The organism is Microcystis sp. MC19 (assembly GCF_003019735.1).
Lineage (GTDB): Bacteria > Cyanobacteriota > Cyanobacteriia > Cyanobacteriales > Microcystaceae > Microcystis.
Window position 1 is genome coordinate 4,538,085 of record NZ_CP020664.1, and the last position, 110,053, is coordinate 4,648,137.

Genomic DNA, 110,053 nt, shown 5'->3' on the forward strand with positions numbered 1-110,053 from the left:
AAAGTGACGGTAAGCGTAAGCGGTGGTGGCGAATCCTGTGGGTACATTAATCCCTTTCGGGGTTAATTGTTGGATCATTTCGCCTAAGGAGGAGTTTTTCCCACCGACTAATCCCACATCTTTGCTGTCTACTTCTTCAAACCACAGAATTAATGCTTGTTCTCTAGAGGTTCTCGCAACATCTTGTAGTAGCATCATAAGTATTTTTACCTCTGTACTTTATACTTTCAGTTTAGCGACATACCATCTTCAAAAACCCTTGAGTTTGATATTTATTTACAAAACTATATAATAGCAAACTCAGCTACGATCACCCTATCTCTAAAGGGTTTAATTGTCTAGCTACTTAACACAAAAATTAATAAACTAATCAGGAGTCTCAACAGTAACTTTCCTCAATGATAGCCTTAGTTATCTCAAAATAGTTACAGCAGTTATCTCAATGGTGAGATAGGAAGTTTTCGTTTTGGGGAGTCGGTCGTCAGCAGTCAGGAGTCAATACCAAATTAGGTTAGACTTTTTTTTATGAGAAGGGCTGTAATTTAGCTTTAGGCATTTTCAAGGTCTGATAATAGTTCTTCTTCTGTTAAGTCAATCATCCCTACGCCAAAATCGGTCAATCTCAATAAAAAATTAACCCTATCCACTCCTAATAAATTGGCAGCCATACCCGATGAAATAGGTTTCATCTCAAAGAGTTTTACTACCATAGCCCAGGTTGCTTCTCTCTCGAATTCCTCGCGGGTTTTTTGAAGAAAGTCGGGTAAATTTTCAGGATAATTGATTGTGAGTTGTAAAGTCATATCTCGTGCTATATTTATCTAATTTTTCTAGGTTGGATTTCACCTAGTTTAGCTCCATCCAACCTAGATTTATTTATAGTTGTGTAATGGTGACATCAACAGTTTTAACCGTAGTTCCCAAACTGGATAAAGGAGGTTGAATTTCCTGTTCATTACCCACTACTAGAGTCACAATTTGATTCGGTTGTAGATATTGTTGGGCCACTCGTTGAATATCGGCAATTGTCACCCCTTTTACCGCTTGTTGATAACGGAAGATAAAATCTTGGGGATAACCATAGTATTCATAGGTCATCAATCGCGATAAATTTTGAGCAGGTTTCTCGAACTTAAAAACAAAAGAATTGAGAATAGCATTTTTAGCATCTGCCAATTCTTTTGCGGTAACGGGTTGATTGCGAAGGCGCTCGATTTCGCCTAAAATTGCCTTAATAAAAGGTACGGTGGCATCGGTGCGAGTTTGACCTCCCGCAATAAATAAACCGGGATAATCATAACGACTATTCCAGATACCATAGACAGAATAAGCTAATCCTTGACGGGAACGTACTTCATTAAATAAACGACCACCAAAACCGCTTAAAATCTCATTTAATACCGTTAAAGCGGGATAGTCGGGACTATCCAAACGACCACCAAGATGACCTAATAAAACGCTACTCTGGGTTAATTGGGGTTGATTGACGACAAAGACACCTTGAAGATTTTTTTGGGTTGCCGAAGGGGTGACAATTTTAGTGGCAGTGGCGGGATTTTTCCAATCACCAAAAGTCTTATTGATTAATGCTTTCATCGACTGAGAATCAAAATCACCGACAATTCCTAAAATTATTTGGTCGGGACGGACATAGGTACGATAAAAATCGATTAAATCCTGACGGTCAATATTAGCTAAAGTGCTATATTCTACAGTACGAGCGTAGGGGCTACTATCACCATAGACTAGCTTTTTAAACTCCCGACTAGCAATATCACTGGGATCATCATTACGTCGAGCAATCGCTCCTTTTTCCTGAACTTTAGCTAATTCCACCCTCTGACTTTCAAAAGCTGGGGAACGCAAAACCTCAGCAAAGAGATTAAAAACTGCTTCTAAATCTTCACTAAGGGCGCTAAAACTAGCAGTTCCAGCGTTAAGATCGATCGAGGTTTCTACGAGGGCTGCTCTTTGTTCTAATAATTGATTTAAGACATTAGAAGGATGGTTTGCCGTGCCACCACTACGCAGCACGGTTCCAGTAATATCGGCTAATCCGACTTTTTCCCCCGGTTCTAATCTTCCTCCCGTCCGAATCATCGCCGTACCACTCACTAAAGGTAAGCTCCGATCCTCCACTAAATAAACCACCATACCATTATCTAGTTGATAGCGCTCGTATTGGGGAACTGTCACTTCAGGAAGAGGAGGAAAAGTTAAATCGGTAAAATGTCGCGGGGTTTGGGCAATTGCCGGGGAACGAAAAGCTAGGACACCTATCAGGGTGAGCAGGATTAAACCTAGCCATTGTAAGCGTTTTTTCATGATTATATTTATTTGAGGTTTTGGGTGTTAGGTTTTAGGTTTTAGGGTTTTAGGGTGTTGGGGTGTTGGGGTGTTAGGGTGTTGGGGTTTTAGGGTTTTAGGGTTTTAGCGTGTTGGGGTGTTAGGATGTTGGGGTGGTCACTGCGTGCGCGTTGCGGGGGGTGATGGGGTTTTAGTTGAAATTCCCCCACTTTCCCCACTTTCCCCACTTTCCCCACTTTCCCCACTTTCCCCACTTCCCCCATTTCCCCATCTCTCTATTTCGGTAAAATTCGGCCAATAGTGCGATTTTCCGGGGTAAAAGTCTCTTTAGCCACCCGTTGAATATCGGCTGCCGTGACAGCATTATAAGCATCTAATTGGGCGAATAAATTACGCCAATCGCCGGTTTTTACCTCGTATTCGATCAAAGATCGCGCCATGCCCATGTTAGAATCAAGACCTCTTAATAGGGCTGCCCGTAGTTGATTTTTAACCCGTTCTAATTCCTGTTCCGAAACCGGTTCATTTTTCAATCTTTCCAACTCCAAATTTAAACCCTGCGCTACTTCCTCCAGGCTGACATTAGGAGCGCTCAGAGCATAGAATAACAGCAAATTCGGGTATTTATCCCCCGGAAAGCCGTTAAATCCCTGGGCAGCGAGGGCAAGTTGTTTGTCCTCCACTAAAGCTTTATACAGTCGCGAAGTTCTTCCTTCACTCATTAAAGTGGCAATAACCTCGTAAACCGCATGATCGGGATGATTGAGGGCGGGACGATGGTATCCTTCTAAATACCAAGGCTGCGAGGCTAATTTTAGGGTAATTTCCTTTGTTTTGGTTTGGTTCGGTTCCACTACTTTCACCTGTGGGGGTTTCGGTTTAGCGGGAAAACGACCAAAATAAACTTTAGCTAACTGTTTGACCTGTTCTGGGTCCACATCCCCGGCGATAGCTATGGTTAAATTACTGGCAGGATAAAATTTATCGAAAAAGTTTTGGATATCTGAGGGTTCCAGATTGCGAATATCTCGATCGTAGCCGATAACGGGACGTTTGTAGGGATGGACAGTATAAGCTTGATCGAGAAAAGCTTCGATTAATAGACCCAAGGGGCTATTATCCGTCCGCATCCGTCTTTCTTCTAGAATTACGTCTTTTTCTTTGTAAAATTCCCGTTGGAACACCGGTTCTAAAAATCGTTCCGATTCCAAAGACATCCATAATTCCAATTTATTCGACGGGAAACTGTAAAAATAGCTAGTTGCATCGGTGGAAGTGGTGGCATTTAAACCGACTCCCCCCTGAGTTTCGACGATTTGCCCGTATTCGTTGCGTTGGACGAATTTCTCGGACTCTGCCTTAGTTTTTTGAAATTCTTCCGTTAATTTAGCCACTTCTGCGCTTTTACCCGCTTTTTTGGCTGCTTGCAGTTCTTTGTCTATAGCTTCAAGGCGATCGAGGACTTTTTTCTCGCTAAGATAATCGGTAGTACCGATGGTTTTTGTGCCTTTAAAGGCTAAATGTTCCAAAAAGTGGGCAACTCCTGTTTTACCGTCCGGTTCATCGGCACCCCCCACATCCGCGTAGGTGACAAAGGAAATAACTGGAGCATCGCGATTTTCTAGGATAATAAATTTTAGTCCGTTGTCGAGGCGAAATTCGGTAATTTTTTGTTGAAATTGCTTAAGGTAGGGGGTAATCGATTGTACATCGGCTGGTTCCTCTTTCGCTTGGGCAAGAAGGGGTGAGAAACTCCCAAAACTCCAAAACACAAGAAAAGCGACCCAAAAGCCGATTACAGCCCGATAATAGGGGTTATTTTTAATGATCATAGATAGTTTTATCAGGTATCGTGGGAGCGAGAGATCGATCGCTCTGTTCGATCTTAGCAGTCGATTGTTAGGAGAGGGGGAGTGGGAATTATGAATTATGAATTATGAATTATAAATTATGAATTGGGAAGTGGGGAAGTGGGGAAGTGGGGAAGTGGGGAGAATAAATAAAAGCAATCTCCTGACTCCTATCTCCTATCTCCTGACTCCTGACTTTTAGACAAAAAATCTCTCCCTAAAGAGGAGAGAAGTCAAAAAAGCACGAATAACAATGGGGGGGAGGCGGTTTTTATAGGTCGCCACCACGAAAAGCTAGTAGGAAAATGACAAAGGGGCCAGCTAACATGATTAGCGCCACGAAGGTGAGTTGAAAAATGGGTTCTAAATTGAGAGCCGCAAATAATTCCATGATGTCTCCTAACCTGTTTACAATGATTTAAAAGGCTAATCTGGTCAAAACCATTGTCTCTGGTCAAAACCATTGTCTATCATACAGGGGATGATTCGCTGGTTTTCCTGATTCGATACAAAAATACATAAAGTTTTGTTGCAATTCTGAATTTTCCCGCTTTCCTATTTCCTTCCCACCGAGGGACTATCTCAATGTTCAACTCTCTGGCCACATCTCCCGACTCGTTAACCCAAATTTACACTGGTTTTCAGGCACTCTCGGATCCCCTACGGCTGCAAATTTTGCAACTGTTGCGACATCAGGAATTATGCGTCTGTGAATTACGCGATCATCTCGATATCGCCCAATCTAAATTATCTTTTCACCTAAAAACGCTAAAAGAAGCTAATTTAGTCCGCAGTCGTCAAGAGGGTCGTTGGATCTACTACAGCCTGAATCTATCTCAATTTCTTCTCCTAGAAGAATATCTATCCGAATATCGTCGTTTTGCTGCCCTCGTCCCCGCTCGTTTCTGCGAGGAAAATCAGTAACCAATCAAGATTTTTAGAAATATTAAAGCTTTATAACTAGCTTTTCCTCTTGACATATCAACTTTTTTTGAAATAATAAAGGTGGATTACCCAATCTCCCATTATTCCCTTTCCACCTTTGTGCGATGACTAATCAAATCAATCCTAAAGCCGCCAAAGCTGGCGGTAGCCTTAGTATTTTTGAAAAATACCTTACCCTTTGGGTTATTTTCTGTATTTTGGCGGGAATTGCCCTCGGTCGGTCATTTCCGGACGTAGCGCGGACTTTAGATGCCATGAGTATCTATAACGTTTCTATTCCGATCGCCATCTGTCTTTTCTTCATGATGTATCCGATCATGGTTAAGATCGACTTTTCTCAGGCTCTCCGGGCTGCCCGTACTCCCAAACCAGTTATTTTAACTTTAGTGGTTAATTGGCTGATCAAACCCTTTACCATGGTGGCGCTGGCTCAATTTTTTCTCGGCTGGCTGTTTCTGCCTTGGTTGAGTCAAACGGAGATTATCCGAGGACAGACGGTAAGTTTAGCTAGTTCCTACACTGCTGGAGCTATTTTACTAGGAATTGCTCCCTGTACGGCCATGGTTTTGATGTGGGGCTATCTTTCCTACAGTAACCAGGGTCATACCCTAATTATGGTAGCAGTCAATTCCCTAGCGATGCTTTTTCTCTACGCTCCTCTAGGTAAATGGTTACTGGCAGCTAATAATTTTGTAGTCCCCTGGCAGACCATTGTTTTTTCTGTGTTAATCTACGTTGGTTTACCGCTTATTGCCGGTATCTATAGCCGTCACTGGATTTTTAAACATAAAGGACGGGCCTGGTTTGAATCGCGTTTTCTTCACTATCTCAGTCCTGTGGCAATCACTGCCTTATTGTTAACCTTAATCCTGCTCTTTGCTTTCAAAGGCGATTTAATCGTTAGTAATCCCCTGCATATTTTCCTGATTGCTATTCCCCTGTTTATTCAAACTAATCTGATTTTTTTACTTAGTTATGTGGCCGCTCTCAAACTCAATTTAGTTTACGAAGATGCCGCTCCCGCTGCTTTAATTGGTGCTAGTAATCATTTCGAGGTAGCGATCGCCACTGCTGTGATGTTATTCGGATTGAATTCGGGGGCTGCTTTAGCGACAGTAGTGGGGGTATTGATTGAAGTACCTGTGATGTTAATGTTGGTAGAATTCTGTAAAAAAACCGCCTTTTGGTTTCCCAGAGATCCAGAAAAAGCCACCCTTCTTGATCCTCGTTGCTTGAGTTCTTATAAATAATTATTCACCATGATCCAATCGACTCACAAACCGAGAATTCTTTTCCTGTATGGTTCTTTGCGACCCCGTTCCTACAGTCGTTTATTAGCAGAAGAAGCGGCCAGAATTATCACTGAATATGGGGCAGAAGTGCGCTTTTTTGATCCCCGTGAATTGCCGATTTATGGCAGTGTTCCCGATACTCATGCCAAGGTGCAAGAATTACGAGAATTAAGTCAATGGTCCGAGGGTCAAGTCTGGTCATCTCCCGAACTTCACGGTAATATTAGCGGCATTATCAAAAACCAAATTGATTGGATTCCCTTGAGTATTGGTGCGGTTAGACCTACCCAAGGCCGCACTTTAGCAGTCATGCAAGTAAGCGGAGGTTCCCAATCTTTTAATGCAGTTAATACCCTGCGAATTCTTGGTCGTTGGATGCGAATGTTTACTATTCCTAATCAGTCTTCGGTGGCTAAAGCTTATCAGGAGTTTAACGAGGATGGCACGATGAAAGATTCCCCCTATCGAGATCGAGTTATTGATGTAATGGAGGAACTTTATAAGTTTACCATTCTCCTGCGAGATCAGGTAGATTATCTGACTGATCGCTATAGTGAAAGGAAGGAAAAATCCGCCCAAGAAATAGCCACAATTGCCCATAAAGCTATTAATTAAATCAATTTCTAGGAGTTAAAATCATGAAAAAAGTTATGTTTGCCTGTAGAAAAAATTCCTGTCGTTCCCAAATCGCCGAAGGTTTCGCTAAAACTTTAGGCGCGGGGAAAATTGCTGTCACCAGTTCTGGATTAGAAGCGGCCAAAGTTCACCCCGGAGCAATCGCAGTTATGCAGGAAATTGGTATCGATATTACCGACCAAACTTCTAAACCAATTAGGGATTTTAATCCTGAAGATTATGATGCCGTTATCTCCCTATGTGGTTGCGGTGTCAATCTGCCGGAAGGATGGGTTTTACAGGAAATTTTCGAGGATTGGTTAATTGATGATCCCGATGGTCAACCTATCGAAACTTTTCGCCGAGTTCGCGATGAAATTAAGGCTAAAGTTGTGGGATTAATTGAACAGTTAAGTAGGTAGTTGTTAAAAGTTTTCAGATCCCCACCTTATCAAGGAGTTTGGGTAGGGTTGATTCATGAATCAACCCTACTATGAATCAACCCTACTATGAATCAACCCTACTATGAATCAACCCTACTATGAATCAACCCTACTATGAGTTAACCCCACCTTGATAAGGAGGGCAGGGGGATCAGTCGGTCAAAATTACCCTTCCAGTTTCCGGCCTTTGCACAATAAACCCACCCCCGCAACGGAGAGTAAACCGAGAACCGTCGCCGGTTCGGGAACAGGAACAGGAGAGTAGGTTAGGGTTGTACTATTGAGATCGACGACACCACTGAATGGTCCTACTCCTGGGAGATTGAATAGATTCCCGTAGCTGCCGGTATCGAAATTTAGAGTCAAAACGTTGCTCAACCCTCCGAAACCATCCGCAGCGAAAAATGAACTCGCGGTAATCTCCCCGCCACTGACCGTAAAACTATTACCGAGTACACCAGTAAAATTCGCCAGAACATCAAAGGGGAGTGTGTAGCCCAGAGCGGCGGGAGCGGAAGTCACGATGACCGAAGTGGCGGCCAAATTTGTTCCATCTCCGTCTGGTAGGGTGAGCGTCCCCTGTACGGTTCCGGAGACTGGGCTTTCCACGTTACTGAAGGAGAAGTTAAAGATTGCGGCGCTGGCAACCGGTGCGAGGGTGGCGGTGGCTACCGTGGCGAGGGCGACGGTTAGAGGTTTGTTGAAGGATTTTTTTAGGGACATATTCTGACTTGAATTTGTTTAAAATCTGCCCAAATCTTACCCCCCCCCCGATTTTGTCAAGGTTTTTGTTATTTATATTTATTATGCTTTATCTAGCTATTGATTACTCGATTGGGGATTGAGGGGGATCTGCCAAGAGAGCGGCGAAGGGATGGGCTTTTCTGGGGTGCGGGGGGTTATAGTTGCCATGATCAAAGAAATACTCTAGCCGCCGATCGCTCTTTTCATTGGCCGAAGACAAACAGAATAATTAGCAATAAAACGATAAGTAGGGCTTGCTGAATAAATCTAAAAACCTTGTTGGATAAAACTTTTAGACCTTTTTGAAATCCAAAAGTGCCTCGTCTGGGAGTGATCAGGGGGAAAATTCAGGTACTTTTTCCCTGAAAATTAGGTAATTGAGCAGATGAAAATCGGTAAAACCCCACACCCCAGACCCTACCCCCACCGAAAAACTTTTTGCCGCAAACCCTATTTATCAATTTTATTGGTGAGAGTTCCGACCACATCAATACCGAGGGTTTGATGGACACTGGCGAGGAATTGATTGACGATTTCGGGATAGACTTTGATCAGGGTAGCCAGGGATTTACCATCACCATTATCAACAATATTAACTCGCTCGAGGTGTAATCGTCTAGGAATTTTGATCGCCTCCTCTAGGATAGTTTCTAACTGTTGAATCAAGAAAATTGCCTCTGCTTCGCTGCCAGTGTTTTGCCAAACTTCTGCAAATAATTCGTTAACCAAGGCTTCAGCTTTAGCATTTTCTTCAAAAATTGCCGCTTCTCCTCTAGCGCGGAAAGTTTCGGCTTCCTGCTGCGCTTCTGCGGGTAAAACTTTATCTGCTTGGAGACGTAATCTTTCCAATTCTGCCCTAACCTGTTGCAATTTTTCCTCAACTATAGCACGTTTTTCCTTAGCGGCGGCGATAGTTATTTCTTCTTCCGATTTAGCCTGTTGTTCCAGTTTGGCCTTTAACTTTCTCAATTCGTTTTCTTGCTCTAAAATGATAATTTGATCGCGGGTTTTAGCCACGGTGGCCTGTTCCTCACATTCCGCAACTATTTGTTCAGCTTCATTGAGGGCATTTGATTCGGCAATTTCAGCATCACGCATGACTAAAGCGATTCTTTCCCGTCCGAGGGAGTTAAGATAATCCACTTCATCGGCAACATTTTGAATTTTGAGAGTATCAATTTCTAAACCGAGTTTAAACAGGTCTTGACTGACGTTACTGGTAATACTTTCGGCAAATTTTAGGCGATCTTCGTTCACTTGTTCGGGGGTCATTGTTGCGACTACACCCCGCAAGTTTCCTTCTAAAGTTTCTTTAGCTACGCGAATAATTTCTTCTCGATCTCGATCTAAAAAACGTTCGATCGCATTGCCGACTATTTCAGGTTTAGAACTAACTTTCACGTTAGCAATTGCCACTATATTCAGGGGAATGTTGCCCTTAGAATAGGCATTTTTAATCTCAATTCTGATCGGGGTTGTGGTGACATCCATGCGTTTAACGGTTTCTAAAATTGGAATACGAATCGCCCGCCCCCCCGATAGCACTCGATAACCCGCATCTTGTCTATCTCTTGATCGGCGTTTCATCCCACTCAGGATGACTACTTCATTGGGTTTACAAATACACAAAAAAGAATTGATAAACCAAATCGCACCGATCCCCAGAAATATCAATAAAGCAATGGGAACACTATTCAATAATAAATTGCCAGCAGTGTTATTATTGTTGTCGTATTGATTGGGATTGATTTGGATAAGATAGGAATTATTTTGACTATTCATAGTTAGTTACCCTTTGGTCTAGAAGAAATTAAAAATCGCCCCTGATATACTTTTCCGCAATGACTAAAACTTTATTGTCTCGGCAACTGAGAATAAATGCTTGATCACCGACATTAAATTGTTCTTGCCCTTCCGTTATCGCTACTACATCGATCAGACTATCCCCGACATTAACTCGCACTTTCCCCTTGCTATTTTTATCGAAGGGGATGTGAACAACTGCGATTAAACCGATGAGAGAGTGATAATCGACAATACTATTTACCTGTTGGTTGCGGCGTCTTAACTTGACTAAAATTAGGAGTAGAATGGCCAAACCAATACCTACCCCTAAAGAAATTAAAATGATTGTGAGCAGTTGATCATTCATAAGTTTAGTCATTTACCGTTATGGTTGCCCCCAATCTAATTACTGTTAACTAATTCGAGACTTCGGCCATTTCAATTACGCGATCAGCATTATCTTTGACCAAAAAATTTAAAGGTTTATTGCGACGAACTTTATACTTTAAGCGTCGTGATTCCACCCGCATGAGAATTTGTTCTAAACAATCGTGATCAAAACAAACGTGACGATGACGATCCTTATAACCCGCGGTTGCCCCAGCAACGATGTGCAGTTGAGTATTTTTCTTTAACTGATACCATAAACCCTGGGGTTGATCTCCCAAAGAAGGGTTGGCAGTAGTCACAGCCGGATTACTAGACATATAAAATGGGTCAATCATATTATTGCCCATCGTCTGCTCATAATTGTAATAGTAATGGAGGGGGACATCGGCCGTGGGTAAATTTAAAAGTCCTTCATAAAATTGTCGGGCTGTCTCCAAATCTGTCACCATGATTGTATGAACTTTTGGGGCGCTAGTTAGAAACATCCACATGGCTAAAGCATAAGCGGCCAGAAGCATAACCATAATCCCCTGGGTGGACAGGAGAGTATCAAGGGGTAGGAAAGCGCCGAAGAAAAGATGATTTATCAACACTGATGTGATCCTATTGCCTAAGAATTGTCTATCACTCCCTAATTATAATCACGACGCTGAAACTTAAGTTAACAGGGTGGGGAGTGACCAAGTTCCGTACATTTGTATTAAAATGCTCCCTACCCAGTTTAAATGATGAGGCAAGAACCTCCCCTTGCCCCCCCGACGTCGGGGGGGCAAGGGGGGGGAGATGCAGCTAATCTCAGGATAGGTGGTTAAAATAGGTCTTAGCCGAGAATTTAGCTCAAATTCTCCTCCTGGTATCAATAAATGATGGGATGATGACATTGCATCCAAAAATATGAGGAATTAGCGGAGATGAAAGCGTATATTGGGAATAGAGCCATCCCTAGAAAAGTGAGCTACTGTTATGAATTCTTTTGCACTTCCCGTCTTTCTGCAATCAGGTTTAACCCTACTGGCGTTTTTAGTGCTGATTATCCTGATGGCCTAAATCTTCATCTGTCTGTGACTTCGATCGAACAGGGGACGATCGATAGCGCAGGCTAGATTTTCATAGACGGTTAGCAGCTGGCCAGCGATCGCTGACCAACTGTATTGATTTAAGACTAAATCCCTGGCATTTTTCCCCCTTTGTTGGCGAATTTCCGGGTTAGTCAGGGCAACGGTTCAAAACGAATATCAAATTTAGATGCACAATAGCTTATCCCTCTGATTGATCAGTTATCAGTAAACAGTAAGCAGTTATCAGTGAGAAGATGGGGAGTGGGTAGCATTTTTATTGCTCAGTAAATAGTAATTGGTCAAAAGTAAAAAAACAGCAAGAAACCGTCATTTAATAAGTAGGTCAGCCCCCCCTTATTAAGGGGGCCAGGGGGGGATCACTTAATACTAAAATCTGATAAATGCTCACTGAAAAGGCTAAAGGTTAACCATTCATCGATAAATATTTAGCCACCGATTGCACATCTTTATCACCCCGTCCAGAGAAATTAATAACAATGTGAGGACTACCGGTTACTTGCGGACAAAGAGTTTCTAAATAAGCTAAAGCGTGGGCAGTTTCTAGGGCCGGAATAATCCCTTCTAAACGGGAAACTCGTTGAAAAGCTTCTAATGCTTCCTTGTCCGTGACACTGTAATATTCAGCGCGACCACTATCTTTTAAAAAGCTATGTTCTGGCCCGACTCCGGGATAATCTAACCCCGCACTAATGGAGTGAGCCTCGATAACTTGACCTTCGTTATCTTGTAATAAATAACTCATGGCCCCATGTAGAACCCCCGGTTGACCTTGGGTTAGGGTGGCGGCGTGTTTTCCAGAAGCGATACTTTCCCCGGCGGCCTCCACACCAATTAAACGCACGGCAGCTTCTTTAACAAACTCATGAAATAAACCCATAGCATTAGAACCACCGCCCACACAAGCGAGGAGAATATCCGGTAAACCGCCCCATTTTTCCAGACTTTGCTGACGGGTTTCTTGACCGATAACCGCATGAAAATCGCGCACCATCATCGGATAGGGATGGGGACCGGCCACAGAACCGAGGATGTAGTGAGTGGTTTCCACATTAGTTACCCAGTCGCGAATCGCTTCCGAGGTGGCATCTTTCAGGGTTCCCGTCCCGGCGGCCACGGGTTGCACCGTCGCGCCAAGCAGTCTCATGCGGAAAACATTGAGTTCTTGGCGTTCCATGTCGTGAATTCCCATATAAATCACGCATTCTAGACCAAAACGAGCGCAAACCGTAGCGGTGGCCACGCCGTGCTGTCCTGCTCCAGTTTCGGCGATAATTCGCTTTTTACCCATGCGTTTGGCTAATAAAACCTGACCAAGGGCGTTATTAATCTTGTGGGCCCCGGTATGGTTTAAATCTTCCCGTTTTAGGTAAATTTGCGCCCCAGTACCGTCAGCTTTGGCATAATGGGCGGTGAGACGTTCGGCAAAATATAAGGGACTAGGTCTGCCGACGTAATCCTTGAGCAGTTGATTTAATTCTTCTTGAAAATCGGGGTCGTCCTTATACTGATTATAGGCCGTTTCTAGTTCACTTAAGGCTGGCATCAGGGTTTCTGGGACGTATTTGCCCCCGTAGCGTCCAAAACGCCCAAAAGCATCGGGATACTGGGTTACTGTGCTGGCTGAGGCGGTATAAATCGGCGTGATAGTCATGTAAACCTTCGATGAGAGACTTATGATCCATTATAAATCTAAGGGTTTAGTCTCTGGGTTAACCTGAGTTTCGGGGCAATCATCGCCTAACCTACCCAATAATCAAAGGGTGAGCATTGCCCACCCTTTGACTGATTTTACAGCCAAATACTCACATCAACTTTTAACACCTGTCCTAATAGTAATAACCATTTTAATTGAGTCATCGGCCAGGGACAGGCAGCATCTATGGAATTGGACTGCAAAGAATTAGGAACTAGACGCTCGTGGAAATAATAATAGTATAATTCCTGAGAGCGATCAAGGGATAATCCTAGGTTTAATTGTTGGCTAACTTCAATTAAACGGGTGATTAAGCGAGTATCCTCCTCCGCAGTTAAAGGATCGCCATCGTGTAATAATTTCCCAAGAGATTGCCAGAGCAGACTTTCTAAGGTTTGACGCGCTTCGGGAATATTTAATTGACAGCGTAAATGATTGGCTTCCTTAGCAATAGCCAATAATTGATCGAGATTATTTTCCGTCGCTTGCCGCTGCTCAAAATCTTTTTCTAGGGCATTAATCACCTGTAAACAACGGTGAGAAATGGCAATATCGGCCGCTACCTGTAACTCTTGAGGTACGGGAATCTCATCCCGTTGGAAAGCCGCTAAAATGCCGTAATTATCCCGATAAACTTGGGTGTATAATTGATCGAGACGTTTTTTAGTTTCGGCTGTCACCTTCTGCATAATCCGGTGTCTTTCATCGGCAAAAAGATGGGGTAAAGCAAAAAAGTTTTCTCCCAATCCGCGCCCCATTTCTACGATCATGGTTGAGACACTGGCCTGTTGTAAAGATTCAAAGAGATGGTCCTTAAGATTGGTATAGATTAACCGACCGTTAAAAGGTTGAATGCAGCAGTAAAAATCCCAACCTCCTAAATGTAGAACAGCAAAGACAAAATGTTCACTTTCTTGGGTAATTTCCGAGGTTAATTCCACCTGTCCCACCGCTAAAGTTAAAGACCCGATCGCTTGTTTTTGATAATCTAATTGACGGGCATTGTAACAATAAATCCGATGATGACTGGGATAATCGGTAAATAGGGAACTAATAGCGTAATGGGCCGCCACCTGTTCCAAATCCACCCGCGCAGAAGTGACCAATTGTCGATAGACATCAGCCCCATCTTGATATAACTTAACGTTACTGGGGGCGAAAGCTAGACGACTGAGGAAATTCATTTCTAATTGAATTCCAGCTACTTCTCCAGCTAATTCCAGGGCCCGGCCAGCATATCTCAAAATTTGCGTGCCTTCAGGTCGAGAAATTTCCTCAAAAAACCAGCCACAACTGGTAAACATTAATAAAGCCTGTCTTTGCATTTCTAATAAACGCAAAGCATCGATTTTCTCGCTTTTACTCAGGTTGCGACTTTGATGCACAGCCAGGAAATGTTCGATCGCGTCTGGGGAGCGATCTAAAATAACGGCAATGTAGTCATCCCTTGTCTGCCAAGGATCCCGGAAAAATTCCTGTCCCTGAATCTCATAAACCTTAATCAACTCATCTCTGAGCCAATTTAGGGACTCCCGTAGGGGTTTACGCCATTTTTGCTGGTAATTTCCCCCTCCCCCGCAACCACAGTCATCCTGCCAACGATTTACGCCATGGACACAACTCCATGCGGTCACGGGTTTTAATTCCACTTCCCAAGTGGGGGGGCAAATACTGAGATAATGGGCAAAATTGGTGACTGTCCAGCCGTTTTTAGGGAAAGATTCCGTAAAAGCATAGCTAAGACACTTCTCTGTCCCCTGTTTGTGGTGGCCGAAGGTTTCCCCATCGGTAGCGACGCTGATTAACTGGGAGGGACGATGATCCCCTTTAATTGCCTGTCCCAGACGACCGACGAGAAAATCACTGCTGGCTAGGACATCATTAAAGCCCATATCGCGAGAAATTGGGCCATCGTAGAAGAAAATATCCAAATAACGACCATCGGGGATGTAACAGCGATAGGGACGGGTGGGATCGATTTGACCTCCGGCCACCGCGTGCCATTGGGGATGGGGATCATGGTCGCTAGGGAAAGGACGACAGCGCAGGGCCTGGGAAGGGGCTAAAATGGTGAATTTAATCCCTTCATCGATTAAAGCTGTCACTGTGGCTAAATCAATGGCTGTTTCCGCTAACCACATTCCTTCGGGATCACGGCCGAAACGATGCTGAAAATCGGCTTTTCCCCAGCGAATTTGGGTGTATTTGTCCTGTTTGTTGGCTAGAGGCAGAATGATATGATTATAGACCTGGGCGATGGCGTTACCATGACCGTTTAAGCGTTGACAACTTTTTTGGTCTGCTGTCAGGATGCGTTGATAAACTTCGGGATCATGGTATTGCATCCATGACATTAGGGTGGCCCCGATGTTAAAGCTGAGATATTCGTAGTTATTGACTATTTTGATTACTTCCCCCCGGTCATTGTAAATGCGTGCAAAAGCATTGGCACGATAACACTCGTGATGGATGCGTTCATTCCAATTATGGAAGGGATGGGCGCTCGGTTGCCGTTCAATTCTGTCTAGATAGGGATTTTCTCGCGGTGGTTGGTAAAAATGTCCGTGAACCGTGATATAAACTCCGTGGGCGGTTTTCAGGGGATCGACCCCCGTATCGGTATAGGAATAAAAGGTTGTAGAAGGATGTTCAACAAGATAAGTCATGGAAATGCCTAGAAAATCGTTTTTTTTTGAGCGAAAATAGCTGTAGAATGTGGCGACCTGATGTTTAAAAAAACTGAAAACTGGGCCATTTTTCACGGCCTTGGGGTCACAATATCACATTTTATTTTCCTAGCAAAGCTAAGGTTAACAATTCGCAACTTCTCTATACACAGCACCAAGTAGGGTCTGCTGAAAAAGCTTTTCGTGGGTGTGGGGTGTCGGTTTTTAAGGGTGTTAGGGATATGCTGAAAATAAATCCGGTTATTAAAGACTGATTATTTATTCCCCCTTTGGCTCTTCTAGGTTCTGTGTGATAAGTTTAATTGACATAGGATCGATCGATCTTTGTGTCCTTTGTGCCTTTGTGGTTCGTTCCACCCCCTCGCTCTTGAGAAATGTATCTTAGAATACATTTTACCCACCAAAGCTGGGAGAGCCCCCCTTTTGCCTCTTGCCTCTTGCCTTTTGCCTATCCTAATATGTTACCTATACTCAACGGATTTAGTATCAGTTGATGTTCTTGCTTGACATATTACGCAAAACGGAATAGCATTTGAATATGATTCAATCTTTCCGATGCAAGCATACGCGATTACTTTTTGAAGGAGGAGATCCGCCTCGTTTTCGTGGTTTCAAAGATACTGCTATTCGGAAGTTGACTCAATTAGATGCGGCTCAAACCTTAGAGTTTCTGCGCTCTCCACCAGGCAATCAACTTGAAGCTTTAAAAGACGATAGAAAAGAACAATATAGTATTCGGATTAATTCTCAGTTTCGATTATGTTTTATCTGGACAAATAATGGACCTACTGATGTTGAAATTGTTGATTATCACTCATAAATAATTAATTATGAATAACCGTCCTATTAATCAAATGCGACCCGTTCACCCAGGAGAAATTCTGCGGGAAGATTTTTTGATTCCTCTAAATATGAGCGTGAATGCTTTAGCTTTAGCCTTGAAGGTTCCTGCATCTCGTATTCATGAAATTGTTAAAGAACGTCGTTCTATTTCGGCTGATACGGCAGCAAGATTAGCCTGCTATTTTGGCGGAGATGCTGCTTCCTGGCTCAGTCTTCAAGTAATTTATGATCTGAAGACTTTATCTAACCGTGAGGAGATTATTCAGCAAATTCAGCCCCGTATTTCCGAACAAATTGCCTGATTTTTAATTAGATTAAGTCCCAGAGATTAAAACACTTTCAAAAGGGTAAAAGGTACATGGGACGAACTCTACAAAATCGGCACTCGCTCCTGCTGCTGCCCAAAAAGCGATCGTCCTTGGCGTTCCCATCCCAAGCAATGACAATTTCAAAGTTTAATCAAGAAGATGACAGCGATCGCATTGAGCCTAGTCATAATGAAATTTACAACTGATAATAATAATTTCTGTTTCTGTAATTTTATAAACTAAGCGATGTTCATCATTAATGCGTCTTGACCAATAACCCTTGAGTTGATGTTTTAAGGGTTCGGGTTTACCGATTCCAGAGAAGGGATGGCGCAATATGTCGTCAATTAAATCAACGATTTTTTTATAGAGTTTTTTGTCTTCTATCGCCCATTCATTGAATTGTTTAAAAGCTTTCGGATCAAATACTATATTTTTCACGCCATTCTTTTACGGTAATTGTCACTAAGTTTTCTTTATTTTCTATTCTGTCAATAGCTTCGGATAATTCACGCTGATTGGCTTCTGTTGAAAGAAGATATTCGGTTGTATCGGGTTCAGGATCAGATACTAAAATAATAATATCCACATCTGTTCCTTCTTCTAGTTCCGTAGAATAAAGCTCTATTTTTCCTTCTCTGCCAACAATTCCTTTCTGTTTAATCGCTCTAATCATGATTTTTTCTCTTAAGATGTCAAACAATTATGGCTATTATATCAAAATCAGCATGAGTTAGAACTGTTGACAAGAAAAGCGATCGCACTAATGACACTCAAAGAGATCCCAGTTTTAAAGTTTAATCAAGAAGATAACAGCGATCGCACTGCCATCAATGTGCATGGTGCGTTCCCCAAAAGCGATCGCTTTGTAGCAGGACTTGCATTAGGGAACGCACCCTACGGCGATAGCGGTCCTTGTATTGGAACTGCTATACCAGGAATATAAAGATTTATTAAAATGTATCGTAGAATACAATGCGGGGGGGGTTAATGTGTATAGTCTATCTGCGACTTTTAGTTGGTTGTCCCTTAGCTAACCGGCAAAAGCAGCGCAGCTCAATTCTTAAATCCTAGATAAACCTAGATGATAAAAACTCTTGTTTCTTGTCTATTGGTGGTAGGAACAACCTCCTTAGCGGGAGTAATCGCCCCGGCTCAAGCCTTTACCCCTCTCTCCTTAACCAAAACCTTCAACAACCCCACCGCTGAAGATGACGACTATTTTGGCAGTTCCGTGTCCCTCAGTGGTACATCTGCCTTGATTGGGGCTTATGGGGATAAAACCGGCGCAACGGGTGCGGGGTCAGCCTATTTGTTTGATACAACCACAGGCACCCTCCTGAAAACCTTCAACAACCCCACCGCTGAAGATGACGACTATTTTGGCTATTCCGTGTCCCTCAGTGGCACAACTGCCTTGATTGGGGCTCCTAACGATAGCACCGGCGCAACGAGTGCGGGGTCAGCCTATTTGTTTGATACAACCACAGGCAACCTCCTGAGAACCTTCAACAACCCCACCCCGGCAGATTTCGACATTTTTGGCCATTCCGTGTCCCTCAGTGGCACAACTGCCTTGATTGGGGCTCCTAGCGATAACACCGGCGCAACGGGTGCGGGGTCAGCCTATTTGTTTGATACAACCACAGGCAACCTCCTGAAAACCTTCAACAACCCCACCGCTGAAGATTACGACTATTTTGGCTATTCCGTGTCCCTCAGTGGCACATCTGCCTTGATTGGGGCTATTAACGATAACACCGGCGCAACGAATGCGGGGTCAGCCTATTTGTTTGATACAATCACCGGCAACCTCCTGAAAACCTTCAACAACCCCACCCCGGCAGATTTCGACAATTTTGGCGCTTCCGTGTCCCTCAGTGGTACATCTGCCTTGATTGGGGCTTATGGGGATAGCACCGGCGCATCGGGTGCGGGGTCAGCCTATTTGTTTGAGACAACCACAGGCACCCTCCAGCAAACCTTCAACAACCCCACCGCTGAAGATTACGACAATTTTGGCAATTCCGTGTCCTTCAGTGGCACATCTGCCTTGATTGGGGCTTATGGGGATAGCACCGGCGCATCGGGTGCGGGGTCAGCCTATTTGTTTGAGACAACCACAGGCACCCTCCAGCAAACCTTCAACAACCCCACCGCTGAAGATTACGACAATTTTGGCAATTCCGTGTCCTTCAGTGGCACATCTGCCTTGATTGGGGCTTATGGGGATAGCACCGGCGCAACGAGTGCGGGGTCAGCCTATTTGTATCAAGAAACTCAAACAGTGCAAGTGCCTGAACCATCCTTAACTATCCTGGGTACAGGAGTGGTTTTAGGTGTTCTACCTTTTCTTAAAAAAGGGAAAAAGGACAAGGAGAAAGATGTCTAGAAAATAGCGAGGGAGACAAAATTATTTGTAGGACGGGTTAGCGGTAGCGTAACATGATCAGTCCTTGGGTTTCATGCTTCTACCTTCTTCGGCATCGCACTTAGACTGACAGCTGCCATCAATGTGCATGGTGCGTTCCCCAAAAGCGATCTCTGGATTAGCAGGACTTGCATTAGGGAACGCACCCTACGACTGCCTGACAGCTGCCATCAATGTGCATGGTGCGTTCCCCAAAAGCGATCTCTGGATTAGCAGGACTTGCATTAGGGAACGCACCCTACGACTGCCTGACAGCTGCCATCAATGTGCATGGTGCGTTCCCCAAAAGCGATCTCTGGATTAGCAGGACTTGCATTAGGGAACGCACCCTACAGCACTAATTTTATTTTCTTAGCCAATTGATTAAAAGATTTTTAATCCGTATTAGTCTTTCTGGTGAGATAGTTCCTAAACGTGCATTGATTACAGATGATTCGACACTTGTTAATCGTCCTAGTCGAATTAAAGAAGCCACTTTAAGTCCAGTAGTAATATAGTCAGAATCTGAGGTATTAATAATTTCGTCAAATCCTAGAGTAGCTTGATGGAGACGAGAAGAAATTAAAGCAAGTAATAAATCACGATGGCGACTTGGTGAAATAGCAATAATTAAAGCTGGACGCAGTTTTCCTGATTTCAAGTCTGCTTGAGGAAAACGAATTAGAACAATATCACCTGGTTTCATGGTTGATAAATTTCTTGAGCATCTGCTAGGGAATATTCAATTTCATCTCCTTCTTTGAAAAATTGCTCTAATGAAAATTTTTGCCAGTCTTCATCTTGCCAATTAGTATGTTCTGAAATGTTGTTTGGCTCAGGGGAAATTAATCGGGTAAAGTTGGCAATTTTTTCAACAATGTCATCAGGTAATCGGTCAATCTGTTGGTGAAGTTCTTCACGAATTGTAGCAGACATAAGTTAAATTATTTGATTAAGGTGTAGAATGGATATTATTGATTATAACTCAGATATTGGGTGGTAATTTGGGAAAAAGTAATGTTGGGTTTCTACCAGATCAGAGATCGCACTACGTTCTTCGGCATCGCACTCCTCATCCCCAAAAAGCGATCGCCCTTGGCGTTCCTATCCCAAGCAGTGACAATTTTAAAGTTTAATCAACAAGATGACAGCGATCGCACTACAAGATCGGCATCTGTGATTGATGTACGGCGAAACTCATTTAATTCTTGTTGAGATAGGGGGAGACAGTCCGAATCTGCTTCGGCTGCTTTGTCAATTTCTTCCTCAGTCATTGCTGCAACTTTTTCCCAATCTGTCTTACCATGACTAACATTTTCGGGATCAAGTCTGACTCTGGTAATATTGTCGTCGTTCATTTTTATTGGCTCTCCTTGCTGAAATAATGCGGTATCTGCCGTTTCTTTTGGTATAGACGACCAATAAAACTACTTGATTAACTATACCGATTACTTGAATTCTAGTTTCATTATAATCACGTTTATCTTCTCTTTCCAGACAGTTGGGATCTAGAAAAATGTTTTTTGCATCTTCAAAATCAATTTTATGCTTGAGCAAGTTGGCAGCAGCTTTATTATTGTCCCATTCTATCTCCATTTTATCGAGATTTTGTATCTAGTTCATAATATTTTGGATTATACATGATCGCCCTTTCCCATCATCAAAAAGCGATCGCCAACTCCGAAACCTTGCTAACATAATAAAAAATCATATTCAATAAACCTCATCGTGAGTTCCAATATCAATTAGGTTGATCTCTTCTTCTTGGGTTTCAGGGTTTGATTCAAAATTGAAAATAATTCGACAATCATATTCAACAGAAAAAGCCCAAGCATCTGATAATTTCCCTTTTAGTTTATGGGTGCGTAATATTGGATTATAGGGATCGTCAGCGAGTAGTCTCAATTTGGCTTCTATTTTTGATTTTAAGTCGGGTTGTCGTTTAATCCTTGTTTTGAAAGCGCATTTAAATGATTGGCTAAAAACCAAGTTAATCATTGTTTAGTTCGGCAATAATGGAATCAACATCTCCTCGAAAAACATTACCATTTTGATAGTCTTGTCGAGCTTGAGAAATATTTTGAGCAATTTGTTCTCGTCTTTTTTCGATTTGCCGATGTTTAACAATATTGATCAAGTCATCTTGTTCATCAAAAGAGAGATAGTCAATCATTTCTAAGATTTGACTAAATTGCATTGTTGGCGGCATTGTTACTTTCCCCTTTTTCAATACAGACTTTTATTTTACTCTGCTTGGGCAATAATGACATCCGCGATCGCGGATCGATGACAACTTTCCAACTCACAAAGAGAGATCGCCTCTCCTTATCCCCAAAAAGCGATCGCCCTTGGCGTTCCTATCCCAAGCAATGACAATTTCAGAGTTTAATCAAGAAGATAACAGCGATCGCACTACAAGATCGGCAATCATAGTTCAATTCCATTGATCCAAATTTCATACTCGCTTATATCAACTTCATCATTCCAAACGATTCCGCTACCTGATGGATCAAGTTGAAAGTTTTTAAAGAAAGCATAGTTTTTAAGGGAAGAAAACATCGTTTTTTCTAGTAGATTTTCACAGTTATATTTTCTAGCTTGATGATTAGAAAAATGCACCAATAGAGTATAATTTTCAATGATTTCGGCTGATGTTATTTTGGGATAAAGCATTGTTTTATTTCAAAGGTGGTAATTTATTAAATTCTTGAGTGTTCCACATTTTCAATAATTCTGATTGATAGATTGTTGCCCATTCTACAACCATTTTTGTGGCTCTATTAGGTAAGTCTCCTTCAATGATTTCTAAGGTTTCCAGATTAAATAGGGCGTTATATTCTCCATAAATCGCATGAAAATGGGGAGGTGGATGATCGGCAAAAAAGATTTTAATGATAATTCCATAAAATCGAGTAATTTCTGGCATAAATCTATTTTTATAAGTCTTGCTTTATGACAAAAATATTATAACAAAGCTTGTTGGGTTTTGTTACCTCGACCTAAATGACAAGATCGGCGATCGCTCTTGGCGTTCCTATCCCAAGCAATGGCAGTTTTAAAGTTTAATCAACAAGATGACAGCGATCGCACTACGTTCTTCGGCATCCCACTGACAGCTGCCATCAATGTGCATGGTGCGTTCCCCAAAAGCGATCGCTGGAGTAGCAGGACTTGCATTAGGGAACGCACCCTACCAGAGCGGCGATCGCACTTCCCATTGTCCTAATCTAAAACAATAGTAGTTCCTGTCCTAAAGGCACGATAACGACCTCTGTTAGGAACTTCAATGATTTCACCGTAGCCTTCTCTTAGACAAAAATTGAAGGGATCATTTGGAGCTTTTTTGCATTTACCGCATTCATGCCAGCCATCTCCAGTATTGTTATCGTATCTACACTTTTTGTTAGAAACTGGAATAAAACAATTCATAAAATTTTGACTATTTGGAGTATTGCCAAAACTACCCTGAAGTGGAGGAGAAATACGATATCGCCATTGACCATCCATTGTTTTATAACTTTCGCATTTATAAGTTTTTGGCTTGGCTTGAACAGGAGTTGATGATGCGACTGCTACAAGAACTGTAGCCAGCATGGAAACACTCAAAAGTTTGCAAATCATAAAAACTACCTTGTATTTGTCTTAATTCTTTGACTCAAACTCTGTCTAGCTACATATTATACAGAAACTTTCTGTCTAACAGTCCTCAGAGTAACGACAGGTGGAAACTTGCGGCATATTCCCCCATTTTAGCGCAATCGCTGGAACTTTTTCCCATATCATACCCAAGAGCATATTAGCCAGATTAAACAACCTCTTTTAAGTGGATTCCTAACAACAAGCTCAAATAAAATCGACTTTTCGGGAAGTGTAGCACTAAGTCTTCAATCCACCCCACAATTACCTAATTTTCGGGGAAAAAGGGCTCTTCGGGCTCTCCCAGGTTTGGTGGGTAAAATGTATTCTAGGATACAGTCCTGCTGGCGAGTGAGTGGAACGAACCACAAAGACACAAAGGACACAAAGATTGATCGATCATATTGTAAGTTAAACTGATCACACAGAACCTAGAAGAGCCCTCTTCGGGACTTGGTATGGTTCGATAGGGGGGCATAAATCGACTCAATCCTTATCTGGCAAGAGATTTAATTGATTAGTTCGCTCTAGATAAAAAACAATTGACAAAAATTGCGGCAATGTCTGTCTCTATAAAGGTTTCATTCCTTATAACCCCGTCCATTGTATAAGACAAACCGAAGAACCCTAATCCCTTACAAAAAAATACTCCGAAATCCTCGTGAACTTTACAGGGTAAGCTCATCTAATTTGGTATAAATTGTACTTGACAAAGATTTCTGAATAGGGTAATCAAATCGCCATAGCACCGTCCCGCACTGCCAGTACCCAGATCTGTAGGTTGGGTTGAGGTAACGAAACCCAACATTGCCCTTATTTCTTTCCTGAATTTTTTGGGTTTCACTTCTACATTTTATTCCATACCAATATCACTATCAAAGATCAGCTTTTCTGAAGCTCCCCACATCTGATCATAAATTCCTTCTTCAACATAACGGTGAAAACTGGAATATTGCCAATCTTTCGGAGCGTTTACTAATCCATGATGCACGGTATTCGAGATGATTAACAAAATCTCAATAAAAAACCCTTGACAAATCCCCGCACTTGACAGATAATTATATATATAATGGGAATCCGTGCCTTCCTACAAACCCTCTTTTTTTAGGTCAAATCATGCGATTAAATTTATTCCTGCTCCCTGGGGTTGAGTTCTAGCTTCAGCAGTTTTAGGAGATGGGAAATATGGCAGCTTGGATTATCGCTATTGTGAGCATAAAATCTTCCTATTTGTAGTGCCACTTGTTCTCTATATCTTTCTGGGGGTGATGTATTGTCCTCTGGGGGTTCAACTTCTAACCAATATTGCTTCGCTTTTTTGATAGTCAACAGAGCCAGCACTAATTCCGATTGGCTATTGTCGTGGCTAACTTGATATTGTTTTTGCCAAGATAGCTGTAATTTCTCCACTTCCGATAGTTCTAGGTTTTGACAATGAGAGATTCTCCCTTTAACTCTGGAAAAATTATTTTTTAAATCGGCATCATCCTTAATTTTATCTGCCATATCAAGATAAATATTTTCTAGCCTAGCAGCGGAATTTTGATAAACAGCCGAATGTTCGCTAAGAATTGATTGAATATGAGTATCGGGAAAAATAAAATAGCACTCTTTATGAATCAATCCCGTCACCCAAATTCTATGCTGTCCAACCCGATTGACTTTAATCAGTGATTTTTTATATAAGTCCTCAAAAATTTGCTCTAAATCCTTAAATGGATAGGAATCATCTAAACGTTTATTTTGTAAGTCTAAATCGACGATAGCGAACAGTTGCTGGGGATTTAAATAAGAAGCTTCTGGGTTATCTTCATGCAAACGCAAAAGATTAAAGTAAGTATTTAAAACATCATTTCTATCACCACAGTTAAAAAAAGTCGGTATCTGTTGTCTCCAATCCCTAGGAACACAGGCTTTATAAAAATTAGCATCGGGAAAATCTTCCATAGCTCGATAGGATTGAGGAGATAACCTGCCGGCAGTTTTTTTGATTTCCCCTTCACAGAGGATAACAAATTTATTAAGAATTTGACGGTTTGCCAGAATAAATTGACAATGTTCTAAAAGTTCCGTTTCCCTAAGACTCATGGGTTAGTTTCTCCATCTTTATTTCAATAGTTTTGGTTCTATCTCTTTAACATGAGCGGGAGTTAAAGCTTGACAGAGTTCATAGGAATGAGTGGCTAAGATATATTGATTGCTAGGTTCCCATTCCTGCAAGTCCTCAATAATTCTATATTGCCAGTCGGGATGGAGAGCAATCTCAATTTCATCCATCAAGACAATCGCATCTTTTATCCTACGATACTTTAGCCACAGATAGATACTTAATCGCTTCAGTTCCCCATGACTCAAATCCTCTGGATATAATTCTTCTCCGTTTGTGTCTCCTTTGAATTTAAAGGTAATCCCCGATATATCTTTATCTAAATTAATTTCTTTGTCGGATAAAATTGAATTTAAGTTTTGCCGTATTAGTTGATAATTATTTCCATATTCACCAGTTTCTATAGCTTGAGCAAAATCTTGATCACGAGCCATGATAAAGTAATTAATTAATAGCTCAACTGGCAGAAAATCGTAGGTAAATAAGTTGCTAAGTTTCTTTTTAACATCTGCCATGGCTAAATAATAGTTACTAGAGTCTGGATTCCCTTGATTTATCTGAAAAAGACTCTTGTTAGTAGCTTGGGGTAAAAAGATAAAAACTTGCGTTGAAGGTGCAGCTAAAAATATTTTTGAGGATAATTCTTTCATGAATAATTGAAATTCTTCTTGGGTTGATTGACTAAATTTACACAACAAAAATATCTCTTGATTCTTCTCGTTTTTGGCTTGACAAAGATATATTAAGCTATTTATTCCTAAAATATTTTTAATTATTTTTGTTTGCTGAAGTAATGTTTGAGATTGAGGAGCATCAATGTATATTTGAGCATTCGTCATTCCCAGTTTATCTTGAATAGAATTTATTATTACCTCTAAAAAATTTGCTGGATATTCATCTAAGTATCTATCTATTGTTGATATTATGTCTAAATCAAATAAAAAATTGAGTTCTTCTGGGGTAAATAAATGTCGAATTAATTTGTTTCTTTCTGTTTCATCTTCTAGCTTCAAGGTTGTAAGTTTTTCTTGAATATTTTTGAGTCTTTCACGTTGGCCATTTAGCTTTTTGATTTTTTGTTTAATGTCCTGTAATTTTTTTAAATCATCAACGTTAACAGTATCTAAATCTTCTTCTTGACCAGCAAGGTTAGATACCAAGTCTTTTATATAAGCATCTCTGCAAATAAAAAAATCTAGTTTTACTTCTTCCCGATTGTCGGTTAGAATTTCAAAAATAGCTAGGGTTTTCTGGTCTAACTCATCTTCTAGTTGACATCGATGGAGTACATTTACCACATATTCTATCTTTTCTGGATCACCAGAACAATGAAGCAAGATAAAAATTAATTGTAGAAGGGTACTTTTGCCACCGCCATTTTGACTGCCGATAGGGAATATCTGGGGAAAAAAGTCTTTCTCGAAACTAAGATCAATATTCTTTAACACTCGAAAGTCAGGAACTTGAACCCGTAGTAACCGCATTGTCAAAACTCCTGTAATCCTATCCTCTTGCTCATCTGCTTATTGTAGCTCACAGGCAAAGGTGAAACAATCTCTTATCCTACCGGCCAAATTCTGGCAGATTTTTTCAAAAAAATCCTTGACAAATCCCCGCACTTGACAGATACTTATATATAGAATGGGAATCCGTGCCTTCCTACAGACCCTCTTTTTTTAGGTTAGATAAGCTTCAAAAAAATAAAAACCTAATACCTGACCAGTGCTAAAGAGGATAGGTTATGACAACTAAAGACTTATACGAACAAGACTATCCTGCTTGGTTAGAAGAAACGGCCAAACAACTGCGACAAAGACAGACAGATGTATTAGATTGGGAACATCTCGAAGAAGAAATCGAAGCATTGGGGAACCAACAGAGACATAAAGTAGATAGTTATCTCCTACAATTGCTCATTCATCTGCTTCTCTACCAATACTGGCCGGAGGAACGAGAAAGATGTGCGCGGGGATGGCAGGACGAAATCGGTAACTTTCGGGTGGAATTAGAACTTTTATTGGAGTCAAAAACCCTTTATAACTATTTTTTAACCAGAATCGCCGTTATTTACCCCAAAGCAGTGAAGCGAGTCCGACAAAAAAGCCAATTACCGGCCGCTATCTTTGCCGAAAGCTGCCCCTATAGTCCCGAACAAATCCTCGATTCCGATTTTCTCCCCTGAAATTCTGGCAGATTTTTTCAAAAAAATCCTTGACAAATCCCCGCACTTGACAGATACTTATATATAGAATGGAAACCCGTGCCTTCCTACAGACCCTCTTTTTTTAGGTTAGATAAGCTTCAAAAAAATAAAAACCTGATAACCGATCCCTAACTACCTATAAGTTTTTCACCCAATCACTAATCAACTGGTTAACCTCTGTGGGAATTTCATCGTGGGGACAATGACCGGCAGTTAGATAATATTCTGTCAGAGAAGGATAGTATTGACGGAATTTGGCCCCGCGTTCCCGAGTATTCATCCAAGAGTCCCCCTCACCCCATAACATCAACAGGGGACAACTTGACTTTTGCAGGAGAATATCCACATTTTCCCCCCGGGGAGATTTAAACACAGAAGCAAAAACTTTGGCTGCTCCCGCATCCAGGGAAGGACGACGGATATCTTCTATTAACTGCTCAGTAATGGCACTGCGATCGAGATATACTTTCTCTAGGGTTTTGCGGATAGTTTTGGGTTGACGGGTATAGAGAAATAAGAGATAACTGGCCCAAGGTTGCAGCAAGACCGATCGCAGTAGTTTTTGTGCTAAATTAGGCTGACGATTGCTTTCTGTATCGCTAAAGGGACCGGCACTATTGAGGAGAATTAATCCCCGAACATTCTCGGAATGATTAGCAGCCACACAGAGAGAAGCGTAACCCCCCAGAGAATTACCCGCTAAAACCGTCGGTTGGCCCACAACTTCCTTGATAAAATCGTTTAATTGTTGCTGCCAAAGATTGCCACTATAGACAATATCCGGTTTAGCTGATCTACCGAATCCTAGCAGATCGATCGCCCATACTTCCCATTCTGAGGCTAAACCTGACACATTTTTTCGCCAATGGTCGGTGGAAGCGCCAAAACCGTGGACTAATAGTAAAGGGGGTTTTCCTGCGACTCTAGTACCCGCTTGCACATAGTGTATCGAATGTCCTTGCCATTGCCAATTTTGCCTTGTCGTCAGGGCAGCTGTATTCATCGGCTGTTTTGTTAAGTAATGTGAATAATTCTTAGTCTAACCGATTGGGAAACTGGAGACCAAGCTAGAGATTTTTAGCCAAACCCCTTGACTGAAAAGGGAACTTGACATATACTTATATGTAGAGTGGGAATCCGTGCCTGCCTGCAAACCCTTCATTTTTGGGCAAATAACCCTAAAAAACACTCTCAAAAAAAATCTTGAGCGGGATTAATCTGCTGGTATGGGTGGCTAACCCCAGAGAATTACTCCTGAATCACTGGGACAGTTTTTTCCTAATTCTGATAACAGCTATGAAGATTTTGACGATTTTACAGGGATTAATCGACAAAAATCCCTTAACTGAGGCGGATCTAGAAGAATTACTAGCGATCGAATCCTTAAATTTTAGGCAGACTAACCCTCTGATCCTACAGGAAAGGGCGGAACTATTAACGATTCTCTGGCCGCGAGTCTGGCAAAAATGTCAGGAGTTAGGGATAAATCAGCAAAATCAGATTTTGATCAGCTGTTGGCGCTTGTGGATTCCCTGGGCGCTAGAGCTACGCAGCCACGCAAAACCGTTGATTCAAGGCATTTTGGCTCCCCAAGGCACGGGGAAGACCACCTTAACATCCATAATGTCGATTATTTTAGCCTATTTTGATTTAAAAGTAAATAATCTCTCTTTAGATGATATTTATAAGACCTATAATGAGCGAATAAAATTGCGTCAAAAAGATGAAAGATTGCGCTGGCGTGGTCCACCGGGTACTCATGATATAGAATTAGGAATTAAAGTTTTAGAACAGGTTTGTCAGCAAGAAAGTCCGATTTTAATACCGCGTTTTGACAAGTCCCTGCATCAAGGACAAGGGGATAGAATTGCAGCGGAACAAGTGGAGGGAGTCGATATTCTTTTTTTCGAGGGTTGGTTTGTGGGCATGAATCCAGTAGAAGAAACAGTCTTTGATCATGCCCCCGATCCGATTAATAGCCAAGAAGACCGACAATTCGCCAGGGATAATAATCAAAGATTGCGAGAATATCTACCCCTCTGGTCAAAAATCGATCGCTTACTGATTCTTTATCCCCTTGACTACCGTTACAGTTTACAATGGCGACAGGCGGCCGAAACAAAAGGAGGTATGACACCATCAGAAATCGAGGAATTTGTCAAGTATTTTTGGAAAAGTTTACATCCGCAATTATTTCTGCCACCCCTGCTCAAACAAGCAGATCTAGTGGTAGAAATTAATCGCGATCATAGTCTGGGAAAAATCAGTTATCAGTGAGCAGTAATCAGTAATCAGTGAAAAGAAAGCCCCAAACTTGTAACTTAACACTATTGACTGATAACTCCCATCTGATAACTGATAACTGATAACTGATAACTGATAACTGATAACTCCCATCTGATAACTGATAACTGATAACTGATAACTGATAAAGCTTATGATTGAAGTCGAACATCTGAGTAAAATTTATGGTTCTGCCACGGCAATCAGTGACGTAGATTTTACCGTAGAAAAAGGAGAAATTCTCGGTTTTTTAGGACCAAATGGAGCTGGAAAAACCACCACTATGAGGATTTTATCCGGTTATATTCCTGCCACCACAGGAACAGCAAGGATAGCAGGATATGATGTGCATCAACAATCCTTAGAAGTGCGTCGTCGCATTGGTTATCTTCCCGAAAATCCCCCCTTGTATCCGGAGATGACCGTGGAAAGTTTTCTCGATTTTGTCGCACGGATTAAAGGCATCTCATCGGGGGATAGAAGAGCGCGGGTAGATTTAGTTTTAAGCAAATGTCAGTTACTAGAAAAAAGAAAAGTTATTATCCGCAAGTTATCCAAGGGTTATAAACAGCGTGTAGGAATTGCCCAAGCGATCATACATGATCCACCGGTAATTATTTTAGATGAACCGACAGTAGGATTGGATCCGAAACAGATTATCGAAGTGAGAAATCTGATTAAAAGTTTAGCGGGAGAACATACAATTATTCTCTCCACTCATATTTTGCCAGAAGTGAGTATTACCTGCGATCGAGCGACAATTATTAATCGGGGTCGCATCGTGGCCAATAATATTACTACCGCTACCCCTGCCGGTTCCAGTTATGAAATTGAGATCGAGGGTGATAGGGATTCCCTGCTAGAAATCCTTCAACAAATGCCGCAAGTCGAACAAGCAGCAAAAGTCGGCGATAACCTGCTTAAAATTGTTGGTCAAGCGGGGACAAACCTAGGGGCAGAACTTGCTAGAATAGTTGTCAACAATGGTTATAACCTATTAGAAATGCGTCGCACCCGTAAAACCCTAGAAGACATCTTTCTGGAAGTAATCGGCAGCGGGGAAAGTAATCACCAAGAGGAGAGGCATGATCAATAATATCTGGGCGATTTTTCGCAAGGAATTTCAAAGCTATTTTACCGCCGCCAATGCCTATATAATTATGGGGATATTTTGGTTAGTAGCGGGATTTTTCTTTAACTCCCTTCTCTACGGCATTATTCTCGATGTTAGTATCCAGGAACAATCGGGATTTCTGGTAGCCAGAGATACGGTATCTGAATTTATGACTACTTTCATCGGCATTATTTTATCCTCTTTATTGTTGGTAATTTTGCCAGCCCTGTCTATGGGATTATACGCAGAGGAAAAAAAACAGGGAACCCTAGAACTTTTAGCCACTTCCCCCCTGACTAATTGGAGTATAGCCATCGGTAAATTATTGGGAGTGCTGGCCTTTTTTACCGTGATGATTACCCCCCTCTGGGTTTACGAAATAGTAGTTTTTAGTAGCGCAGTTCCCCCGGTGAATATAGCCAGTGTTTTAATGGCTCATCTAGGATTAATTTTACTGGCAGCGGCCATCCTAGCCATCGGAATGTTTATTTCTTCCCTCACCAATAGTTCTATCCTGGCTTACATCATCACCTTTATCACCATCTTATTTATCTGGATACTGGATGTAATTGCTAACAATGCCGAAACCTTCTTTCGAGATCGTATCGGAGGAGAAGTGGGAGAACAGATCGGATTTTTCCTGAAAGAATTACTATCCCATCTATCTTGGTATCAACCCTTTAACAATTTCGTGCGGGGAATTTTTGACAGTAGTAGTTTAGTCATCCTCCTCAGTTATATTCTGCTGGGAATCTTCCTAACTACTCAATCGATCGAAGCGGACCGTTATCAAAGAAACTAACTATGATATCCTGGCAAAAATACAGTAAATTTCTCTATATACCCGCCCTCTTTCTGGGTAGTGCCGGCCTAACCGTGGGGTTAATCTCCGGTCAATGGTCATCCCTCTCTCTGGGGTTATTAATTGCCGGGGCTATTCTGTTTCTAGGGTGGCTGTTGTTATTAGTAATCACTTCCAAAGAATTTTGGCAAAAAAGAAGTACCCGCACCGGTACTCAAACCCTCATTACTACTATTATTGTCCTCAGCGTTATCGGTTTAATTAACTTTCTTGCCCTCCGTTATCCCTATCGAGTTGATTTAACCGAAAACCAAATCTTTAGTTTATCCCCCCAAACCGAAAGACTATTAACCAATCTGTCAAAACCAGTCAAAGTCTGGATTTTTTCAACCCGGGGAATCAGTGGCAACGAAGAGGAACTTTTAGCCAATTATCAACGCAAAAACCCCCAATTTCAGTACGAAATAGTTAACCCAGAGAAAAAACCCAATATCGCTCAGGAATTCAAAAAACTAGCCGATGATAATCTGTCCAGAGTCTATCTACAGTATGGTGAAAAAAAACAACCCCTGAAAACTATTAGTGAAGAGGAAAGTCTCACCGAAGCGAAACTGAGTAACGCCATCGAAACCGCTAAAACCGATCGCACTTTAACCGCTTACTTTCTGCAAGGTCATGGAGAAAATGCCATCAAAGAACCTCAAGGGGGTTTAGGACAAGCAGTCAATAGTTTAGAAGCAAAAGGTTATCAAGTAGAACCACTTAATCTAGTGGAACGTTCCACCATTCCCAGTAATGCCGATGTCATTATTATTGCCAGTCCCAAAAGAAAAATATTTCCCCAGGAAGTCACCGCTTTAAAAAACTATCTTGAGCAAGGGGGCAAAATTTTATTAATGATTGACCCCCAAACCGAAACCGGATTAGAACCCTTATTAACCGCTTGGGGTGTGAAACTAGATAATCGGATTATTATTGATGCTTCCGGTGCCGGGGAAATCATCGGACTAGGACCAGCTAGTCCCATTATTACCAATTACGGCAATCATCCCATTACTCGCGATTTTGCTAACGGTATTTCTATCTTTCCCTTTGCTCGTCCCATCGCTACCGTCCCCGTGGAAGGAATTGAAGCCATATCTTTAATGATTACTAATGATAAAATGTGGGCTGAGAGTGATTTAAATGATCAGAATCTCCAGTTTAACCCTGAAAAAGATTTAGCTGGCCCTTTTGATCTAGGGGTTGCTCTGACGGGAAAAAAAGGTAAATTAATCGTGATTGGTAATGCCAGCTTTGCCAGCGATGGACTATTTGAACAACAGTTAAACGGAGATATATTTTTAAATTCTGTGCAGTGGTTAGCCAGTGGTGAAACAGCCACCTTATCTATCCGGGCCAAGGAACCAGAAAATAGAAGAATCAATTTAAATCCCCTGCAAGCTAACGCTATTTTTTGGATAGCGATGGTGGTGATGCCTTTAGTAGGATTTACCCTAGCTGGATTGACTTGGTGGCAACGTCGTTAATCGAGTTAGAATCTAGAAAAATCATCTCTCTTAATTCCCCTAACTGCCATGACCACAACCCAAACTATCCCCCAATTGTTGACTTTTGATGACTATATCAATCAATATCCCGATGATGGACAACAATACGAATTAATCGCAGGAAAATTATCGGCCATGATGCGACCGATCGGAAAACACGAAGAAATTGGCGGATTTGTTTCTGGAACCCTATTCTTAGAGATAAATCGGCAGCAATTGCCCTATTTTATCCCCAATACTGCCGCAGTAAAACCCCTTCGCCCCCATACAGGTTATCTACCCGATATTATTATCTTAGACAGAGAAAATCTAGTTAATGATCCCTATTGGGAAACCGCTTCCTCAATTTCTCTGGCAACATCAGCTAAATTAATTATTGAAATTGTCAGTTCCAATTGGCGAGATGATTATCTGAAAAAATTCGACGACTACGAACAATTAGGAATTGCCGAATATTGGATTATCGATTATTTAGCCAAAGGTTCGGCCCGATATATCGGCAGCCCCAAAGAACCCACCATTTCTATCTATCAATTAATAGATGGAGAATATCAAGGTAATTTATTTAAACAGGATCAACGTCTTATTTCAGGGATTTTTCCAGAGTTAAACCTCACTGCTAATCAAATTTTTTGTGCTAGAGCTTAAAGAAAAACCCGTATTTTTAGATTAATTACTATTTTCCACCGTGGGAAGAGGAGAAGGTGATAAAACAGGAGGAGCGATCGGTTCAATTTTATCCTCATTAACCGGGGGATTAATCACCTCTGGAACAGGGGAAGGGGAGGGAGAAGGAGAAGGGGAAGGAGAAGGGGAAGGAGAAGGAGAAGGAAGGGGAGAAACTTGAGGACTTGGCTCCGTTTCGGGAAGAGGAACAGGAATAGGAATTACTTCTTCTGGGGTGGGACTAGGAGTTAATTCTGGAGTCGCTTCTGGAGTAGGAATCACCTCTGGGGTAGGAGTAGGGGATGGAGTGGGAGTCGGGGAATAAATGGGAGTCCGTTGACGAGAAGGTCGTCGGATAGGGGGAAAATCTTGGGAGGGAGGAGGAATGATTTCAGGACTAGGAGAAGGTTCAGGGGTTGGTAATGGTTCAATTTCCTCATTTTTGGGTAAAAGAGCCATAAATCCCCGATATCCTAGGGCAAAAGCCCCAATTGTCACCGCAAAAATCAGCAAAATCCACAGCCAAGGATTCTTTTTTTCCCCAGAATTGGGTTGAATAACCACAGTGGGGGAGACGGTTGGTTTTGGGGGTGTAGAGGACTTTAATCGGGGACTATGGGGAGAAACCGCGATAGTCGGTTGGGTGGACAAATCGGGGGCTATTTCTCCTAAAGCTGCTAACATTTCCCTGGCAGTAGCAAATCGATCCCGGGGATGAAAACGGATCGCTCGATCGATTACCATAGCTAAATTAGGATTAACATTTTCTGCCTCCTGTCGCCAGAGAATTTCCCCCGTGCGCGAGTCAGTTTCTAGATATTGGGGAGTTTTTCCCGTTAATAAAAAAATCGCCGTTAAGCCTAGGCTGTAAAGGTCACTAGAAAAGACCGGTCTCCCGGCAGCCTGTTCCGAAGCCATATAACCGGGGGTGCCAAGGGCGATCGAATAGGCACTTTTTCCCGTAGGATCGAGTAAGGTGGCGACAGCCTCTTTCATTACCCCAAAATCGATTAAAACGGGCAAATTATCACTATTTCTTAAGATAATATTATCGGGTTTCACATCCCGGTGAATAATGCGGCGACTGTGAATAAAATCAAGAACAGGCAGTAAATTCTCTAAAATCGTCCGCACTGCTGAGGAGGATAAATTTCCCTGTCGTTGCTGTTTTTGGGTTAGTGTCTCCCCTTCAATCCACTCCTGCACCAGATAGAAATGATTATCTTGGGCAAAATAACCGTATAAACGGGGTATTTGGCGATTTTGTTCCCCCAATTCCTCTAAAACGCTTGCTTCTTTCTGAAAACGTTCTTTTAACCATTCTGGCATCCCCTCACTTTGAATAGCCGGCTGCAATTTTTTAATCACACAGCGCCGTTGAGAAGGCATATTCGTATCGATAGCGATATAAGTTTCCCCAAATCCCCCCCTAGCAAGGGTGCTAACAATTTGGTAGCGATTGTTTAAAAGCACTAGATTCATTACCCTGAGAGTGCAAGCGTGGTCCTAAATTGTTCCTAGACTAACATTCTTTCGTTAAGGAAAAAGTCAAGGGAAAAACTAGAGTCAAGTCTAAGGAATCCAGCGACGGATTTTCGTCCACAAAGGTGCATTATCTTGGCTACTCATCTCCAGAAAACTTTGATAACAATCGTAAGCGCGATTAAGATGGGCAGTGATTTCTGTAGCATTGGGATGGGAATTGCGATCGGGATGCCAATAACACAAGAGAGTTTTATAATTATTCTCAATCCGGCTAGTCGTGGTAAAAGGAGTAATCCCCAAAACTCGCCACCAAACGGGATTAGCGGACTCTATAATCATCACGGCCAAGGAACGGGGCGAAGGATAGAGAATTTGGGCGATTAATGACCAATCTGACCCATAACACACCCGATAAACCGCTTTAACCTGCTCTTTTCCCAACTGTTGACAAGCTTGTAAATGCCATTGACGAAAATCCCCCCGCATCTGCTGATGAGTTCGCAAATCTCGCCTGGCAAATCTGCCCTCAGCTAGTTTATTAGTCCCGATAGTGTTAAAGTTACCATTAGCGATCGCTTTTAGATCCCAGTAAAGATGATAAAAAGGATCTTGACCCAAGGCCAGACTTTCCAGAATTTCCTTAGCGTAACCTCTAGCCGGATTTAACCGCAATAATTCCCGTAATTCCCGACAAAACTGCTCATTTTCGGGCATACCGCGCCATTGCCAATAGTTAACATCCGGTTTTGCCAGAGACTGCCTATATACACTGCGCCACACCTGCGGAACAGTACAGGCGATCGGGGTAGCCAAGGGAGTAGCCAGGGGACAAAATTGACCCTTTAAAGAGCTTTCAGGAGCATCTTCTAGTAAACAGGCAAGATGATAGGCGGGATGACTACGGGGCGTTTTTTGGGGGCTAATAAACCAAAAAGCCGTTAAAATGATAATTAAGTACAAGAGTAGAGAAAGAATTTGCTCCGCCATCGCCACTTTTAGTTAGTCTGCTCAGTTACCTGAAGAATTATAATTCGTGCTATGGTCGCTGAAAAGTTCTTTGTATCTCAGCTGATTGTCAGGAATCTACAAAACGGGGTGATATGTCGAAAGTTTCCATATATTCCTACTTTGGTTATTCGGAAAGTTTCTGTATAATTAATAGTTAGATGGCTTAGGTTATAGGTTGGGGCATACTTGAAAAGTCTCTGTTCGAGTTCAAAAATTAAAGTGATCAGCACACCTGGAGCAATATGCGTCAATCAGAATCAAAAATTGCACTGCTGATTGATGCAGACAACGCCCCTGCATCAAAAATTGAGGCGATCGTCTCTGAAATTGCAAAGTATGGAGTTGCCAATATTCGTAAGGCTTACGGAAACTGGAAAAGTCCTGCGCTGAAAGCTTGGGAGGAGTGTTTGCACGAATACGCTATTCGCCCCGTCCAACAGTTCGACTATACGAAGGGCAAAAATGCTACTGATGCTGCAATGATTATTGATGCAATGGATTTGCTGTATACACAACAGTTGGATGCTTTTGCAATCGTGTCGAGCGATTGTGACTTTACTCCTTTAGTGATGCGAATTTTGACAAATGGCTTAAAAGTCTATGGATTTGGCGAGAAGAAAACACCATTGCCTTTTGTTTATGCGTGTTCAACATTTTTATACCTAGAAACTATTGATCAAGCAGTAAATTCTGAGGAGACTTCCAAAGTTTCTGCAAGTGTGAAGAAAACTGGTAAAGAGTTGAAGCAAGACACCAAATTAATCAGTTTATTGAGGGGCGCTGTTTCTAGCACTCTAGACGATGATGGTTGGTCGAATTTGGCAGAGATTGGCGGACACATAGCAAATCAGACATCTTTTGACCCACGCAACTACGGATATGCAAAGTTGAGTGGCCTGTTCGAGGCTATTGACTTATTCGAGATTCAGCGAAAAAATAAGACAGTCTTCGTGAGGAGCAAGCAAAAGAATGGCACTACTCCAAAAACGTAGTGCAGATCTAGTAGGATGCGTTCCCTAATGTAAGTCCTACCGCTGCAGCGATCGATTTTGGGGAACACACCATGGTCATTGATTTTTTGATTTACCTTGGCACTACTGCGACATTGGTAGATTAGGTGAGGGGAGCGAAGTCGTTTTTGAAATATACAGGGCCTCTGTGATCTGAAACCGTCAGAATCAAATTGTTGATGTGGCGGCTTCTGATGCAGATCCGTTGGTGCGATCGCTAACATTTGATTATTCTCGACCCTAAACAGCCTTTGACCTAGAGGGAAATGTTCACAGATTGACAGTCAGCCCGGCATTCAGCTATGTTTGAGATATTTAGAGCAAAACCTTTGAATGCCGACGCTGTTAACCGTTGGTTCATACCGATTCTTTTGCTATGCAGGCGATCGCAATGAGCCACCGCACATCCATGTTGAACGAGATCGAGAGATTGCTAAATTCTGGCTTCAGCCGGTGCGCCTTCAAAGTAACCGAGGATTTAACCGCACTGAAATTAACCGCATTCAAAAACTTGTGCAAGAAAACCAAGAGCAATTGTTAGCAGGCTGGCATGATTTCTTTAACGACTGAGCTATTTGAAACCCTCGCTATTCAGCAATTAGCCATCACAGATGATGCGCTTACTGTAGATTTATCTGACGGACGCACCCTATCTGTTCCCCTGGCATGGTATCCCCGTCTTCAGCATGGCTCAACTGAGGAGCGTAATGACTATCGTTTTATCGCCGGTGGCAATGGAATCCACTGGAATCAACTAGATGAAGACATTAGTGTTAAAAACTTAATTCTTGGCCAACCATCAGGGGAAAGTCAAAAATCATTTCAGCGTTGGTTAAATAATCGAGAAGCGATCATCTAACAAATCACTGCACTCGACCTTATGCTAGAGTTTCATAATTACCCAAAGCTAATGAGGCAAAAAATAATGGACAAAAATAAGCCAGAAGAAGTTCAAGAAGCAATGATTTCAGTGGGAGTGGGTACAGCGATTGGAGCTAGTGCATCGGCAGTAGTTGGCGGTATGGGACTGGCTGTAGGAGGAACTGCTCTAGGAGTCGGTATGGCTCCAGTAGCAGCGGCAGGAGCAGTGGTCGGCACAGCAGTTTACGGAACCAAGAAAGCAATAGAAGAACAAGACGCAACGGCAATTGGAGCAGCGGCAATTGGTGCGGGTGCTGGAGCCGGTATATCAGCATTGGTTGGAGGTATGGGATTAGCAGTGGGAGGGACGGCAGTTGCAGTTACAATGGCTCCCGTAGCGGCAGTAGGAGCAGTAATTGGTTTAGCTGGGTATGGTATCTCTAAATTATTCACTGAGTAAGTAATGGTTAAACGGAAAAGACAGTCCCCCAATGCTGCTCAAAAATTAGTAAGAGGAGCAATTCGGGATTTTATTAATCAGCTTAATGGCATAGTTATTGAGCCGGAGATAAATACTCCTGTAAAGGGTACAGAGGCTTGGTATCGGGACGAACTGGCTAGAGAATTAGGAGGAAAAACCGAGGTTTACATTGATAAGGTAGGTAGAATAGATGTCTTAACTAATACGGAAATAATTGAAGTTAAAAATACAAAAGGCTGGAAATCAGCGATCGGGCAAATAAAGAGTTATGGACAGTATTATCCCAAGCATAAAATGAGAGTTCACCTATTTGGGAAATTGACTGAGAGTAAACTAGAAACTATTCAGAGAGTATGTAACCTAGAAGGCATAACTCTAACTTGGGAATAGTATGATCGCTGCTCTGGTAGGGTGCGTTCCCTGATGCGGGTCCTACCGCTGCAGTGATCGATTTTAAGGAAACCCAACATCCTTACCTGTTACTATGAAAGGATATAATAAGTTTACTTAAGGTCATCAAAGAGGTAACAAAACCTTAATGGAAAGTCGTATCCATATCCATCCAGATATTTGTAATGGAAGACCTGTTATAGCTGGAACCCGAATTCCGGTGCAAACAGTTATGGAATTTTTAGGAGCAGGGGATTCTATTGAAGAAGTCCTTGAAGAATATCCTTCTCTGAATCGAGAAGATATTTATGCCTGTATGCAATTTGCAGCAAGATTGATGGCGAATCACTATGAAGTCAGAAAAATTGCATGAATGGTTTTTTCTTCGATGAAAATTTACCAGCTAAAATCCTCTTCACTCCATCTTTACCGATCATTTTTAGGGAGAAGTCCAAGTGATACGGAAATTTGGCAATATGCAAAGGATAAAAAACTGGTTATTGTTACGAAAGATACAGACTTTTCCGATCAACTAATGCTTAATTTTTTTTGCACCTAAAGTAGTACATCTCCGTTTTGGCAATATACGAAAACGAGAATTTCATCAGTTTTTAGCTCGTATTTGGCCAGAAGTTGAAGCTTTGGTTATTGAACATAAATTAGTTAATGTCTATTTAGATAGAATTGAAGCATTTAGATAATTTTTCCTAACATTCATTGCGATATCGCTAAGGTGGGTAATGCCTGCCTTACTCTAGGGAAAGTCCAGTAATAATATCTTCTGGGGGAATCCCAGCTTGAATTAAAGTGGTTGTTAATCCTTCTTCAAGATTATCATCTTCAATGACAATTTTATTTTTCAATAAACGAGCGTGAAATAAAATTGTATTAATCCACGCTTCTTTTTCCCAACCAGTCATAATTATTAAAAAGTTGCCTGATTCTGGATCACAAACTGGGGTAATTTTAAGGGTTTGTAATCGAGGTTGCATCGCCGACTCTTTTCTGATAACTTGAGTCAGAATATCGGCATAATTTACTGTGTTATCCATTCGCAAATTATCTCCTTTTGAGGATTATAAATAATTAAATTGATTCTATTACGTTTAATAACCAGTTGGAAAATAGCTTTTTTGAAGTGTTTTAAATAAACTGCTTGACTAATGCCCAAAAAAAGTTTTCTTTCAGGTTCTTGTGAATCTAAAGCCCATTGGTATAATTGAAGTTGTCCTATTGTTTTTTCTAATTCACTGATAACTGAAGGCGTATCAAAGTCTTTGATTTCTACGGCAATTTTACGTTCTTCTTTTTCCGCAGCAAAAAACTTTTCTGCTCCTAAATCAGCTTTAAGCAAGGTTTTTTCTAAGGTTAGAATTAAAGGATCATCAGTGATTTTCCAACCCTCTTTTTCTAAAGTATGACGTAATGATAAATGTAGATCGTCTCGTCTGGACATCCTTATAAACCCTGCTTAAGAGGTTCGTTTACTATTTTACTACAGTTCGCCCTAATTCGGATTTATTATGACCGAAAAAGCGGTAAGGTGGGCAATGCTCACCCTACTATTCCTATTTTCGCTTGGTCAGGCTAGAGACTAACCCTAATCCTCCTAATCCTAACAAGGCAACAACGGAACTCAGTGCAGATCTGGTAGGGTGTGTTCCCTCATGCAAGTCCTACCGCTGCAGTGATAGATTTGAATGATTATAAGCTAAAAACGTCTAGGCACAGCGACGGACGGGAGTGCGAGTGCCGTCGAATAATTGTAAATTTTTGTTACGAAGTGCAGTCAGATTGAAGAATTAGTGATATGGTCGCTGAAAAGTTCTTTGTATCTCAGCTGATTGTCAGGAATCTACAAAATGGGGTGATATGTCGAAAGTTTCCCCATATCCTTACTCTGGTTATTCGGAAAGTTTCTGTATAATCAATGGTTAGCTGGCCTCGTAATATCACGATGTATCTGATTAGGAGCGATATTATGCGACTTAGTGAAAACTTTTTACAGCCAGCATTGTCAGATGATTTTTACTGGCTCAACGAGCCGACGCATTATCGTTTGGGTAATGGCTTGGAAATTTCTACAGATGAAAAAACTGATTTTTGGCAAAACACACACTATGGTTTTCAAAGAGACGATGGGCATTGCTTATTGATGCGACAAGTTGGCGATTTTTCCCTAATGACCCAAGTAGAATTTCAGCCTCGGGAAAAATATGATCAATGTGGCCTAATGGTGCGGATTGACAGTCAGAATTGGATAAAAGTTTCCACGGAATATGAAAGCGAACAAGCTAGTCGGCTTGGTTCTGTGGTGACCAATTTGGGATATTCTGATTGGGCAACGCAAGACATTTCTTCAGGATACCGCGAAATGTGGTATCGCATCAGTAAACGGGGGAGCGATTTTCTGCTAGAGAATTCTTATGATGGGCAGGCTTGGCTGCAAATGCGGATCACACACTTACACAAGATAGCCGACGATTGCCAAATCGGAGTGTATGCCTGCAGCCCGATAGGCAAAGCGTTTCGCTGTTGTTTCAAAAACTTGCAAATCTCAGACAATCAGTGGCTGGTAATACCAGAAGCCAGCTAATAACTGTATGCACCCGACTGGCACTTATGCGCCTTAACGCCTGGCTTGTTGTGGTTCACGGCTTGTCTGTCTTATGCTAGAGTTTCATAATTACCCAAAGCTAATGAGGCCAAAAATAATGGACAAAAATAAGCCAGAAGAAGTTCAAGAGGCAATGATTTCAGTGGGAGTGGGTACAGCGATTGGAGCTAGTGCATCGGCAGTAGTTGGCGGTATGGGACTGGCTGTAGGAGGAACTGCTCTAGGAGTCGGTATGGCTCCAGTAGCAGCAGCAGGAGCAGTGGTCGGCACAGCAGTTTACGGAACCAAGAAAGCAATAGAAGAACAAGACGCAACGGCAATTGGAGCAGCGGCAATTGGTGCGGGTGCTGGAGCCGGTATATCAGCATTGGTTGGAGGTATGGGATTAGCAGTGGGAGGGACGGCAGTTGCAGTTACAATGGCTCCCGTAGCGGCAGTAGGAGCAGTAATTGGTTTAGCTGGATATGGGATTTCTAAATTATTCACTGAGTAAGTAATGGCTAAACGGAAAAGACAGTCCCCCAATGCTGCTCAAAAATTAGTAAGAGGAGCAATTCGGGACTTTATTAATCAGCTTAATGGCATAGTTATTGAGCCGGAGATAAATACTCCTGTAAAGGGGACAGAGGCTTGGTATCGGGACGAACTGGCTAGAGAATTAGGAGGAAAAACCGAGGTTTACATTGATAAGGTAGGTAGAATAGATGTCTTAACTAATACGGAAATAATTGAAGTTAAAAATACAAAAGGCTGGAAATCAGCGATCGGGCAAATAAAGAGTTATGGACAGTATTATCCCAAGCATAAAATGAGAGTTCACCTATTTGGGAAATTGACTGAGAGTAAACTGGAAACTATTCAGAGAGTATGTAAACTAGAAGGTATAACTCTAACTTGGGAATAGTATGATCGCTGCTCTGGTAGGGTGCGTTCCCTGATGCGGGTCCTACCGCTGCAGCGATCGATTTTGTGGAACACACCATGCACATTGATTCAAGCAAATGATAATAATCTAAAAACGTCTAGGCACAGCGACGGACGGGAGTGCGATCGCTTATGATCGAGTTGTAAATTTTTGTTACGAAGTATTGTGCAAGACTACCTATGAGGTGCTTTGGGAACGGAGAGAGAGGGATTCGAACCCTCGTTAAAGTTACCCCTAAACAGCATTTCCAGTGCTGCGCCTTCAACCGCTCGGCCATCTCTCCAATTAAGGTCACGATCATCAATCCTACAGCAAATGCTGCCGATCTGTCAAATTATTTTTCTTTTTCCGAAGATGACCGATCAGGTTATACTTCATCTGGACGGGAAACCCTGTCAGTTAAGGGACCTGCGCTTTGATAATGTACCTTTTGGGCGAACGCAGTTCGCCCCTACATTGTGGACAAAATCCGTTACTGTAGGGGCGCAAAGCTTGCGCCCTCCGATCGATTGGGATATTATTCCCACGCAAGTCCCTAAGCATACCCTAGATATTGATTTAAGATGGCGGCTGTAGCTAGACCGGTTTTTTGCCAACTAAACTCATCGGCCTGTTTTTTGCCTAGATTACTTAATTTGGAGTGTAATTGTCGATCTTGAGCGATAATTTTTAGGGCATCGGCTAGGGACTCGACTCGATAGGGATCGATTAAAATTGCCGCTGTTGCCGTGATTTCTGGCAAAGATGACAAATTTGAGGTAATGACCGGTGTACCGCAGGCCATAGCCTCTAAAACGGGCAATCCGAAGCCTTCCCAGAGACTGGGGAAGACTAAAGCAGTGGCTTGACTGATCACTTTGGGCAGCTCATCGTAGGGGATATAATCGAGGAATTTAATGCGATCGCTGACTGCCAATTCTCGCGCTTGTTGTTGTAAATTGGGGGTATAACGGCGATCAAAGCTGCCGGCAATCCAAAGATGATAATCGCTTAAATCTGGGGGCAGTTGGGCAAAAGCGGCGATTAAACGCGGTAAATTTTTATAGGGATTGGGACGACCGAGATAGAGAAAATAGGGATGTTCTGGCTTATTATCTTCCATAGGGCGAAAGTGATGATGATCGTAGGCTAGGGGAATAGAAGTAATTTTATCCGCGGGAATTTGATAATATTCAGTGATATCTTTGGCCGTTGCCTGAGAGTTACAGATGATATGTTTTGCCTGTTGTAATACCTGCGGCACATAATAACGGAAATAGTGGGTTAGGGGGGAAGTAAGACTGGGAAACCGCAGGGGAATTAAATCGTGGACCATGACGACAAAGCGACAGGGAGAATTTATTGGCGCTTCTGGGAGGGGAGAAAAGAGTAAATTGGCGTTTAATTGTCGGTAAATTGACGGTAACTGCCACTGAGTCCAGAGTAAGCGTTTTAAATGACCTTTCGCTCCTTGATCGGGGGCGAGACCCTTGGGGATAGAATAACAGTTAAAGTCGGGATAACTATTAGCTGTTAGTAGGGTTGGTTCTAAATTTTTTAGGTAGGGTAAGAGGTTAAGAATGTAGGTACTGATTCCCGTGGGTTGGGGAAAAAGTACCGAGAGATTAATTAATAACTTAGGCTGTGTATTCACTAATTACCCTGTTGATATTTGCTGAGAATTTCTGAGATATATTGGTAGCCTTCCAGTCCAATAGATTTAATCAGGGAAGAACGTTCCAGACTGAAAGTCCGCTCAAAAGCGGCGATATTTTTGCCGCGAATAACCGTTAATAGACTAGCAGCTTGTCGCCATTCTGCTGCACCGATTTCGTGCAGCCAATACATTCCTAGAGAACCGCTATAAATTGCCTGTTCAAAATTCTTGTCTTGATAGTAAGCTTCGCCTAAATAAGTTAGTAATAACCCTTGCAGATATAGATCTCCGTAGTATTTGGCCGATTCCAATCCTTGCAGGAGAATATTAATCGCCTCTTCGGTTCTTTCAAGGACAAGATATGCTAAACCTAAACTGCTACAACAAAGGGATTTACTCTGCCAATCTTGGAGACTTTCGGCTAACTTTAATCCCTGCTGTAAATACTCGATCGAACTTTGATAAATTTCGGGATCATATCTCTCTAACTGTTGCGCTTCCTGTACCTGACTATAACCCAAATTAGCTAAAGCATTAGCCTGTCCTAAACTATTACCCTGTTGACGACTTAAAATTAAAGCTCTCTGACTTAAATTAATCGCTTCTGTATAGTTTTTTTGGATAGCATTGAGACGAGATAAATGGTTTAAATTAGCTATTTCACAAGCAGAATCCTGCTGTTGACGAGCAATTTCTAAAGCTTGTTGATGACATTCTCTGGCCTGTGGATAGTCGCCACGAATGCGATTAGAATAGGCAATTAAAGTTAAAATTCTCGCCTTTTCTCCCGTACCTTCCACATAACGCAGAGGAATTGATAAATAATCTAAGGCCTCCTTGAGATAACTACCAGAAAAGGAGGCAAAAATTCCCCCGTATAAAGGAAAATAATCCCGTTGAGCAAAGGTTCTCAGAATTTGTAAAGCCATCTGAAAACAGCCCCGACTATAGAGGGAATTTTTACTAACTTGCTCGAAACTATTCGTTAACAGTGACCAAATTAAAGCAAAGGTGAGAAAGGTAGAAATGGATAATTTGGCTCCTAATCTTTCGCTATATATACGCTGATCAAAAAATTTAATTAGTCCTCTTTGGATATATTGAAAAACAATAGCAGTTTCTACCCAATCGGTTAAAGTTAAATCCTGAGGGAGAGAATCAAAAGCTTGTTGATTAGCTAAACTTTCTAAGACTCGTTTTAACCAGGAGGGATTAACTTTACTTGCCCAAATTTGCCAAGGATTCACTCGCTCATTATCATTAGTAAAACCAAGATTGCGATTTTGTTCATAGAGCCAACTGGTGAGATCATTCGATAAATTTGACCAAGTATTTAACCCCAGATTAATCCCCGTGGCAATTTGCCATAGATCCGCTTCTCCCCGCTGCTGAGCAACTGTCTGTAAATGCTTGGCTAACTGTTGTAATTGTTCTAGGGTTAAAGCATTATTTTGATTGGGATCAATTAAATTCACTAACGTCAGTAAACGATCCTCTCGATCAATGTTCACCAGATTATTGATCGCCGCTGCAGTGAGAGAATTTTGCTGATTGGTTTTTTGATATTTTTCCCATTCACTTTCGATCGTTTCCATGGCCCGCAAAACCCTAGTGGCTTTAATTTTTGTTTCTAACTGTGAGCGAGTAACGATGATTTTTTCGGTTAAACAACGCTCAAAAATTTCTCCTGTGCCATTTTTTACTCCCTCGGCTAAAAGGTTATAAACCTGTGATTTAGCCCTAATTTTTCCTTCTAAAGTTAGATTGACAATGCGCTCAATTAGTGCATTATAAGCTTCGTTGAAGTTATCTCTATTTTCTGTCATAGGGGGTTTTTCAGTTATCAGTAAACAGTAATTAGGGAGAGGTAAACAGTAAACAGTGAACCGAAAACTCAGATCTGATCACCGAGTCACTGATCACCGATAAGGCTGATATTTGGGGAAATTGTCTAGAAATCATGACAAAATTTTTGTAATGGTTGAGCAGGCAAGGGATAAGATAGCATAAGTATAGAATTTAACAAAAAATCTGGTTAACGGACATTGATCAAGTCGATAGCGCAGTGTCAAACGAGTTCTTTTCCCGCTCAGGTATGGCAATTAGATCACGGCTTAACCGTAATTCATCAGTATTTACCCGTGACTCCTGTGGTGGTGGTGGATGTGTGGGTGAAAGCAGGTGCGATCGCTGAACCTGATCCATGGTTAGGTATGGCCCATTTTCTCGAACACATGATCTTTAAGGGGACAAAAAAACTCCCCCCCGGACTCTTTGACTATTTAATCGAAAATTGTGGCGGAATGACCAACGCTGCCACCAGTCACGATTACGCACACTTCTATCTCACCACCAGTGTGGATCAAATTGAACATACCCTACCCCATCTGGCCGAAATTCTCCTCCATGCTGAGATTGACGATGAGGAATTCTATCGGGAAAAAGATGTAGTTCTAGAAGAATTACGGGCCTGTTATGATGATCCCGATTGGATTGCCTACCAAACCCTCTGCGGAAGTATCTATCAAAACCATCCCTACGGACGCTCTATTCTAGGGGATCAACCCTGTTTAGAGCAATTAACCCCCAATCAAATGCGCTGTTTCCATCGCACCTATTATCAACCAGAAAATATGTGTGTGGCGATTATCGGGGGAATTGAACCCCAACCAGCTTTAGAAATTATCCGGCAATCTTTTCGGGAATTTCCCGTCCCCTCGGAATCCCCTCCCCATCTGGTGGCTGCCGAACCCCCCCTGATCGAAATTCGTCGTTCCCAAGTACATTTACCCCACCTAGAACATTCTCGTCTCTTGATGGGATGGACTGGACCAGGATGCGATCGCCTAGAAGATGCCTTTGGATTAGACTTGCTATCGGTAATTCTTGCCGGAGGACGCTGTTCGCGGTTAGTGCGACAGCTGCGGGAAGAAGCGCAAATCGTCCTCGATATTAACAGTAATTTTTCCCTGCAACGGGATTCCAGTCTCTTTACCATCGGCGCTTGGCTATCTAGCCCACAAACTGAGACAATTGAAGGTATTATCTGTGAACATCTCCAACATCTGCACGATCATCCCGTCACCCCCGCAGAATTACACCGCACTCAACAGTTATTAGCTAACGATTATATTTTCTCCACAGAAACCCCGGGCCAATTAGCGGGACTCTATGGATATTATCAAACCCTGAGAGCTGCCGATCTAGCCACGATCTATCCCCAAGTTATCCAAAGTTTGCAACCGTCAGATCTCCAGCGTCTGGCTCGTCAGTATCTCTCCCCGGAGCGATATGCTATTACAATAATGCAACCCTGTGAATAAAAGATGTCCGCTTCCCCCATTCACCGCTTAACCTTAGAAAATGGCATCACCCTTTTAGTGGTGGAAAATACGGCCGTGGAGTTAGTTGCAGGGAGGATTTTTCTCAAAAATGCGGGTACTCGGTGGGAAAAAACCGAAAAAGCGGGTTTATTTCGTCTTTTAGCCGTGCTGCTCACCAAAGGTACAGAAAAGTTATCTTCCCTAGAAATTGCTGATCGCATTGAGTCCACGGGGGCCGGTTTAAGTGCGGACACGGGGACCGATTATTTTGTGGTTAGTTTAAAGACCGTTACCAAGGATTTTTTAGATATATTGCGTCTAGCGGCGGAAATTATTCGTTTTCCCAGTTTTCCGCCTCCAGAAATCGAATTAGAGAAAAATCTCACCCGTCAAAGCATTCGCTCTCAATTGGAACAGCCTTTTAATGTGGCTTTTAATCAATTGCGCGCCGCTATGTACCCCGATCATCCCTATGGTATGTCTTTATTGGGTACGGAGGCAACGGTTTCGCAATTGCAACGGGAGGAGCTGCTGGCCTATCATAGTCGCTTTTTCCGTCCCGATAACCTAGTGATTAGTCTTTCTGGCCGTATTACCCTAGAGCAAGCAGTAAAAGCAGTGACGGAAATTTTTGGCAGTTGGTCAATTCCCGATCTTCCTTTATCTAGTTTACCCCCAGCCGCTTTTGATTTTCAGCCCACCTGTTTAACTACCATCCAAGCTAGTCAACAGGCGATCGTTATGTTAGGATACCCCGGCTCTTCTGTACAAGAGGATGATTATGCGGTTTTAAAATTATTGAGTACCTATCTGGGGAATGGGTTATCTAGTCGTCTATTCGTGGAATTGCGAGAAAAACGGGGATTAGCCTACGATGTTTCCGCTTTTTATCCCACCCGTCTCGATTCTTCCCAATTTGTCATTTATATGGGAACTGCACCCCAAAACACAGCCATGGCCCTGTCGGGATTGCGTCAGGAAGCAGAAAGGTTATATAAAGTAACTTTGAGTGAGGAGGAGTTACAGTCAGCTAAAAATAAGTTATTGGGTCAATATGCTCTCGGTAAACAAACTAACGCCGAAATCGCTCAATTATACGGTTGGTATGAAAGCTTAGGTTTGGGGATTGAATTCGATCGCACTTTCCTGGATTCTATTAATCAGATTACTCCCGAACAAGCGCGATCGGTAGCCAGCAAATATTTTCAAAATCCTTACATTTCTTTAGTCGGTCCAGAAAATGCGATCGCAGAAATTCTCTAGTCAGAGCAAAAAGCAGCAATAAAAAACTATTGCCGCTTCTATTTTTGATTAACTCCCCGGGTGGGATTCGAACCTACGACCAATCGGTTAACAGCCGACCGCTCTACCACTGAGCTACCGAGGAAGGCTACTCACAATTAATAATTATAATCATAAGTCCCTCAATAATGCAAGTGTTTTCTGGATTTTTTCTCAAAAAAATTTCCGGCGCTGGTAGCGATGGGCGGAGAATCCACTATTGTGGAGATAAGGACACCATTAAGTCTAGTCTATGCTTGCCCATCACCGCCGTCCCGTTTCCTTCTGTCTGCTCTCGACAGATCTACCCATCCTCTCCACTTTAGACACTGCCGCTACCCTCTACCAAAAGGATCGCCACCGGTTTCATCTTCTCCTCAATCAACCCCCGGTGGCTCTCGCCGAAATAGAGACACTTAAACCCGAAAATAATCAAAATAAATTAATTTGGCTAGAAATTTCGGCTAATCGGGTAATTATGACCATGCAGGGCCAGGGAAGATTCGCCTATCGTCATTTTTGGGAGCAAGGGGTTTTTGGTGTCAGTCGCTTCTGGTTAAATGCCGAAAGTTCTCAACCGGGTTACGCTTTTCGCGTCCGCAACTATACCCGTAGTCTCAAATTAGAGGGGAATAATTTCCCCGAATATTTGCGTCTAGAGTACGAATTATGGTCAGATAACCTGATTTTAGGTCATTATGTCCTTCATTTGCAAGTACACCAATAAATAGGGATGGCTGAATAGAGCTAAAAACCTTGTGGGATAAGACTTTTAGGCTTTTTTGTCCTCAAAAAGTGCCAGCTGGTGGCAAAATTTAGGCACTTTTTCCGGCTCTTCGTTACTCTTTATGCTAAATCAACAGACAAGATGCCAAGACAACATACTTCTAACCCAAAAATTCCGAAAGTTTCTCAAGCCATAGCCTCTCCGTTTTATTAGTTTAAGTTTATTGTTGATTCCCTCGACCACCCCATTCGTTGTCCTTCGCTCAAAATAACTAATTATTTCTCCAAACCAGTTTCGGATTGTTTGACAACTCTTGGTAAAAACACTGGAGGATTTTGCCAACCATTCCGAGATGGATAGCATTCCCTCTGTCGGATTCTCTGAGGTTTCATAAATATTTCTAAATTCTTCCTTTAATTCCTGCATCTTTTTCAAATTTGGAAAAGTTTCTTTGATAGCTTCTAGTTTGATTTTTTGGGGTTCCGTTAAATCTTTTTCATTTTTTAACAAGCTATATTTACTTCGCTTTAAAACTTCTAGCTTCGCTTCTTTTTCCGCTTTCTGTTTTTTATTTTTCTGCGCTTCTACCGCTCTTTTTTCTGCTCTTCTCTGTTCGTCTAACTCTTGATTAATTTGTTTCATTACATGGAATCTATCGGCGACTACCTCGGCCGATGGCATCAATTCTTTCACCAAATTTTTATAGGGCAACCAAAGGTCTATGCTCACTTCTTCAATTTGCTCTAACACCTCTTTTCCCCACCCAGTAAGCGTTTCCCTCAACTCTTCTTGTGTTCGCTTCTCTAGAATAGCTATTAGTTTTCCCGTATCTAAATTTACTAAAACTGCACAGTAATTTTTTTGCCCTTTGACTAGAGCGATTTCATCAATTCCTAGTCTTTTTAATTCCGATAGGTCTGGCTCTGTAATTTCTTCGGCGATGTCCTCTATCATTCTTTGGATCTCTTCTTCCGTTACGTCATTTCTTCGGCTAACATTTAAAATATCTTCTTCTTTTAATTGTTCGAGTATATTCTCGGCTAGTCTTTTCGTATAGGTTCGTTTCTTGGCGACAAAATCTAACTCTTCACTAAAGGGTTTTCGACAATTATCGCACTTAAATTGACGACGATTAACCTGTAGGTACACTGGTTGTCCTGAGATTGGTAAATCTTTGACTAAATGTCGATGATTTTGGTGGAGTTTATCGCTCTCTAACCCACAATGAGGACAGGTTGCTTTTTGATTTTTCGATTCGATTCGGCAAACTATACCGATATTTTCTAGGTGTAGATAGCCTTGAATAGACGTTCCTTTTAGGTTCAAAAATTTGTCAAGTATCATAAGTAAAATACTCTGGTTTTTGGCTATTATATCAAATCTTAACTCAATTGTCTATCTTTTGGCATTAACCTGTTTGTGCCTTAAGTCCTTCCCCGTATGGATTTCAGCTACTTTTAAGCTTAAGTACTCTCATCGAATTTTATTTTAAGTTAATTATTTGCATAACAATTACCGAAGAGCCAATCTTTCTACCATTGATTTTGCCGCTCAAACTCGTTTTCCACCCCTAACCAATCCTGTAACTCGGCTTCAATAGGAGCATCATCAAATAACTCAGCCCAGCCTTCCCTCACCTTCTTTTTAGCACTCAGAATAATTCTTTTTCCATCAACTATCGCCTCAACTTCGTCCAGAAGTTCACACTGTTCCATGATTGCTTGAGGAATTGTAATTGCTTGAGAATTACCGATTTGTACGATTTTTAGCAACATTTTGACGACCAGATAAACATACGATAATTATATCAACTTATACTTATTAGGGAGCGATCGCCCCTCCTCCTCAAAATCGCCCCTCCTCCTCCCCAAAAATGATCGCCCCTCCTCATCCAAATCGCCATTCCCCAAAAATTGCTCCTCCCAAAAACCATCGCCCCTCCCCATCATCAAAAAATGATCGCACTACAAGATCAGCTACAAGCTCGGCGATCGCATTAATAAAAATCCAAAAAATCAGATAATTACGGTGAATAACAATTAATTTAGTGCGTTACTACAAGAGCGATCGCACTTATTGACCTCGCCCTGGCTTACAGTCGGCAAAACTTAATGCCTCTGTGTCTAGAAAACTGGCGATCGCCATCTCAAGGATTGCTTCAACGGGATAATCAATTTCAGTAGCGCGAGCAATCAGGGCATCCTGAATCCAGTCTGGTAAGCACTTTAAAATATTTTCCGCATCCGCAGACGAGATTTGCTCCGAAAGTTTCACTTGCATGGGTTAGGACTCCAGTATGAATTTGAACATTATACGGTGGCTCAGTTGCCCTTCAAATGATCGCCTCTAGTTCTAATAGTAGCGCAGGGTTTTTTGAGTAAGGTATTGTCTGCACCGCAATTCGTACCAGCTATTCTCATTTTGAAACGATTTTGCGTTGTTTCAGCGATCTAGAGATTCGTTAAGAATTATTAACCCCTCTAGGTGCAAGGGTTTTAATGTCATGAAACCTTAAAATGAGAATTGCTATATTTTGAGAAGAGGCCGTTCTCTCAGCAAAAAAATAGATTAAAATGAGTGTGTCAGCCTGATTAACAAGATGAGTTATGCCAACACCGACTATCATCGAAACAGATTTGCGCGAAGTTCTAGCAGAAATGAATCAGAAGCTAGATACAATTTCTAAAGATGTGAATCAAGTACAGATTCGATTGGCTACTGTAGAAACCAAAGTTGATAATGTAGAGAAACGATTGGATTCAATGGATAAGCGATTCGATAAAATGGAATTACAGATAGAAAAGGTAGAAAGCAATCAGGGCAATCAGGTTTGGGCTTTGATTGGGATTTTGTTTACGGCGGTAGTGGCAACGTCTATCCGTTTTGTTTTAACAGCTTTACCCTAGATTTCAAAAGAAAACCTGATCGCGTTTTTAAGATTTAATCAACAAGAAAACAGCGATCACCGTTATCTCAAGTCATCTTCGGTCAGATCAGCATCTTTCAAAATACTCTTAAGAGTACCAATTGGTAAATCTTTATTGCCATGAACAGGAACGGATAAAATAACTTTCATTCCCTGTTTTGTATAAATATAATGACTACTACTAATGCGTTTTAACTGCCAACCATAACGTTCAATAATTTTACAAAGGGCTTGGCCAGAAATAGATTTCATAATGATAATTCGACTAGCTCTTTTTCTGCTTCAATTTCTGTTTCTTGACTTGCAACTTCAAGCCATCCTTGAACTGCATCTTGCAACATTTCTAATAATTGTTCGTAGCTTTCTCCCCAGGTATGACAGCCTGGCAATGCCGGTACGGAACCGCACCAAATACCATCTTCTTGCCAGATTAGAGCTTTAATTTTCATGTTATTTTCAAAATATTTGCCTGATTTTACTATGATAATAGAAAAATACGATATGTGATCGCCCCTCCTCCTCATCAAAAAGCGATCGCCCTTTGCGTTCCTATCCCAAGCGGCAGCTTTAAAGTTTAACCAACAAGATGACAGCGAATAACAATCAATTTGGTGTGTTACATTTATAATATGGGTATTTCAAGTAAAAATCATTTCACCAACAGATCATGCTTAATTCTATTGACGCATTATTTGACGGAAAAGTCTTTCATCCAGAGCAACCCGTTAGATTGAAGGCTAATACTCGTGTCCGCATTATTGTTGATAACTTATCGGATGAAAATAATGAACTCACTTCTTTTTTAGAGACAGCAGAATCATTACAACTAGACGGCCCCTCAGATTGGTCAGAAAATCTAGATAAATATTTATATGGCGAAGAAAAAGAGCATGAACCCTGAGAAATTTCTCGATACAAGTTATGCGATCGCTTTATCTTCATCTACGGACGATTATCATCATAAAGCACTTGCCATTGCCCAACAATTAAAAACTTCAAAAACACCTTTAGTTACAACCAGAGCCATTATTTTAGAGATTGGCAATGCTTTATCTAAACAAAAATATCGCTCTAAGTCAATTAAATTATTGTCCTCATTAGAAAAGGACAGAACAGTGACAGTTATTCCCTTATCGGAAATTCTTTATCAAAAAGCTTTTCAACTATATTGTCAAAGAAACGATAAAAATTGGGGAATTGTTGACTGTATTTCTTTTATTGTAATGGAAGAGCGTAGAATAACGGAAGCATTAACAACGGATATTCATTTTCAGCAAGCTGGTTTTCGAGCTTTGTTGAGAGATTAATCTCAGGGCAGGCGATCGCCCCTTCTCCTCCCCAAAAAGCAATCGCCCCTCCCCATCATCAAAAAACGATCGCACTACAAGATCGGTGATTGCGCTCCTCCCAAAAATGATCGCCGCTCCTTCTCAAAAAACGATCGCCTCTTCTCATCCCCAAAAAGCGATCACCTCTCCTCATTCTCAAAAAGCGATCGCCTCTCCTCCTCATCAAAAATTGATCGCCCTTTGCGTTCCTATCCCAAGCAATGGCAATTTTAAAATTTAATCAACAAGATAATAGCGATCGCACTTTCAAAAGCCAAAGGAATTGCGGTCTTAAAGTTTGGTAGGTTGGGTTGAGGCACGAAACCCAACGCCAGTTGCGTAAACACCAATCCAATAAATGTTATTCTAACTTGATGCAATACCGTAGAGCAAAAACACCTGGAGCTACTTATTTTTTTACAGTTGTGACATACAATCGTCACAAAATTTTGTGTGAACCTGAAAATGTGGATTTACTACGAAATGCTTTTAAATATGTTATGCGACAACATCATTTTAAGATTGATGCTATTGTCATTTTACCAGATCACATTCATGCTCTTTGGACATTGCCTGAAACAGATGCAGATTTTTCAACTCGTTGGCGATTAATTTAAAGTTATTTTAGCCGTCAATGTCATTCTCAATATCAGGGTAAAATTTCAACATCTCGACAACATAAAGGAGAAAAGGCTATTTGGCAACGTCGCTTTTGGGAGCATCAAGTTCGAGATGGTCGCCAAGGGCGCGCCTACGGCGATCGAGATTTTGTTAATCATCTCGAATACATCCATTACAATCCCGTGCATCATGGATTAGTAAATGCTCCGAAAGATTGGCAACACTCCAGTTTTCATCGTTATGTTGAAGAAGGAATTTATGATCAGATGTGGGGGGCTTCAGAAAGGCTGATCTTTGATAGTGATATTAGTATGGAATAAAATGTAGCGACTGTCTTGATTGTCAAGGGGTAACTCAAAAAACAATCAAGGAGTTGCTGTCGAACCTAAAATCTCAAGCCAGAAAAAAGCGCAGCAAAAACTAAGTCGCTCAGGTTAAACCAAAGCAAGCGCAACCCTTGATCAGAGATAACAAAAAGTGTGAATCTCTAGGAACAAGGTGGTAAATTGTCAGCAAGCTGCCAAGGCTGATTTTGGCGAACCATTGCATTAAGAATAACTAAGATTTTCCGCACACAAGCAGTCAGAGCCAGTTTTTTTGATTTACCGCGTCCGACTAGGCGTTCGTAAAAGGTTTTAATCACCGGATTATGACGCATAGCTACCACCGCTCCCATGTAAAGAGTCGCCCGAATCTGAGCGCGACCTCCCTGAATCATTCGCTTACCTTTATGTTGACCACTATCATGATTAATCGGTGCGACACCGACTAAGCGAGAGATTTGTTTGGCGGTTAATTGACCGAGTTCTGGTAAGTCGGAGACGAGAGTAGTAGAAATTACTTGACCAATCCCCGGCACGGTTTTGAGTAAATTGACTTTCTCGAGCCATTGTTGGTTAGCTTGGGTCAATTCCTCAATTTCTTGATTGAGTTTTTCGAGGCAGTTATCGAGATACTCAAGATGGGCTTCGATATCGACCAAAGCTTTACCGCGAGCGCGTTCCCGTCGGTTTTTTTCGGCAGTCCGCATCTCGACAAGTTGCCGGCGACGACTAATTAAGTCGCCCAATTGACGAGATTCTTCCGACTCAACCGCTAATATTTGCGGTTGCATTGCTTCGCCAAAATGAGCTAAAATTTGAGCGTCAATGGCATCGGTTTTGGCTAATTTACCAGTGGCTTTAGCAAAGTCTCTTCCTTGACGGGGATTGATTAAGGCTACAGGTAAATCCGCTTCTTGTAATTGAATCACCAGTTCAGTTTCTCAACCTCCTGTTGCTTCCAGAACGATGAGGTTGACAGTGTAGGATTTTAGGGTTTCGACCAGTTTAGATATGTCCTCCTTTGTGTTAGCAACTTTCATCGCTTTACTGAGGGGACGAAGGTAAACATCTAGGGTCGCTTTACTAATGTCAATGCCTACCCATTGAGAGATATTTTCCATGATTAAACCTGAGAAATTGGCGGGATTAATGGTTCTTTTGGAGAGCATCCCCTTGATTTTACTCATCCTTGCCCGATACGGTCTCTTAGCTTAACAATTGATTGTTTTCGCCACGACCCCGGCGACTGTTCGAGTTTTGTCAGGGAGATTATGGTGGTGACCCTTGCTACGAAGCGGTCTTTTCCGACCAAGGTTGGGACGGTCTACCACCTCTCTCAATATACAAGGTTGGGTTTCGTCGTATCAACCGACAAGATCAACTAAAATTTTTCAAAAATTCGGTGGGTTGGGTTAAGGAACGCAACCCAACAAATTAAAAGATAATGGTGTTAATTCGTTTTGGAAAGGGGATATTTTCTGTGTAGAAATGTTGGGTTTCCTTTCGTCAACCCAACCTACAAGATCGGCGATCGGACTTTCAGCAGTCAAAATGATCGCAGTTTTAAAGTCAACAAGAAGAAGACGATCTCACTCAGGCTTAATACAGTTTCTCTCCCTGATTTACGAGGATTGTACAATCAGATACAGGATATGCAACGCACAATAAAACAAAGCCCTCTTGAATTTGGTCATCATCTAAAAAAGATTGGTCTGATTGATCTACTTTGCCTGACACTAAAATACCCGCACAAGTTCCACAAGCACCTGCTCCGCAACTATATGGTAGATCTAGCTCTAATTTTTCAGCGACATCCAAAATATACTCATCAAGAGGAACTTCAAGAGGAACTTCTATGGTTTCATTAATTCCTTCATCTTCAAAAATCAATGTTACACTATATATCTGGACTTCCCCGTTGACAAAAAGCCATAAGCTGTGCTGTAGAAGGGATTAAGAGAATTTACGCCGCCCCGTTACTGGGTACAAATCAGGGAAACTCCTAATAAATCTAACGCTTTTTGTTGCAGTTGGGTCGGTCGAGTTATCTTAGAAAAACGATAACTTCCCTCTCTAATCGTACATTCCACTGTATTCAAGCAAATTGTCCCCAAGTCTTCCAACAAAGTCCGAAAACTATGCACAGGAAAGTTCTCTTGATTCCGTTTTTTTCTCTCTTTAGACTGAGCGGATTCACTCCGATTGGCTTTAATCACATTCAGAGAACCATCATCAATTTCTTCATCCTCAAATAATAAAGGAGCCAAGCACTGTTTTAAATGCCATTCCACATAATAAGCCAACATACATAAAAAGATATGAGCTTTGACTCTATCACCCTTATAATGATAGATAGGACGTACCTTTAAATCAATTGACTTATAACAGCGAAATGCCTCCTCCACTTGAGATAAACTTTTATAAGCTTTAACCGTCGTCGCTGCATCCATCAAGGTTGACTCCAGAGAAGTTCTTAACACATACACACCATCCAAGGCCGTTTCTTGAGCGATTAATTCCCGCTTACGCTGATAAGAAAAGCCTTCTTCTGTTATCTCTAGGTTATAGTATTTATTGACCTTAAACTGATTAAGAATCTTGCCCACTCTCAAAGCTATCTTATCTTGGCCCTTTAAAGCTCTTTTCTCCCTTTGAGTCGCCTGAACAATCAAATCTAGTTCCTTCTCTACCGCTTCTAATAATGCCTCTCTTTGTAGTTGATTTTTCTGGGCTATTAAGGGATTCCGACAAGCAATTAATCTTTCTTCGGGATAATCTTCACTCTCAAATTCCACCAAGTTTACCTGATCAAATAATCCTAATTGAATCACTTCCACCTCAGCCAGTTTCCGAATTTGAGGCTTAGTTAAACCAGTAATATAGTCTAATCCTTCTATCGGTTTTACTAATTCCTTGATTTTCGAGTTAGTTAAAATTCCTCTATCACTTACCCAGACCACATTCTCAATCCCCCAACCCTTTCTGACTTTCTCAATTTGTCCGCTTAAAGTAGCACCATCTGAAGTGTTTCCTTCAAATACTTCTACCGCTATCGGACAACCCTTAGCTGAACAGAGCAAACCAAACACTATCTGAGTTTTCCCCTTCTTTTTATCTCGATTATACCCATATTTTCCCAGTTCACAACCATTTCCTTCTAGGTAGGTAGAAGTGACATCATACAAGACTAATGTTCCTGATTCTAAGTGTTTAATTGCTAGGTGCTTCTCAATTTTCTCTTGCTTTTCTAATAACCAATCTAAGGCGTTATATAATTCGTCTTCATCGCCTTTCTCTAAGTCTAACAATTGTCCTAAACTCTGACTACAAGTCTCACTATTAAACCCTCTCGCTGTGGCTAGTTTCGATTTAGGATTGATGATTCTTGCCACAATCATCGCCACCACTAAGTTTCTGATTCGTGAGGATTTTTCACTGATTATTTTATCTAAACCCAATTTTTTAATCGTCTCTAAAATAGCCATTACATGACCATGAGGAAGACTTCTAATCACTTCAAAATGATTGGGAATGCCTTCATTCATGGACAGTGTTGCTCCTTTAAGAGCCAGTTTCAGATTTTCGATAATATCATCGGGTAATTTTGAGAGATTGGCAAGGGTTCTTTTTTTGACTTGATCTCCTTCTCGGTAGGATTCTCGAAGAAGAACAGCGGGGGGAGAATTACGGTTAGGAACTTTTTCTATATACATGGCTATCATTTTAGCAAATGGAGAGAATTCTTGTCCATTAAGAAATGTTACAAATTACATGGGTACATTAAGAAAAGTTAAGGGGGTGCATCCATTGATGGATAAGGGTTTTCGGCTATTGTAGTATATATGTATGGGGGAAGTTCAGATATATGTTTCCAGAACTATTTCTCGGTAGTGTTTTTGCATCAGCTCTTGCAGCTTCTCTAGCTTCTCTAGTTTTTGCAGCTTTTGCAGCTCTTTCAGCTTCTCTCTCATCTTTCTCCTTCAAGATAAGAGAATATATTTTGAGATTATCCTTCTCCATGCTTGATGGGCAACTGCCACTTTGCTGTTTTTTCTCTGTCCTTAACCACTCCTTCGTAGAGAGCGAAACAACATACAATTCGCTTAAAGTTCGAGGTGAAGGCGGGAAACTCGAAACGTACATACGTTCTACCCTAATCTTCTTACTTTCAATCTGCAATGAAAGTTGAACAATATCATCCAAAATCATAAGGGAATGTGCAAGATTTCCCTGCTGTAAAGCCTCCAAATGTTGAGCGTGTAATTTATTAAAACGTTGATAGAAGTCTTGAACATGAGCATTTCGCCAATGACCTTGATGCCAATGATTTTCCTTTAATCCATCGTTGATTTGTTCTGCTCTGTACTCAAATATTTTGATTAATTCTTCTATTCTTCCTGATAATTGATCATTATTATTAATTGTAGTTTGTTGACCTATGACTGTACCCGTATTGCTATTTACGTTAAGATTTACACCTGATTGGGTGTTTTGGGTGACATTAGATATGTTCTCTACTGACTGAATTTGCTGAAACTGAGTGACCAATCTCTCTAAATCTTCCTTAAATTGTCTATCCAGTCGAGACTCATCAATGATTGCAGCTTCCAAAAATCTGTATTCCTGTTTTGCTTTATCAAGGCTTACTCTGCCTCGAAACCGAGTTTTCAGGAAATCTAGAATATCCGTACCAGCTTTTTCTAAAGCCCCACCAGTGGCTTTATCGAGAGCATAAAGAACAATTGTTACTGCTTGAGCGGCAAGTGCAGATATATCCATAAATTTAGTGTTCCTTGTATTTAAAGCTTTTCAAACTTTGCTTACCACCAATTTCTCTTGATCACAACCGAAAAGTCTTTAGGCGGAGCAATCTAATCTATTCATTATACTGACATTTTCTGGCTAGTCAACTCCTAGAGGACAAATAAAGAGAAAGTTTCCGTATATTCACCCTGTAGAAAAGGATATTCAGAAACTTTCCACGATTATGCAAAACCTCCTGAGCTTTGATAAGTAGTCGTGCAAAATTAATTTCCTAGTGAAGATAGGCAAGAGGCAAAAGGCAATAGGCAAGAGCGGGGTTAGATATGTGTAATTAATTTTGCTTAGGTACTTAACGAGTTAGGACTATTTTAACAACTCGATTTCCCCTGGTCGCCAAGTCTTGTCAAACCAAGGCTCAAGCGGGCCATAAAGCCGAAGAATCGTATTCCAACCCTTGCCCGGATTTGTCTGCACCCAATTATTTTCCTTACCCGCAAGCGGTTTCGGCCCGAAATAGATATCCACAGAACCATCGGCATTAACCAAAAGTCCCTTTGTCTGACTACCGACACTAGGAAACTGTTGATCCGTCTGAATCATCGATCGCGTCTGGTGACTGTAAAGAATCACTGACCAGAATAGTAGCACGCTAGGATGTTTTAGCGTAACGCAGAATAATTACAAATTCGTCATGATTAAAAGCAAAAAAGCGCGTTAAGTAACTATTTTTTAAGTCAAGACAGCAATTGGCGATCACAATTCCCCCAAAAATGCTCTATACAGTGCTTAATGCTTTGATTTTCGCTATCTCTGTTTCTAAGTTGGGAAGTTTTTGATTATATTTTTGGGCTGTTTCTAACCATAAATCTTTTACCATCAGTAATTCTTGTAGGGTTTCTTCTAAGGTTTCACCCTGAGCCAAACAGCCAGATAGTGCTGGAATTTCAGCGACAAAACCGCCTTCTTCACAGGGATAAATAATAATTGGATAATTCATCTTTAGTTGTCTCCGATAATTTCAAGGACTCGACGAATATAAACAGATTTTACTTTTTTATTATGAACAGGTATGATCAAAATAATATCATTTCTTTTAAAAATGTGATGGCTACCTGTAATTCGATCAAGGGAAAACCCTTCTAATTCTAGCAGTTTACAAATATCGTTGAATCTTGCGTTATTAGGACTATTCTTGAAAGGAGAAACCCTTTAACAATACACTTGTTCTAACATAGCGGTAGTGAGAGATTTTTGGCCGTGATAATAGAGACGACGATTGAGACAACCGATCGATTTAACATAGGTAGATAGGGTTCCCAGATCATGGGAAATAATTAAAATAGTCATCCACTCATTCAATTCTTGCAACAGGGAAAAAATACTAGCACGCATTTGGGGATCGACACTGGCAGTGGGTTCATCTAAAATCAAGAGACGGGGTTCTACCGCTAAAGCGCGAGCGATATAAACCCGTTGGCGCTGTCCTCCCGAAAGTTCAGTAATCGACCTTTTTTTCAACGCTAACATTCCCACACTATCTAAAGCTTTATCTACCCTTAACTCATCTTTTTTACTATAGCCTTGCCAGAGTTTTTTGCTGCTCAATCTCCCCATTTTCACCACCTCACCCACAGTAATGGGAAATGAGCGATCGCATTCGACAAACTGCGGCACATAACCGACTAATTCCCGACCTTTTTCGACATTTTGCCCCAAAATACTGACTTCTCCCCGCCAAGGTTTAATTAATCCCAGTAAAACCTTAAGGAGGGTAGTTTTTCCTCCTCCATTCGGGCCGATAATTCCCAGGAAATCCAATTCTTCAATGGTTAAATTAATATCTTCGAGGATGGGTTCCTGTTCGTAGCCGGCCCAGAGATTATTAATGGTAATGATCGTTGACATATACAAGCAATTACTGATTTAAAACTGTGGCCATTTTTTGGGAAACTTGTCGCAGGTTTTCACTCCAATTTTCAGCAAAGGCACTGATAGGGATTACCTGTCCCCCAATTTCCCTAGCAATAGTTTCGGCGCTTTTCTGACTAAATTCTGGTTGAGTAAAAATAACTTTAATATTCTCTTTTTTGGCCTGTTTGATTAGTTGACCTAACTGGGCAGCACTGGGTTCATTACCGTCGATTTCGATCGCAATCATCTCTAAACCGTAATCTTGGGCAAAATAGCCCCATTCGGGATGAAATACCATAAATTTTTTGTTTTTAATCCCTGCCAAGTTTTGCCGAATTTCTTGATCTAATGCGTCTAATTCCTGACTGAATTTTTCCAAGTTAGCCCGATAGATAGCTTCCTGACTGGGATCGAGTTTTGCTAGGGTTTGATAAATAGTCTTTGCTTGTGCTTTGACTCGTTTTGGTGATAACCAAATATGGGGATCTAGGGTGTTTTTTCCAGCTTGATGTTTTTCTTCCTTGCTGTGATCATGATCGTGATCATGATCGTGATTATGTTCTGCTGTCAAAGGGATTTTATCTACTCCTTGACTGGTATCGACGATTAACATCTGTTGGTTAACACTGTTTAAGCGATCTTTCCAGGCATCCTCTAAGGATACACCGATTTTAAAGTAGGCTTGCGATTGGGCTGTGGTTTTTAATTGTTCGGGTTTTGGTTCATAGGTGTGGGGATCTGTCCCGGGTTGAATCATGGCATTAACACTGACTCTATCACCGCCGATGCGTTTGACGAAATATTCCTGCGGTACGATACTCACTGTCACCTGTAAGGGTGTCTTTGCTTCCTCTTCCTTGACCGAGGAATCGCTACAAGCTGTTAAGCTGGCTATAGTCAGGGTTAAAGCGATCGCTGTTAACTGGAATTTTTTACCCATCGGATTAACTGAGTCTGATTATGATTCTGATCTTATCACAGTCGGTGAGAATCGTTATCATTCTGAAAATATTTCGGTATAGATGTACTGGTTTTTCGTCCTTCGATCTTTCGCTCCCAATTAAAAAATTTTCTCTTGCTAACTAGGGCTTGACATGATATTATATAGATAATGGAAAATCCGTGCGCCTGCGACCCCCCTCTGGTCAAGTCAAATAAAGCCCAAAAAAATTAACCCCAAAAAGTAGTGGGTGAACTGATAACTGATACTTGCTAAGACTGCACCGGAGCAGGGAGAGGAAGCCTGAGCATTTGTACTAAAAATCCCAAGAGGCAGTATAAAAAATTCAGTAGAGCTTAACTAGAGCTTGCTGAATAAATCTAAAAACCGTGTTGGGTAAGACTTTTAGACTTTTTGGGAAATCAAAAAGTACCGGACATGAGAGTGATCGGGGGGAAAATTAAGTAATTGACCCCCTCAAAATCGGTAAAACCCCACACCCCACACCCTGTCCCCACGAAAAACTTTTTGCCGCAAACCCTAACTAAAAACCGAGTGCCGAACACGAAAAAATGACTTTTGCCTCCGTTATTCGCAACATTGAAAAATCGCCATTAACTGCCGAACTTATCCAAAAACTGGAGAAAAATGGCAATTTAACCCTAACCGGCCTTGCCCGCTTACCGAAAGGATTAATAGGCACAGCTTTCGCCCGTTGTCAAGGAAAAAATCTTTTAATTATCTGTGCCAATCTGGAAGAAGCGGCACGTTGGGCGGCACAATTAGAAGCGATGACGTGGAAAGGTGTTTTCTTTTATCCCACCTCGGAAGCTTGCCCCTACGAGAGATTTAATCGGGAATCCGAGATGATTTGGGGACAGATGCAGGTATTATCGACAATCAGTCATCAAGAGGCTGGAATGGCGATCGTTACCACCGAAAAGGCCCTGCAGCCCCATTTACCCCCTAGAGAGGTTTTCGAGAAATATAGCGATAATTTTGAGGTAGGAAGGGTTATAGAAGCCAAAAACCTCGATCTAACCCTAGCTAGATTAGGATATGAACGGGTTTCACTGGTAGAAACCGAAGGACAATGGAGTCGTCGCGGCGATATCGTTGATATTTTCCCAGTTTCGGCAGAATTACCGGTCAGGTTAGAATTTTTCGGCGATGAATTGGAAAAATTGCGAGAATTTGACCCTGCCACCCAAAGATCGCTCGATTCTATCCCCAATCTGCTTCTTACTCCCACTAGCTTCGCGGCGATGATTGCCCCTTCTCTCCCCCCGACAGTGGCCGATTATCTGGAGGCCGAAGAGCGAGAAAAATTGGCTAATGGCATTTATCCAGAGGGAATTGAGCGATTTTTAGGCTTGGCCTTCCGTCAACCTGCCTCTTTATTGGATTATCTCCCTGAAAATACCCTTATTGCCTTTGATGAACTGGAAAGCTGTCAAGCTAGAAGCGATCGCTGGATAGAATATATTGGGGAACGCTGGCAAGAGATAGAACCAGCTTTACCGCAAATTCACCGTTCTTTTGGCGAATCTTTGGAAATATCGGCCAAATTTCCCCATCTCTACCTCTCAGAAATAGACGATCACCTCTCCGAAAATAGCCTTAATCTCTCCAGTCGTCCGATTCCCACCAATCCGGGGCAATTCGCCAAACTAGCGGAAATTTTACGGGGAAAAAGAGAGATTTATAGCGGTATTAAAGTAAATAAGTACGCTACATGGTTAATATCTGCCCAACCCTCCCGCACAGTCTCGTTATTACAGGAACACGACTGTCCGGCCCAATTTATCCCCAATCCCCTTGATTTTGGGGCGATCGAGCGATTAATCATTCAAAACACCGCTACAGCCCTAAAATACTCAGGATTAGCTGAATTAGAAGGTTTTATCCTACCCACCTATCGCATAGTCGTCGTTACTGATCGAGAGTTCTTCGGACAACATCTTCTAAATACTGCTGGTTACGTCCGCAAACGTCGGCAAGCAGCCTCGGTACAGGTGGACGTGAACAAACTCCGTCCCCTCGATTTTGTAGTACATAAACACCATGGCATTGGGCAGTTTATCAAACTAGAAAAGCAGGAAAGCACAATTAGCGGAATAGTGCAAGGTCGAGATTATCTAGTTATTAAGTATGCCGATGGATTATTGCGGGTTCCTGCCGATTCTGTTGATAATCTCTCCCGTTATCGTCATACAGGTAATCAAGAGCCAGAATTACATAAAATCTCTGGCAAAGCGTGGGAAGCGACGAAAGCTCGCGTCAGGAAGTCGATTAAGAAGTTAGCGGTTGATTTAATCAATATTTACGCCCAACGGGCCAAAAAATCGGGTTTTGCCTATCCTATGGATAATCCCTGGCAGCGGGAGTTAGAGGATTCTTTTCCCTACCAACCCACTGCCGATCAATTAAAAGCGATACAGGATGTGAAACGGGATTTAGAAAGCGATCGCCCGATGGATCGCTTAGTCTGTGGGGATGTGGGTTTTGGTAAGACAGAAGTGGCGATTCGGGCTATTTTTAAAGCTGTCACCACGGGTCATAAACAGGTGGCTTTATTAGCACCAACAACGATTTTAACCCAACAACATTATCACACCCTAAAAGAACGTTTTGCTCCCTATCCCATTAATGTGGGTTTATTAAATCGTTTTCGCACCAATTCCGAGAAAAAAGATATCGTCCAGCGCTTGAAAACGGGGGAATTGGATATAGTAGTGGGTACTCAGTTGTTATTGAGTAAAGCGGTGGAGTTTAAAGATTTAGGATTATTGGTAATTGATGAAGAACAGCGTTTTGGGGTCAATCAAAAGGAAAAAATTAAGGCTTTTAAAAGTAATATTGATGTGTTAACCTTGAGTGCGACACCGATTCCCCGGACTCTTTATATGTCCCTTTCTGGGGTGCGAGAAATGAGTTTAATTACCACACCTCCCCCCTCTCGTCGTCCCATTCAAACCCACCTTTCTAGTTATAATTCTGATGTGATTAGAACGGCAATTCGCAACGAATTGGATCGGGGGGGACAGGTTTTTTATGTATTACCCAGAATCGAGGGGATTGAAGAAAAAGCGGCAGCAATTCAAGGGATGATTCCTGGTGCTAGAATTGCCATCGGCCACGGTCGTATGGATGAGTCCGAATTAGAGACCACCATGTTAGCATTTAATAATGGGGAAGCGGATATCTTAGTCTGTACGACTATTGTGGAGTCGGGGTTAGATATTCCCAGAGTTAACACGATTATCATTGAAGATGCCCAAAAATTCGGTTTAGCGCAACTCTATCAACTGCGGGGACGGGTGGGGCGATCGGGAGTACAAGCGCACGCGTGGTTACTTTATCCAGCCAAGGCAGAACTAACAGAAACCGCTCGGGAAAGATTAAAGGCAATTCAAGAATTTACCCAGTTAGGATCGGGGTATCAATTAGCGACTAGAGATCTGGAAATTCGCGGCGCTGGTAACTTATTGGGTGCGGAACAATCAGGACAAATGGAAGCGATCGGTTTTGATCTATATATGGAAATGTTACAGGAAGCTTTGCAGGAAATTCAAGGTCAAGAAATTCCCCAAGTGGAGGATACCCAAATCGATCTGAAATTAACTGCATTTATTCCTAACGATTATATATCCGATCCGGAGCAGAAAATGGATGTCTATCGGGCGATCGCTACTGCCAATTCTCAGAAAAATTTAGGACAAATTGCCGCCGATTTAGTCGATAGATACGGGGCAATTCCTTCACCGGTGGCACAATTATTTAAGGTAATCGAGTTAAAACATCTGGCTAAATCCCTCGGTTTTTCCCGCATTAAACCCGATGGAAAACAGCATATTATCCTCGAAACTCCCATGGAAGAGCCAGCGTGGAAATTATTACAAGAACACCTACCCCAACATATACAATCACGCTTTGTTTATAGTCCCAAACAGGTGACAGTTAGGGGTTTAGGATTGGTAAAACCACCACAGCAGTTAGATAGTTTATTGGACTGGTTAGCTAAATGTAAAGATGGTTTACCGACGGGCAATTAGATGGGGGCCACTCTAGATCTTTGCCGGGGTGTGTCTGGAAGAGGTTCTTTCCAGTAAGTAGGGTTGGCTGAAAAAGTTTGTTGGTGGGCTTAGGAGTCAGGCTTCGGCCGTAAGCTCAGCGTTCGACAAAAGCTCACGCGGCTCGACTGATCTCGCCGAACGTCCGAAGTCTCGCCGAACGTCCGAGGTCCGAACGGAGTAGGGAGTTTCAGGCTTTGTTGCCCTCCTTCTTCGTACTGATTTATGTACTATAAAAAGGATAATGCCAGGTTTTTGAATGTCCCAATCCTATTTTCGCAGCATGAACATCGGATTTTAACAGGTCAAAAGCCTTATTTTAAAAGGGTTTTACCATTATTCAGCAAGCCCGACTTAGAGATATCCATCTTCTAAATATCTCCGTAAATCTTTGGTGCGCTCCTCGGTGACATCTGCCAAACAATTACTGTAAATCATGGGAGCTATAGAGCCTCCCTCAAACTCACTTCTTTCAAATTCGCAACTGCTGTCTCTAAACTTAATCCAAGCTTGTTGGGCGGTAATTAATTTTTGTTTGCGAGCAGCTGACAGTTTTGGCAGTAGTTGTCGATAAACTTGATTTAACTTGCGATCGGCGTTTTGATAGGCTATGCCAGCACAAATGTTCATTTCGCTTTGAGTCTGGGGATTGTTACAGTTAGGGCGTTGAGCTAGTTGCAACTCCGTCGCTCCAGATGTGGGACTTGCAATGCCAGGGGTAGTCATCCCGACGGCCAATAAACTGGCTATGCTTAATACGGTTAGCGAAAACTCGCCCATGGCCATTTACTCTAATGATGGTAAGAATAGGATAACAGAAATGCGATCAAAGCGATCGGACGGAAAATCAGTTTGTTTTGGCTGAGTTTATTTCTTAGGTGAGGATATTGTCTGACCGTTATTGAGAATATCGGGAATCGGTAACTAAAAAACCCAGACGGGAACTCTTTTGTAAGCGGGGGTTCCACAGCGAGGCTTGATTTTAGCCTTGAATAAAATATTGGCTTCGGGGTAAAACATAAAGCCAACCCCCTCGCGAATCCGACCGAAAATAAGTTCGATATTTTCTAATTTGCCGGCATCTCCTTGGACGATGACTCTTTGATGTTCTTGAAGGCCCGCTTTTTTGGCATCCTCGGCGTTCATTAATAAACAATGACGGTGGGGCATTCCCCAATATTTATCGCCCACTTGATAAACGACGGTCTTATGTTGTCCATAACTGCGTCCCGTTCCGAGAATCAGGGCAATTCCGGGGGCATTCTAAATTTTGTTCGATCAAAAATTTTTGTAATCCGACGAATAGGGCGGTGTCGCTACCCGGAATCGGCTGTAGGTAGAGAGTAGAAATATCGGAACCGCCCCGCAATAGGGATTTAATCGGAAAAGCGGGCGAGGAGAATTTGACCAATCCGATTTCAATTTGCGGGTTAATAATAATAATTTTACCGCCGCGATCACGAATTTGAATTAATTCATTGATCAGGCGGGGATGATTAGCGGGGGCGTTAGAACCGATCAATACCACACAATCGGCTTGTTTTAAGCTTTCCAGACTGACCATCGAAGTTCCGGAGCCGAAAACCTGTTTTAATCCTACGGTGGAGGCGGCATGACAGAGATCGGAACAATCGGCTAAATTATTACTTCCTAATGCCAGGAAAAATAATTGTAAGAGATAGGCGGCTTCATTAGAAGAACGTCCCGAACTATAGGAGGCAATGGTCTCGGACGGTTGACGAAAAGCTTGTTCGGCTAATCGATAAACTTCTTCCCAGCTAATACGTTGATAGTGACTTTCTCCGGTTTTTAAGAGGACGGGATAACTGAAACGACCCAAAAAGCCCAGTCTAAACCTTACGATGAGGCCGTTGAATTGTTGGTCAAATTAAGAGACTTAGCCGAATATCAAAACCGCTTGCCCGTTTTCCAAGAGCGTCTGAACCAGATTTACGAACAGTACAGTAACCGTTCGGGATTGAAGAGGAGGTTACAAGAAGTAGGACTTACTGACAGTAAGTGAATCGCTCTTGAATTTTCTATGTCTCGGATAATTTCAACATGAATTAAACAACCATGTTGAGTTTGTTGTCAACCTTCGGAGATAATCAGGTATTGATTTATGTCCATTTTTTTAAATTCCAAAAGTGTTAAGAATTATGTGCGATTGCCCCACCTCTTGACTAAGTAGGTAGAGCAAGTTTCTTTGTTCTATGTTAAGATATTGAGGGCTTCGTTTTTGGGTCTGATTTGTTGTTGTATTGATCGGACAGTAAATGATGAGCCTTTTTCTGTCAACTCTTGAGGTTGATGCGTTTCATTGTTGAAGGCGAACCGATGAAATATTTATTAACAAAATCACTAATTGCCACGGCGGGAATTAGCTTCTTCACTCTCCTTTCTCCTTTCAAAGCCCTAGCGGCCACCTTCGATAGTTTTCAGGTATTCGGCGATAGCTTATCGGATCCGGGAAATTTATATCGACTAACGGGCAATTCTTACCCGCCTAGTCCCCCCTACGCGAACGGGCGCTTTTCTAACGGTTCGCTCTGGATCGAGTATTTACAGCAGGATTTCGGACTGCCGAATAGCGCGGCGCTGAATCTTGCCTACGGCGGAGCCACCAGCGGCCAGGAGAACGTGGCCGAACTCTTGTTCGAGGGGGATTTTCCAGGATTACTCGACGAGATCGGCGCGTTCGCCGCGAACCCGTCTCTATCAACTTTCGACGCTCGCGATCTCTTCGTCGTCTGGGCCGGAGCTAACGACTATCTTTTCGGTTTTAGTACCGACCCCGATGTCGTAGTCGGTAACATTATCGCCGCGGTTCAAACTCTGATCTCCCCCGCGGTCGGGGCGAAAACGGTGATCGTTCCGAATCTACCAGACCTCGGGAAATTACCCAGTCAGGCGGGAATATCAGAGATGACTGATCTAGCCCTAGAGCATAATCAGAAATTAGCCGCGGCGCTTCAAGTCCTCCAAAACGCTCCCTCGACCGCGGCCACTCTGATCCCGCTAGATATCTACTCTCTCTTCGAGAACACCTACAACGATCCGTCTCGCTACGGTTTAACCAACGTCACGGACGCTTGTTTGAATACCACTACCGGGCAGATCTGCGCCAATCCCTCCGCGTATCTTTTCTGGGACAGTTTCCATCCCACGACCGTTACCCATCAAGCGATCGCAGGTCTCGCCTCGACAACCCTCACCAGCATTCCCGAACCGGACGCGACAGGTGCGATCATTATCGTCGCTTTTGTCGGTTTGGGTGTTAAAGTGGCGCAGGTAAGGATGAAACAGCCCTGCTCTCATACTAAATCCGTTGAGTATAGGCTACATATCAGTAGAGGCACTCTTGCAATAGGTAAAAGCGGAAATAAATAATCAGTTTTTAATAACCAGATTTAGTATTATGGGGTAAGCCTTCAAGCGATCGCTAACTAACAGAAACCCGAAATTTGAGTTTTTATTAGAAAAAAAGTTAGCGATCGCTTGTCAAGCAAGGGTTTGAGAATCTGGATTCGGTCAGGGATTTGCGAAAGTTCCAGAAGAGCGTTAGGGACTTGCGTATTAATGAATTACCGTCTAGACTGGAAAAGCAACTTGTTGCCCCCACTTTCGACTATGGTAACTGAACTGACTGAAAAAATCAAATCAAGCTTGAAAGATGCGGCAAAAAAGCTGACAGGTTTTAAGAAAAGGGCTTTTATGGCGCAAGTAACCATAGACTATTTTAACTCTTCGCCGCGCCGGGCTGAAACAGAATTGGGATGGTCTAGACAGGCAATAGCAACGGGATTAAAAGAGCTAGAAACTGGGATTATTTGTGTTGATAACTATCGTGCTAGGGGGAGAAAAAAAACGGAGGAACTGCTGCCAAACTTAGAGGAAGATATTAAGAGTTTAGTGGATATTTACTGGCAAGAAGACCCTAAAATTCAATCAACTTTTGCTTTAAAAAAAATTAGTGCCAGAGCGGTAAGAGAGGCATTAAAAGAAGAAAAAGGCTATTCAGATGAACAATTGCCTTCCCGTCAAACTATTGGAGATATTTTGAATCGAATGGGCTATAGTTTAAAAAAAAAGAAAAATAAAACCGCTCAAAAAAATCACAAAAACTGAGGAAATTTTTGACAACATTAAGATAGGCAATTTATCTGTCCATGGCAAAGCCCGCCATTTATAACCTTTAAAAGCCGATGACCATGATAGTTAATGGACTGCTGTTTTAGTCCCTTTAGGAATTCTAGATGTCAGTGGAGAACGCCTGTGAATTTACTTTGTTAAATCGGCTGAAACCTCAGATTTTGTAGTAGATTGTTTAGAGTTGTGGGGGCAAGAAAATCAAGCAATCTATCCAGGGTTAGAAGAATTATTAATTGATTTAGACGGAGGAGTAGCCACTCGCAGCAACCGCAGCCAATTTATCAAAATAATGGAAGACTTTGCCCAAAAAAAGCAGTTGCAAATACGGCTGATCTACTACTGGCTTTACCATAGTAAATATAATCCAATTGAAAGGTGTTGGGCAGTCTTCGAGAACTATTGGAATGGGGCAATTTTAGGTTCAATTGATGCGGATCTTAATTGGGCTTCTAATATGACTGGGAAGGGCATAAAGCCTCTAGTGCATTTGGTAGAAGGAACTTATGAAAAAGGGGTTAAGGTTTTGGCTAAAGAACTAGAACAATTGCCACCTTTCAACCCACATTCCGCACCCTCAACTGTCACAGATCAAAAAAGCCATTAAAGTAGTACATAATAACTAAAATTAATTCAAAGGTTAAAAGGGTTAATGAGAATATATAGCATTAAAAGGGGTATGGAGCGAGAAAGAGAAAATTCAAGAGAAAAAAATAATTGTTCAGAAAACAAGAAATAATTGATTACAATAAGTAGTCGTGCAAAATTAATTTCCTAGTGAAGATAGGCAAGAGGCAAGAGCGGGGTTAGATATGTGTAATTAATTTTGCTTAGGTACTTAGAAGTAGTGGAGGAATCTGTTGTGAAATTAAAACCCCAAGAAATAGAAATTCAGAACATAGACCATCTAGGGATAGTGGCAGGAATAATAGACTCAATCGGAATAGTAGAAATAATAAACGAATTGATAGGAGTCGAAAAAGACGAAAAAGTAAATGCAGGTCAAGTAGTAAAAGCCATGATAATCAACGGGTTAGGATTTGTTTCCAAACCCTTATATATGTTTCCCGAATATTTTGAAACAATCGCCTGTGAACATCTAATAGGAACAGGAGTAAAACCAGAATATCTCAACGACGATAAATTGGGGAGAGTCATGGATAAACTATTTATAAAAGGATTAGATACAATATTTGGTGGTGATTCTGTAGTAGTGATGGCGGCTTAATCCTTTGCCAGTTGTGCATTGTAGTCATGGATAAAATACCAAACAGCCCCAACGTGATTCTCCATTTTTTTAGAGAAAGATAGACTCTCTCTCACCAACCGAGAAATCCTTTGTCGAAAGGTATTATTTAATCTTTCAATATGATTAGTTTGACCAGTTTCTTTCCCGACTGGTCGATGACGTTTACTGGGAATTACTGTCTTATATGACTCCCAAAAGTCTGTGTAAGCAACTGCACATTGTCGGTAAACACCTGGTAAACTAGCCCAAAGTTTTTTGGCTGATTGACGACTCCTATCTCCTAAATAGCAACCAATAATTTCTCTTGTATTTCTATCAATTGCCAGCCAAATATAGACCTTTATCGTCTTAGAAAAAACAAAAGACCACATTTCATCACATTCTATAACCAATTTACCTTTTGGTTTGTCCGAAACCTTTATTTGACGGGGGACAGCCGCCAGTTTATTGTTGACATAATTTTGTAACCATGACCAACTTACCCCTGTTACTCTAGCAATTCCTCGTAAGGAAATTCGTTCGAGCAAGAGTTTATCAATTAATTGTTTGGTTTCGTCAGAGACGGTTTTATTAGTGGGATTGATCACAAACTGACGACCACATTCTTTACATTGACGTTTGGGTTTTCCATTATGAATAGAACCATTCTTGATCGTATGGTGAGAACCACAATTAGGACAGGGGAACGGAGGTGAACTAGGGGGGGGACTTTGTTCGGTGCTAGACTGATATTTCAGTAAGCCAGACAGGAGCCAGAAAAAGATATTTATCAGAAAAGTCATGATCAAGCTAGAGGTTTAAAGACTGATTCGAGCCAATTATTTTTATTAATAAATATTTTACACAATTCATACCAGGTAAGCAAGAGAGCTACGCCACTACTACCGAATCATTACCCAATATTTTTCATCATCGCAGTAAAAGCCGCCCAAAAATTTGGAGTATCACTATCAACATCACATCTAGACTCATCATCAATCCACGTACATGGGCAGTATAACACTAGCTTACCAGAAGTAATATTTGAGAATCAAAAAATAGGAAATAACCAAGAATTAGAAGAAATAGCAGTAAAATCACCAAAAGAAATAACCATCACTTATGGTTATTCTCGTGACCATCGGCCGGACTTAAAACAGTTCATCATAGAAATGATATGTTCAGGAGATGGAGACATCCCAATATTTTTGAAACTAGCATCAGGAAACCAAGCAGACTCATCATGTTTTGGTCAAATAGCAGTAGAATATCACAAACAATTAGAAGTTAATAGTCTCATGGTTGCTGACTCTGCCTTATATACAGAATCAAACCTGAAAATGATGTCAGATTTACAGTGGTTATGTCGAGTACCATTAAGCATAAAAGCAGCAAAATCATTAATATCAACAATACCAGAATCAGAATTTATTGATAGTACAATACCAGGATATAAATTAGTATCAAAAACCGAAAATTATGCAGGAATAGAACAAAGATGGTTAGTAGTACAAAGTCAAGAAAGAAGAGAATCAGACCTGCGTAAACTAACCCAAAAAATTACCAAAGCCGAATCAAAAGCGGTTCTTGATTTGAAAAAGTTATCACAAGAGAGATTTGCTTGTGAAGCAGATGCTATCAAGGCATTATCAAAATTATCAACCCAGTTCAAATATCACCAAATTAACGAAAGTAAGGTTACTCCAGCCAAATCTAATAAAAAAGATTCTCTAAATGAAATATCCTACCAAATATCAGCTACAGTCTGCCAGGATGAAAGTAAAATTAATACAGAATTGCTGAGTGCAGGATGTTTTATTATTGCTACGAATGTTTTAGATTCACAGGAACTTAGTGATGATTCTATGCTCAGGGAATATAAAGCTCAACAATCATGTGAACGGGGGTTTGGTTTTCTCAAAGACCCATTATTTTTTGCCGATAGTATTTTCCTTAAAAGTCCTGAGAGAATAGAGTCTATGGGAATGATTATGGGTTTATGTCTCTTGGTTTATACATTGGCTCAACGTCAAATTAGAAATGCTCTGAAAGAGTCTAAATCAACAATTAAAAATCAATTAGGTAAAGCAACTAATTCCCCTACTTTACGCTGGATTTTTCAATGCTTTCATTGTATTCATTTGATTACACTTAATCAGGAGGAACATATTTCTAATTGGAATAAGGACAGAGATTTTATCTTGCGTCTTTTACCAGATGATTGTTTACGTTACTATCAATTAGCCACCTAATTATTATCTCTATCAATTTAATTTCTATGAGTGAACATGAGCTAATATCTTTGATTTATAGCTCCACTTTACTATGTCTATAATTTAGTTTTTTACTTTAATTGATTAGTCTAAATTATGATTTATCTCTTGGATTTCTTCTTTTATTTATCTGTTGACTCCTCTAGGTGGTGTTAATTCTTATTGCTCCTTATTGAGAATAGGTTTTGATGCCATTTTTGGTGCTTTACTGTTTCTCAAATGCCTTTTTTCGCTCCTTATGTTTATTTTTATGCTCACTTTGATTTTTTCTCTCCGTAATTTCTCTCTGTGACAGCTTAGGGTGCGGAATGTGGGTTTCAACGCAGCGTTCTCAAACTTTGCCCAAATGGGATGTGACGGTTCTCCCCTCCTAGCTGGCATCTTATTTTTACGCAATTTCCTAACCATCCCTCGATCTTTGGCCCTATTAACCGAACCGACAAAAACTGGCAGTGCCAGCGGTTCCAGCAAACCACCTTTAAAAGAATTGGGTAAACATCCCGACGAGGGGGAATCGGTGGGATTGTAGGACGGTCCCTAGGGAGTTTATATACTTTGCACGGCAAGACCAACGCTAAGATTCCAGAGGGAGAGACGGCCGAAACCCTCACCCTAGAACGAGCTTTAGTGGCACTAGCGACCAAGACAACCGCCGCCCAGAAAACCACCCCCCAGAAAACTACTTGCCCAGGCCGTCGGTTTCCGATTCCTGTTCTACAAGAGAGGCAATCACCCCCCTGACTTTTTCCTGCCAATTATCGATCTCTTTCAGCTTGGCATATTGAGAGGGCGGCAGCCTTAACGTCAGTTTGGCGCTGCAAGGCTCTTCTCTCTCTGTGGAGAACTGGTGTTTTACTAGGTCGGGGTTGCCCCCTGGTCTTCCTCTCATCTCATCTTTCCTCCTATTCTTAGCCTCAGTCTAGCATGACGACAGGATATAAAAGACCTCTTGCAAAAATCAAAAATCTTCCGTTAGGTGAGGAGTCAGGAGCCAGTAGTCAGGAGTCAGGAGAATTAAGATGGTCTATTTAGGGTTTGCGGCAAAAAGTAGGGGCGAAGCATTCGGGCAATAACCTATCGCTGAAACCGTAGATTTTCTATCCGAATGCTTCGCCCCTACAGGACGCAAGCGCCGATCAAGATGCAAGGTTTTTGAGCCACTAGCTGGAAAATCTTGCAGCTGCTTCACCAAAAAAGCACCAAACCCCTTAGCTCGTCTATATTTCACATTTATTCAGCCAACCCTAATTATGTAAGAGGGTTAAAGTTCTGTAAACTTTAGGCCAATATCCTGCTTATAGCAAGACGGCAAGCTATAATAAAATTAATGGAGTTAAAGAACTCGCATCAAACGGGGGGGGACAACGGCGAAATTGCATCCCCCGACGCTCACTAAGTAATGAGGTAATAAAAACCTTCAACTATTACACCGCCACTGCCACGATGATCAAAAGACATCCGATGGCAGCCTAGAATCATCTGTAATTGACTTTGATTAACTGGTCAAGTACGATGATGATACATAGACAACCAATGAATGTCAAGCTGTATCCCTAACAGGGGAACAGTCAAACTAAGAGCCATATAAGGTGCAAGTCTCAAGTACGGTTCTGAATGGGAGGGGAGGTGGGTGACGACCTTCTCGACCCCTGATTGACAGTTTAGACAATCTGACTCACTTGAGAAATAGGGTTTCGGGGGATTAATTCCCTGACTAGAGTTAGAAATATCCGATCATTTGCGTAATCTGTAGTTAAGATCGAAGAAAAGCCAGTAGTTTTCAAGAAAAACGGAGGGGTTGAAAAGTGAAATCAAGAGGAAAGGGGATACAGTTAAAACTGCCGTCGTCCGAGTCGGGTTTCTCGATGTTAGAAGTGGTCATTGCCATTTTAACTATTACCGCTTTCTTAACAGGAACCTTACAGTTAATGGCAGTGAATGCCTTATATAAAGTTCGGGCTGAAAGACAAGCTAGAGCTAACTTTTGGATACAAGAAGACTTCGAGAATGTCAACGCTTTAGCTTCGAGTTTAGATGTTAGTGACAATGATGATAGCGTCAATGCAGATAATCATGATCCCGAGCTTTTCAGTCAAATATTTCCTAATGTTTGCTCAGATATAAATCAAGGTTATGCCATTGAATTAAGGAGGCGATTACCGAATGCTGAACCTCCTGACAGTCCGGAATTTGATCCAGATGATCCCAGTAAGGATTATGCTATTCCCGCTGATGATTTACCTGCAGAAACAGCAGAAACATTATTAGTAGCAACACGAGAAATTGTCGGTAAAGACTATTCTCTCTATCGAACTTTTCCTGATGGTACCGACGCCCAGGCTGCTCATCCCCATCGTCTTCGTATAGAGTATGAAGTGAGATTAGCTGATGATCAAACTGCTGACGATTACCCCAACCAAGAAAATGTTATTGCCGAAAGTTCTGTCGAGGTGATTCCCGATGCGTCGTTTAAATGTCCATATTAGTAGCAACACGAGAAATTGTCGGTAAAGACTATTCTCTCTATCGAACTTTTCCTGATGGTACCGACGCCCAGGCTGCTCATCCCCATCGTCTTCGTATAGAGTATGAAGTGAGATTAGCTGATGATCAAACTGCTGACGATTACCCCAACCAAGAAAATGTTATTGCCGAAAGTTCTGTCGAGGTGATTCCCGATGCGTCGTTTAAATGTCCATAAAAATCAGGGTTTTACCCTGTTAGAAATTTTGATAGCTTTGGCAATTACGGGAATTCTTGCCGCCTTAACCCTACCTAATTTATTAGCTTGGTTAAATAGCAATAAAGTCCAAGAAGCCACCGATTCTATACAATCAGCCCTACGGGATGCCCAAAAACAAGCTATCCGTCGAGGGAGAAGTTGCACGATTAATTTTACTAACGGGATTGGCACTAATCCCACGGTTTACCGGCAAATAAGCGCCAGTGAACCGGGTTGTTTAGTGGCGACTAATACTAATGGGGGTTCCCTAAGTCTGCCGCAGGAAATATTTATGGTGGTGGATAATTTTCCAGATTTTCCCCCTGATAGCGGCAGTCCGGGGGTGCAGTTTTCCTTTCGGGGCCATGTGCCGGGGTTAAAATTTACTACGCCGGACGGTCCAGCGATAATCGTATTATATCCCGCCGCCAATGCCTCCGCCGCGCCCTATCCCAACCAAGAAAGAAAGTGTATAGTTATCGCTTCTCTGCTAGGAATAGTTAAACAAGGCACTTATGACGGCGATCCTCTAGAGCCGCTTGATGCCAATAATTGTCAAATCGGTCTGGATGGAACCCAACCACCCTAATCAGCTTCTCAAGGCAACACACTCCACTCCGGTGCAGTCAATCACCCCGTGCAGGATCGCAGAATCCAACCCAGTAAGACTCCGATACCACCAAAGCGGACAATTTGCCAAAAAACCTCCCCCAGCAGTCCGCGACGGATTCCTTCCCAGAATAGACGCTTTAATTCCCCTTCTTTAAGTAAATTGCTTTCTAAAATTACCTCTAATTCTTGAATCTGTTCGCGAATTTGCACCAATTCCTTTTCTAGTTCAGGTAGGGGATTTTCCCGCCATTGGGGTTCTATTTGGCTAAATTGTGCCTCTAGGTCTTTTTTTTGCTGTTCTGCTTCGTTGATCTGTCGATAACGGTCTTTTAGTGATGCGATCGCCGCTTCGACTTCTTCAATCGCTTGGGTAAATTCCGCCGATTCATCGCTAGGGTATGGGTTTTCTTCTAAGGACATGGACTCGATCCGATTGCCTGCGTCTAAACTATAGTTATAGACGATTTTACGGTTTTACGAAACCTTTTGATTATGATTCCATCCCCTGTCTCTTCCTCATCTCAGACTATTGATGATCTATCTACTTTGGAATTGGCGCGGATTTTGGCGGCCCGTTTGGCGATCGCACCGATTGACTGGCATCGTCTGAAGGCCCACCGTAATGCTCGGGCTGCTGAACAATTAGGGACGGCTTTGGTGTTTTTATTAGATAATCAGCCAGAAGAAGCACTTCCTCGACTACAACAGGCTACAGGCTGGCTCGATCGCTCGATTTCTGCGCCTCCCTGTCCTTCTCACGGTCATGGTCATTAATTCAACCAGCGTTCCTGTTTAATTTGCTTACAAAGTTTCAGTTGGGTTCCTTCTTGATTCCAGTGAACTTGGTCGAAGATTTGATATAACATACACAGTCCTCGGCCATTTTCCGCTTCTTCGGGGGGAAAATCGGGACAATCGCAACTACAGCCATGATGGTGACAACCTGGGGTAAATCCACAGCCTTGGTCGGTAATTACCCAAGAATACTCGTCTTTACTGCTAGAAAATTGGACGACCACGGTTTTGGTGGGATCGAGATGATTGCCGTGTTTAGCGGCATTAACTAAAGCTTCTTGTAATCCTAATCTAATTTCTGGTTCTAATTCTTCCGGAATACTAGCGGTCAGTAAATCTAAAATCGGACAAAGATACAAGGTGGAAGCGAAACTCATGGTGTTCCAGCTTCGTTTGCTTGTGGGCAGTGAAATAGCAATCACGCACTTTACCTCTAGCTTATATTCAATGACTGTTCTCTTACAGAAAGATTAAGGTCTCTTAACCGTCGATCTAGATGATTGCCATACCTAATGAGTCATGTTTTATCCCTTTTGTGTCTCTGAGATGGATTAGATATTTTTATGATTGATCTACAAACCAATCGAGAATCAAGGCAACTTTGAGCGAGTAATTAATCAAAAAAGTAGTTGACTGGAAAGGCTGCTAATATGCTATTATCCTTAACCGTTGACTTTTCAGCTATAAACGACCAAAGTGTCAGGTTTTGCCTCCTATTTCACCCTACCATATTCGCTGTTTTTTGTCCAAGAAAAGCGGCGCATTCAACGTGGGGAGTTTGGGGAAAGAAATCGGCTGTTTGCACTTCTAGCAGTTGATAATCGCCTGTTTTACAAAGATATTGCAAGTCTCTGGCTAAAGTTGCACTTTGACAACTGATATAAACTATGCGTTGACTTTGCAGTTGTAACAAACTATCAAGGACAGATCGATCGCAACCTTTGCGGGGCGGATCGAGTAGAATAATGTCGGGTTTAACTGTCAGTTGCGGTAAAGTTTTTTCTACTGCCCCCAAAATAAAAGTTGTGTTGGTAATATTATTTAATTGGGCGTTAATCTTGGCTCGATCGAGGGAAAAGCTATAGGATTCTAGTCCAATCACCTCTTTAACCCGTTTAGCGAGGGGTAAAGTAAAAGTACCGATACCACAGTAGGCATCAATGAGAATTTCTTCACCTTTAAGCTCTAATTTCTCACAAATAACCGCAAATAAGGCTTCAGCAGCCTCTGTATTAACCTGAAAAAAGGTATCGGCAGCCAATTGATAGGTTAATCCGGCGAACTTTTCGGTAATATAATCCCTTCCGGCGATAGTTGTGGTCTGAGTGCCAAAAATAGCATTACCTCGATCGGGGTTATAATTGACGGTTACACCGACTAAATTGCCGTATTTTGCCAGCCATTGCCGCGCCTGGGTCTCAATTCCCTGTAAATTATTATCGGTACTAATCAGGGTTAATAAAACTTCTCCAGTGTGGCGGCCAATTCTTAGAGATAAATGGCGTAATTGTCCTTGATGGGTCTTTTCATCGTAAATTGACCAGCCTTGCTCCTGAATATCCCGTTTTATCTCTGCTAGAAACGGATTTAAAGCCTGATCTTGAATTGGACATTGATTGAGATTAATCAGATGATGGCTGCCGCGACGATAATAACCTGCTTGCACATTGCCGGTGGGGGAAAATCCGAGGGGATAGGTAGCTTTATTGCGATAAGCGAGGGGAGAATTACCGGTGAGGGGAGGATAAACCAAAGGATCGGTAAAACCACCAATTCTGGTTAATACCTCTTGTACTTGCTCTTTTTTGACCTGAAGCTGAAATTGATCCTCGATGTGTTGCCATTGACAGCCACCACATTTATCGGCAACGATGCAGCGGGGCCGGATACGATGGGGAGAAGCTTGTAGAATAGTTTGTAGTTTGCCGATCGCATGACTTTTTTTGATATAGGTGATGCGAGTTTGAATGCGATCGCCAATAACCGTATCTGGCACAAAAATCACCTGTCCTCGGTATTTTCCCACACCTTCGCCCGTATGGTTGAGGTCGGTAATCTCGATCTCGATTAAATCACCTTGTTGCATAGTTAGGGAAACCAGTTTTCATCTAGGGTTTCTTCTCAGTAAAAATAACCCAACTCTATTCTACAATCAAAAGTTAATTTTTCTAAAATCCTAGATCGGCTTTGGCAATTTTGGCCGCCGCTAATACTTCCTCATCGGGTAATTCTCGCCAGTCGGTCGCACCTATTTCAGCATAGAATTTTTGATCGTAGGCGCGAGTACGAATTACTACCGGCATAGGGACCGCATGACCTAAAACTAAAGCTTGTTGTTTTGAGTCTAATTTCGCTAAAACTGATCGCAAACTTCCCCCTCCAGAAACCCCAGTAAATATGGCTTCGATGTCCTTTTCATCGTTTAATAAACAGGTGATTCTTGTCCCTACCTGAGACATAACTTCGTTATCAATTCCTGAAGGTCTTTGATCGACAATTAGGAGAGTAACAAAGTATTTTCGCATCTCCCTGGCAATAGTTCCAAAAATAGTTTGATGCACCACGGCAGAATCTAAAAATCGATGAGCTTCTTCAATGGTAATCACTAACTGTTGCGGTCGATCAACGGGGTTTTTAGTTTGTAAAAAATATTCAGCTTTTTTAACATAATTAGCATGAATCCGACGGGTGATCATATTGGTGGCTAACATATAGGAAAGCATATTACTTTGGGAGCCAAATTCAATAACAACGTGCTTACCCGCATCTAAAGCTTGTAAAACCTGATCGATATAATTGTGGGGACAAGAACTTTTTAAATATTTCAAACTATCTAGACGCATTAATTTTCTCTGGAGGGACATAATTGATCCCGCATGGCCTTGTTTTTCCGTACAGAAGATTTTAATATCCTCGTTACTCATATTTAATAACTGAACTATCCAAGATTCTCCATACTCGTTATAGAGAATATTGGCATTATCTAAACTAGCTTCCGAGATGCCTAATTCCCGACCGATTAAACGAATATCTTCGATTTCAATCTGATTATAACTTAAGAATAATTCCTGCGCTCCTCGTACTCCCCGGCGTTTGGTAGAATCGGGATCGAGGGTATAAATTTCTACCTGTCCGGGGAATAATTGACATAATCCTTTCACCGTAGAAACCTCCTTGCCTTCTTTCATCGCTTCCCAACCGTATTCCGAGTGCATATCAAACATGAGGTTAACCCCTGCTTGTTTGCGAATAATACCCGAAATTAACAGCCTGGTTAAAAAGGATTTTCCCGTCCCGGATTTGCCAAAAACACCGTTACTACGTTCCACAAAGCGATCGAGATTAATACATATTGGCACGTCCATGTCAAGGGGTTGACCAATAGCAAAATTCTTTCTGGTGGGATCATCTTCCCAACCGAAAACCATGCGAAAATCCTGCTCACAAGCTTCATAAACTTGGCTAAAATGCGCGGGAATAGTTTTAACTGGCAGTAATTCTAAATCAGCGCTGGTTTGGGGTTGAAAAGAGCCTAAAGAAGTGTCGGAAACTGCGGGGGAATTACCTCCAGTCGGTGTGAACATGAGCATAGGCGATAGTTCAATAGTACCATAAGTACCGCTACCCGCTAAAACATCGCGCATAAAACTATCATCGGGATGGGGAGGATTCGCGATAATCCGGGGACTGGAGTTACCCAGGGAGACATCGGTGAGGAGACAGAAAAAACGCGAGCGAGTGCCTTGCACCACTAAAAATTTACCGACGCGCATATCTTCTACCGAAATATCCGGATAAAGACGGATTTCTAAACCTTCACTCAGGGAACCTTGAATAACCGATCCGAGGGGCTGTTCACTCATGCTAACCTTTATTTGTGGCGATGAATTATGAATTATGAATTATGAATTATGAATGAGGAAGTGTTTTCAGTGATCAGTAAACAGTGATCACTGAACTTAAAACTCAAAACTGATAACTGATTCAAGTCAGTTGATTTTTTTTGGTCTATCCCACCTAAAAATGAGGGGTTCGCAGGCAGGCACGGATTCCTATTATGAATATAAGTATATGTCAAGTGGCGGGGTTTTGTCAAGGACTTTAAGAAAAAAAATCGGGTTGATCAACGGGAAGCAAGGCAATAACCAAGGGAGAAGAGAATGCCACTAAAAAAGTGAAGATTAACCGCTATAAACTTGCAGTTACTGACTAGCTGAGGTTGGTCGTGATTTTGGTTAACGTGGTTGACTAATTGCCAAGCGAAAGGCAGACTAAGAAAGATTAAAAGGGTGAGAGGGGGATAAACCTGCAGCAGCACAAAAACTACCGTTAAAACGTAAACGAGAACCGTGACTAAGGTTAAAACTTTAGAACCTTTTAAAGTACCCAAACGGGCAATAGGTGATTTTTTACCCGCTTTGAGATCATCGTCGACTTGATGGAAATGGGAGCAAAAAAGGATGATAGAAGTGGTAATCCCGACAATAATTGAAGCCGCTAGACTAGAGAGAGAAAAAGCACCGACTTGGGAATAGTAGGCGGCGGCAATCGCCAAGGGTCCAAAAGTAAAGAAACAGATAATTTCACCTAATCCTTGATAACCGAGACGGAAGGGAGGCCCCTGATAGGTATAGCCCAAAAAACAGCAGAGGGCGATTAATTCTAGGATAGTCCAATCGCCTCGCCCATAACTAATAGCAAAAATACCAGCGATGCCCACTAATAGAAAAAGATTACTTAGCCAGAAAATTAAAGATTTATTGCCGGTTAAATTAACGATCGAATGGGCTTTATTGACATCTATCCCAGTATCGGCATCAAAAACATCATTGCTGAGATTTAACCAAGCGAGAATCAAAATAGCTGAGAGGATAAAAGTGGCAAAAATCGGCAGAGAAAATCGACCTGTTTCCTGATAAGCGATCGCTGTTCCCAAAATAATCGGTATAATCGCCACACTATACATTGGCGGTTTCAGGGCTGCTAACCAGAGTTTTTTGGGCGAGGGAGTGGTGACAGTATCGGTGGTCATAGTTAGGGTTTGCTGAAAAAGTTTTTCTTGGGGATAGATGGTCGGCACTTTTTGATTTCAAAAAGGCCTAAAGATATTATCCAACAAGGTTTTTAGATTTATTCAGCAGGCCCTAGATAGTTCCTCAAAATTGAGATGCGCCCGACCCGAAACGGGCCGTTTTGGTGTTAAACCGAAATTTTAGATGATTTAGACTTTGGTTTTGGCTTTTTCTGGCAGTTTACCAGGGGTAGCGGCACCGGCTAAACCCAGACCTGATCAAGCGATAGCAGTCATAGTTCCGGGTTCAGAGGGTTCAAAAACGGTAAAAATAAGGATTAAATTGCCTAAAATCTGTAAATAGACCATTTAATTGATTATTATTGATTCTTAATTCTCCTGACTACTGACTACTGACTCCTATTTTGATTTTTACTAGAGGTCTGATCGTACCTCGGTTTTAAGGATATTTTAGTCAAAAATAGAGATAAATAGACTAAAACCGGGTAAGATATCCTCGCCGCTTAAATTAGCGGGTAGTTCCATAATTTCTACGGGTTGCTCAGGACGATAAATTTCCACTTGTTGTTGTTGAGGATTAACTAGCCAACCTAATCGCAAACCACTGTGGAGATATTCCTGCATTTTCGCTTGAATTTCTGGGAGGGAATCGCTACGGGAGCGCAGTTCAATGACGAAATCGGGACAAATAGGCGGAAATTTCTCCTGTTCTTCTCGACTCAGAGCTTGCCAACGAGTTAAACTCACCCAAGCGGCATCGGGAGCGCGATCTCCGCCATTCGGTAAACGAAAAATCGTCGCTGAACTAAAGACTTTACCCAATGCGGTTTGACGATTCCACAACCAAAGTAAACTAATAAAATCGGCCTCTCGGTTGCCGCTAATTCCCCCAACAGGTGGCATGACAATTAATTCTCCTTGGGCGTTTCTTTCCAGTTGCCAATCTGGGTTAACTTGACAGAGACGGTAAAACTGCTCATCGCTGAGATTGACTGTATCTAAGTTTAAAATCACTGCTGCCATAGCTATATTTCGCCCTAGAAAACACTCTAGTCTTAATTATAGTCAATTAGATTCCCCGCCACAGTGCGATCGCACCGTCCCGATCTCCAGTGACTAACCAACGACCATCTCGACTGGCAACCATCCTTAAGATGACGTTTCCCTTGAGAGTATTCAAGTGCCGACGGGTATTAACATCCCAAAATTTGACGGTTCCATCCCCGGAAGTGCTGGCCAAAACTTTGCCCCCATCGAGCAGGGCCATATCGGTAACAGCGTCGTTATGGGCGAGAATAGTAGTGGTGCCGATGCCACTTTTCACTTGCCAACTGCGGATCGAACCGTCTTGACTAGCAGTACCGGCGGTATTACCATCCTTGGAAAAAAGCACCCGATAAACGGGGAATAAATTACCCGCATAGGCACGAATAAAGCGACCGGTACTCACTTTCCACAGTTTAACGAAGCCATCGTAATCGGCGCTAACAATTCCTTTACCATCGGGACTAAATGCGATCGCCTGAATCGGATGATTATGGCCGCGCAGGGTTTTTAACAGTGTACCCGTCTGAAAATCCCAGAGTTTAACAGTACGATCCCAGCTACCCGTAGCCAAAATTTTGCCATCGGGAGAAATAGCGGCATCGGTAACGAGAAAAGCATGGCCAGGATAGGTCATTTCTAATTTTCCCGTGCGCGTATTCCAGCGTTGCACTTTTCCCCCGGCATCGGCAGTTACAAAAGTCTCACCATCGGGACTAAATTGGATAGCATTGACAGTATCACCTAGTTGCCAAGTCCTGAGAGGTTTTTGGGTTTTTAGGTCCCATTCCCTAACAGTGCCGTCAAAACTACCACTCAGCAGCAGGGAGTTATCGGGACTAATGGCTAAAGCATAGATGGGATCCTGATCGGCTTTTAAAATAGTAACCCGTTCGACGGTCTGCCAAGGAACGATTTCTGCTAGGGGAGACGCTTGCGGAGTGGTGGTTTTCCCTTTTTCCTGATTGACTGCACAACCACCGGATAGCAACAGCAGCAATAATAACGATAATGTCGGTTGATAAAGGGTTATTTTCATGGAATTTTGCCGTTGTCTGTCAAATTAGATGATAATCCAGGATTTGGGTTCGTTGGAATTGAATTCTACTTTAAGCCCGATTTACCAGAGACTATTTTACTGGATAAATCGTTAAATTTAATTATCTCGCCATGAAAAAATAATTGTTTCTTCTGCTTGTCTAAATTCAATGTTAAATTTATCAAAAACTACTTCTCTTCCTAATAATAATTGTTCTGTATCTATGGGCATTTGTAGCCAAGCAACAGGAGCAATTAGTTGATGATTATCAATCGTTATTTCTAGATTACGCAATACATATTCTACATTACCGCCAATGGTTTCAGCGACTAAAGTTGACTCTGCATCTGCTAGTTGATAACCTAAATCTTGACCGATTTTATAGGAAATCAGGCTAACTTCTGCACCAGAATCGACTAACATTATTGTCTTTATTTCAATTTGGTTATGTTTTAACTTTACTAAATAGCTTGGTTGCCAATTATGACGAACAACGGAGCGAAATTGAACTGGTAAGATTTGAATAGAATAACGACAACGAGGAACAAGATAAATGACAAATTCTTGATTGGTTGTGTTGGCTTCTTCTAGAACATTCTGTAAATTTTCACCGTGAGCAATCACCCCTTTTTCATTATAAGCAATGTATTGATTTTTATACAAATCAAGCACGGTGTCACGATTTTTGTTTAACCAACGTAACATTTCTTGGGCTTGTTCTTGAGAGATTGAGTTGGTCATAATCTTTCTAAGGAGAGACGTTTTTGATGAGAAGGAAAGCAGTGCTAATCAGTTTATTTTTGTCAATTATAGCTTCTAGTTGCTCCGATTGATACCGACCTGATTCGACTTCTAAAGAAGCGGCATCCAAAGCATTAAGATAAGCATCGTTTAAAGTATCTGTTAATTCCTCATCACTTAAATAATATCCTGCTGCTTTTCGGCGTTTATTTTGGCGTTGAATTTCTCTAACACTATTGCGAATGGAGACATCCCAAGAACGAGTGGTTCTGTTTTCTGCCTGTTGTTTAATTAAATGCAGTAGTAAGATAACAGCATAACTACGAATGGTGCTAATAATCCCATTTTTGCTCATATCTTCAAGGTCTTCTACAATCGCCAGTGAACCTTTAATATCACCTTTTAAGAGTAAAGCCTTTAATTCTAAAAGTTCTTCCATAATCCAATTTCTTCCCCAAATACCCCTTAATTATATCTTGCCACAAGTCTCTCTATCCCAAAGCTCATTTAAGGCCATCTTGAGCAAAAAGTTAATCATTTTTTCATTTATTTTAAGGTTTTCTGTGCTATGCTGTGGCCGTTCTTGTAAAAATGGAGTTTTTAGTCATAACTCGAAGATTAGCAAAACTAATTGATTTGCGGGTATTGTAGCGGCGAATTGCATTCTATCTCTGATGTATAAATGCGCTCTCCTTCTTTTAACTTTAAGCTAAAATAGATGGCTCTTCTAGGTTCTGTGTGATAAGTTTAACTTATATAGGATCGATCAATCTTTGTGTCCTTTGTGTCTTTGTGGTTCCTTCCACTCGCTCGCTAGGAAGAATGTATCTTAGAATACATTTTGCCCACCAAACCTAAGAGAGCCAAATAGATTGAGTTCGTTGTGATCGATCGATGGGAAAAAAAGAAAAACTGCTAGAAAAGGCCAAAAAATCGCCTCAAGGATTACGTTTTAGCGAATTTGAGAGTTTGCTTAATCTTTGCGGTTGGACTTTTGACCATCAAACAGGAAGTCATCACATTTGGTATTCATCCAAGAGAGTCCGTCTATCTATTCAACCGACAAAAAACGGTGAAGCGAAAGCTTATCAAGTTAAACAATTTTTAAAAATACAGGAGGAAGAAAATGAATCCAACCACCGAGGATTTTAACGGTTTTAGCATTAATATCTTCCAAGATGAGGAGGGAGATTGGATAGCATACTTAGTAGAAATGCCTAGCGTTTCCGCTTTTGCTGATAGCCCTCAAACAGCACTCAATCAATTAATTTTAGCTTGGGAAGGCGTTAAAGAAAGTTATCGTCAACATGGTGAAGAAATTCCTCATTTAGCTATGACAAAAAATTAGGCACACTAGCAGGGTCTTGAAACAATTTAGTACAAATGCTCGGACTTTTTTTTCCCAACCCCTAACCCCAAATTCTGCTACTCAGATTCAGGTTTCTTAGGGTCTTTTTCTGGGGTATTAGCGGTGGGATTTGGGGCTATTGTCGCAATTTGGGCGGCCATTCTTGTCATTGCTTGACCTTGGGCGAATTCCTGCTGTAATTGTTCGCTAGAAGAAACCAAACGACTTAAACCCTGAATTAAACGGATAATTTCCTGTCGCAGTTGCGGATTACCGGTAATTTCATCCACATCCGAGGTGATTTTCTGAAGATTGGCAAAAGCGGCGCGAGAGGAGTCGAGGAGTTGCTGTAGGGTGACAACAGTGGCAGGATCGGAGAGATAAGCAGTAAAGTTACCCAAATTTTCGCTTAATTTAACAGCATTTGCCGAAATAGTGTTTAAATTATCGATGATTTGGCTTTTCTGCACTTCCGTCAGGATGGGATCCAAAGCAGCGAGAGTAGTTTGTAGGCGATCGCTGGTAGTTTTGATACTATCGAGAGTAGCAATTAAACGATTTTGATTAGCTGCCAAAAAAACCCGCAGTTCTTCGGTGGTTTCTCCCACCAAAAGCAGCGTTTTTCGGGCCTCCACTAGGGTAGCGTCTAAATTTCTCAGGCCGCCACTTCCCTGTAAACTTCTCAGTAAAGTAGTCGCTTCCTGACTCAATCCCCCGACACCGGAAAGATCACTAGAAAGGCGATCGAGGGAACCGGATACTTGCGGTAAGGATTCCAGGGATCTCATCCCCGAATTAACTTTACCTAGAGTACCGCTGCGACGAACCTCGCTTAAAGCGGTGGTTGCCTCACCACTAAAGCGATCGAGTCCCCCCAAGGCATTAGCAGCGCGTTGGGTAAAAGAACGAAATCCGGCCACCATATCGGGATCGCTAACTAGATTAGAAATTCTCAGTAAAGATCTGATCAAGGTATTGACATTTAGCGCCGATTGCCCTTGTAAACGGGAACCGTTACAGATAATCACTTCCCCATTACAGTTAGGACTCAAAGGGGGTTCTTTGACACCACCGACGGGTAAAGCTTGCAGGGGAGTAATATCGATCGTGGTTTCACCCACTAAACCGGATTGAATGGCTTCGATGAGGGAATTACTGGGAATTAGGCGATCTGCTGGCGAAATCTCCACTTCTACGGCGACTCCCTCCGGTTCTGGGGTAATTGCCGTCACTTGCCCGATTCTCACTCCCCGATAACCGACGCGGGTTCCCACCATCATGCCACCCACATTAGGAAAAAGGAAGCTGGCTCGATAACTGCGCCCCCCGAAGCTAAAATTACTTAACCAGGCGATAAACCAGATTAATATTCCCCCCGATGTCAGTAACATTAAACCGATACCACTTTGCCGCAGAGTTGGGGAAATCCCCCGTTGTGAACCGCCAGCTTCCATAAATAATTACTCCTCATCTCTACACAGTATCTTACAGGAGAAATCGGGGTATTTCAGCGATCAGTGATCAGTGATCAGTGATCAGTTATCAGTTATCAGTGATCAGATGCGAGTTAAGCTAAGACGCATCTTAACCGCCTATCCTTAGATTAGCTGAATTTCCCCCGACCCTCCCGATGTCGGGGGGGGGCAGGGGGTTTGGGGGTTGGGGGGGGTCTTGCAAGAGTGCCTCTTGCCTCGTCTCAACAAGCAATTTAAATGCGCGGGCAGCTTATCAGTTCACTGATTACTGTTTACTGTTTACTGTTTACTGATCACTGAATTGGTCCGTCGATACTGCCAGTAAAAAATTGCTTGAGTACGGGTATTTCGGAGTGATAAGCCTCTTGAGTCGGTCCAACCCATTGAAATTGACCTTTATAGAGAAAAACGATGCGATCGGTGGTATTTTCGATGGTGCTGTGGACGTGGGTGACAATCAGATGGGCCCCACAGGCTTTTTTTACCTTGAGAAGTTCCATAATTACCGTCTGGATGCGGGTAGAAGCGACGGGATCGAGTCCGGCAGTGGGTTCATCGTAAAGGAGAATGTTCGCTCGATCGGCGGCGATCGAGGGATCGCTGATAATTGCCCGGGCTAAACTGACGCGTTTTCGCATCCCTCCGGATATTTCCGAGGGATAGAGGTCGTAGGAACCGGACATTCCCACTAAATCCAGTTTTTCTTCCACTAAATCGCGGATTTCGGCTCGTTTTAGCTTTGAGTGGCGATAGAGAGCAAAACCGACATTTTCCCCGACAGTGAGGGAGTCAAAAAGGGCCGATTGTTGGAAAACTAGACCAACACCGAGGGGATCTTCCCCCTGTTCTACGGTTCTCTGGCGTTTTGTGCCATAGACGTACACTTCTCCTCGATCGGGGGCCAGTAATCCAGCGACTAGGCGTAAAATCGTCGATTTTCCCGTCCCGGACGGACCGATCACGCCGATCGCTTCTCCTTCGTACACTTTCAGATCGACGTTATTTAAGATTACTTTCTTCCCGAAAGCTTTGGTCACTCCCCTTAATTCGACGATCGGTTCGCGCATCACCATCTAGAATATCTTTACAAAAATGCCCTTTTATTGTAGATCAACGACCCGATCTTTCTTTTTTTTCTTTTCTGGTTTTATGGTTCGCGATTCTATCTGCATTTCGGGAATCTCTCGCAATTCTTCCGCATCTAAGCGATATTGTTCGCAGACAAGACTGAGACGAATACCGGAACAGCTAACGGGATTAACTGAATGGGTGAGATCTCCTTGAAAGAGGATCAGGGTGTTAGCACAAGGACGAATCTGGGCTACGGAACGATTACGGTTTGCTAGTACCAGTTCCCCCCCTTGAATATCCCTAGGAACCTGTACATAAAGGACGCTAACTAGGAGCGGGGGATCGATCGTTTTACAATAGGAGCGCAGGGAGCGATCGATATGGGGATCAACTCGTGAACCGGTTTGTAGGAGTAAGGGGTTAAGATAAAAAGCGTTGCAGTCAGCTTGTAAACTGCGATCAAGATAGGGTTTAAAATAGGGAAAAATTCGTTCGACTTCGCTGATTTGTGTGCGTCGAAAAGCGATGGAAAAGCCTTTAGTTTTAACGAAATCTCGATTTAAATTGTTAACTGTGAAGTGGGGACAAGCGAGAATCTGTCCTTGTAGTTCGCTCAGATAACTGGGAGTGAAAGCGTCGGGATATTGGGAATAGTAAGGCACGGATAGAATCAGAACGGTACGGCAATCTTTAGGATACATTTTTAGTCAAACACAAAATCAGAGTTTTTGCCGCTCCCGAATATAGGTTTATTCAGAATCAGCTTTTGTGACTTATAGTCCGTAGATTAATAGTCATCATAGAAGGAAAATGGACTGTAGAGAATTTCAATATCTTCTTTGGTAGTTTATATATGGCAGGAAAGCTAGTCACTGCTGTTGCTGTGACTGTAAGAAAATTGCGGAAGAAACGTAATCTGAGTCAAGAAGCTTTAGGGTATAGGGCTAATCTTGACAGAACCTACATATCTGGAGTTGAAAGGGGAGTAAGAAACATTACTTTGGACTCCTTAGAACAAATTATTTCAGCTCTGGACATGGATATTGTTACTTTTGTCAATACTGTTGCGGAAGAAATTAATGAGTTATATCATAAATAAACATTCTGATACCAGCTTTTTCTCAAAACAAGGTCAGAAAATAACTATGGATAAAGTAATATTTGAGCATTCATTAGTTGAATGTCATTCTGTTGTTAAAAAAATCGTCCAAGATATACCAGTAGATATATTTAGAATTCTAGGTATGAGAAATCTTTCTGCATTTATTGGTGAGCTATTTGCCATAGAATTTGCCAATAAATCCCAGGGATTATTTATCAACAATCCGCATCAAGACGGCTATCCAGATTTGCTGTTAATGGATAAAAATGGCAAAGTTTTTTTTGAACAACTTTCCCAAGAAAGACGAATGCGAGATAAGTCTCCATTTAGTCCATTTGCTAATGGGGGAGTAGAGGTTAAAGCCACTTGTGGCAGTGTTCCTACACCAAGAGAATTAAAGAAGACTGGAAAAGAAAAACCTGATATGGGAGACACAAGAATCGAGGTAATGAAAAGCTATGATTGGAAGGCTCACCATAGAGAAACTAACAATCTTATTGGTATTCTCTGGGATTTTGAGAATACCATACCTCAAATAGTTGCTGTCTTTTTTGGCAACAACTTAACTGACAATGATTGGGGTAAAATTGTTCAGCCAAAAGAAGGCGGTGGAAGAACAACTAGCGTCTCAATTATGTCACGACAAGGCGTTAAGAAAATGTATAAAAACTGGATTATGATCAAGAATGACGATAGATATATTAATTTTGTCAACAAATATAACAAAGACAATTTAATTTCAAAATAGACAGAGCTGCTCATATTTTTCCTTGATTTGCTCCCCAAGAGAACAATCATCATTGAGGATGGATACTAAATGATCAAATATTTTTTGTAATCCAGCAGGTGGAATACTTTCGCCAATTAACTCTCTAATTAGTTTATCACTAACTCTTTTGCCATCTGCCCGTTTCCATGAAAATGAGTATTCGGTAATTGTATGAAGAATCATTGCTTCATACAGAGATAATACTCTATTTTGAATAGGATGTAGTTTATTGTCACTACAAGCATAGGAGAGATTTCGTGTAATTGTACTGGCTGGTGCGTCCCAACTCATTCTTTTATAGGCACTGGTATAACCTTTCATCAACCTGTATTTTCCATCTTCTTTCACCCATGGACGAGGAAGAATGTGTCCACATTTAAGGCAGTAAAGGGGGGTTTCTGTACTAGCTCGATTAATTCCTTCATTATTTTTGCGTGCGCTGTGTGTTGGATTACCATTATATCTACAAACAGGGTTAATACATTGATTATCAAATGAACTTTTTTCTTCTGGTGTATTACTGATCCAAAAATATTTTTCTTCATCTAATAGGGGTACATAGTGATATGGTATATCATCTGATTTAGCAGTTTCTTTTCGTTGAGAGTCAAGTGGTGGTAAATGATATATTGCGTCTCGAACAGTTTTCCATCTAGGAAGTTCTAATCCTTCTTTACTATGAGTTGGTTTAGGAAAAAGAGAATTGTTCTTTTTTAAATAATTCTTCAGTTTCTCATTTTTAGTAAATATTGAAATAAGTCGTTGACGATTCTGCGGGACTCCATAATCAGCAAAATCTATAATGCTAATCGAACTTAAAAACTTATCACCAATACGCTGTTTTATATAATGTAAAATATTTACTAAATAACCGTCTTTCTCGGGAAAGGGTATATAAGTATTTTGCATTTCTGGCACATTTTCCATGACCAGTGTTTCTGCTCCACTAGCCATAAAAACTTCTAGGGTGGGAATGATTAATAAATTTCTCTGGTCGATTTCATTTTTTGAGCCTTTACGAATAGAATTAAGCAGCTTACCTCTGCCATTTCTAGACATACCTTGGCAGGGAGGAGTGGCAAAAACAATGTCTAAATTTTGTCCAGAGAGTCGCTGCTTTGTTTCTGCAACTATCTCATTTTTTTTATCCCATATATCCCCAATAATCATTAGTGATTCTGGGTGGTTAAATTTAAATACTTCTGCACGATCTTTCAATAATTCATTCGCCACTACAACTTCAAATCCCCCAGAGCGAAGAGCCATATCTCCAATTCCACCACAGGCAAATAGACTGATTGCTTTCCTCATCGATTTTCTTGCTCCATGTAACTTATAGTCTATAATAATAATTGGCTGAAGGCAACTTTTAAAAATGAGTATCCCCAGCCAACCTGAAAGCGATCTTTCCTGTCAACCCGGTCGCGGTGACAACCCACCGTTTACAATAGTTAAGAACCAACGGCAAGCAAGAATTAACGATGCGGATTTCGATCAACTGGTTACGAGAATTAGTCAAAATTGTCCAATCTCCCCAAGAATTAGCCGAATTATTGACAATTGCGGGAATAGAAGTGGAAGAGATCGAGGATCGCCGAGAATGGGCAAAGGGTGTGGTTATTGGTAAAATTATCGATCGCCAACCCCATCCCAACGCAGATAAATTAAGTGTCTGTCAGGTGGATATCGGTCAGGAAAACCCTAGTACAATTGTCTGTGGTGCGCCCAATGCTAGGGCTGATATTCTAGTTCCCGTGGCTACTTTGGGAACTCATTTACCAAAAATCAATTTAACGATTAAACCGGCTAAATTGCGCGGGGTAAAATCGGAAGGGATGATCTGTTCCCTCGCAGAATTAGGATTAACTAAGGATTCTGAAGGAATCCACATTTTTAGCCAGGAAAATCTCCCTTTAGGTACAGATGTTCGTCCCCTTTTAGGACTCGATGAGGTGATTTTAGATATTTCTCCCACCGCTAACCGTGCCGATGCTTTGAGTATGATCGGAGTCGCGCGAGAAGTAGCGGCTTTGACAGGAGGAGAATTAAGCCTACCAAAGGTGAAATTAGGTGAATTTTCCCCTAAAAAAGATTTAACGCTAGAAATATCAGAAAATAAAGCCTGTCCTGCTTATATTGGTACGGTGATCGAGGGGGTAAAAATTGGCCCATCTCCGCTATGGTTGCAACAGCGTTTACAGGCTGCTGGATTGCGATCGATCAATAATGTGGTCGATATTACTAATTATGTCCTCTTGGAGTGGGGACAACCCTTACACGCTTTCGATCGCGATCGTTTACAAAGTTTTGCCGGAGGTAAATCCGTTACTATTGGGGTCCGTTTTGCCGAGGAAGGGGAAAAAATCATTACCCTTGATGGTCAGGAAAGAAGCTTAAAAGAGGTTAATTTGTTAATTACTGCCAATAATAAGCCGGTAGCTTTAGCGGGGGTGATGGGAGGTCAAGATACGGAAGTTAACGAGGAAACCGTTAATCTTGTGCTAGAGTCGGCTTTATTCGATCCGATCGCTATCCGTCGTTCCTCAAAAGCGCAGGGTTTACGCAGCGAATCTTCCGGACGCTATGAACGCGGTGTTAATCCCGCCGCTTTGGAATATGCTTGTCAAAGGGCGATCGATTTAATTCTAGAGTTAGCTGGGGGAACTGTCAGCAGTCAGGTTAAAGCTGATTATCGTGCCGATCAGTCCAGTCGTTCGATCGAATTGCGTTTAGAACGTTTGCAGCAGCTACTGGGTCAAGTTACCCTAGATGATGGTGCGATCGGTGAAATTCTCGCCGAAGATGTGGAACGGATTTTAGGCAATTTAGGCTGTGAATTGCAGTTAACCTCGAAAAATCCTGTTCTGTGGACTGTGACAGTGCCAGACTACCGTTATCGGGATTTAGAACGAGAAATTGACTTAATTGAAGAAGTGGCGCGACTGTACGGATATGATCGCTTTGTCGATACTTTGCCGGCAAAAACCGCAGCCGGAGGATTATCCTTTGAGGAAACTATACAGCGTCGAGTGCGGGAAGCTTTTCGAGCAGTGGGTTTGACGGAATTAGTCCAGTATTCCCTAGTTAAACCGGAATTAGCGGAAGTTGTCCTCGCTAATCCCCTTTTTGTCGAGTATTCTGCTTTGCGGACTAATCTCCTAGACGGTTTAATCGAAGCGTTTGAGTATAATCAGTCTCAGGGTAACGGTTCCTTAAATGGCTTCGAGATCGGGCGAGTTTTCCGCTTAGAATCGGATAATATCAACGAATACGATGCGATTGCCGGTATTTTCGGCGGTGATTTCTTCCCTGCCGGACGTTGGCTGCGATCGGGTAAAGAGGTGGCCATGACTTGGTACGAAGCAAAAGGCATTTTAGAAGCAGTATTCGATCGCCTTTCGCTGACAGTAAGCTACGAAAAAGATGCCGAAGATGCGCGTTTTCATCCCGGACGAACAGCCTCTTTATGGATTGGCAAACAACGCCTAGGTATATTCGGTCAACTACACCCGCAATTGCGTCAGCAAAAGGGATTAATTGAGGCAGTTTATGCCTTTGAAATCCAGTTCCCGATCCTGTTAGCAACTCTTAGCGATAGTGCCAAAATTACCCCGCGTTTACAGGTCTATTCTACCTATCCGGGGGCAGCACGAGATATCGCCTTCTTTGTTTCCACAGATATACCCGTAGATAGATTGACAAAAACTATCAAAAATGCTGGAGGCAATCTCTTAGAAAAAGTCGAATTATTCGATCGCTATCAGGGGCAGAATGTGCCAGAAAATCATTGTAGTTTGGCCTTTAGTTTAGTCTATCGTGCCAGCGATCGAACTTTAACCGATGAAGATGTGGAACCCTTAATGACAAAAGTGCGAGAAGCTTTGGTTAAACAGTTCCAAGTTTCTTTAAGAAGTTAAATTCAGCGATCAATTATCAGTTATCAGACATCGACTTTATATTATCTCAAGAATAATCTCACACATCGCTATCAATATCGCTGATTGCCTCTAATTGTTACTAATCAGTTTAAGAGGTTGGAAGGGTTCTTTTTCGGACTCGATCTCCTCTAAGAAATATTGCAATCAATCGCTTTTGATATACGCTTTAAAAATAGATGATAATTGAAATCGGTTTTGCTCCCTTTGAATTAAATAACGTTGTTGCAAGGATTGTAAACCATTGATTAAATCACTAGCAGATAAATCTAGGTTATTTTTTAACTCCTCTCTAGATAAAGGTTGATCAACTTTACTTAATTCTAAGGCGATTTGTTGGGCAAGGGGAGAACAGCGACCAAAAATTTGTTTTAAATGAGACTGCATTTTTTTTGTAATAACTAAGCTATTTTCTGCCAAGAAATCGTTAACCTTGCCATCAAAAACATCTTTAATCAAAACGGCAATATCAGTTAAATAAAAAGGATTACCTTCGTATAATTGAATTAATTCTAACCATCTTTCCCCATCTTGTAAACCTTTATTCTTAAGAAAATCAATCGCTTCAAATCCTGATAATTCTAAGCATTGAATAGGAGAATTTTCTTGATTAAGATAGTTCATTTCCGCAGATTTTTCTTGACTAATGAGAATAAAATGGCTCTGGTGTTGGATTTCTGCAATCAGTTTTAAAAAATGTTGATAACTGCTATATTCAGGTTGATAATTACCCGCCATTTGACCAACAGCAAAAAGATTTTGAAAATCATCTAAGACGATTAAACATTTATGATTGCTTAGAACTTCTAACAATTGCTGTATTTTGTTATCGGTGCTTTCCTTCGGTTCTTTTTGGCAAGTATTCAATAAATCATTTAGCCATAAATCTAAAGACTTAGGAAATTTTAAACTTTTCCAAATCACCACTTCAAATTGTTCTAAATTGAGATCAATAAATCGTTTAACTAGGGTGGTTTTTCCTATTCCCCCTAATCCCAAAACGGCAATTAAGCGAGTATTTTGCTTAAACACCCAGTTCGAGACTGTTGCGAGTTCGTTTTCTCGATCATAAAAGTCAATAATTTGGGGAGCAAGGGTTAGATCATGATATTTTGATTCAGATTGAGAGTTTATATATCTATTTTTATCATTGCCATTGGGTAAAGTGAAGGTTTGTGTATGGCAAAAATGGTTATTGTTACTATTTACAACATTCAAAGAATTTGGAGATGATTTAATCTTCATTCTTTCTATAGTAGAACGAAAATTAGATTTTCTTATTTCTTCCCCAAAAGCATCCGATAAAAGCTTCCATAATTTAGCGCCTTCCTCTCTAATATGAGTCTCACTGCGGTGATATTCGTTACCTATTTCTTGATAACTCTGTCCTTGCCAACTCCCTTCAAAAATAGCCTTCTGGATAGTATTTAGCGGCTTTTTATCTCGCTCGATAAGGCGTTCGTCAATCAGTTGTAAAACTTCCGTGATATTCATACAATCGACACAGCAAAAGACTTTTGGGTATTATAGCCCAACTAAATCCCACTTTTTCCAATTTTCAGAAAAATTTACCCGACAAAACTCCCGATAAAATCCGATGTTTAGGGGGTGTCACTTTTTGGAAGCGTTTGGCATAATGAAATGTACTTAAGCAAAACAGACCTAAAACTAACCATATCTAACTCAGCGACGCTAGTTCTAAGTATTATTGCTTATGTCTCAGTTTAACGTAGGTATTCTATGGCAAAGTTTCGTTTTAGTTGCAAGTAACAAGGATGAACGATGGATAAGTTTCAATCTGCTTTTGAAATTCTTTACATACTATCCTGTGCTGATGGTGAAGTCTCTCAATCTGAAGTGCAGATCATTGTTAGCTTTTTGAATAGTAATTATGATGGTATTTCTTTCACACCATCAGAACTGATTGATTCCATTGATAACCTTACATCAGATGGGATAGTTGAAGAATTAGGAACGGCTGTAACCAGCTTTAAAAACTCCAGTTCGGCAATGGAACGCACTACATTGATGAAATTTGCAATCCAACTTGTTGCCTCTGATGGTCACATGAGCGAAGGCGAAAAGTGGATGCTTCATGCCATCGCTAATACTTTGAATTTTGATCTAAATACATTCATCGCTAAGAACTACTAAACAATTAACAGAGGATTGACATGACTAAGTTCGTTTTAGACAAATATGCGCTCGATTCTAAAAAATCAGAAGCTAAGGCAAAAATCGTCGGTTCATTGGGTTCAAATGCCTCAATTTCAGGGGATCAGATAGAAGTACCCAGTTATGACGCGAGTAAAGTGGTTCAGATTTTAAGTCAAGTTGGTATCAAGTATTCGGGGGGTTAATTTAGGCGACTGTTACCCTAACGCCTTATGTTTTTGGCTCTTCGGTTTGTGTTATGTAATAGACGGGAGTCATAAGGGATGAAACTCTTACAGAGAAAGACATTTTGCGATTTTTGTTAATCGTTTTTGATCTAGAACGAACTAATCAATTAAGTCTTTTGCCAGATAAAGATTTAGCCGATTTATGCCACCCGATCAAACCATACCAAGTAACGAAGAACCTGTTTTTTGTACTAAATTTTTATCAATACTATGTCATTCCAGCAATCAAACATATCTTCCGCCCAAGAAAAAGAAATCAGGGAACGCATTGATGCCGAGCGGAATAAACCTCTGGTTGTAGTCGTAATGGGACAAACTGGAGTCGGTAAGTCTTCCCTTATCAACGCCTTGTTTGGAACAAAGCTCAAGACCAATGACGTACAGCCAGAAACAAAGTCCCCAGAGAAGCATATTGAAAAAGGTTCTGATCACTCTGAGTTATGGTTCTGGGATATGCCTGGAATTGGGGAATCTTCTTCTGCTGATAGTGGATACTTGAATGACTATCGCCAAAAAATTCTGGAGGCAGATGTTGCTTTATGGCTTTGTCATGCAGACAGTCGCTCAGTAACGTTTGATGTTGAAGCGATACATAAAATTCTTGAGGGTTTAACAGATGGCGAGAAATCTCTGATTCTTAGTAAACTCACTTTTGTTCTTAGTAAGGCTGATTTGATCACACCAGAGCCTTGGATTTTATATCGATCAGGCAATGAAGTTGTATTTGATACAACTGAAAAAACTGAAAAATTACTGAATGCAAAAGCTGCATATTTCAAAGAAGCATTGCTAACACCGCATAGTAAAAATTTCGTTTCCAAAACATTTCATGATGGAACATTTCAGCTACGATTGTCACATTTAACTTATGACAAGAATTTTACCTATTATTCGGGAATAATGACTGTATCACATCTTAGAAAGTTACAAGAAGAGTATCCAAATTATTCTGATGTATTTAAGAGACTCTATCACAACTCAGAAGTAATCTACTGCTCTTCTCGCTTCAAATATAATCTTGCAAAACTAATGCAAGTGATCGTTGATAAGATTGGAGGCGGGGTTAGTATTCGGTTTCGGAAATTTATATCCGAAAATTCGATGAATCGGGTTTCTTGGGACAAGGCACGAACCTTTTCAAACTTAGTCGTCTTTGATTCAATTAAAGATGAAATAACTTTTGACTTATCAAAAGTCAAATAGTTACAAAAGTCACACTTACAAGACAATAGGAGTAAATTCAGTGGATAAGGAAGAAATTAAGCGTCGAATTAATCGTCGAATTGACAATGATGATCAGTATGCAGCTAATATATCAGCAGCATTGGATGCTGGAGATGAAGCGTGGTTATTGATATTAATTAGAGAAGTAATTGGCGTAATTATTGAGATAGGAAGTTCTATTTTTAATTGGATTAAGCGTCAGTTTAGTTAATTGCGATCGCTTTTCTGATCGGGTGCATTATACTTTGTTAATGCACCTTATTTGTTGTCTATAATTTAAAAGATTGAGATAAGGGCAGTTTGTTGGGTTGATTTTGCGTTAAAATTAAGTTAGATATGTCTTAATTGATGAAACTTAGCAAGACAATGAATACTTCGATTACTTTTCAAAAAATTGCCGCCGAAATACAATTATTTGATAATATTGAACAAAAAGAACAATTTATTTTTGTGGTGGGTGCTTTAGTTTCTCGCATCATCAGTCTTCATAAAGCCGCAGAAATCATGGAAATGGATACAGAAATGTTATTGAAAATTTTAGAATTAATGAGAATCGATTTTTCTTATCTTACTACAGAAGACATAGATAGAGAAAAAAAATGGTAATCTCTATGAAAATTGTTTTCAATTCTTCCCCTTTAATCTTTTTGTCTCAGTTAGGATTTTTAGAAAAATCCCTAGATTCTAATGATAATTTTTATTTGCCTGCAACCGTACAACAAGAAATTAATGCCAAACAAGATCAATCTTCAGAGACTCTTAATAAGCTGATCAATCAACAGAAATTAATTATCCTAAATATTAAATTAATCTCTCTAGCAAATAGTTTAAATGAACGTTTAGGGAAAGGTGAATCTGATGCCATTACTTTAGGAATAGAATTACAAGATGACTTTGCAGCAAGAAAAGAAGCACTACACTTAGGCTTAAATGTTAAAGGAACTTTAGCGATTATTCGTAAACTTCTCAAAGAAGGAAAGATAGAAATTGAAAATTTGGAGAGTTTTTACCAAAGACTTAGAGAAATTAACTTTAGAGTCAAGCGTGAGATATTTGAGAGCATTTTTGGAGACTGAGTGTGATACTGAAGGCACTGCGTAGCAGCACGCTTATTTTGTCGGGTGCATTAACAGAGTATAATGCGCCTTATTTCTTGTTATTGATGGATTCCCACCATAACTTTAAATCACTTTCATTAATCTTTTTTTGAAGATATTCAATCTGATCTGAATAGCTGAGATTTTTCATGTCTTCAGCAATTTTTTCTTGACTGGTTTGTTTAAAAGCTAAACAGTCAAAACTTTTTTTAATTGTCGTTGGCTTCATCAATTGTTACCTCTAAAGGAGAAATAATAGTCAAAATCCCGTAGCCATTGAGTAAATTAATTTGATTATAGCCTTTCATTTTATCTAGGCGCACAATATGTTTAAAATTCCATGATATGATTGCAGCCGCTCTAGCTATTGTAGCAGCCGCTACATCAGTAGCATCATTAATAGACTTTGATGTAACAACTCCTTCATTGATATAAGCATCCCTTAACTGTAAAACTTCAGGTGTTATCTTAACTATTTCAATAACTCTCTGCGGAATCGATAATAAAATATCTTTAACCGCTTGGGAGGCATTAATTAATTCGCTAACAATGATATCACTCATTAACAAAATAAACTTTTCTTGCTTAATGGCTTCCATCAATTGATTGGACTCTAAGGAAAATTCATCATCTAAACAGAATCCAATGACTGATGTATCGATATAAACTCTAAGTTTTTTCATAACGATTTTAGCTCGTCAATTTAATATTTTCTCAATTAAAGATGGTTTGTTGCCTTGTAGTTGTTTAGCAAAAGTTTCTCCTGCTTCAAGTTGTCGTCTAATTTCTTCTCGATTGTCATGGTAATAGACCAAGGCTGCATAAACATCTGCTAGGGTGATAGTAGGATGATGATAAATAATTTCATCTGGTGACATTCCCATTCTTTCATGCCAAATTACAATATCTTGAACTTTAATTCGATGTCCAGCAATACGAGGTTTTCCGCCACAGATACCAGGAGTGATTTCAATATGTTGTGAGATAACTAAAGATGACATAATTACTTGGCAATAATATTAATAAATTGTTATTATCATACCATTTTTTCCCCAGTAAGGCCACATCAGTGCGATCGCCACTCTTTTAGAGTGGATTAAGGTAGTGTAATGCAGCTTATTGATAATAGAATTTTTGAAACCTAAAAGTCGAGGGCTTTGGTTTTAAGATTTATCAAGCTTAAAGTACAATTAACATTAAGCTATAATAATCATTAGTCAACAACAATTATTACTATGTCTTTTGCAGCTAAATATCGAGATCGGATTGTGATTAACCCAGACATTCGCAGTGGCAAACCTTGCATTGTCAATACTCGTATTGCAGTAGCAGATATTTTTGATTATCTAGGAGGAGGGATGACTATTGAAGAAATATTAGATGATTTCCCCGATCTTACCTTAGAAGATATACAAGCCTGTTTTGCATTTGCCGCCGAGCGGGATCGTCGTTTAATGGTTATTCCCTATGAAACTGCTATTTGACGAAAACTTATCACCTAAACTACCTCTGTTACTGGTATCACATTTTCCCGATAGCGCTCATGTTAGAGATTGTAGCCTAAAAGGGTTTCCCGATCAAAGGATTTGGGAATATGCGCGTATCAATGGATTTATAATTGTCTCGAAAGATGCTGATTTTTATCAACGGAGTTTGTTGTATGGGCAACCTCCAAAGTTCATCTGGTTGAGGATTGCAAATTGTACCACTTATCATCTAATCAGTCTTATTTTAAAACATAAACAAGCTATTAAGAGATTTAGCGATAATTCTACCGAGTCTGTTTTAGTAATTACATAATCATATATTATCCTAAGCGATCGCTTTTCTGATCGGGTGCATTAACAAAGTATAATGCGCCTTATTTATTGTCTATTGATAAAATGATCCAAAGACGTTAATTTAAAAGATTGAGGTCAGGGGAGTTTGTTGGGTTGGTTTTGTGTTAAAATTAAGCTGGAGTAAATTCTAATCCCCGATTAAAATTTCAACGGAACAATCACCATGAACTTTTATACCGTTATTCTGAGAAAAAGTGCAGATTATTGGGTTTCATTATGTCTTGAAAATGGATTAGTTGGACAAGGAGAAACTCAGGAAAAAGCTATTGAGAAACTAAAAGAAGCGATTGAATCTTTTTGGGAGATTTATCATGATCAAGCCAATATATATACCAGTCCTATTCCTATAGACGAACTTCATGAATTTTTAACTGTGGGAGATTCTGAAACTCCCGAAACTTACGAACTCAGAAAAGTTTATGCCTAAAAATATTCCTTCTCTTAAACCCAAAGCACTAATCAAAATTCTTGAAAAAGGAGGCTGTCAATTTTATCGAGAAGGAAAAGGTGATCATCGTTTATAGTGTAGAGTATTGTATAATCAACGTCGAATCGTTCCTATCGATATAGGTGCAAAAGAAATGTCCCCTGCTTATGTTTTACGAATTTTTAGACAATTTGGTTTTACAGATGAAGAAATAGAACATTTATTAAAATAGATGATTGAATGCGTTTTTTCAAACGAAGAAATTATCTATTCTAGTACGCTTTATCTTAATTTTATTTCCAAAAGCTAAAATAAAGCCAAAGCTACTTTTTTAAGGTACATTAACACAAGAGTAAAACCCTCGATTGCTTGTTATAAATTGATTTAATGATTAATTTTCACCCAGTCATCGTCGATAAATTAGCCTCCCTTAAAAACAGGTAAAGTGACTATCACCATTTTGCGTAATTTTTCGCTCTGTTAATGAACTTTTGATTATGAAATGATCCAAAGACGTTAATTTAAAAGATTGAGGTCAGGGGAGTTTGTTGGGTTGGTTTTGTGTTAAAATTGGGTTAGGGCTAGTCTGAATCATTTATCCTGTATCATTTAACGGTGGAGAAAACTATGCTAAAAACCTTTAAAGCAATTTTGAAAAATAATACCCTTCAATGGCTTGATGAAACCCCTGAAATTAACTCCGAATATCCTGTCAATGTTTATATTACCTTACTAGAAGAAAATATCATTGGTGAAAATCGATCTAACAGTCAAAAAATGGCCAATGCTTTGAAAAAAATTGCTAATAATAATACTTTTACTGATGTTGATACCCAACAGTGGCAACAACAAAATCGGAGCGATCGCTCTCTTCCTGATCGGGATTAAATCATGTTATTAGATAGTAATATTATTATCTATGCCGCTCAATTGGAAAATGAGTTTCTCCGGGAGTTTATTGCAGAAAATTCTCCTTATGTATCTGCTTTATCCTATCTGGAAGTTTTAGGCTACCATCGGTTAAATCATCAGCGTTATAGGAAATCGGAGCGAAACCGGCGTATTTATCCATGTCATCCTTGAAAAGCTCAGATGCTGTTCGGAGTTCTAACCATGTTCCGTCTTTTTCATCGATGAGATTATAAAATTTCTCTAGGGCCTCGGTTAACTTGTCCAGATGCTTGCGATAGTTTTGTAAAAGAGCGATCAATCCCTGATACTCTCGATCGATACTCTGGCAATAACCGACAACCAAATCGATAAAACGCTTCGATTCGCTCCGATAGAGCCAGACAATCGAGAGAATATTCTGTAACTGTTCTGGGCTAAAATCGTTGATCGTCAGGTTTACTTTCCGGTAAATATTGCGGGCATCGATCATTAATATCTTATCTTGAAGCTCGGCGGGGTTCCCTCGATCGAGAAACCACAACTCGCAGGGTACGGAGCGGGTATAGAAAAAGTTAGAGCGGATCGCGATCATTATGTCCACCGTTCCCGTCTCGATTAACTTCTGTCTTACCTTGCCTTCGTCTCTCCCGGCGCTGGAAGCTTGGGAAGACATGACAAAACCGGCTTTTCCTCGATCATTGAGATAGCTGTAGAAGTAACTGATCCATAGATAGTTACCGTTGGAAACTTTGTTACTTTTATTGACCCCCGGCAATCCGAAGGGTAAGCGCTCATCACCATCTACCTTACTATCCACCTCGTCCACGTTGAAGGGAGGATTGGCCATCACATAATCCACTTTCCCGGCCAATGCCAGCGGATCCTCGTAGTAGGTGATCGCTTTTTGGATATCCCCTTCTAAACCGTGAACCGCGAGATTCATCTTGGCTAAACGAATCGTGGTCGGATTCTTCTCTAAACCTTTAAAAGTTAACATCTGGGGATTGATGCGCTGTCTCTCAACGAAATGTGCGCTCTGGACAAACACTCCCCCCGAACCACAGGCAGGATCGAAAACCAATCCGTGATCGGGTTCTAAAACATTGGCGATCAAAGATACTAGAGAAACGGGAGTAAAAAACTCTCCGTTATCGTGAGCTTTGAGATTAGCGAATTGAGTTAGGAAATACTCGTAAATTCGCCCGAAAATATCCCCATCGGCTTTTTTTAACTCTTATGGGTTTAAAATCCGTAGTAAATTCCCTAATACCACGTTATCTAGTTCTTGGTATTCCGTTTTCGGTAAAATACCCCCTCAAGGTGGATAATCCCCGTCGATCGATAGCATTGCTTCCATTAAGGAGGTTGATCGATTGACGCTATCGGGGAGCGCCACCAGAAAATCGAACTGAGCTTTTTCTTGGAGATAGATCGCTCCTTTGCACAAGAAATCTTCTTTGGTTAAGGAGCGTGTTTTACCCCCTCGCTTCGGTAAATCCGCCTCTACCTCCCTCTTAACCTTGAGAAAACGACTGTAGGCATGACGGAGGAAAATCAAGCCCATAACGGGCAGAAAATACTCGTTACTGGCATAGTTAGAATTAGCGCGCAGGGTGTCGGCCGCTTTCCAGAGCTTTTTTTCGATCGCTTCGATGTTGTCCAGTTGGGCCATGAAATTTTACTCAAGAATTAGGTAGATGGTCGAGCCTGAAGGGAAAATTAAGGGGTTTGGTATAGTATCTATTTTCTCAAGTAATGGCAGCGATGGTTAATGGCCCTCACCCCTAACCCCTCTCCCAGAACAAACGGCAGGGTTCTTTCGATAGACTAGAGTTATGGCCCCAGAGTAAGGAGCTAGTGGCGAGAAAAGCTTAATAATTGAGATAAACCGATCGAGCGAGAATATCGTCTAGAATTAATTAGCTCAAAAAATCCTGACTGAATCTACCTTTAAGCGAACTTTTCTAAAAATGATGGCTGAATTACTGAGTCTAGTTCCTGCCAAGTCCCTCGAAACCGATGTAGTGGTAGGGGAACCGTCGGCAGTGTGTCCCCTTCCTCCAGTCACGGTTAGTAATGATACCCTACTTATTTCCCTGATCGATCGCCTGCGACGTACTTTGGAAAATCATCGCGGCGAAAATCAAATTGTGGTGATGCAGGATTTCCCGGATCCCGATGCTCTTTCTAGTGCCTGGGCCTATCAAATTATCGCCGAACAGTACAATATTCACTGCGATATAGTCTATGCGGGGACTCTCTCCCATCAGGAAAATGTCGCTTTGGTAAAACTAACGGGTTTACCGGCTAAACGTTGGGGAGTCCATACCCTCAAGGATAGAGATCTTTCGGTTTATCAGGGTTGTGTTTTTGTCGATGGTCAGGGAACCAATAGTCAGTTAACCACTCTGGTTAAACAGGCAAAAATTCCCATTATTGTCGTGATTGATCATCATACTCGCCAAGGGGATCTAGAGGCGGAATTTGTCGATATTCGTCCCCAAATCCGGGCAACAGCGACGATGTTAACCCAATATATCCAAAAAGGGTTAATAAGTTTTAATAGTAGCGATACCGTCCATGTTAAGTGTGCCACAGCCTTGATGCACGGATTGCGATCGGATACAAATAATTTAATGCAAGCGCAAGAGTGTGAATTTATTGCTGCTGGTTATCTCAGTCGTTTCTACGATGCTCAATTATTAAACGCTGTCTTGCAATCGGCCAGATCCCGACGGGTGATGGATGTGATCGAACGGGCCCTAAAAAACCGTATTATTAAAAATAATTATTCGATCGCCGGGGTCGGTTATTTGCGTTATGATGACCGAGATGCGATTCCCCAGGCTGCCGATTTTTTGGTGACAGAAGAAAATGTTCACACGGCTTTAGTTTATGGTATCGTTCACGATGAAGATGAGGATATCGAGTTAGTCATTGGTTCTATGCGTACCAGTAAAATTACCCTAGATCCCGATGAATTTCTCAAGGAAGCTTTCGGACAGGATAACCAAGGTCGCTTTTTTGGTGGTGGTCGTTATATGGCCGGAGGTTTTGAAATTCCTATCGGTTTCCTCGGTGGTTTTAATAATAATGCCGAATACGCAAAACTGAAGTGGGAACTATATGACACCCAAATTAAACAGAAACTTTCCCATCTAGTTAACCCTGATGAAAAGGTAATTCGCACCTAGGTATTAAATCTCAGCTATTTATTATCATCACCAAGACCGACCCGACACTGATATGAAACTTTATTTTGTGCGTCATGGATTAGCAGGACAATCGGGGGATTATCTCAACGATAGGGAACGTCCTTTAACCGAGGAAGGTAGGTCCAAAACTGCTAAAGTTGCCCAAAGATTAGGACAGTTGGGGGTGAAATTTGACCTAATTTTGACTTCTCCCCTGGTGCGTGCGGTGCAAACCGCCGAAATTTTGCAAAAAGCGGGTTTAAGCCGTAAAATTGAGCAATTTAATCCCCTATCTCCCAACGGCAATATTCAAGATTGGCTGCAGTGGTGGCAAAAGTCGGACTATCAGCGAGAGGAAAACGCAATCGCACTGGTGGGCCACGAACCGGATTTAGGTTATTGGACGGAAATGCTAGTTTGGGGCAAGTTTCAAGGAAAATTATCGGTCAAAAAGGCGGGAATAATTGGTCTAGAGGTTCCCAATCAACAAAATCCCCTAGGCAAGTGTCAGTTATTCTGGTTGACAGCCCCGAAATTACTGCTCTAGGAATTAACCTAGGTGTATCTATCCTTTTTGGGGACTAAGTACAGCCTTTCTCATTAAACATGAAGTATAACCTAATTTGGTATTGATGACCGGCTCCCCAAAAGGGAAACTTCCTATCTCACCATTAAGATAAATGCTGTCAATAAACCATGCAGAGAGAAAATATCTGCTATAGTGGCACTCCTGAAAGGATTTAACTAGGAGTAGGCCGATTTATGTTGCTAAGGTTATATTTTGAGCAACTTTTATCAATTTAGCCAGCAAATTAAGTTATTTTGTGATTAGTTAGGTTAGGGACATTACTACAGCCTTGTCATCGGAGTCAGTCCCGATGAAAAAATTTTCACCCCCACAGATGAAAGAGGTTTCCTTCCCTACACCCCACACCCTACACCCTACACCCTCTTTCCAGTCAGCCACGGGAATTTGGCCGCTATTATTGATGGTAAAGGCGGAGATACCGTCGCCATCGAGGTTAGGATTACCTGCCGTCATATTGTAGGTTCAGGGGTTGTTATCGGCATCGGTGGCGGTAAATAAGTGTTATAAATAATTATAGGCTACTCAAAATAAATCCCAAATGACGACAACAGAAATTAAATTCACTCTAACTTTACCTAAAGTTCCAGAAATTCATCATCTGGAAGCTGAGAAAAAAGCTAAAGAAGCCTATGTTATGACTTTACTTCGTCATGGTGATATTAGTGCGGGACGTGCCGCAGAATTATTAGAGATCGATCATCATAAACTTTCTGATTTAATGGATCACTATAATATTTGTTCATTCCCTATGCAAACCCAAGAAGAATTACAACAAGAAGTGGCTGAGACTCTCCAAATTTTAGAGAGATATAAAAAGTAACGTGATTATTGTTTCTGATACTACCCCTTTAAGTGAATTAGCAAAAGTTGGAAAACTTAATTTACTTCATGACATTTACGGGAAAATTATTATTCCTCAAACAGGAACTCATCCAGCAGTTAATTTAGTTCAATTAGCAGACTGGATAGAGAGACGAACAATTAGCAGTTCAGAAAAAGTCTCTACTTTGAAAACGATGACTAATTTAGGTTGGGGTGAATGCGCTACTATGATTTTAGCTGAAGAATTAGAAGCCGATCAATTATTGATTGATGATTTAGAAGCTAGGCGAGTTGCTTTATCTCGAAATTTTAAAATTACTGGTACATTAGGTATCTTATTAGTCGCCAAACAACTAGGATTAATTACTAGCGTTCAGGAAGTTTTAGATGCGTTAATTACTCAGGGTAAACATATTAATCCAAGACTATATCAAGAGGTTTTATCTACCGCACAAGAATCATTTTAATTATTCAATAATTTTTGATAAAGGGAGGTCAACATCATCACTCACGTCCCCTAAAAACATTAATTAATTGTCGTTAATGTTGTCTTGATTATGCTTTTTAGACAACAACGCCTCTAATCCTAATGTTACTATTCCTAGAATTGTGAGGGGTTCAGGCACAGACTGGATAGATTTAGTGGCTACTTGTAAATTATCAATTGAAAAAATTCCATTACCGCCAACGGGAGATATCTCGAGACGAGATGCAGGAGTAGATGTGACAACACCTAAAAACTTAAAAACGTTTGGGTTAAGGCTACTAATTGTAGAGGCGAATAATCCTAAGTCCCGTTTATTTTTTTTCATTCATCAGCAGAGCTTATTAAATAAACCATGCAGAGAGAAAATATCTGGTATAATGGCACTCCTGCAAGGATTTAACTAGGAATAAGCCGATTTATGTTGCTAAGGATATATTTTGAGCAACTTTTGTCAAGTTAGCCAGATAATCAAGTTATTTTGTGATCAGTTAGGGTAGGGAGATTACTACAGCCTTGTCATCGGAGTCAGTCATGGGAATTTGGCAGCTATTGTTTTCCTAATGGCGGTTTATACTAGAAGTCAAATCCCTTCCTTTGTTTATTTGTTAAAAAAATGACACGAGATACTTTACATATAAGCACTCAGGTTTTACCCAGTAATAAGATTGAAATTGCCACCCCTGAATTAAATGTGGGTGAGGTGGTTGAAGTTTTGATACTTGCCAAAACTCCTCAAAATAATCAAGATAAAAATGAATCTGATCCCTTAATAGGTTTATTTAAAAGTTCCCCTAATTTAGCAACTCAATCTGAAGAAAGTGTCCAAGGTTATCCAGTTTATCTAGAGCAGACGGAGGGAGATTTAGCTAAGAATGGAAAAAATATTGAGCAACTTAATAATAATTCCAATATCGGTCAAACACAGTTGGGTTTTGGAGAATTTATTCAAAAATTTCGCCAAGAACATAATCTAGAACAAAATGGTATTGAATCAGAAGAACTTTTGGAGGGAGTGTGCGATTTATCATCGGGAAGCGAGGTAATTTGGTGAATTGACGTTTTTTACTCGATAGTAATATCTTATCAGAGCCTTTACGACCTCAACCGAATACAAAGGTTATGGAAAAACTACTTGAACAATCGGAGTCTCCCCAAAAGGAAAACTTCCTATCTCATCATTAAGATAACTGCTGTATTCAGTTTTCTTACCCGGTGTCCGTCAACTGGGAGGAATGCCGATAGCCGGTTAAAACCAGTAAGACAGGGCGGAGAGAGTAACTAAAGACCATTTTTTTGGTAAGATCAAAGCTAAACTAACCATCACGCCCTCTTGAGGAAAGATTTATTTATGAGCGATATAGG

At 41.2% G+C, this 110,053-nt stretch carries 132 protein-coding genes, 2 tRNA genes and 7 pseudogenes (2 of these 141 only partly in view); 67 read left to right on the forward strand and 74 right to left on the reverse strand.

Annotation, left to right across the window (positions count from 1 at the left end; translation table 11 throughout):
* The 5 genes from ppsA to psb30 all read right to left on the reverse strand — a co-directional run.
* Window positions 1-198, reverse strand: the start of a protein-coding gene (gene ppsA / locus B5D77_RS22960) for a phosphoenolpyruvate synthase (protein WP_008199212.1). Its footprint begins 2,244 nt before the window's first position; the window shows 198 of its 2,442 coding nt (coding positions 1-198); the start codon lies at window positions 196-198; its stop codon lies beyond the left edge, outside the window.
* 350 nt (window positions 199-548) lie between these two features.
* Entirely contained in the window at window positions 549-803 is a 255-nt protein-coding gene (locus tag B5D77_RS22965; protein WP_106909713.1) for a UPF0175 family protein, read from the reverse strand.
* Between the two features lie 73 nt (window positions 804-876).
* Window positions 877-2,325: a pitrilysin family protein gene (locus tag B5D77_RS22970; protein ID WP_008199217.1), complete on the reverse strand. Its 1,449-nt coding sequence runs from the start codon at window positions 2,323-2,325 to the stop codon at window positions 877-879.
* Between the two features lie 257 nt (window positions 2,326-2,582).
* Window positions 2,583-4,139 (reverse strand): pitrilysin family protein, encoded by a 1,557-nt coding sequence (locus tag B5D77_RS22980; protein ID WP_106909714.1) that lies wholly within the window; start codon window positions 4,137-4,139, stop codon window positions 2,583-2,585.
* Between the two features lie 289 nt (window positions 4,140-4,428).
* Window positions 4,429-4,548 (reverse strand): photosystem II reaction center protein Ycf12/Psb30, encoded by a 120-nt coding sequence (gene psb30, locus B5D77_RS22985; RefSeq protein WP_002736367.1) that lies wholly within the window; start codon window positions 4,546-4,548, stop codon window positions 4,429-4,431.
* Window positions 4,549-4,742: 194 nt separating this feature from the next.
* Between psb30 and B5D77_RS22990 the strand changes: the two genes are divergently transcribed.
* The 4 genes from B5D77_RS22990 (at window position 4,743) to arsC (ending at window position 7,431) form a co-directional block, all read left to right on the forward strand.
* Entirely contained in the window at window positions 4,743-5,081 is a 339-nt protein-coding gene (locus B5D77_RS22990) for a helix-turn-helix transcriptional regulator (RefSeq protein WP_002802329.1), read from the forward strand.
* Window positions 5,082-5,206: 125 nt separating this feature from the next.
* Window positions 5,207-6,352: an ACR3 family arsenite efflux transporter gene (arsB, locus tag B5D77_RS22995; RefSeq protein ID WP_002737294.1), complete on the forward strand. Its 1,146-nt coding sequence runs from the start codon at window positions 5,207-5,209 to the stop codon at window positions 6,350-6,352.
* Window positions 6,353-6,361: 9 nt separating this feature from the next.
* Window positions 6,362-7,009 (forward strand): arsenical resistance protein ArsH, encoded by a 648-nt coding sequence (gene arsH, locus B5D77_RS23000; RefSeq protein ID WP_106909715.1) that lies wholly within the window; start codon window positions 6,362-6,364, stop codon window positions 7,007-7,009.
* Between the two features lie 23 nt (window positions 7,010-7,032).
* A complete protein-coding gene (gene arsC, locus B5D77_RS23005) occupies window positions 7,033-7,431 on the forward strand; it encodes an arsenate reductase, glutathione/glutaredoxin type (protein WP_002802325.1) in 399 nt (132 codons plus the stop codon).
* A gap of 186 nt (window positions 7,432-7,617) precedes the next feature.
* On the opposite strand, the gene B5D77_RS23010 is transcribed toward arsC, so the two are convergent.
* The 7 genes and pseudogenes from B5D77_RS23010 to B5D77_RS23035 all read right to left on the reverse strand — a co-directional run bounded on the left by B5D77_RS23010 (window position 7,618) and on the right by B5D77_RS23035 (window position 15,809).
* On the reverse strand, window positions 7,618-8,175 hold the full coding sequence (locus tag B5D77_RS23010; RefSeq protein WP_008199233.1) for a PEP-CTERM sorting domain-containing protein: 558 nt from the start codon (window positions 8,173-8,175) through the stop codon (window positions 7,618-7,620).
* Between the two features lie 471 nt (window positions 8,176-8,646).
* On the reverse strand, window positions 8,647-9,978 hold the full coding sequence (locus tag B5D77_RS23015; protein ID WP_008199235.1) for a flotillin family protein: 1,332 nt from the start codon (window positions 9,976-9,978) through the stop codon (window positions 8,647-8,649).
* 28 nt (window positions 9,979-10,006) lie between these two features.
* The gene (locus B5D77_RS23020; RefSeq protein ID WP_039899684.1) at window positions 10,007-10,348 is read right to left on the reverse strand and encodes a hypothetical protein; all 342 of its coding nucleotides are present in this window, start codon (window positions 10,346-10,348) and stop codon (window positions 10,007-10,009) included.
* 49 nt (window positions 10,349-10,397) lie between these two features.
* Entirely contained in the window at window positions 10,398-10,964 is a 567-nt protein-coding gene (locus tag B5D77_RS23025; RefSeq protein WP_002784990.1) for a hypothetical protein, read from the reverse strand.
* A gap of 450 nt (window positions 10,965-11,414) precedes the next feature.
* Window positions 11,415-11,588 (reverse strand): annotated as a pseudogene (locus B5D77_RS28225) (glycosyltransferase); the annotation flags it as partial.
* 265 nt (window positions 11,589-11,853) lie between these two features.
* On the reverse strand, window positions 11,854-13,101 hold the full coding sequence (trpB, locus tag B5D77_RS23030; RefSeq protein WP_106909716.1) for a tryptophan synthase subunit beta: 1,248 nt from the start codon (window positions 13,099-13,101) through the stop codon (window positions 11,854-11,856).
* 137 nt (window positions 13,102-13,238) lie between these two features.
* On the reverse strand, window positions 13,239-15,809 hold the full coding sequence (locus B5D77_RS23035) for a DUF3536 domain-containing protein (RefSeq protein WP_106910056.1): 2,571 nt from the start codon (window positions 15,807-15,809) through the stop codon (window positions 13,239-13,241).
* A 559-nt stretch (window positions 15,810-16,368) separates the two neighbouring features.
* On the opposite strand from B5D77_RS23035, the gene B5D77_RS23040 reads away from it, so the two are divergent.
* Window positions 16,369-16,650 carry a type II toxin-antitoxin system RelE/ParE family toxin gene (locus B5D77_RS23040; protein WP_106909717.1) on the forward strand — a complete coding sequence of 94 codons (282 nt, stop codon included), beginning with the start codon at window positions 16,369-16,371 and terminating at the stop codon, window positions 16,648-16,650.
* A gap of 10 nt (window positions 16,651-16,660) precedes the next feature.
* The gene (locus B5D77_RS23045; RefSeq protein WP_002801551.1) at window positions 16,661-16,975 is read left to right on the forward strand and encodes a HigA family addiction module antitoxin; all 315 of its coding nucleotides are present in this window, start codon (window positions 16,661-16,663) and stop codon (window positions 16,973-16,975) included.
* Window positions 16,976-17,161: 186 nt separating this feature from the next.
* Here B5D77_RS23045 and B5D77_RS23050 read toward each other — a convergent pair whose 3' ends face one another.
* A complete protein-coding gene (locus B5D77_RS23050; protein WP_002735847.1) occupies window positions 17,162-17,422 on the reverse strand; it encodes a Txe/YoeB family addiction module toxin in 261 nt (86 codons plus the stop codon).
* A complete protein-coding gene (locus B5D77_RS23055; RefSeq protein ID WP_008199246.1) occupies window positions 17,403-17,657 on the reverse strand; it encodes a hypothetical protein in 255 nt (84 codons plus the stop codon). The genes B5D77_RS23050 and B5D77_RS23055 overlap by 20 nt, the downstream gene beginning before the upstream one ends.
* Before the next feature lie 90 nt (window positions 17,658-17,747).
* On the opposite strand from B5D77_RS23055, the gene B5D77_RS26385 reads away from it, so the two are divergent.
* Together B5D77_RS26385 and B5D77_RS23060 are read left to right on the forward strand one after the other, a co-directional pair.
* Entirely contained in the window at window positions 17,748-17,927 is a 180-nt protein-coding gene (locus tag B5D77_RS26385; RefSeq protein ID WP_173915176.1) for a hypothetical protein, read from the forward strand.
* A gap of 138 nt (window positions 17,928-18,065) precedes the next feature.
* Window positions 18,066-19,373, forward strand: a complete 1,308-nt coding sequence (locus B5D77_RS23060) for a PEP-CTERM sorting domain-containing protein (protein WP_106909718.1) — start codon at window positions 18,066-18,068, stop codon at window positions 19,371-19,373.
* Window positions 19,374-19,755: 382 nt separating this feature from the next.
* Here B5D77_RS23060 and B5D77_RS23065 read toward each other — a convergent pair whose 3' ends face one another.
* The 11 genes from B5D77_RS23065 to B5D77_RS23130 form a co-directional block, all read right to left on the reverse strand.
* Window positions 19,756-20,097: a type II toxin-antitoxin system PemK/MazF family toxin gene (locus B5D77_RS23065; RefSeq protein WP_002801547.1), complete on the reverse strand. Its 342-nt coding sequence runs from the start codon at window positions 20,095-20,097 to the stop codon at window positions 19,756-19,758.
* Window positions 20,094-20,327: a hypothetical protein gene (locus tag B5D77_RS23070; protein ID WP_008199250.1), complete on the reverse strand. Its 234-nt coding sequence runs from the start codon at window positions 20,325-20,327 to the stop codon at window positions 20,094-20,096. Before B5D77_RS23070 ends, B5D77_RS23065 begins: the two co-directional genes overlap by 4 nt.
* Window positions 20,328-20,527: 200 nt before the next feature.
* Window positions 20,528-20,749, reverse strand: coding sequence for a hypothetical protein (locus B5D77_RS23080; RefSeq protein ID WP_002801544.1), 222 nt, complete (start codon window positions 20,747-20,749; stop codon window positions 20,528-20,530).
* Entirely contained in the window at window positions 20,715-20,987 is a 273-nt protein-coding gene (locus tag B5D77_RS23085) for a BrnT family toxin (protein ID WP_002777949.1), read from the reverse strand. The genes B5D77_RS23080 and B5D77_RS23085 overlap by 35 nt, the downstream gene beginning before the upstream one ends.
* Window positions 20,988-21,104: 117 nt before the next feature.
* Complete coding sequence (locus B5D77_RS23090) at window positions 21,105-21,389, reverse strand: type II toxin-antitoxin system YafQ family toxin (protein WP_106909720.1); 285 nt, start codon at window positions 21,387-21,389, stop codon at window positions 21,105-21,107.
* Complete coding sequence (locus B5D77_RS23095; RefSeq protein WP_002757428.1) at window positions 21,382-21,600, reverse strand: hypothetical protein; 219 nt, start codon at window positions 21,598-21,600, stop codon at window positions 21,382-21,384. The genes B5D77_RS23090 and B5D77_RS23095 overlap by 8 nt, the downstream gene beginning before the upstream one ends.
* Window positions 21,601-21,818: 218 nt before the next feature.
* On the reverse strand, window positions 21,819-22,064 hold the full coding sequence (locus B5D77_RS23100; protein ID WP_002737254.1) for a DUF2442 domain-containing protein: 246 nt from the start codon (window positions 22,062-22,064) through the stop codon (window positions 21,819-21,821).
* A 4-nt stretch (window positions 22,065-22,068) separates the two neighbouring features.
* Window positions 22,069-22,317 (reverse strand): DUF4160 domain-containing protein, encoded by a 249-nt coding sequence (locus tag B5D77_RS23105; protein ID WP_002736965.1) that lies wholly within the window; start codon window positions 22,315-22,317, stop codon window positions 22,069-22,071.
* Between the two features lie 296 nt (window positions 22,318-22,613).
* Window positions 22,614-23,012, reverse strand: a complete 399-nt coding sequence (locus B5D77_RS26060; protein ID WP_159036990.1) for a hypothetical protein — start codon at window positions 23,010-23,012, stop codon at window positions 22,614-22,616.
* Window positions 23,013-24,155: 1,143 nt separating this feature from the next.
* Window positions 24,156-25,115, reverse strand: coding sequence for a hypothetical protein (locus tag B5D77_RS23125; protein ID WP_106909722.1), 960 nt, complete (start codon window positions 25,113-25,115; stop codon window positions 24,156-24,158).
* An 18-nt stretch (window positions 25,116-25,133) separates the two neighbouring features.
* Window positions 25,134-26,618, reverse strand: a complete 1,485-nt coding sequence (locus tag B5D77_RS23130; RefSeq protein WP_106909723.1) for an AAA family ATPase — start codon at window positions 26,616-26,618, stop codon at window positions 25,134-25,136.
* Between the two features lie 257 nt (window positions 26,619-26,875).
* On the opposite strand from B5D77_RS23130, the gene B5D77_RS23135 reads away from it, so the two are divergent.
* Complete coding sequence (locus B5D77_RS23135) at window positions 26,876-27,316, forward strand: DUF29 domain-containing protein (protein WP_008199264.1); 441 nt, start codon at window positions 26,876-26,878, stop codon at window positions 27,314-27,316.
* Window positions 27,317-27,473: 157 nt separating this feature from the next.
* On the opposite strand, the gene B5D77_RS23140 is transcribed toward B5D77_RS23135, so the two are convergent.
* Window positions 27,474-28,340 (reverse strand): alpha/beta fold hydrolase, encoded by an 867-nt coding sequence (locus tag B5D77_RS23140; protein ID WP_106909724.1) that lies wholly within the window; start codon window positions 28,338-28,340, stop codon window positions 27,474-27,476.
* Window positions 28,341-28,633: 293 nt separating this feature from the next.
* Between B5D77_RS23140 and B5D77_RS23145 the strand changes: the two genes are divergently transcribed.
* Entirely contained in the window at window positions 28,634-29,614 is a 981-nt protein-coding gene (locus tag B5D77_RS23145; RefSeq protein ID WP_008199272.1) for a hypothetical protein, read from the forward strand.
* Window positions 29,615-29,621: 7 nt separating this feature from the next.
* Here B5D77_RS23145 and B5D77_RS26065 read toward each other — a convergent pair whose 3' ends face one another.
* Entirely contained in the window at window positions 29,622-29,792 is a 171-nt protein-coding gene (locus B5D77_RS26065) for a hypothetical protein (protein ID WP_159036991.1), read from the reverse strand.
* Here B5D77_RS26065 and B5D77_RS23150 point away from each other — a divergent pair.
* Genes B5D77_RS23150 through B5D77_RS23165 form a run of 4 tightly spaced genes read left to right on the forward strand, consistent with a single transcriptional unit; the run spans window position 29,775 to window position 33,734 of the window.
* Complete coding sequence (locus B5D77_RS23150) at window positions 29,775-30,716, forward strand: ABC transporter ATP-binding protein (protein WP_008199273.1); 942 nt, start codon at window positions 29,775-29,777, stop codon at window positions 30,714-30,716. The two genes, B5D77_RS26065 and B5D77_RS23150, sit on opposite strands and share 18 nt — an antisense overlap.
* A complete protein-coding gene (locus B5D77_RS23155) occupies window positions 30,706-31,536 on the forward strand; it encodes an ABC transporter permease (protein WP_008199278.1) in 831 nt (276 codons plus the stop codon). Before B5D77_RS23150 ends, B5D77_RS23155 begins: the two co-directional genes overlap by 11 nt.
* A 2-nt stretch (window positions 31,537-31,538) precedes the next feature.
* Window positions 31,539-33,065: a Gldg family protein gene (locus B5D77_RS23160; protein ID WP_106909725.1), complete on the forward strand. Its 1,527-nt coding sequence runs from the start codon at window positions 31,539-31,541 to the stop codon at window positions 33,063-33,065.
* Between the two features lie 48 nt (window positions 33,066-33,113).
* A complete protein-coding gene (locus tag B5D77_RS23165) occupies window positions 33,114-33,734 on the forward strand; it encodes a Uma2 family endonuclease (RefSeq protein ID WP_106909726.1) in 621 nt (206 codons plus the stop codon).
* Window positions 33,735-33,755: 21 nt separating this feature from the next.
* Here B5D77_RS23165 and B5D77_RS23170 read toward each other — a convergent pair whose 3' ends face one another.
* Together B5D77_RS23170 and B5D77_RS23175 are read right to left on the reverse strand one after the other, a co-directional pair.
* On the reverse strand, window positions 33,756-35,234 hold the full coding sequence (locus B5D77_RS23170) for a serine/threonine-protein kinase (RefSeq protein WP_106909727.1): 1,479 nt from the start codon (window positions 35,232-35,234) through the stop codon (window positions 33,756-33,758).
* 90 nt (window positions 35,235-35,324) lie between these two features.
* On the reverse strand, window positions 35,325-36,224 hold the full coding sequence (locus tag B5D77_RS23175; protein WP_106909728.1) for a J domain-containing protein: 900 nt from the start codon (window positions 36,222-36,224) through the stop codon (window positions 35,325-35,327).
* A gap of 263 nt (window positions 36,225-36,487) precedes the next feature.
* Here B5D77_RS23175 and B5D77_RS23180 point away from each other — a divergent pair, with 263 nt between their 5' ends.
* From B5D77_RS23180 to B5D77_RS27520, 7 genes are all read left to right on the forward strand, one after another.
* Window positions 36,488-37,237 (forward strand): NYN domain-containing protein, encoded by a 750-nt coding sequence (locus tag B5D77_RS23180; RefSeq protein ID WP_106909729.1) that lies wholly within the window; start codon window positions 36,488-36,490, stop codon window positions 37,235-37,237.
* 351 nt (window positions 37,238-37,588) lie between these two features.
* Window positions 37,589-37,825 carry a DUF4160 domain-containing protein gene (locus tag B5D77_RS23190; RefSeq protein ID WP_039900313.1) on the forward strand — a complete coding sequence of 79 codons (237 nt, stop codon included), beginning with the start codon at window positions 37,589-37,591 and terminating at the stop codon, window positions 37,823-37,825.
* Complete coding sequence (locus B5D77_RS23195; RefSeq protein WP_002804492.1) at window positions 37,806-38,114, forward strand: DUF2442 domain-containing protein; 309 nt, start codon at window positions 37,806-37,808, stop codon at window positions 38,112-38,114. The genes B5D77_RS23190 and B5D77_RS23195 overlap by 20 nt, the downstream gene beginning before the upstream one ends.
* 63 nt (window positions 38,115-38,177) lie before the next feature.
* The gene (locus B5D77_RS23200) at window positions 38,178-38,576 is read left to right on the forward strand and encodes a hypothetical protein (RefSeq protein WP_079209156.1); all 399 of its coding nucleotides are present in this window, start codon (window positions 38,178-38,180) and stop codon (window positions 38,574-38,576) included.
* Window positions 38,577-38,579: 3 nt separating this feature from the next.
* Window positions 38,580-38,987, forward strand: a complete 408-nt coding sequence (locus B5D77_RS23205; RefSeq protein ID WP_106909730.1) for a hypothetical protein — start codon at window positions 38,580-38,582, stop codon at window positions 38,985-38,987.
* Between the two features lie 148 nt (window positions 38,988-39,135).
* A complete protein-coding gene (locus B5D77_RS23210) occupies window positions 39,136-39,360 on the forward strand; it encodes a DUF433 domain-containing protein (RefSeq protein WP_008199295.1) in 225 nt (74 codons plus the stop codon).
* 15 nt (window positions 39,361-39,375) lie between these two features.
* Window positions 39,376-39,546, forward strand: coding sequence for a DUF5615 family PIN-like protein (locus B5D77_RS27520; protein ID WP_012265274.1), 171 nt, complete (start codon window positions 39,376-39,378; stop codon window positions 39,544-39,546).
* Between the two features lie 190 nt (window positions 39,547-39,736).
* Here B5D77_RS27520 and B5D77_RS23220 read toward each other — a convergent pair whose 3' ends face one another.
* Both B5D77_RS23220 and B5D77_RS23225 read right to left on the reverse strand, forming a co-directional pair.
* Entirely contained in the window at window positions 39,737-40,039 is a 303-nt protein-coding gene (locus B5D77_RS23220) for an element excision factor XisI family protein (protein ID WP_002734790.1), read from the reverse strand.
* A complete protein-coding gene (locus B5D77_RS23225) occupies window positions 40,024-40,443 on the reverse strand; it encodes a XisH family protein (protein ID WP_002732677.1) in 420 nt (139 codons plus the stop codon). Before B5D77_RS23225 ends, B5D77_RS23220 begins: the two co-directional genes overlap by 16 nt.
* 525 nt (window positions 40,444-40,968) lie before the next feature.
* Here B5D77_RS23225 and B5D77_RS23230 point away from each other — a divergent pair.
* The 3 genes from B5D77_RS23230 (at window position 40,969) to B5D77_RS23240 (ending at window position 42,508) form a co-directional block, all read left to right on the forward strand.
* On the forward strand, window positions 40,969-41,583 hold the full coding sequence (locus tag B5D77_RS23230; protein ID WP_106909731.1) for a DUF1349 domain-containing protein: 615 nt from the start codon (window positions 40,969-40,971) through the stop codon (window positions 41,581-41,583).
* Window positions 41,584-41,698: 115 nt separating this feature from the next.
* Window positions 41,699-42,097, forward strand: a complete 399-nt coding sequence (locus tag B5D77_RS23235; RefSeq protein ID WP_079209156.1) for a hypothetical protein — start codon at window positions 41,699-41,701, stop codon at window positions 42,095-42,097.
* Between the two features lie 3 nt (window positions 42,098-42,100).
* Window positions 42,101-42,508, forward strand: a complete 408-nt coding sequence (locus tag B5D77_RS23240; RefSeq protein ID WP_106909732.1) for a hypothetical protein — start codon at window positions 42,101-42,103, stop codon at window positions 42,506-42,508.
* Between the two features lie 217 nt (window positions 42,509-42,725).
* On the opposite strand, the gene B5D77_RS23245 is transcribed toward B5D77_RS23240, so the two are convergent.
* From B5D77_RS23245 to B5D77_RS23255, 3 genes are all read right to left on the reverse strand, one after another.
* Window positions 42,726-42,812: transfer RNA gene (locus B5D77_RS23245), tRNA-Ser, on the reverse strand.
* 252 nt (window positions 42,813-43,064) lie between these two features.
* Window positions 43,065-44,162 (reverse strand): glycosyltransferase family 1 protein, encoded by a 1,098-nt coding sequence (locus B5D77_RS23250; protein WP_106909733.1) that lies wholly within the window; start codon window positions 44,160-44,162, stop codon window positions 43,065-43,067.
* On the reverse strand, window positions 44,162-45,991 hold the full coding sequence (locus tag B5D77_RS23255) for a tetratricopeptide repeat protein (RefSeq protein WP_106909734.1): 1,830 nt from the start codon (window positions 45,989-45,991) through the stop codon (window positions 44,162-44,164). Before B5D77_RS23255 ends, B5D77_RS23250 begins: the two co-directional genes overlap by 1 nt.
* Before the next feature lie 219 nt (window positions 45,992-46,210).
* Here B5D77_RS23255 and B5D77_RS23260 point away from each other — a divergent pair, with 219 nt between their 5' ends.
* Both B5D77_RS23260 and B5D77_RS23265 read left to right on the forward strand, forming a co-directional pair.
* Complete coding sequence (locus tag B5D77_RS23260; protein WP_008199346.1) at window positions 46,211-47,488, forward strand: pitrilysin family protein; 1,278 nt, start codon at window positions 46,211-46,213, stop codon at window positions 47,486-47,488.
* Between the two features lie 3 nt (window positions 47,489-47,491).
* Window positions 47,492-48,751: a pitrilysin family protein gene (locus tag B5D77_RS23265; RefSeq protein WP_008199347.1), complete on the forward strand. Its 1,260-nt coding sequence runs from the start codon at window positions 47,492-47,494 to the stop codon at window positions 48,749-48,751.
* A gap of 52 nt (window positions 48,752-48,803) precedes the next feature.
* Here B5D77_RS23265 and B5D77_RS23270 read toward each other — a convergent pair.
* Window positions 48,804-48,875, reverse strand: a tRNA-Asn gene (locus B5D77_RS23270).
* 147 nt (window positions 48,876-49,022) lie between these two features.
* On the opposite strand from B5D77_RS23270, the gene B5D77_RS23275 reads away from it, so the two are divergent.
* The gene (locus tag B5D77_RS23275) at window positions 49,023-49,496 is read left to right on the forward strand and encodes a hypothetical protein (protein ID WP_106909735.1); all 474 of its coding nucleotides are present in this window, start codon (window positions 49,023-49,025) and stop codon (window positions 49,494-49,496) included.
* 129 nt (window positions 49,497-49,625) lie between these two features.
* Here B5D77_RS23275 and B5D77_RS23280 read toward each other — a convergent pair whose 3' ends face one another.
* The 3 genes from B5D77_RS23280 to B5D77_RS23290 all read right to left on the reverse strand — a co-directional run bounded on the left by B5D77_RS23280 (window position 49,626) and on the right by B5D77_RS23290 (window position 51,776).
* Window positions 49,626-50,840, reverse strand: a complete 1,215-nt coding sequence (locus B5D77_RS23280) for an ISL3 family transposase (protein WP_106909736.1) — start codon at window positions 50,838-50,840, stop codon at window positions 49,626-49,628.
* Window positions 50,841-51,028: 188 nt separating this feature from the next.
* The gene (locus B5D77_RS23285; RefSeq protein WP_002736094.1) at window positions 51,029-51,271 is read right to left on the reverse strand and encodes an AbrB/MazE/SpoVT family DNA-binding domain-containing protein; all 243 of its coding nucleotides are present in this window, start codon (window positions 51,269-51,271) and stop codon (window positions 51,029-51,031) included.
* Between the two features lie 298 nt (window positions 51,272-51,569).
* Window positions 51,570-51,776: a hypothetical protein gene (locus B5D77_RS23290; RefSeq protein ID WP_002736760.1), complete on the reverse strand. Its 207-nt coding sequence runs from the start codon at window positions 51,774-51,776 to the stop codon at window positions 51,570-51,572.
* A 326-nt stretch (window positions 51,777-52,102) separates the two neighbouring features.
* Here B5D77_RS23290 and B5D77_RS23300 point away from each other — a divergent pair, with 326 nt between their 5' ends.
* Window positions 52,103-52,402 (forward strand): hemolysin XhlA family protein, encoded by a 300-nt coding sequence (locus B5D77_RS23300; RefSeq protein WP_002755782.1) that lies wholly within the window; start codon window positions 52,103-52,105, stop codon window positions 52,400-52,402.
* A gap of 62 nt (window positions 52,403-52,464) precedes the next feature.
* Here B5D77_RS23300 and B5D77_RS23305 read toward each other — a convergent pair whose 3' ends face one another.
* Together B5D77_RS23305 and B5D77_RS23310 are read right to left on the reverse strand one after the other, a co-directional pair.
* On the reverse strand, window positions 52,465-52,674 hold the full coding sequence (locus B5D77_RS23305; protein WP_008199354.1) for a type II toxin-antitoxin system HicA family toxin: 210 nt from the start codon (window positions 52,672-52,674) through the stop codon (window positions 52,465-52,467).
* Window positions 52,671-52,871, reverse strand: coding sequence for a type II toxin-antitoxin system HicB family antitoxin (locus tag B5D77_RS23310; protein ID WP_002735173.1), 201 nt, complete (start codon window positions 52,869-52,871; stop codon window positions 52,671-52,673). Before B5D77_RS23310 ends, B5D77_RS23305 begins: the two co-directional genes overlap by 4 nt.
* Before the next feature lie 218 nt (window positions 52,872-53,089).
* On the opposite strand from B5D77_RS23310, the gene B5D77_RS23315 reads away from it, so the two are divergent.
* The 4 genes from B5D77_RS23315 (at window position 53,090) to B5D77_RS27525 (ending at window position 54,367) form a co-directional block, all read left to right on the forward strand.
* Window positions 53,090-53,323, forward strand: a complete 234-nt coding sequence (locus B5D77_RS23315; protein ID WP_004163555.1) for a hypothetical protein — start codon at window positions 53,090-53,092, stop codon at window positions 53,321-53,323.
* Complete coding sequence (locus B5D77_RS23320; protein WP_002792614.1) at window positions 53,313-53,729, forward strand: type II toxin-antitoxin system VapC family toxin; 417 nt, start codon at window positions 53,313-53,315, stop codon at window positions 53,727-53,729. The genes B5D77_RS23315 and B5D77_RS23320 overlap by 11 nt, the downstream gene beginning before the upstream one ends.
* Before the next feature lie 85 nt (window positions 53,730-53,814).
* Window positions 53,815-53,991 (forward strand): hypothetical protein, encoded by a 177-nt coding sequence (locus B5D77_RS26070; RefSeq protein WP_008199356.1) that lies wholly within the window; start codon window positions 53,815-53,817, stop codon window positions 53,989-53,991.
* 70 nt (window positions 53,992-54,061) lie between these two features.
* Window positions 54,062-54,367 (forward strand): transposase, encoded by a 306-nt coding sequence (locus tag B5D77_RS27525; protein WP_254053008.1) that lies wholly within the window; start codon window positions 54,062-54,064, stop codon window positions 54,365-54,367.
* 491 nt (window positions 54,368-54,858) lie between these two features.
* Here the strand turns inward: B5D77_RS27525 and B5D77_RS26795 are convergent.
* From B5D77_RS26795 to B5D77_RS23365, 9 genes and pseudogenes are all read right to left on the reverse strand, one after another.
* Window positions 54,859-55,815, reverse strand: a pseudogene (locus B5D77_RS26795) (IS110 family transposase).
* Window positions 55,816-56,293: 478 nt separating this feature from the next.
* Window positions 56,294-56,599 carry a 2Fe-2S iron-sulfur cluster-binding protein gene (locus B5D77_RS23330; RefSeq protein WP_039899720.1) on the reverse strand — a complete coding sequence of 102 codons (306 nt, stop codon included), beginning with the start codon at window positions 56,597-56,599 and terminating at the stop codon, window positions 56,294-56,296.
* A gap of 71 nt (window positions 56,600-56,670) precedes the next feature.
* Complete coding sequence (locus B5D77_RS23335) at window positions 56,671-58,407, reverse strand: IS1634 family transposase (RefSeq protein WP_106908373.1); 1,737 nt, start codon at window positions 58,405-58,407, stop codon at window positions 56,671-56,673.
* Window positions 58,408-58,522: 115 nt separating this feature from the next.
* A complete protein-coding gene (locus B5D77_RS23340; RefSeq protein WP_106909737.1) occupies window positions 58,523-59,473 on the reverse strand; it encodes a ferredoxin in 951 nt (316 codons plus the stop codon).
* Between the two features lie 348 nt (window positions 59,474-59,821).
* Complete coding sequence (locus B5D77_RS23345; protein ID WP_106909738.1) at window positions 59,822-60,106, reverse strand: DUF1214 domain-containing protein; 285 nt, start codon at window positions 60,104-60,106, stop codon at window positions 59,822-59,824.
* A 127-nt stretch (window positions 60,107-60,233) separates the two neighbouring features.
* Entirely contained in the window at window positions 60,234-60,455 is a 222-nt protein-coding gene (locus tag B5D77_RS23350) for a type II toxin-antitoxin system HicB family antitoxin (RefSeq protein ID WP_002744564.1), read from the reverse strand.
* Window positions 60,456-60,457: 2 nt separating this feature from the next.
* Complete coding sequence (locus B5D77_RS27530; protein ID WP_256386943.1) at window positions 60,458-60,619, reverse strand: type II toxin-antitoxin system HicA family toxin; 162 nt, start codon at window positions 60,617-60,619, stop codon at window positions 60,458-60,460.
* Between the two features lie 48 nt (window positions 60,620-60,667).
* The gene (locus B5D77_RS23360; protein WP_106909739.1) at window positions 60,668-61,363 is read right to left on the reverse strand and encodes a metal ABC transporter ATP-binding protein; all 696 of its coding nucleotides are present in this window, start codon (window positions 61,361-61,363) and stop codon (window positions 60,668-60,670) included.
* Window positions 61,364-61,373: 10 nt separating this feature from the next.
* On the reverse strand, window positions 61,374-62,309 hold the full coding sequence (locus B5D77_RS23365) for a metal ABC transporter solute-binding protein, Zn/Mn family (RefSeq protein WP_106909740.1): 936 nt from the start codon (window positions 62,307-62,309) through the stop codon (window positions 61,374-61,376).
* 572 nt (window positions 62,310-62,881) lie between these two features.
* On the opposite strand from B5D77_RS23365, the gene mfd reads away from it, so the two are divergent.
* Window positions 62,882-66,364: a transcription-repair coupling factor gene (mfd, locus tag B5D77_RS23370; RefSeq protein WP_106909741.1), complete on the forward strand. Its 3,483-nt coding sequence runs from the start codon at window positions 62,882-62,884 to the stop codon at window positions 66,362-66,364.
* 372 nt (window positions 66,365-66,736) lie between these two features.
* Here the strand turns inward: mfd and B5D77_RS23375 are convergent, their stop codons facing one another.
* Together B5D77_RS23375 and B5D77_RS23380 are read right to left on the reverse strand one after the other, a co-directional pair.
* Window positions 66,737-67,162: a lysozyme inhibitor LprI family protein gene (locus B5D77_RS23375; RefSeq protein ID WP_106909742.1), complete on the reverse strand. Its 426-nt coding sequence runs from the start codon at window positions 67,160-67,162 to the stop codon at window positions 66,737-66,739.
* A gap of 144 nt (window positions 67,163-67,306) precedes the next feature.
* Window positions 67,307-68,222: pseudogene (locus B5D77_RS23380) on the reverse strand (molybdopterin dinucleotide binding domain-containing protein); the annotation flags it as partial.
* A 470-nt stretch (window positions 68,223-68,692) separates the two neighbouring features.
* Here B5D77_RS23380 and B5D77_RS23390 point away from each other — a divergent pair.
* The 4 genes and pseudogenes from B5D77_RS23390 to B5D77_RS23405 form a co-directional block, all read left to right on the forward strand.
* The gene (locus tag B5D77_RS23390; protein ID WP_106909743.1) at window positions 68,693-69,772 is read left to right on the forward strand and encodes an SGNH/GDSL hydrolase family protein; all 1,080 of its coding nucleotides are present in this window, start codon (window positions 68,693-68,695) and stop codon (window positions 69,770-69,772) included.
* Window positions 69,773-69,895: 123 nt separating this feature from the next.
* Window positions 69,896-70,510: a hypothetical protein gene (locus B5D77_RS23395; RefSeq protein WP_149978287.1), complete on the forward strand. Its 615-nt coding sequence runs from the start codon at window positions 69,896-69,898 to the stop codon at window positions 70,508-70,510.
* A 205-nt stretch (window positions 70,511-70,715) separates the two neighbouring features.
* Window positions 70,716-71,138: a hypothetical protein gene (locus tag B5D77_RS26800; RefSeq protein ID WP_254053011.1), complete on the forward strand. Its 423-nt coding sequence runs from the start codon at window positions 70,716-70,718 to the stop codon at window positions 71,136-71,138.
* A 255-nt stretch (window positions 71,139-71,393) separates the two neighbouring features.
* A pseudogene (locus B5D77_RS23405) lies at window positions 71,394-71,726 on the forward strand (DUF4277 domain-containing protein); the annotation flags it as partial.
* 29 nt (window positions 71,727-71,755) lie between these two features.
* Here B5D77_RS23405 and B5D77_RS23410 read toward each other — a convergent pair.
* A complete protein-coding gene (locus tag B5D77_RS23410; protein WP_254052957.1) occupies window positions 71,756-72,562 on the reverse strand; it encodes an IS1 family transposase in 807 nt (268 codons plus the stop codon).
* Between the two features lie 129 nt (window positions 72,563-72,691).
* Here B5D77_RS23410 and B5D77_RS23415 point away from each other — a divergent pair, with 129 nt between their 5' ends.
* The 3 genes from B5D77_RS23415 (at window position 72,692) to B5D77_RS27540 (ending at window position 74,773) form a co-directional block, all read left to right on the forward strand.
* Window positions 72,692-74,011 (forward strand): IS1634 family transposase, encoded by a 1,320-nt coding sequence (locus tag B5D77_RS23415; protein ID WP_254053093.1) that lies wholly within the window; start codon window positions 72,692-72,694, stop codon window positions 74,009-74,011.
* A 367-nt stretch (window positions 74,012-74,378) separates the two neighbouring features.
* Entirely contained in the window at window positions 74,379-74,561 is a 183-nt protein-coding gene (locus B5D77_RS27535) for a hypothetical protein (protein WP_051011161.1), read from the forward strand.
* Window positions 74,562-74,587: 26 nt separating this feature from the next.
* On the forward strand, window positions 74,588-74,773 hold the full coding sequence (locus B5D77_RS27540) for a topoisomerase C-terminal repeat-containing protein (protein ID WP_008199388.1): 186 nt from the start codon (window positions 74,588-74,590) through the stop codon (window positions 74,771-74,773).
* Here B5D77_RS27540 and B5D77_RS23430 read toward each other — a convergent pair.
* Window positions 74,712-74,921: a hypothetical protein gene (locus tag B5D77_RS23430; RefSeq protein WP_039899715.1), complete on the reverse strand. Its 210-nt coding sequence runs from the start codon at window positions 74,919-74,921 to the stop codon at window positions 74,712-74,714. The genes B5D77_RS27540 and B5D77_RS23430 overlap by 62 nt on opposite strands.
* A 976-nt stretch (window positions 74,922-75,897) precedes the next feature.
* Here B5D77_RS23430 and B5D77_RS23440 point away from each other — a divergent pair.
* From B5D77_RS23440 to B5D77_RS23450, 3 genes and pseudogenes are all read left to right on the forward strand, one after another.
* Window positions 75,898-76,518, forward strand: a complete 621-nt coding sequence (locus B5D77_RS23440; RefSeq protein WP_106909747.1) for a type 4 pilin — start codon at window positions 75,898-75,900, stop codon at window positions 76,516-76,518.
* A pseudogene (locus tag B5D77_RS23445) lies at window positions 76,515-76,733 on the forward strand (type 4 pilin); the annotation flags it as partial. The gene B5D77_RS23440 and the pseudogene B5D77_RS23445, both read left to right, overlap by 4 nt.
* On the forward strand, window positions 76,711-77,343 hold the full coding sequence (locus tag B5D77_RS23450) for a prepilin-type N-terminal cleavage/methylation domain-containing protein (RefSeq protein ID WP_106909748.1): 633 nt from the start codon (window positions 76,711-76,713) through the stop codon (window positions 77,341-77,343). The pseudogene B5D77_RS23445 and the gene B5D77_RS23450, both read left to right, overlap by 23 nt.
* 41 nt (window positions 77,344-77,384) lie before the next feature.
* On the opposite strand, the gene B5D77_RS23455 is transcribed toward B5D77_RS23450, so the two are convergent.
* Window positions 77,385-77,786 carry a hypothetical protein gene (locus tag B5D77_RS23455; RefSeq protein WP_008199395.1) on the reverse strand — a complete coding sequence of 134 codons (402 nt, stop codon included), beginning with the start codon at window positions 77,784-77,786 and terminating at the stop codon, window positions 77,385-77,387.
* Window positions 77,787-77,858: 72 nt separating this feature from the next.
* Here B5D77_RS23455 and B5D77_RS23460 point away from each other — a divergent pair, with 72 nt between their 5' ends.
* Window positions 77,859-78,140 carry a DUF6439 family protein gene (locus B5D77_RS23460; RefSeq protein ID WP_106909749.1) on the forward strand — a complete coding sequence of 94 codons (282 nt, stop codon included), beginning with the start codon at window positions 77,859-77,861 and terminating at the stop codon, window positions 78,138-78,140.
* On the opposite strand, the gene B5D77_RS23465 is transcribed toward B5D77_RS23460, so the two are convergent.
* The 9 genes and pseudogenes from B5D77_RS23465 to B5D77_RS23505 all read right to left on the reverse strand — a co-directional run bounded on the left by B5D77_RS23465 (window position 78,137) and on the right by B5D77_RS23505 (window position 86,456).
* Window positions 78,137-78,538 carry an anti-sigma regulatory factor gene (locus B5D77_RS23465; RefSeq protein WP_008199399.1) on the reverse strand — a complete coding sequence of 134 codons (402 nt, stop codon included), beginning with the start codon at window positions 78,536-78,538 and terminating at the stop codon, window positions 78,137-78,139. The two genes, B5D77_RS23460 and B5D77_RS23465, sit on opposite strands and share 4 nt — an antisense overlap.
* Before the next feature lie 341 nt (window positions 78,539-78,879).
* Window positions 78,880-80,247 carry a 23S rRNA (uracil(1939)-C(5))-methyltransferase RlmD gene (gene rlmD / locus B5D77_RS23470; protein ID WP_106909750.1) on the reverse strand — a complete coding sequence of 456 codons (1,368 nt, stop codon included), beginning with the start codon at window positions 80,245-80,247 and terminating at the stop codon, window positions 78,880-78,882.
* A gap of 82 nt (window positions 80,248-80,329) precedes the next feature.
* The gene (locus B5D77_RS23475; RefSeq protein ID WP_008199404.1) at window positions 80,330-82,024 is read right to left on the reverse strand and encodes an ATP-binding protein; all 1,695 of its coding nucleotides are present in this window, start codon (window positions 82,022-82,024) and stop codon (window positions 80,330-80,332) included.
* 260 nt (window positions 82,025-82,284) lie between these two features.
* Window positions 82,285-83,193: a 2-carboxy-1,4-naphthoquinone phytyltransferase gene (gene menA / locus B5D77_RS23485; protein ID WP_106910057.1), complete on the reverse strand. Its 909-nt coding sequence runs from the start codon at window positions 83,191-83,193 to the stop codon at window positions 82,285-82,287.
* A 450-nt stretch (window positions 83,194-83,643) separates the two neighbouring features.
* Window positions 83,644-84,216, reverse strand: coding sequence for a Uma2 family endonuclease (locus B5D77_RS23490; RefSeq protein WP_106909752.1), 573 nt, complete (start codon window positions 84,214-84,216; stop codon window positions 83,644-83,646).
* 46 nt (window positions 84,217-84,262) lie between these two features.
* Window positions 84,263-85,276, reverse strand: a complete 1,014-nt coding sequence (locus B5D77_RS23495; RefSeq protein WP_106909753.1) for a WD40 repeat domain-containing protein — start codon at window positions 85,274-85,276, stop codon at window positions 84,263-84,265.
* Window positions 85,277-85,393: 117 nt separating this feature from the next.
* Entirely contained in the window at window positions 85,394-85,699 is a 306-nt protein-coding gene (locus B5D77_RS28230; protein ID WP_306342893.1) for a retropepsin-like aspartic protease, read from the reverse strand.
* Between the two features lie 81 nt (window positions 85,700-85,780).
* Window positions 85,781-86,017, reverse strand: a pseudogene (locus B5D77_RS28235) (DUF5678 domain-containing protein); the annotation flags it as partial.
* A 7-nt stretch (window positions 86,018-86,024) separates the two neighbouring features.
* On the reverse strand, window positions 86,025-86,456 hold the full coding sequence (locus B5D77_RS23505; RefSeq protein WP_106909755.1) for a DUF29 family protein: 432 nt from the start codon (window positions 86,454-86,456) through the stop codon (window positions 86,025-86,027).
* 455 nt (window positions 86,457-86,911) lie between these two features.
* On the opposite strand from B5D77_RS23505, the gene B5D77_RS23510 reads away from it, so the two are divergent.
* Window positions 86,912-87,169: a type II toxin-antitoxin system HicA family toxin gene (locus B5D77_RS23510; RefSeq protein ID WP_106909756.1), complete on the forward strand. Its 258-nt coding sequence runs from the start codon at window positions 86,912-86,914 to the stop codon at window positions 87,167-87,169.
* Complete coding sequence (locus B5D77_RS23515; RefSeq protein WP_106909757.1) at window positions 87,144-87,365, forward strand: type II toxin-antitoxin system HicB family antitoxin; 222 nt, start codon at window positions 87,144-87,146, stop codon at window positions 87,363-87,365. The genes B5D77_RS23510 and B5D77_RS23515 overlap by 26 nt, the downstream gene beginning before the upstream one ends.
* Window positions 87,366-87,442: 77 nt before the next feature.
* On the opposite strand, the gene B5D77_RS23520 is transcribed toward B5D77_RS23515, so the two are convergent.
* From B5D77_RS23520 to B5D77_RS23530, 3 genes are all read right to left on the reverse strand, one after another.
* A complete protein-coding gene (locus B5D77_RS23520) occupies window positions 87,443-88,819 on the reverse strand; it encodes an MlaD family protein (protein WP_106909758.1) in 1,377 nt (458 codons plus the stop codon).
* Between the two features lie 314 nt (window positions 88,820-89,133).
* Entirely contained in the window at window positions 89,134-89,913 is a 780-nt protein-coding gene (locus B5D77_RS23525; RefSeq protein ID WP_080612768.1) for an ABC transporter ATP-binding protein, read from the reverse strand.
* 27 nt (window positions 89,914-89,940) lie between these two features.
* Window positions 89,941-90,573, reverse strand: coding sequence for a 2OG-Fe(II) oxygenase (locus tag B5D77_RS23530; protein WP_106910058.1), 633 nt, complete (start codon window positions 90,571-90,573; stop codon window positions 89,941-89,943).
* Window positions 90,574-90,764: 191 nt separating this feature from the next.
* Here B5D77_RS23530 and B5D77_RS23535 point away from each other — a divergent pair, with 191 nt between their 5' ends.
* Together B5D77_RS23535 and B5D77_RS23540 are read left to right on the forward strand one after the other, a co-directional pair.
* The gene (locus B5D77_RS23535) at window positions 90,765-91,010 is read left to right on the forward strand and encodes a helix-turn-helix domain-containing protein (RefSeq protein ID WP_002749478.1); all 246 of its coding nucleotides are present in this window, start codon (window positions 90,765-90,767) and stop codon (window positions 91,008-91,010) included.
* A gap of 46 nt (window positions 91,011-91,056) precedes the next feature.
* A complete protein-coding gene (locus B5D77_RS23540) occupies window positions 91,057-91,761 on the forward strand; it encodes a bsaAI (protein WP_254053012.1) in 705 nt (234 codons plus the stop codon).
* Here B5D77_RS23540 and B5D77_RS23545 read toward each other — a convergent pair.
* Window positions 91,753-93,093, reverse strand: a complete 1,341-nt coding sequence (locus B5D77_RS23545) for a DNA cytosine methyltransferase (protein WP_071591888.1) — start codon at window positions 93,091-93,093, stop codon at window positions 91,753-91,755. The genes B5D77_RS23540 and B5D77_RS23545 overlap by 9 nt on opposite strands.
* 170 nt (window positions 93,094-93,263) lie before the next feature.
* Between B5D77_RS23545 and pheT the strand changes: the two genes are divergently transcribed.
* Window positions 93,264-95,699: a phenylalanine--tRNA ligase subunit beta gene (gene pheT / locus B5D77_RS23550; protein ID WP_106909759.1), complete on the forward strand. Its 2,436-nt coding sequence runs from the start codon at window positions 93,264-93,266 to the stop codon at window positions 95,697-95,699.
* Between the two features lie 165 nt (window positions 95,700-95,864).
* On the opposite strand, the gene B5D77_RS23555 is transcribed toward pheT, so the two are convergent.
* Entirely contained in the window at window positions 95,865-97,211 is a 1,347-nt protein-coding gene (locus tag B5D77_RS23555; protein ID WP_106909760.1) for an NB-ARC domain-containing protein, read from the reverse strand.
* A 288-nt stretch (window positions 97,212-97,499) separates the two neighbouring features.
* Here B5D77_RS23555 and B5D77_RS23560 point away from each other — a divergent pair, with 288 nt between their 5' ends.
* From B5D77_RS23560 to B5D77_RS23590, 7 genes are all read left to right on the forward strand, one after another.
* Window positions 97,500-97,871: a TerB family tellurite resistance protein gene (locus B5D77_RS23560; RefSeq protein ID WP_106909761.1), complete on the forward strand. Its 372-nt coding sequence runs from the start codon at window positions 97,500-97,502 to the stop codon at window positions 97,869-97,871.
* 20 nt (window positions 97,872-97,891) lie between these two features.
* A complete protein-coding gene (locus tag B5D77_RS23565; RefSeq protein WP_002754073.1) occupies window positions 97,892-98,077 on the forward strand; it encodes a hypothetical protein in 186 nt (61 codons plus the stop codon).
* 71 nt (window positions 98,078-98,148) lie between these two features.
* A complete protein-coding gene (locus B5D77_RS27545; protein ID WP_254053094.1) occupies window positions 98,149-98,391 on the forward strand; it encodes a hypothetical protein in 243 nt (80 codons plus the stop codon).
* Complete coding sequence (locus tag B5D77_RS23575; RefSeq protein WP_012266353.1) at window positions 98,330-99,322, forward strand: GTPase family protein; 993 nt, start codon at window positions 98,330-98,332, stop codon at window positions 99,320-99,322. Before B5D77_RS27545 ends, B5D77_RS23575 begins: the two co-directional genes overlap by 62 nt.
* A 40-nt stretch (window positions 99,323-99,362) precedes the next feature.
* Window positions 99,363-99,554, forward strand: a complete 192-nt coding sequence (locus tag B5D77_RS23580) for a hypothetical protein (RefSeq protein WP_106909763.1) — start codon at window positions 99,363-99,365, stop codon at window positions 99,552-99,554.
* A gap of 155 nt (window positions 99,555-99,709) precedes the next feature.
* Window positions 99,710-99,949 (forward strand): hypothetical protein, encoded by a 240-nt coding sequence (locus B5D77_RS23585; protein ID WP_106909764.1) that lies wholly within the window; start codon window positions 99,710-99,712, stop codon window positions 99,947-99,949.
* Between the two features lie 5 nt (window positions 99,950-99,954).
* Window positions 99,955-100,419, forward strand: coding sequence for a DUF3368 domain-containing protein (locus tag B5D77_RS23590; protein ID WP_253860577.1), 465 nt, complete (start codon window positions 99,955-99,957; stop codon window positions 100,417-100,419).
* Between the two features lie 70 nt (window positions 100,420-100,489).
* Here B5D77_RS23590 and B5D77_RS23595 read toward each other — a convergent pair whose 3' ends face one another.
* The 3 genes from B5D77_RS23595 to B5D77_RS23605 are packed head-to-tail and all read right to left on the reverse strand — an operon-like array spanning window position 100,490 to window position 101,441.
* Complete coding sequence (locus tag B5D77_RS23595; protein WP_008199473.1) at window positions 100,490-100,669, reverse strand: hypothetical protein; 180 nt, start codon at window positions 100,667-100,669, stop codon at window positions 100,490-100,492.
* A complete protein-coding gene (locus B5D77_RS23600) occupies window positions 100,650-101,123 on the reverse strand; it encodes a hypothetical protein (protein ID WP_106909766.1) in 474 nt (157 codons plus the stop codon). Before B5D77_RS23600 ends, B5D77_RS23595 begins: the two co-directional genes overlap by 20 nt.
* Before the next feature lie 15 nt (window positions 101,124-101,138).
* On the reverse strand, window positions 101,139-101,441 hold the full coding sequence (locus B5D77_RS23605; RefSeq protein WP_106909767.1) for a DUF433 domain-containing protein: 303 nt from the start codon (window positions 101,439-101,441) through the stop codon (window positions 101,139-101,141).
* A 234-nt stretch (window positions 101,442-101,675) separates the two neighbouring features.
* Between B5D77_RS23605 and B5D77_RS23610 the strand changes: the two genes are divergently transcribed.
* From B5D77_RS23610 to B5D77_RS23630, 5 genes and pseudogenes are all read left to right on the forward strand, one after another.
* On the forward strand, window positions 101,676-101,924 hold the full coding sequence (locus tag B5D77_RS23610) for a DUF433 domain-containing protein (RefSeq protein WP_002735373.1): 249 nt from the start codon (window positions 101,676-101,678) through the stop codon (window positions 101,922-101,924).
* A complete protein-coding gene (locus B5D77_RS23615) occupies window positions 101,908-102,240 on the forward strand; it encodes a DUF5615 family PIN-like protein (RefSeq protein ID WP_106909768.1) in 333 nt (110 codons plus the stop codon). Before B5D77_RS23610 ends, B5D77_RS23615 begins: the two co-directional genes overlap by 17 nt.
* 204 nt (window positions 102,241-102,444) lie before the next feature.
* Window positions 102,445-102,708, forward strand: a complete 264-nt coding sequence (locus B5D77_RS23620) for a type II toxin-antitoxin system HicB family antitoxin (protein ID WP_002737641.1) — start codon at window positions 102,445-102,447, stop codon at window positions 102,706-102,708.
* A pseudogene (locus B5D77_RS28240) lies at window positions 102,701-102,940 on the forward strand (type II toxin-antitoxin system HicA family toxin). The gene B5D77_RS23620 and the pseudogene B5D77_RS28240 overlap by 8 nt, the downstream one beginning before the upstream one ends.
* 395 nt (window positions 102,941-103,335) lie before the next feature.
* A complete protein-coding gene (locus tag B5D77_RS23630; RefSeq protein WP_106909769.1) occupies window positions 103,336-103,596 on the forward strand; it encodes a hypothetical protein in 261 nt (86 codons plus the stop codon).
* A 67-nt stretch (window positions 103,597-103,663) separates the two neighbouring features.
* Here the strand turns inward: B5D77_RS23630 and B5D77_RS23640 are convergent, their stop codons facing one another.
* A complete protein-coding gene (locus B5D77_RS23640) occupies window positions 103,664-104,809 on the reverse strand; it encodes a class I SAM-dependent DNA methyltransferase (RefSeq protein WP_256386944.1) in 1,146 nt (381 codons plus the stop codon).
* Window positions 104,810-104,914: 105 nt separating this feature from the next.
* A complete protein-coding gene (locus tag B5D77_RS27550) occupies window positions 104,915-105,271 on the reverse strand; it encodes a type I restriction-modification system subunit M N-terminal domain-containing protein (protein WP_253257695.1) in 357 nt (118 codons plus the stop codon).
* Window positions 105,272-105,569: 298 nt separating this feature from the next.
* Here B5D77_RS27550 and B5D77_RS23645 point away from each other — a divergent pair, with 298 nt between their 5' ends.
* From B5D77_RS23645 to B5D77_RS23660, 4 genes are all read left to right on the forward strand, one after another.
* Window positions 105,570-106,793 carry a bifunctional oligoribonuclease/PAP phosphatase NrnA gene (locus B5D77_RS23645; protein ID WP_008199498.1) on the forward strand — a complete coding sequence of 408 codons (1,224 nt, stop codon included), beginning with the start codon at window positions 105,570-105,572 and terminating at the stop codon, window positions 106,791-106,793.
* Between the two features lie 52 nt (window positions 106,794-106,845).
* Window positions 106,846-107,340 carry a phosphohistidine phosphatase SixA gene (gene sixA, locus B5D77_RS23650; RefSeq protein ID WP_008199500.1) on the forward strand — a complete coding sequence of 165 codons (495 nt, stop codon included), beginning with the start codon at window positions 106,846-106,848 and terminating at the stop codon, window positions 107,338-107,340.
* A gap of 580 nt (window positions 107,341-107,920) precedes the next feature.
* On the forward strand, window positions 107,921-108,202 hold the full coding sequence (locus B5D77_RS23655) for a UPF0175 family protein (RefSeq protein ID WP_008199502.1): 282 nt from the start codon (window positions 107,921-107,923) through the stop codon (window positions 108,200-108,202).
* Window position 108,203: 1 nt separating this feature from the next.
* Window positions 108,204-108,671, forward strand: coding sequence for a DUF3368 domain-containing protein (locus B5D77_RS23660; protein WP_106909771.1), 468 nt, complete (start codon window positions 108,204-108,206; stop codon window positions 108,669-108,671).
* Window positions 108,672-108,734: 63 nt separating this feature from the next.
* Here the strand turns inward: B5D77_RS23660 and B5D77_RS23665 are convergent, their stop codons facing one another.
* Window positions 108,735-109,016 carry a PEP-CTERM sorting domain-containing protein gene (locus B5D77_RS23665; RefSeq protein WP_039899741.1) on the reverse strand — a complete coding sequence of 94 codons (282 nt, stop codon included), beginning with the start codon at window positions 109,014-109,016 and terminating at the stop codon, window positions 108,735-108,737.
* A gap of 288 nt (window positions 109,017-109,304) precedes the next feature.
* On the opposite strand from B5D77_RS23665, the gene B5D77_RS23670 reads away from it, so the two are divergent.
* Both B5D77_RS23670 and B5D77_RS23680 read left to right on the forward strand, forming a co-directional pair.
* The gene (locus B5D77_RS23670; RefSeq protein ID WP_008199511.1) at window positions 109,305-109,742 is read left to right on the forward strand and encodes a hypothetical protein; all 438 of its coding nucleotides are present in this window, start codon (window positions 109,305-109,307) and stop codon (window positions 109,740-109,742) included.
* 297 nt (window positions 109,743-110,039) lie between these two features.
* Window positions 110,040-110,053: the 5' end (the start) of a YggT family protein gene (locus tag B5D77_RS23680; protein ID WP_002763635.1), read on the forward strand. It continues 274 nt past the right edge of the window; 14 of the gene's 288 nt are visible here — the first part of the coding sequence; its start codon is at window positions 110,040-110,042; the stop codon falls past the right edge of the window.

Bases quoted from the DNA above. Each gene is read 5' to 3' on its own strand.
- B5D77_RS23360 (WP_106909739.1), bottom strand. From the start codon at position 61,363: ATGTCAACGATCATTACCATTAATAATCTCTGGGCCGGCTACGAACAG.
- B5D77_RS23035 (WP_106910056.1), bottom strand. From the start codon at position 15,809: ATGACTTATCTTGTTGAACATCCTTCTACAACCTTTTATTCCTATACC.
- B5D77_RS23225 (WP_002732677.1), bottom strand. From the start codon at position 40,443: ATGTCCAGACGAGACGATCTACATTTATCATTACGTCATACTTTAGAA.
- mfd (WP_106909741.1), top strand. From the start codon at position 62,882: ATGACTTTTGCCTCCGTTATTCGCAACATTGAAAAATCGCCATTAACT.
- B5D77_RS23315 (WP_004163555.1), top strand. From the start codon at position 53,090: ATGCTTAATTCTATTGACGCATTATTTGACGGAAAAGTCTTTCATCCA.
- psb30 (WP_002736367.1), bottom strand. From the start codon at position 4,548: ATGGAATTATTTGCGGCTCTCAATTTAGAACCCATTTTTCAACTCACC.
- B5D77_RS23410 (WP_254052957.1), bottom strand. From the start codon at position 72,562: ATGACTTTTCTGATAAATATCTTTTTCTGGCTCCTGTCTGGCTTACTG.
- B5D77_RS23365 (WP_106909740.1), bottom strand. From the start codon at position 62,309: ATGGGTAAAAAATTCCAGTTAACAGCGATCGCTTTAACCCTGACTATA.
- B5D77_RS23300 (WP_002755782.1), top strand. From the start codon at position 52,103: ATGCCAACACCGACTATCATCGAAACAGATTTGCGCGAAGTTCTAGCA.
- arsC (WP_002802325.1), top strand. From the start codon at position 7,033: ATGAAAAAAGTTATGTTTGCCTGTAGAAAAAATTCCTGTCGTTCCCAA.
- B5D77_RS23305 (WP_008199354.1), bottom strand. From the start codon at position 52,674: ATGAAATCTATTTCTGGCCAAGCCCTTTGTAAAATTATTGAACGTTAT.
- B5D77_RS23655 (WP_008199502.1), top strand. From the start codon at position 107,921: ATGACGACAACAGAAATTAAATTCACTCTAACTTTACCTAAAGTTCCA.
- B5D77_RS23590 (WP_253860577.1), top strand. From the start codon at position 99,955: ATGAAAATTGTTTTCAATTCTTCCCCTTTAATCTTTTTGTCTCAGTTA.
- B5D77_RS23540 (WP_254053012.1), top strand. From the start codon at position 91,057: ATGGATAAAGTAATATTTGAGCATTCATTAGTTGAATGTCATTCTGTT.
- B5D77_RS23505 (WP_106909755.1), bottom strand. From the start codon at position 86,456: ATGGAAGAACTTTTAGAATTAAAGGCTTTACTCTTAAAAGGTGATATT.
- B5D77_RS23390 (WP_106909743.1), top strand. From the start codon at position 68,693: ATGCGTTTCATTGTTGAAGGCGAACCGATGAAATATTTATTAACAAAA.
- B5D77_RS23620 (WP_002737641.1), top strand. From the start codon at position 102,445: ATGAACTTTTATACCGTTATTCTGAGAAAAAGTGCAGATTATTGGGTT.
- B5D77_RS23255 (WP_106909734.1), bottom strand. From the start codon at position 45,991: ATGACAGAAAATAGAGATAACTTCAACGAAGCTTATAATGCACTAATT.
- B5D77_RS23175 (WP_106909728.1), bottom strand. From the start codon at position 36,224: ATGGCGGAGCAAATTCTTTCTCTACTCTTGTACTTAATTATCATTTTA.
- B5D77_RS23100 (WP_002737254.1), bottom strand. From the start codon at position 22,064: ATGCTTTATCCCAAAATAACATCAGCCGAAATCATTGAAAATTATACT.
- B5D77_RS22990 (WP_002802329.1), top strand. From the start codon at position 4,743: ATGTTCAACTCTCTGGCCACATCTCCCGACTCGTTAACCCAAATTTAC.
- B5D77_RS23455 (WP_008199395.1), bottom strand. From the start codon at position 77,786: ATGTCCTTAGAAGAAAACCCATACCCTAGCGATGAATCGGCGGAATTT.
- B5D77_RS23040 (WP_106909717.1), top strand. From the start codon at position 16,369: ATGATTCAATCTTTCCGATGCAAGCATACGCGATTACTTTTTGAAGGA.
- B5D77_RS23020 (WP_039899684.1), bottom strand. From the start codon at position 10,348: ATGAATGATCAACTGCTCACAATCATTTTAATTTCTTTAGGGGTAGGT.
- B5D77_RS23145 (WP_008199272.1), top strand. From the start codon at position 28,634: ATGAAGATTTTGACGATTTTACAGGGATTAATCGACAAAAATCCCTTA.
- arsH (WP_106909715.1), top strand. From the start codon at position 6,362: ATGATCCAATCGACTCACAAACCGAGAATTCTTTTCCTGTATGGTTCT.
- B5D77_RS23135 (WP_008199264.1), top strand. From the start codon at position 26,876: ATGACAACTAAAGACTTATACGAACAAGACTATCCTGCTTGGTTAGAA.
- B5D77_RS23340 (WP_106909737.1), bottom strand. From the start codon at position 59,473: ATGGATATATCTGCACTTGCCGCTCAAGCAGTAACAATTGTTCTTTAT.
- B5D77_RS23065 (WP_002801547.1), bottom strand. From the start codon at position 20,097: ATGAAACCAGGTGATATTGTTCTAATTCGTTTTCCTCAAGCAGACTTG.
- B5D77_RS23180 (WP_106909729.1), top strand. From the start codon at position 36,488: ATGCGTCAATCAGAATCAAAAATTGCACTGCTGATTGATGCAGACAAC.
- B5D77_RS23490 (WP_106909752.1), bottom strand. From the start codon at position 84,216: ATGGCAGCAGTGATTTTAAACTTAGATACAGTCAATCTCAGCGATGAG.
- B5D77_RS22965 (WP_106909713.1), bottom strand. From the start codon at position 803: ATGACTTTACAACTCACAATCAATTATCCTGAAAATTTACCCGACTTT.
- B5D77_RS23190 (WP_039900313.1), top strand. From the start codon at position 37,589: ATGCCGACGCTGTTAACCGTTGGTTCATACCGATTCTTTTGCTATGCA.
- B5D77_RS23610 (WP_002735373.1), top strand. From the start codon at position 101,676: ATGTCTTTTGCAGCTAAATATCGAGATCGGATTGTGATTAACCCAGAC.
- B5D77_RS23545 (WP_071591888.1), bottom strand. From the start codon at position 93,093: ATGAGGAAAGCAATCAGTCTATTTGCCTGTGGTGGAATTGGAGATATG.
- arsB (WP_002737294.1), top strand. From the start codon at position 5,207: ATGACTAATCAAATCAATCCTAAAGCCGCCAAAGCTGGCGGTAGCCTT.
- B5D77_RS22980 (WP_106909714.1), bottom strand. From the start codon at position 4,139: ATGATCATTAAAAATAACCCCTATTATCGGGCTGTAATCGGCTTTTGG.
- B5D77_RS23125 (WP_106909722.1), bottom strand. From the start codon at position 25,115: ATGAGTCTTAGGGAAACGGAACTTTTAGAACATTGTCAATTTATTCTG.
- B5D77_RS23465 (WP_008199399.1), bottom strand. From the start codon at position 78,538: ATGAGTTTCGCTTCCACCTTGTATCTTTGTCCGATTTTAGATTTACTG.
- B5D77_RS23585 (WP_106909764.1), top strand. From the start codon at position 99,710: ATGAATACTTCGATTACTTTTCAAAAAATTGCCGCCGAAATACAATTA.
- B5D77_RS23375 (WP_106909742.1), bottom strand. From the start codon at position 67,162: ATGGGCGAGTTTTCGCTAACCGTATTAAGCATAGCCAGTTTATTGGCC.
- B5D77_RS23320 (WP_002792614.1), top strand. From the start codon at position 53,313: ATGAACCCTGAGAAATTTCTCGATACAAGTTATGCGATCGCTTTATCT.
- B5D77_RS23165 (WP_106909726.1), top strand. From the start codon at position 33,114: ATGACCACAACCCAAACTATCCCCCAATTGTTGACTTTTGATGACTAT.
- B5D77_RS23130 (WP_106909723.1), bottom strand. From the start codon at position 26,618: ATGCGGTTACTACGGGTTCAAGTTCCTGACTTTCGAGTGTTAAAGAAT.
- B5D77_RS23085 (WP_002777949.1), bottom strand. From the start codon at position 20,987: ATGGAGATAGAATGGGACAATAATAAAGCTGCTGCCAACTTGCTCAAG.
- B5D77_RS23525 (WP_080612768.1), bottom strand. From the start codon at position 89,913: ATGGTGATGCGCGAACCGATCGTCGAATTAAGGGGAGTGACCAAAGCT.
- B5D77_RS23160 (WP_106909725.1), top strand. From the start codon at position 31,539: ATGATATCCTGGCAAAAATACAGTAAATTTCTCTATATACCCGCCCTC.
- B5D77_RS23090 (WP_106909720.1), bottom strand. From the start codon at position 21,389: ATGATTAACTTGGTTTTTAGCCAATCATTTAAATGCGCTTTCAAAACA.
- trpB (WP_106909716.1), bottom strand. From the start codon at position 13,101: ATGACTATCACGCCGATTTATACCGCCTCAGCCAGCACAGTAACCCAG.
- B5D77_RS23600 (WP_106909766.1), bottom strand. From the start codon at position 101,123: ATGAAAAAACTTAGAGTTTATATCGATACATCAGTCATTGGATTCTGT.
- B5D77_RS23350 (WP_002744564.1), bottom strand. From the start codon at position 60,455: ATGAATTATCCAATTATTATTTATCCCTGTGAAGAAGGCGGTTTTGTC.
- B5D77_RS23220 (WP_002734790.1), bottom strand. From the start codon at position 40,039: ATGGATAACACAGTAAATTATGCCGATATTCTGACTCAAGTTATCAGA.
- B5D77_RS23060 (WP_106909718.1), top strand. From the start codon at position 18,066: ATGATAAAAACTCTTGTTTCTTGTCTATTGGTGGTAGGAACAACCTCC.
- B5D77_RS27550 (WP_253257695.1), bottom strand. From the start codon at position 105,271: ATGGCCCAACTGGACAACATCGAAGCGATCGAAAAAAAGCTCTGGAAA.
- B5D77_RS27520 (WP_012265274.1), top strand. From the start codon at position 39,376: ATGAAAATTTACCAGCTAAAATCCTCTTCACTCCATCTTTACCGATCA.
- B5D77_RS23440 (WP_106909747.1), top strand. From the start codon at position 75,898: ATGTTAGAAGTGGTCATTGCCATTTTAACTATTACCGCTTTCTTAACA.
- B5D77_RS23630 (WP_106909769.1), top strand. From the start codon at position 103,336: ATGCTAAAAACCTTTAAAGCAATTTTGAAAAATAATACCCTTCAATGG.
- B5D77_RS28230 (WP_306342893.1), bottom strand. From the start codon at position 85,699: ATGTTAGTCGATTCTGGTGCAGAAGTTAGCCTGATTTCCTATAAAATC.
- B5D77_RS23565 (WP_002754073.1), top strand. From the start codon at position 97,892: ATGACTAAGTTCGTTTTAGACAAATATGCGCTCGATTCTAAAAAATCA.
- menA (WP_106910057.1), bottom strand. From the start codon at position 83,193: ATGACCACCGATACTGTCACCACTCCCTCGCCCAAAAAACTCTGGTTA.
- B5D77_RS23055 (WP_008199246.1), bottom strand. From the start codon at position 17,657: ATGATTAGAGCGATTAAACAGAAAGGAATTGTTGGCAGAGAAGGAAAA.
- B5D77_RS23510 (WP_106909756.1), top strand. From the start codon at position 86,912: ATGGGAAAAAAAGAAAAACTGCTAGAAAAGGCCAAAAAATCGCCTCAA.
- B5D77_RS27535 (WP_051011161.1), top strand. From the start codon at position 74,379: ATGGGATGTGACGGTTCTCCCCTCCTAGCTGGCATCTTATTTTTACGC.
- B5D77_RS23140 (WP_106909724.1), bottom strand. From the start codon at position 28,340: ATGAATACAGCTGCCCTGACGACAAGGCAAAATTGGCAATGGCAAGGA.
- B5D77_RS23475 (WP_008199404.1), bottom strand. From the start codon at position 82,024: ATGAGTGAACAGCCCCTCGGATCGGTTATTCAAGGTTCCCTGAGTGAA.
- B5D77_RS26060 (WP_159036990.1), bottom strand. From the start codon at position 23,012: ATGATTTGCAAACTTTTGAGTGTTTCCATGCTGGCTACAGTTCTTGTA.
- pheT (WP_106909759.1), top strand. From the start codon at position 93,264: ATGCGGATTTCGATCAACTGGTTACGAGAATTAGTCAAAATTGTCCAA.
- B5D77_RS23150 (WP_008199273.1), top strand. From the start codon at position 29,775: ATGATTGAAGTCGAACATCTGAGTAAAATTTATGGTTCTGCCACGGCA.
- B5D77_RS26065 (WP_159036991.1), bottom strand. From the start codon at position 29,792: ATGTTCGACTTCAATCATAAGCTTTATCAGTTATCAGTTATCAGTTAT.
- B5D77_RS23240 (WP_106909732.1), top strand. From the start codon at position 42,101: ATGGCTAAACGGAAAAGACAGTCCCCCAATGCTGCTCAAAAATTAGTA.
- B5D77_RS23280 (WP_106909736.1), bottom strand. From the start codon at position 50,840: ATGATACTTGACAAATTTTTGAACCTAAAAGGAACGTCTATTCAAGGC.
- B5D77_RS23230 (WP_106909731.1), top strand. From the start codon at position 40,969: ATGCGACTTAGTGAAAACTTTTTACAGCCAGCATTGTCAGATGATTTT.
- B5D77_RS23195 (WP_002804492.1), top strand. From the start codon at position 37,806: ATGATTTCTTTAACGACTGAGCTATTTGAAACCCTCGCTATTCAGCAA.
- B5D77_RS23665 (WP_039899741.1), bottom strand. From the start codon at position 109,016: ATGAAAAAAAATAAACGGGACTTAGGATTATTCGCCTCTACAATTAGT.
- B5D77_RS23275 (WP_106909735.1), top strand. From the start codon at position 49,023: ATGCTTGCCCATCACCGCCGTCCCGTTTCCTTCTGTCTGCTCTCGACA.
- B5D77_RS23520 (WP_106909758.1), bottom strand. From the start codon at position 88,819: ATGGAAGCTGGCGGTTCACAACGGGGGATTTCCCCAACTCTGCGGCAA.
- B5D77_RS23290 (WP_002736760.1), bottom strand. From the start codon at position 51,776: ATGCAAGTGAAACTTTCGGAGCAAATCTCGTCTGCGGATGCGGAAAAT.
- B5D77_RS23265 (WP_008199347.1), top strand. From the start codon at position 47,492: ATGTCCGCTTCCCCCATTCACCGCTTAACCTTAGAAAATGGCATCACC.
- B5D77_RS23285 (WP_002736094.1), bottom strand. From the start codon at position 51,271: ATGTTGCTAAAAATCGTACAAATCGGTAATTCTCAAGCAATTACAATT.
- B5D77_RS23105 (WP_002736965.1), bottom strand. From the start codon at position 22,317: ATGCCAGAAATTACTCGATTTTATGGAATTATCATTAAAATCTTTTTT.
- B5D77_RS23670 (WP_008199511.1), top strand. From the start codon at position 109,305: ATGACACGAGATACTTTACATATAAGCACTCAGGTTTTACCCAGTAAT.
- B5D77_RS23645 (WP_008199498.1), top strand. From the start codon at position 105,570: ATGATGGCTGAATTACTGAGTCTAGTTCCTGCCAAGTCCCTCGAAACC.
- B5D77_RS23170 (WP_106909727.1), bottom strand. From the start codon at position 35,234: ATGAATCTAGTGCTTTTAAACAATCGCTACCAAATTGTTAGCACCCTT.
- B5D77_RS23450 (WP_106909748.1), top strand. From the start codon at position 76,711: ATGCGTCGTTTAAATGTCCATAAAAATCAGGGTTTTACCCTGTTAGAA.
- B5D77_RS23495 (WP_106909753.1), bottom strand. From the start codon at position 85,276: ATGAAAATAACCCTTTATCAACCGACATTATCGTTATTATTGCTGCTG.
- B5D77_RS22970 (WP_008199217.1), bottom strand. From the start codon at position 2,325: ATGAAAAAACGCTTACAATGGCTAGGTTTAATCCTGCTCACCCTGATA.
- B5D77_RS23155 (WP_008199278.1), top strand. From the start codon at position 30,706: ATGATCAATAATATCTGGGCGATTTTTCGCAAGGAATTTCAAAGCTAT.
- rlmD (WP_106909750.1), bottom strand. From the start codon at position 80,247: ATGCAACAAGGTGATTTAATCGAGATCGAGATTACCGACCTCAACCAT.
- B5D77_RS23335 (WP_106908373.1), bottom strand. From the start codon at position 58,407: ATGTATATAGAAAAAGTTCCTAACCGTAATTCTCCCCCCGCTGTTCTT.
- B5D77_RS23430 (WP_039899715.1), bottom strand. From the start codon at position 74,921: ATGAGAGGAAGACCAGGGGGCAACCCCGACCTAGTAAAACACCAGTTC.
- B5D77_RS23595 (WP_008199473.1), bottom strand. From the start codon at position 100,669: ATGAAGCCAACGACAATTAAAAAAAGTTTTGACTGTTTAGCTTTTAAA.
- sixA (WP_008199500.1), top strand. From the start codon at position 106,846: ATGAAACTTTATTTTGTGCGTCATGGATTAGCAGGACAATCGGGGGAT.
- B5D77_RS23045 (WP_002801551.1), top strand. From the start codon at position 16,661: ATGAATAACCGTCCTATTAATCAAATGCGACCCGTTCACCCAGGAGAA.
- B5D77_RS23460 (WP_106909749.1), top strand. From the start codon at position 77,859: ATGATTCCATCCCCTGTCTCTTCCTCATCTCAGACTATTGATGATCTA.
- B5D77_RS26385 (WP_173915176.1), top strand. From the start codon at position 17,748: ATGACACTCAAAGAGATCCCAGTTTTAAAGTTTAATCAAGAAGATAAC.
- B5D77_RS23575 (WP_012266353.1), top strand. From the start codon at position 98,330: ATGTCATTCCAGCAATCAAACATATCTTCCGCCCAAGAAAAAGAAATC.
- B5D77_RS23605 (WP_106909767.1), bottom strand. From the start codon at position 101,441: ATGTCATCTTTAGTTATCTCACAACATATTGAAATCACTCCTGGTATC.
- B5D77_RS23515 (WP_106909757.1), top strand. From the start codon at position 87,144: ATGAATCCAACCACCGAGGATTTTAACGGTTTTAGCATTAATATCTTC.
- B5D77_RS23210 (WP_008199295.1), top strand. From the start codon at position 39,136: ATGGAAAGTCGTATCCATATCCATCCAGATATTTGTAATGGAAGACCT.
- B5D77_RS23010 (WP_008199233.1), bottom strand. From the start codon at position 8,175: ATGTCCCTAAAAAAATCCTTCAACAAACCTCTAACCGTCGCCCTCGCC.
- B5D77_RS23560 (WP_106909761.1), top strand. From the start codon at position 97,500: ATGGATAAGTTTCAATCTGCTTTTGAAATTCTTTACATACTATCCTGT.
- B5D77_RS23070 (WP_008199250.1), bottom strand. From the start codon at position 20,327: ATGTCTGCTACAATTCGTGAAGAACTTCACCAACAGATTGACCGATTA.
- B5D77_RS23205 (WP_106909730.1), top strand. From the start codon at position 38,580: ATGGTTAAACGGAAAAGACAGTCCCCCAATGCTGCTCAAAAATTAGTA.
- B5D77_RS23535 (WP_002749478.1), top strand. From the start codon at position 90,765: ATGGCAGGAAAGCTAGTCACTGCTGTTGCTGTGACTGTAAGAAAATTG.
- B5D77_RS23080 (WP_002801544.1), bottom strand. From the start codon at position 20,749: ATGAACGACGACAATATTACCAGAGTCAGACTTGATCCCGAAAATGTT.
- B5D77_RS23555 (WP_106909760.1), bottom strand. From the start codon at position 97,211: ATGAATATCACGGAAGTTTTACAACTGATTGACGAACGCCTTATCGAG.
- B5D77_RS23615 (WP_106909768.1), top strand. From the start codon at position 101,908: ATGAAACTGCTATTTGACGAAAACTTATCACCTAAACTACCTCTGTTA.
- B5D77_RS23095 (WP_002757428.1), bottom strand. From the start codon at position 21,600: ATGCCGCCAACAATGCAATTTAGTCAAATCTTAGAAATGATTGACTAT.
- B5D77_RS23015 (WP_008199235.1), bottom strand. From the start codon at position 9,978: ATGAATAGTCAAAATAATTCCTATCTTATCCAAATCAATCCCAATCAA.
- B5D77_RS23310 (WP_002735173.1), bottom strand. From the start codon at position 52,871: ATGAAAATTAAAGCTCTAATCTGGCAAGAAGATGGTATTTGGTGCGGT.